This is a genomic window from Paenarthrobacter sp. MSM-2-10-13 (assembly GCF_011605365.1).
GTDB lineage: Bacteria > Actinomycetota > Actinomycetes > Actinomycetales > Micrococcaceae > Arthrobacter.
Genome location: NZ_JAAOXO010000002.1, coordinates 56,537 through 168,299 on the forward strand (window position 1 = coordinate 56,537; position 111,763 = coordinate 168,299).

Below are 111,763 nucleotides of genomic sequence, written 5' to 3' on the forward strand. Positions count from 1 at the left end.
TGGACATGCTCATGGTCTGCCACCACCTCAACCCGGACATCCCCGAAGACGTGGCCTTCGCCGACTCCCGCATCCGTGCCGAAACCATCGCCGCCGAAGACGTCCTGCACGACCTCGGAATCTTCGCCATCACATCCTCCGACTCCCAGGCCATGGGGCGTGTGGGTGAAGTCGTGACCCGGACGTGGCAAGTAGCCGACGCCATGAAAAGGCAGCGCGGCGTGCTGAAGGATCCCTCAGGTGCCCCGCACGGATCCGCCGAATCCGACAATTTCCGGCTCAAACGCTACGTGGCCAAATACACCATCAACGCTGCCATCGCGCAGGGCATGGCAGGCGTCATCGGGTCCGTGGAAGAGGGCAAATTCGCGGACCTCGTCCTCTGGGATCCCGCCTTCTTCGGCGTAAAACCCGAACTTGTCATCAAGGGCGGCCAGATTGCCTACGCCCTGATGGGCGACGCCAACGCGTCCATCCCCACACCCCAGCCCCGCACCATGCGGCCCATGTTCGCAACCTACGGCAAGGCCCTCCAGCAGACGTCCATCACGTTCCTGTCCCAGGCAGCCATTGACGCCGGAGTGCCGGAAGACCTCGGCCTCGAACGCATCATCAAACCCGTCTCCGGCATCCGCAACCTCACCAAAGCGGATCTGAAATACAACGGCGAAACCCCGGACATCGCCGTCGACCCCGAAACCTACAAGGTAACCGTCGACGGCGTCGAAGTCACCTCCCAGCCCTCCGACGTGCTGCCCATGGCCCAGCGCTACTTCCTCTTCTAGGACCCACATGATCATCGAGAAAATCCTCGGCAACCTGCACGACCAGCCCAGCGACTACGCCGGCCACCACAAAGAAAAAGTAGTGCTGCCCAGCGCCCTCCTCGTCAAACGCATCCAACGCGTCACCACCGATCACGGCAAAGAACTCGGCATCCGGCTCCCCAGCGGCACCGGGGACCTCCGAGACGGCGACATCCTTGCCGTCACTGACACCAACCTCATCGTCATCTCAGTACTGCCCACCGACGTCCTGGTGATCGGGCCACGGAGCATCCACGAAATGGGCGTCGTGGCACATTCGCTCGGCAACCGGCATTTGCAGGCACAGTTCTTCGACGCTGCGTCTGAATACGGGGCCGAAGTCATGGTGTGCCAGTACGACCACACGGTCGAAGACTATTTGAAGAGCGTCGGCGTCCCCTACGACAGGCAAGAGCGGGTCATGCCGGTGCCATTCCGCCATGCAGAGCATTCGCACTAGAGTCATGCGTCGCATCAGGTTGGGTGCGCGCGCTTGCGCTCCACTGGGAAGGGGGCCGTGCCCGCTTCGCGATGCCCGCCACGCCGCGGCCCCCTTCCCAGCTCCGCTCCAGCGCACAGACCGCACCGGCGGCGGTGCGGCTTGAGCCCGACATATCAGCTTGCTCTTCAACAGTTGACTGACTCAGCTTTGCCTACGGGGGCGTTTGCTCATTCTTTGGGGTTTGAGAGCTACATCCACCGTGAGTTGGTTCGTGATGAGATCACTTTTGGGAAGTGGTTGGGTGCTTTTGTGGGGCAGCAGTTGGTCTATTCCGATGGGTTGGCCGTTCGCTTTCTTTATGAGGGGGTGGATGTTGGCTTGTTGGATGGGGTGTTGTCTGCTCAGTTGTTGGCTCGGGAAGTGCGGGAGGCCTCGCTCAAAATGGGGGGACGGCTTCTGGAGATTGGTGGCGAGGTGTTCCCGTCGGCTGAGTTGGAAGAGTATAGGGGGCTTGTTCGGGCGGGGTTGGCCTCGGGGCATCAACCGTTGGCTTTTGGCGTCATTGCGCGGTCTTTGGGGGTTCCCTTTGAGGCGGCGTTGTCTGCCTATCTGTTTGCCACCGTGACTTCGCTGACCCAGAACGCCGTGCGTGCCATACCGCTCGGGCAGAACGCCGGGCAGCGGGTACTTCGGGACGCGCACGACGCCGTTGCTGCCGCCATCCACGATGTAGCACAGCTGTGCTGGGACGACTTTGGGGCCGTCAGCCCCGGCCTCGAAATTTCACAAATGCGGCACGAACGGCAACGTGCCCGCATGTTCATGAGCTAGCAAGTGCAAAGGACAGACAACATGACAGAACCCATCAAAATCGGCGTCGGCGGACCCGTCGGAGCAGGCAAAACCCAGCTCGTTGAACGCATCACCCGGCACATGAGCCGCGACATCTCTATGGCCGCCATCACCAACGACATCTACACCATCGAAGACGCCAAAATCCTCGCCGCCAACGGCATCCTCCCCGAAGACCGGATCATCGGCGTCGAAACCGGCGGCTGCCCCCACACCGCCATCCGCGAAGACACCTCCATGAACACCGCGGCCATCGAAGAACTAAAAACCCGGCATACTGACCTGCAAGTCATCTTCGTCGAATCCGGAGGCGACAACCTCTCCGCCACCTTCAGCCCAGAACTCGTCGACTTCTCCATCTACATCATCGACGTAGCCCAAGGCGAAAAAATCCCCCGCAAAGCCGGCCAAGGCATGATCAAATCCGACCTCTTCATCATCAACAAAACAGACCTGGCACCCCACGTAGGGGCAGACCTCGCCGTCATGGAGAGGGACTCCAAAGAGTTCCGCGGCAACAAGCCGTTCTGCTTTACCAACCTCAAAACGGACGAAGGCCTGGACGAGGTCCTCAACTGGATCCGCCGCGATGTCCTGATGCTCGACTTGGCGTCGTGATCGGGCTTTCCCGCTCGGCGGTCGGCGAAAGTCCGGCGGCTACACCGGGTGATAGGGGCCGTGCCCGCTTCGCGGTGCCCACCACGCCGCGGCCCCTATCACCCGGCTCCGCCGCCTCTACGGTTAACCCACCCGCGGGCAACGAGCCCGCCACGCCACCCCATATATTCGGCGCCGCAGCGATTCAGTCACCTTGCGTGGGTGACGTGTGAGCACGCACGTAGTGGTCCCGAGCATCGACTCCAGCCCTTGGGGGAACCTGGGGCCCGAATCCACGTTGGCCTTGGGCGAAGGGCCGGTGCGGGGGCGGTTGGAGCTTGGGGTTTCTGTGCGGGGCGGTAGGTCCGTTGCTTCGCGGCAGTTTCATGAGGGGGCTTTGAGGGTGCTCAGGCCGCATTACCTGGATCAGAGCGGGCAGGTTTGTTATGTCATGGTCAATCCCGGGGGTGCGTATCTTGGGGCCGATCTGTTTGTTATTGACGTGGAGGTTGAGGCGGGGGCTGAGCTGTTGCTGACCACGCAGTCGGCAACCAAGGTGTACAGGACTCCGGGCTCATTCGCTGAGCAGCGGATGACCATCAAAATGGGGGAGGGCTCGCGGCTGGAGTTGATGCCGGATCAGTTGATCGCGTACCGGGAGGCGAGCTACCGGCAGAATTCGCGCATCAGTCTCCACCCGACGTCGAGCCTAGTCATGGCTGAGGTCATCACACCGGGGTGGTCGCCGGACGGCGCGTCCTTCAAGTATGAGGAGGTGCGGCTGCGCAACGAGATCTGGATCGAGGACCTAAACGGTGGGAAGCTGTTGGCGCTGGACAACCTTCTGATCCGGCCACCCCTCAACGACGTCACCGGGATGGGGTTCATGGAAGGCTTCAGCCACCTGGGGTCTTTGGTGGTGGTGGACCCGCGGGTGGATCAAGCGCTCGCTGACGAGATGCACCACCTGATCCGTGATTTTGACGCGTACACCGGAGTTTCTTTGACCATGACTATTGCCGGGAGTACCGGGCTTGTGCTGCGATCGTTGTCGAACAGCACTGAGGAACTCAACACATTACTGGGTGTCTGCACCGGTGTTCTGAGGGAACGCTGGTTTGGGCAGGCGCCTTTGAACCTGAGGAAGTATTGATGACTGCGCTGACCGAGTTCGCCACCATGTACCGGGAGCGGGAGCAGTTGTCCCTGCGGACCCGGCTGCTGTTCACCTTCGGTGCCGTTGCCGCGTTGCATCTCGCCGCCGTCGTGCTGTTGCTTGTTGGTACAACCGGTGGCGCGCAGCCACTGGCGCTGGGGCTGGTGATCACCGCTTACATGGCCGGGATCAAGCACAGTTACGACTGGGACCACATCGCGGCGATCGACAACTCCACCCGCAAATTCGTGGCGCAGCACAAAGACCCCGTGAGTGTTGGTTTTGCCTTCAGCCTGGGCCACAGCTCCGTGGTGATCCTGGCCGGGCTGCTGGTGGTGGCGGGTGCCACGTTGATTGGGCAGTTCATGGAGGACGGCACCACGGGCAACAAAGTGCTGGGCCTGATCGGCAGCGGAGTGTCCGGCTTGTTCCTGCTGGCCATGGGCTTGTTCAACGGCTCGGCGTTCGTCCGCGCCACGAACGTTTACCGTCAGGTGCAGCGCGGCGGTGAAGTGCGTACCGAAGACCTTGAAGCGAAGGGCTTTGTGGCCCGGCTGCTGGCCAAACCGCTGTCCAAAGTGGAGCGGCCGCGGAACATCTACGTCATTGGTTTCCTGTTCGGGCTGGGGTTCGATACCGCCACCACCATCGGGCTGCTGGTCATCACCACGACGGCGTCACTCGCCGGGGTCTCGCCGCTCGCCTTGATGGCTCTGCCGCTCGCGTTCACGGCCGCCATGACCCTGTGCGATTCAGTCAACGGCGTGGCCATGATGAAAATGTACAGATCGGCCATCCACAACCCGAAGCGCAAGCTCGGCTTCAACGCCGTCATCACTGGCATTTCGGCCGTTTCGGCGTTGTTCATCGCCGTGATCACGCTCGGTGGTTTCGTGAATTCCGCCTTTGAACTCGAGGATCCGCTGACCACGTGGCTCGGCAGCATTGACCTTGGCGACGCGGGCCTGATCCTGGTGGGACTGTTCGTGATCGTCTGGGCCGTATCAGCGTGGCGTGGCCGGAGCGTGCGACTTAGTTAGGCTAGGAGACCGCCACTGCGTTGAAAAGCTCGTTGGTGTCCACCCCAAGGTCCGGGGTGTCCAGCACGTTGGTCAGGAACACCACGCAGCGGTCCTGCTCGGGGAGCATCCACCACTCAGTGCCTGACCAGCCCGGATGCCCATAAGTCCCCTGCGCGAACAGCTCGGACTCATTGGCGGGCATCTGGAATCCCAGCCCTGTGTGGCGGATGGGCTCGGGCCGGGTGGTGATGTGCGAAACCTCAGTGGTGCGGGGGCGACGCATGGCGGCAAGCGTGGCGGGCCGGACGGCTTTTCCGGAACCCCCCAGCAGCTCTGAACCCAGATTGAGCAGGTCGGCGGCCGTTCCAAAGAGCCCGGCTCCTGGATGCCTGTTTTTGTACATGGCCTGGATATCAAGGCCAGCTGCGTAGGCGCCGTGGACGGTGTGCGGGTTGGAGTCCGTGTTGAACGTGAGCCCGTGCGCCCCGGTATCGGCGGCCAACGCCAGGAGCTGGTTCTCGAACGGAACTCCGCCTGACCACTCGGCCATCGCCGCTGCACCCTCAAAGGCGATGTTGCAGTATTGCACCAGAGATCCGGCGTAAAAGGCTTGATCCGCGGCGGTGAGGGCTTCGCGGAGGGGAGTGCCGCCGTCGAGCGCCGGGTCTGAGATTCCGGATCGGTGGCTGAGTAGCTGCTCAAGCGTCACGGTATCGGTGCGGCCGGTGCCAAAGCCCGGCAGGGCGTCACCCAACGAGGCGCCAAGGAAAAGTTTCCCCAACTCAACTTGCCGCATGACCGTCAGGGCCGTGATCGGTTTGGTGACCGAGAACAGCGCAAAGTGATCATCGACTGCAGCATGCCGGCCGTCGTCGGAACCGAACGCCACAATGTCCTCAATGCCTTGGCTTGAGGCAATGCCCAGCACCGCGACCGGCACGCGTTTGAGCTCTACCTGCTTGCGGGCCCAGTCCGCTGCGGGTCCTATTTCCACCATTGCCTGTTCACGCCTTCGTTCGGGGTCCGGGGTTGCTGCATCGAATTTATCGTGGACGCCGGAAGAAACTTGCCACCCATGTAACCTTGGCAGCCCGGCCGGAAACTATACAAGTATCCTGCAGTTCAGGGCTCTAATTATCAGGGGGAACAATCGTGCTTTCAGAGCGCGAATTGGCGTTCATCGCCATTCACAAAGACAGCTACCCATCCGTGTTCAAGTTCGTCTGCCGACGTGTTGAATCCGCGGACGTAGCTGAGGAAATCGCGGCCGACGTTTTCCGCGTCGTATGGCAGAAGTGGAGCGATGACTCACACCCGGACCTTCCGTACCTCCTGACGGTTGCAAGGAACCTTGTGGGAAATGCGTACAGGAGCCGCGATAGGCGCCTGGCGTTGCAGGAAAAGCTGCGGACGACGGCGGTCCAGCGCTTTGGTGGCGACTCCGAGAATGTTGCTGTCCAGGACGCAATGGAAGCACTGCGGGAAAAGGACCGCGACATTTTGCAGATGGCCTACTGGGACGACCTGGGGATTGCCGACATCGCGAAAGTGCTGCAGTGCAGCGAATCGGCGGCAAAAGTCCGCCTTCACCGAGCCCGCACAGCTTTCCGGAAGCATCTGCCTGCAGGGGCCAACTCGACTACACAGAAGATGGGGGTCTGAAGACAATGGATCCGATCAAGAACCAGATATCAGCGATTGACCCGCTCACTATCGATCCCGTGGCGGAACCCAACGGCGAAGAAGCGCTGCACAAAATCCTTTCCGGCACCACCGTGTTCAGCGACAACAGCCCACTCGCGGCAGTGACGTCCCTGGAACAGCGCAGGCGCCGCAAGGCCCAGATTGCGGGCGGACTGTTGCTCGGCGCTGCTGCCGTGACTGCGGGGGTGCTGGTTGCCTCAAGCTTCGAGACAGTCAGTTCCAATCCCTTGCCCGCTGTGACACTCCAAAGCTCCACGCCCACGCCTACCGTAACCCCGACGCCCACGCCCACTGCGACGCCTTCGGCGACGCCGTCAGCGACGCCCACGGTGGCCGCGCCGGTGACCACCCCGCCCGCACCCACCACACCGCCAGCAGTGGCCTCGGCGCCAGTGGTGCCACCCGTGCAGGCACCCACCAGCCAGACCTATACCTTCCCGGACGGGCATTTGTCCTTCACCTATCCGGTCGGCTGGAGTATCCGGGCGGACCAAGGACCATTCGATCCTCCCGGGACTGCGGAAGCCTCGCGCATTGTGACTGTCTTTGATGCCGCTGGGGCAGAGGTAGCCCGTGTGTTCAATGGTAACTACGCGGATGGGACTGCTGGTTTGGTGGACCGAACCATTCTGGACCGGGCTGTAGTGCCGGGCGTTCGCGACAACTCGGGTGAGCTGGTGGAGTTCGGTTTCTCCTCTAACCAGTCTCAGTACATTCCCTACGAAGGGCCCCCCTACGAGGGAATGCCCTCACCCCGAACGGGACCTGCCGATGGACCTCCGACGTACATCATGGATGTACGGGTGTCCTCCGAGCTCAAGGCCGGAGTAAGTTCCTCCGGGACCAACCAGGTCCGCGTACCAAACGGCATCATGAGTGCTTACGCGGTGTTCGATCCCAGCAAGAACCCCGCCTTCGCAACCCCGGAGGCGGCCAAGGCCTGGATGGGCAGCACCCAATATGCCCAGCTGAAGGCGATGTTCCTGAGCCTGAGCTACAAGTAGCCCATCTGAGTAGCAGTTGAGGCCGTTTTGAGCGTTCAAAACGGCCTCAACTGCTATCTACTTGGGTTAGCGGACAGGTGGGTTAGCGGACAGTCACCAGGTGGCTGGCGGGGTCGTACCGGAAGGTGACCGGGCCGCCGTCGTGCTTCAATGCGATGTTGCTGCCGTTCGGGGCTCCGGCCAGGCCGTAGTTCTCAGCCCAGGAGCCGTTGATGGCGGCCTTGAACTCGTAGCTGCCGGCGGCCAGGTTGGGCACGGAGAGCTTCCAGAGTCCGTCAGCGGCGTCCAAGGACAACTGGGCCTGGGCGCAATCGGGCATCCAATCGCCAGCGCAACCGAGCTCGGAGTTCAGGCTTCCCGGCACGGAAACGGCTGCAGGCTGCTGGCCCGCGGTGACTGCGCTGATGAGATTGGTGGCGTGGTCGTACAGGAAGGTGACTGCGCCGCCTGTGTGCGTGAACGCCACGTTGGGGCCGTCGAGCTCACCGCCCGCGCCGTAGTTTTCGTCCCAGGTGCCGTTGAGCGCAGCCTTGAACTCGTACGTTCCCGCGGGAAGGTTGGGCACGCTCAGCTGCCACAGCCGATGCGTCGGCTCGTAGCTCATGAGCCCCTGTTCGCAACTGGGCTGCCAGTCCTCGGTGCAGCCCAACTCGGTGTTGAGGCTACCGGCCACGGTGACAGTTTCAGGTTGCGTCGGCTCACCCACTACACCGCTCTTCGGCTCGCTCGCCGACGTCTGCCCGCGGTTGTCCAACACCACCGCGCGGTACTCCACCGAGGCCCCCGGCTCCAGGGATGACACGTCATGGAACACCTGATAGGGGGCGTTGTCATCCGTGCCGATCGCCGTCCACTCACCACCTGCCGTGCGCGCTTGGAACGTGACCTCATAGAACGAGTTACCGTCGACGTCGGCCGTTACCTTCAGGCGGCTGGCGTCACCAGCTGCGGTGACCGGCTTCTTAAGCACGACGCCGGGCGCTGCCTTGGACTTGGCCAGTCGCCCCGATGCTTCATACACCACAGCGGAAAGCGGCGGTACGGTAACGGCCAGTGTGGCGTCCTGTCCGGTCTTGATGTTCTTGGCGGCGTCACCATAAACCAGCTTGAACGGCTGTTTCGCTTCATATGTGGGGATCGCCGCGGTCTGGGCTGTCTCGCTGTTGTTCACTGCCACGATGTACTCGCGCTGCTCTTTGGCATCAATGCGTGAGAACGCGTAGATGCCGGCGCCGTCGGCTGCGTAGCGGTTTTGCTGGGCACCGCTTCGGAGCGTGGGGTGTTCAGCTGCGAGGGCCGCGAGTTCACTGATTTTCTTGTACAGCGGGTGCTGGGTGTCGAAGTTGTCGGTGGCGTGCGTGGCGCTTGTCCCCAGGAGATCATCATCCAGATACTCCTGGACCTTGCTGGCGAACATGGTCTGCCGCGAGTCCTGGTCTCCGCCGGCCCCGGTGAAGCCTTGCTCGTCGCCGTAGTAGATCACGGGGTTGCCGCGCGAGAAGTACATCAGCTCATGGGCGAGCTCGTCACGTTCCACCAGTTCGGCGTCGGACGCGCCCGGGTTGTCTTGGGCGATGAAGGTGCCGATGCGGCCCATGTCGTGGTTACCCAGGAAGGTGGGCAATTGGTAGACGTTGGAGTCGGCGTCCGTGTACCAGTCATCCCCGTTGAAGAAGTCCGCCAAGCCGGTGGCTTTGCTGCTCTGGGACGCGAAGCTGCGGGCTGCGCCTTGGAACCCGAAATCCAGCACGGCCTGCATCTGGTTCCTGGTGGTGAATTTGGATGTGATGCTCTTGGAGGTATCGAAGACCTCGCCGAACATGAAGAACTCGTCCTTGCCCTGTTCCTTGGCGTAGCTGAGAACCTGGGGTCCGAACTGCTGCCAGAACTCGTCATTGACGTGCTTCATGGTGTCGATGCGGAAACCGTCGATCCCGAAGTCGCGGATCCAGGTTTTGTAGACGTCCATCATTCCGTTGACCACTTTGGGGTTCTCGGTGAAGAGGTCGTCCAGGCCGAAGAAGTCGCCATAAAGGGAGTCCTCGCCGGCAAAGTTGGTGTTGCCGCGGTTGTGATAGAGCGTGGGGTCGTTCAGCCAGGACGGAACCTTGACCTCTTTCTCCGCGTCCGGGACCACAGGTGTGTACGGGAAGGACGTGGCGGCATCCAGGGCCGGGAAGTCTTGCGTTCCCGCGTAGTCGCGGTCATCGAAGACCTCGCCCGCAGCGGTTCGGTAAGGCTCGGTTTCTTTGGAGATGTAGGGCGCCGAGGCGGTTTCCTGGTACTGGATGACGTCCGCGGTGTGGTTGGTGATGATGTCGAAGTACACCTTCATGCCACGGGCGTGGGCGGCGTCAATGAGCGTCTTCAGCTCGGCATTGGTGCCAAGGTGGGGGTCGATCTGCGTGAAGTCCGTGACCCAGTACCCGTGGTAACCGGCTGAACTGTTCGCCAGGGTGCCGTCGCCTTGCACCGCCTTGTTCTTGAAGCTTGGTGTGAGCCAGAGGGAGTTGGTGCCCAGCCCCTGGATGTAGTCCAACTGGTCTTGGAGACCCTTCAAGTCCCCGCCGTTGAAGAACCCCTTACGGCTGGGATCGAAGCCGGACACCATCGGATCGGAACCCAGCCCGCCGTCGTCGTTGGCGGCTGTACCGTTGTTGAAGCGGTCGGCCATGACGAAGTAGAAGTTCTGATCGCTGATACCGCCGCGGATGGAGTGCTGGGCGGCGGGATCGGGCGTGGGGACGGGAGCGGCGCCTGCGGGGAGGACGGCCGAGGCGGTGAGTACCGCCGTCGTCATGAGGACGGCGGCGATCCGGTTCAGTGGTGGGCGCTGGGGGCAGTCGTTGGATCTATAGCTGCGAGATAGCAAGTGATGAAACCTTCCGCTAAGCGACAGTGCTGTGGCATATAGGTGTTGTGGGACAAGTCACAACTGTAAGCGCTTCCGTATGCTTAATCCACGAGTTCCGGGTATTTCGAATTGTGAAGGATCTCGCCAAAACTCTCTTTCTGGAAGCGTTTGCATGCGCTCTACCCGAAAGCGTGCGGGATTTTCACTGTGCCTTTGCATGGCCACATTCCAAAACGCTATGCATCCGTCCATAACCAAGCCCGTGTGACTTGCATAGGGTTGAAGAGATCTGCTTCACAAAACACCCCCGATCTATCCCCAAGGATGAGTTTCAACGATGAAGAGCATCGCCCTCCTGCGCGAACGAGCCACCCGCGTCATGCCTACCGGTTCCCACTGCCCGGCGTCGGGTCTCTGGAGCCCGGACTCCGATCCGGATGCCGTCCAGGTTTTCGCGGAAGGCCACATCCTCCCGGCCCACCAGGGTGTACCCACCGTCTGGCGGCGCCGCACCGCCGCTGAAGCGTCGGCATGACCAGCACCATCCTGAACAGGCCCGCCGACTACCGCCACGTGCCGGCGGCCGAGTGGACTGAGCTCGCCGCGGGCGATCCCGTATGGATCTACGACGTCGCGTGGGGCGCCGGGACCGGCCGCGTGGACGATGTTTCCAAGCACCAGGAACTGCTCTGGGTCATCCTCGAACCGACCGGCCGCAGGCTCATCTGTGGAACGGACGACGTCGAGGTCTGGACAGCCTGAAAAGACCCGCCGAGATGGCACAACATGACAATGTCTGAGCGGATGATTGTCATCAAGTGCCATCTCGGCGTCAGTTAACCGGCGGGGACCAGAACGCTGGGAGAGCCCGTCTCCACACGGCTCACGGGACCGTCCGGCAGTCCGGTTGCCGGGTCCAGCCTGAAGCTCACGACGTCGTCCGAGCCTTCGTTGGCGACGTACAGCCAGCCTTCGCGGACCAAGTGGTGGCGCGGCCACTCACCGCCGCACGGTACCTCCCCGACGGGCTCCAGTTCAGCCCCGCCGTTGGATACCTTCACCACGCAAATGGAGTTGGACCCGCGAACGCCCACATACGCGAAACGGCCGTCGGGAGACAACGCGATCTCCGCTCCGGCGTCGCCTTCTTTGGCACCCGTGGCGCTCGCCGTAACTATGGTTGCCAGCCTGTAAGTACCGTCCGGTTCCATCTGAAGTGCTGCCACTTCCACTGAATATTCGGTGTCCACCACAACGGTTCCGCTGTGATGGCGGGCCATGTGCCGTGGCCCGGAACCCTTGGGCAGGATCACCTGATGATCCAACTGCAGGCCTTCGCCCGGCGCGTACCGCCACACCCTCACCAGGTCATGTCCCAGGTCCGTGGTCATCACACGGCCGTCCGGCAGCATCAGGCTTGAGTGCGCGCGGCTGGGTCGCTCCCCGTCCGGAGTCGTTGCAGAGTGGGGATCGACGGCGGCTGCCGCGTTGGTGCGCGAGGTGATGGCGCCGTCGTCGTCCAGTTCGTAAAGGATGACCTGACCGTCGCCCCAGCACGTTGCCACAATGAAACGTCCCTGTGGATCAGCCGCCACGTGGCACGTTGCTTCACCGGCGGGCCAAGGATCGCCGAATGCCTCCAACTCAGCGTCGCCGGTCCGGCGATAAGCCCGCACGGTCTTACCTTCCTCGGCGACGGCGTAGACCGCCGGGAGCGTCGGATGCAGTGCAAGGAATGATGGTGAGTTGGCGGGGGACCGCCAGGCCAAGGGACGTCAGCTGGCCATTGTCATCAGCCGAAAGTGCGGCGATGCCCTCGCCCTTGCCATTCCTGTCGGCAGTGTACGAACCAACCCAGATCAGTGTTTCCTGGCTAACCATGGTCAGTGCCCCTGCACGTCGGAGTCCACGCCGGCGTCCGGACCGGCGTCGAGGGTTTGAAGCCTGGTGAGGTCATCGGGGTCCAGTTCGAAGTCGAAAACGTCCAGGTTCTCCCTCATGCGCTGCGGATTGGAGGTCTTGGGGATGGCCACCAAGCCCTGCTGGACATGCCAGCGGAGCACCACCTGGCCAGGTGTTTTACCGTACTTCTCGCCGATGCCGGCCAGCACGGGAGCATTCAAAAGATCGCTGCTGGCACCCAGTGGGCTGTAGGACTCAGTGATGATGCCATGTGACTGGTTGAAAGCCCGTGCAGCCGTTCGAGGAATGGAGGGGCTGACCTGGATCTGATTGACCGCGGGCACCACATCCGTTTCGCGCAACAGCTGATCCAGGTGGGCCGGCTTGAAGTTGGAGACACCGATTGATCTCACTTTGCCCGAGCTCTGCAGCTCCTCAAAGGTCTTCCAGGTGGACACGAACTCACCGCGGCGGGGGAGCGGCCAGTGGATCAAAAGGAGGTCTACATACTCCAGGCCCAAGCGTTCCAAGCAGCCGTCCAGCCCGGCAATGGCCTTTCCGGAACCCTGGAATTCACCATCTAATTTTGTGGTGATGAAGAGTTCTTCGCGACTCACCCCACAGGCACGGATGCCGTTGCCCACGCCCTTCTCATTGCCGTACTTCTTTGCGGTGTCCACGTGCCGGTAGCCGTGCGACACCGCCTCCACCACGGCATCGGCAACCTGGGCATCATTCAACGGCCACGTGCCAAGGCCCAGTTGGGGGATCTTGTGGCCGTCGTTGAGTTCAATGAGCGGGGCAGATGTCATGCGCGCACATTCCTTTCGTAAAGCCGATCGCATAGCTCCATATAGTCCTCGTGAACCACCTGCAGCTCAGGATGCTGATCATGCCATGACACGATCTCGCGCGCACCGTCCGCGAACGGAATCGTGGCCCGGTAATCAGGGACAAGGGCTTTGATTTTGGAGTTGTCGAACACCACGGAATGCGAGCGGTCACCCAACAGATTGGGGCCGAGCTCGGGACTGTGGGCTGCAATGGTGTCCGAAGAAACGTGGAACAGCTCCGGTTCGTCCACCCCGGCCGCCCGCGCAAACAGGCGGTAAATCTGGTTCCACGGCAGGAACTCGTCCGAGGTAATGGTGTAGCTCTCGCCCACAGCTTGGGGCCGCCCCAGGAGGCCAACAAAGGCCTTGGCGAAATCCCGGCTGTGAGTCAGCGTCCAGAGCGACGTGCCATCACCGTGCACCATGATGGGCATCCCCGCACGCATGCGATGGATGTCGGTCCAACCGCCCACCATCGCGATCTTGGTCCGGTCATAGGTGTGGGAGGGCCGGACCACGGTCAACGGGAAGTCCAGCTCACGGTAGGCCTCGTACAACACCTCCTCGCAGGCGATCTTGTCCCGCGAATACTGCCAGAACGGGTTCTTCAGTGGCGTCGATTCCCGGATGGGCAGTGTTGTGGGCGGCTTCTGGTACGCCGAAGCAGAACTGATGAAGACGTACTGTCCGGTCCGCCCACGGAACAATTCCACACCGGCCCGCGCCTGATCCGGGGTGTAAGAGATAAAGTCCGCAACGGCGTCGAACTCCCTTACCTGAAGTACCTCACGCACAGCGGCGGCATCCCGGACATCCGCGTGGAGCACTTCCGCCCCGTCGGGGACCGGCCGCCCGGCTGACCGTCCCCTGTTGAGGATGGTCAGCCGGTGGCCCAGTGCGACGGCGCGTTCAGCCGCCGCCGCACTGATGACTCCCGTGCCGCCGATGAACAGGATGCTCCGTGGCGAGACGGTGTCTGCCGCAGGCAGCAGGCTGCTTGCGGGATCGCTCACCAGGCGTAATCTTCGGGGGCGGGGCGGTGGCCCGGGAAGATGTCATCCAGCCGCTTGAGGGCGTCCTCGTTCAAGGAGACGTCCAGGGCACGGATGGCCGCATCCAGCTGCTCCTGGGTACGCGGTCCAACGATCGGAGCCGTGACCGCAGGCTGGTGGAGAAGCCAAGCCAACGCAACATCTCCGGGTGCGTGGCCCAGATCGTCCGCGAAATCCTCGTACTGGCGGATTTGCTCCTCGTGCTTCTTGAGGGTCTCCAATGCCCGGCCCTCAGCGCGGCGAACACCCTGCTCTTCCTTTTTCAGCACGCCACCCAACAGCCCGCCCTGAAGTGGAGACCAAGGAATCAGGCCCAGGCCATAGTTCTGCGCAGCCGGAATGACCTCAAGCTCCACTTCGCGCCGGAACAGGTTGTAAATGGACTGCTCACTGACCAGCCCGGTGTAGTTCCGCCGGCGCGCCGCTTCCTGCGCCTGGGCGATGTGCCAGCCGGCAAAGTTGCTGCTGCCAGAGTAGAGGATCTTGCCCTGCTGGACGCCCACCTCGATTGCCTGCCAAATCTCGTCCCACGGAGTATCGCGATCAATGTGGTGGAACTGGTAGATGTCGATGTAGTCCGTCTGCAGCCGCTTAAGGCTCGCATCCAGTGCCCGGCGGATATTGAGTGCCGACAACTTGGACTCGTTGGGCCGGTCCGTCATGGTGCCGTACAACTTGGTGGCTAGGACCGTACGCTCGCGGCGCTCGCCGCCCTTGGCGAACCAGCGGCCGATGATTTCCTCTGTCCAGCCGCGGTGCTCGGTGCCGCCGTACACGTTGGCGGTGTCAAAGAAATTGATGCCCGAGTCCAGTGCGGAATCCATGATGGCGTGTGCCGTTGCCTCCTCCGTCTGCGGACCGAAGTTCATGGTGCCCAGGCAAAGACGGGAAACTTTCAGGCCGGAACGGCCCAGGTGGGTGTACTGCATGTGGTTGAGTCCTTTGCTTTGTTCGTGGGGCTTTAGAGCTGGGTGAAAGCTGCGACGGCGGGATCGGAGCCGATGCGCGCGCCCGCCTCCAGTGCCGTAATAGCTGCCAGCTCCGATTCGGTGAGAGTGAGATCGGCTGCGCCGAAGTTCTCACGCATCCGCTTGGAGTCCGCGGACTTGGGAATCACGATGGTCCCCTGGGCGAGGTGCCAGGCCAGGATCACCTGTGCAGGAGTAGTGCCGTGGGCGGCGGCTACCAGCGCCACTTGCTCCGCGTTCAGGTCCTTGCCTTGGCCCAACGGGCTGTATGCCTCCACGGCGATGCCCAGGTCGCGGCACTTGGTGGCGAGTTCGGCCTGCTGGAACGTTGGGTGGACTTCGATCTGGTTGACGGCCGGGACCACCTCTGCCTCCTTGAGCAGTGCGTCCACGTGGTCGGGAAGGAAGTTGGAAATGCCGATGGCCCGGATCTGCTTGTCCTGATGCAGCTTCTCCATCTCCTTCCACGCCTGCGTGTAGAGGCCCTGCGAAGGGACAGGCCAGTGGATCAGGTACAGGTCAATGACCTCAAGGCCCAAGGCGTCGCGGCTGCGTTGGAAGGCGTCATATGCCTCGCCCTGCTCGCCGTTGCGGAGCTTGGTGGTGATGAAAAGTTCCTCCCGGGGAATGCCGGAGGCGGCAACAGCAGCACCTACTCCGGCCTCGTTGCGGTACGCGGCTGCGGTGTCGATGTGGCGGTAGCCGGCTTCCAGGGCGTCTTCCACTACCTTCTGCGTTTCTCCTGCAGGTACTTGGAAGACGCCGAATCCAAGCTGGGGAATGGTGACGCCGTTGTTCAATGTCAGCTCTGGCATGACGGTCTCCTTCGACGGAACGATTACGGTGGTGACACTCCAGAAAGCGTTTTCGGAGGCTCTGTACCGAGCCTATTCACTTTTGGGGTCAGAGTCAGCAACCCAGCGTGATCCTGTTTTTCCTAGGTCTGGTAGTCCTACCCACAATGGTGGTCTTTCACACGCCTCGAACGGCAGAATGGACGGATGGGTCAAAGCGCCGAGTTCGGTAAGTTCCTCAAAGTCATGCGTGCCCGCCTCTCGCCCGAGGACGCCGGAGCGCAGGAGAACAGTGGTGCCCGCAGGGTGCCCGGACTCCGACGTGAGGAAGTGGCCCGGCTTTCCGGAGTGAGCACCGACTACTACACACGTCTGGAGCAGGGCCGCAACATCCACCCGTCCAAAGCGGTCCTCGACTCGGTGGCCCGGGCACTTCGACTGGACGCGGGGGAGCATGCGCACATGATGGACCTGCTGGAGCACTGCGCCAGTTCCGCAGGCAACCCAGGCCCGGTTCAAAAGGTGAGGCCCGCACTCCGGCAGTTGCTGGACGCCGTGGGAGACGTACCAGCCATGGTGTTGGGGCGGCGGGCGGACGTGCTGGCCGGAAACCGGATTGCTTACCTGCTCTTCACCGACTTTCCGTCACTTCCGGCTCCGGAACGGAATTTGACGCGCTGGATCATCCTGGATCCCGCGGCGGGGCAGCTGTTCAGGGATTGGAAGACCGTGGCTGCTGAAGCTGTGGGTGCCCTGCGCATGGATGTGGGCCGCCACCCCAACGATCCCCAAACCAACCAACTGGTGGGAGAGCTCGCCGTGCACAGCGAGCATTTCCGGCAATGGTGGGCCGGGCACAGGGTGGCCTCCAGATCCGCAGGCACTGTGCGGTTGCACCACCCGATCGTGGGCGACCTCGAACTGAACTTTGAGACGCTGAGTCTCCCGGACGACCCCGACCAGATGCTGAGGATCTATTCCGCGAAGGCCGGCTCGCCGTCGTCGGACGCTTTAACGCTTCTCAGCTTGGGTGACGTAGGCACCGAGCCCGTCAACGCACCCGAACCCGCACGCCGAGACGGCAGTTAATGACAACCTGGAACTGTCATTAACTGCCGTCCCGTGGAGAAGGTGATCAGCGCCTAGGCTGTTCAGCGCTCCAGGCGGAAACCGAGCTTGATGGTGACCTGCCAGTCGGCCACTGCGCCGTCTTCAAGGTGGCCGCGGATTTCCTTGACCTCAAACCAGTCCAGGTTCCGCAGGGTCTGGGAGGCTGTTGCGATGCCATTCTTGATCGCGTCGTCAACGCCTTCGGTGGAAGTTCCTACAATTTCGGAAACGCTATATGTGTGGCCAGCCATGGTGCTCCTCATCAACGTCATACGAATCTTTGGAAATTTCAGGCCCGCCAGGCAGGCCGTTCATGCAGACTAGCCCACGGATCACCGTGCGGCCAGAGGTGGTGCAGGCTTAGCTTTCGCGCCAGTCGTTGCTGGTGATGTGCGAGCCTGCCTGCGGTCCCATCTGCAGCATTCCGCCATCCACTGGCCACGAAGCGCCATTGACATAGCTGGAGGCCGGTGAGGCGAGGAACGCGATGACGGCGGCGACTTCTCGGGCATCTCCGGGCCGGCCCAACGGGACTCCCGGCCGTTCCTTTTGCCTCGGATCCTCGTCTTCCTGGCCCGTCATGGGAGTCGCGATTTCGCCGGGTGCCACGTTGTTGGCGGTGATGCCGTACTGGGCGAGTTCCAATGCCATGGTCTTAATCAGGCCGCCCAGGCCATGCTTGGACGCGTCATAAGCCGAAGCCCCAACTCTCGGCTGGAACTCATGGACGCTGGTGACCGCGATGATGCGCCCACCTCGGCCGGCTTTCACCATGCGCTTTGCTGCCGTCTGCATGGCCACGAAAGCGCCGTTGAGGTTGGTATCCAACGTGGACATCCACGTGTCGTAGTCCAACTCCAGGAACTTGGTGCCGTCCCCGGTTCCGGAGTTGTTGACGAAGACGTCCACGCCGCCAAGTTCCTCAGCCAGACTGTCAATTGCTGCGGCCGTTCCACGGGCATCCCTGGTGTCCAGTTGGTGCACCACTGCTTTCTGGCCCAGACCGCGGACCTCCTCCGCAGTTTCCTCAGCGCCCTGTTGGTCCGAGTGCCAAGTGATCCCCACATCCATGCCCGCCTTGGCCAACGCCACCGCGGTGGCCTTTCCTATGCCGGAATCCGATCCTGTGACGATGGCGGTCTGCGGGGAAAACGGTTCGTCGCTCATGGCGTTGCCTTTCGGTCGGGTAGTCGTTCCGATGATTTATCCCTACCCCGTGATTCCGGCCGTAAACACTCCCGGCGCGAAAGGGTCATCCCGGTGCAGGGAGATCGAGTGTAGATTTCTTGCAGCAGCACCCAGCAAATCCCCACAACCAGGAGTACTCATGTCAGAAGTTATTGTGGTCGGCGTTGACAACAGCGAGACGGCCAAGCGCGCAGCAGTGGCAGCAGCGAAGCTCGCCACGGCACTCGGCGCCGAGCTGCATGTGATCAGCGGCTTCTCCGATGACCGCATCGAAGAATTCGGCAGCGGCAGCGACCGCATCACCGTTTCCTCGGCCGACTCCGCGGAATACGTTGCCCGCAAGGTCTCCGAAGAGCTGGACGTCCCTGCCGGCAACATCAAGTACTTCGCAGCCCGCGGCACTCCGGCCAACGCCCTGATCAACTACGCCGAGACCAACAACGCCTCGCTGATCGTGGTGGGCAACAAGCGCATGAAGGGCCTGGGCCGCGTCCTGGGCAGCATCGCCAACAGCGTGGCGCACGGTGCTCCCTGCGACGTGTACATCGTGAACACCGACGTCGAGGCGTAGCCACCCATGTAGGTAGCAGCAGAGCGCGTTCTCAGAGCTCAAAACGCGCACTGCTGCTACTTAGTTGGACGTGCCGTTCAGCACCACCACGTTGGAACGGCTCACTCCGCTGCCCCTGACCAGCAGGACATGCCCGGGCTGAGGGGTGTCGGACGTGACGGTGAGGTCCCGCAGGGCGGAACCGTCCGCAGCCACCAGCAAGGTAACGCCTTCGCTGTTGCTCAGGACCACATCCTCCGCATTTCCCGTTGCCCCGGCCAGGGTGATGTTCCGGAGGTCACCCCAGATAACCGAGGGCTCGTGGTAAATTCCCGGTTGCAGTAGCACCGTGACAGCTCGTGGGTTATTCGCAGGGATTGCGCCAACGGCCGCCCGGATGCTGGCAAAATCGCCCGTTCCGTCCAACGCCACGGTGATGACGTCCCGAAGCGCCGGCTCGGTCCCGCCCAACGGTCCTCCGAAGGCACGTACCCGCGCCGGAACGGCCTTGGTGGGCGTCAGGTCATAGGAGTAGGGGACGTCGAACGCCATGCCCCGTTCCTGGCCGGTGTTCCCGGTGCACTCCTCGAATACGTTATGACGGGCCACCAGCGCACCGCCGGGCCCCTGGTGGTGAAGCGGGTCCCGGACATCCCGGAAGTAGTTTCCTTCCACCAGCAGCAAGGCAGCGTTCCGCCCGAGCATGCCGTAGCTGGAGATGTTCTCCAGATAGTTGTTGTAGACATGCGAGGCTGCCGTATTGTCCAGGCTGGCGTTGCGCTGGTGCGTGTTCCGGATCCAGTTGTGATGCAGCGTCACCCGGGTGACCACGTTCTGCGTCCAGCCCTCTCCGAGGGCCTTGTTGTGGTCTGAAAAGACGTTCCAGGACAGCGTGACGTTGTCGCAGTCCTTGCGGATATCCACCAGGCCGTCGCCCAGCCGGGTGAAATGCATGTGGTCCACCCAGACGTGTGTGCTGGTGTCCACCTGGATCCCGTCCCTGTCATTGTCAGGCCGTTTCCCCACAAAGTCCCCGGGGATGTAGGAGTCCCGGACCGTGAAGTTTCTGAACACGACGTTGGCGACATTGACCAGTTTGAAACCCGCATTGACTACTGCGGCCCCTGCGCCTGCGCCGAGGAAGGACTTGTTGGAGGTCACTGTCAGTTTCTCGTACTCCGCGAACACCAGTTCGCCGTGCAGGATCACCACCAGCGGCTCGGCACTTTTCGCGAAAGCCCGGAGTTGTTCCGAGGTTCTGGCGTGGACCAGCGTGCCGCCCGCACCACCAGTAGTGCCGTCGCGGCCGTGGGTTGCGACGCCGGCGAAACCCTCGGGTGCCGACGTCCAGGAACCTCCGCTCCCGCGGTTCACCGGCAACCTGGCTTCGCCCCAACCGTGGGGATCGACGCCGGATGGGGCACCATCAGTGGCCGGCGCCGCCACTGCTGGGCTGAAGAGGCCGGTGGAGGCCAGAGTGCCAGCTGCGAGTCCAGCGGTTAGGAGGGTCCGGCGTCGAATGTTCGGTTTCTGTGCGTCCGCCATCTCAAGCGCCTGCCGCCGGGGTCCAGTCACCGAGGAACCTGTCCTTCGTGAATTTCAGGGCCTCTTCCGGAGTGAGTTGGGGGTGGAACTCGTTGATGTATGCACCCGGCCCGGTGTTGTTGAACTCAGCAAAGCGCCCCTCGGTCCAAGCATGCCCACTCATGTCTGACCAGCCCTGCTTAGCGATGTGACTGCCCAGGTTCGAGTCCCGGATGACGGCCATGGGGTGCGCGTTGGGGTCGCTGCTGGCAAACCAAGGGCGTCCCAAGCTGACGGTCCCGGGTGCGGCGTCCGAAGTGAGGGTGCTGTCCACGATCAGGAAGCCGTAAGGGTTGGAGTCCTTGGTGCTGGGTGCCACGATGTAACCGTTGTTCGTGTCGCTGCCGCGGTCCAGCGAATGGATGGTGCAGCCTTCAAACACTGCGGTGCCCCGGCCGTAAAGGAAGTCCACGTCACCTTCTATGTAGCAGTTTTTCAGGTAGGTGCGGGCAGTGGCGTCACGGCCGGTGGTGTCAGCGAGGTAGGTATCCTGGTTGCCGAGGAACCTGGTGTTGTCGAAGGTGACCTTGTCTGCCACCGTCCGCACCGCGAGGGCCTGGCTACCGCCGTGAACGGCCTCGTCATAAGCGTTTTCCACTGTGAGGTTCCGGACCGTGGTGTGTTCGGCCAGGACGTTGAGGGTGGCACTTCCGGCCGCACCCCAGGTTCCGCCGAAGAACTTTGCTCCGTTTGCAGGGGTGTCGTAGGAAATGACGACGTCGGCCGGGTTGGCTGTTGCTCCTTGCAGCGTCACGTTGGGCCGGTCGGCCCAGACATTCACCGCTTCCCGGTAGAAGCCGGGCTCGATGGTGATGGTCCGGGGTTGTGTGTTGCCCACAGGAATCGAACCGATGGCCGCCTGTACGCTGCCGAAATCGCCGGTGCCGTCCAGCGCGACCGTGACCTCCGTCGTCGTGCTGGGTGCTTTATTTTCGCGGGGTCCGGCACTGCCGGTGACCAGTTCGGGAACCCTGGAGGAGTCGTCCTTGGCGTATGAATAGAACTGCGTGGGGTCGAACGCGATGCCCACGTTATCCTTGCGGCCGCGGGTGGAATCAAAAACGTTGTCACGGTTGACGATTTCCGTGGCAGGGTCCTTGGCCACCACGGGATCGGCAACCGAGGTGAAGTAGTTGCCCTCCAGGACCACCTTGGCGGCGTTGCGGCCCATCATTCCGTACTGGCCAATGTCCTGCAGGTAGTTGTTGTAAACGTGCGCAGCCGCTGTATTGTCCAGGCTGAAGTTCCGCTGGACAGTGTTGCGGATCCAGTTGTGATGGATGGTCATTTTGGTGACCGCGTTGCTGGTCCAGCCAACGCCCAGGGCCTTGTTGTTGTCCGCGAACACGTTCCACGAGTAGGTCAGGTAGTCCGAGTCTTTGCGGGTATCGATCATGCCGTCGCCCATGCGCTCGAACTTCATGTGGTCCACCCAGACATGGTGTGAGGTGTCGAGTTGGATCCCGTCACGATCGTTGTCCGGGCGTTTGCCGTCCCAGTCGCCGGGAATGTAGGAATCGCGCACTGTGAAGTTCCTGAAGATCACGTTGGACACGTTGATGAGCTTGAAGCCGGCATTGACCAGCTCCACGCCCGCGCCCGTACCGATGAAGCTCTTGTTCGATGCGACCGGAATCTTGACGTAATCCTGGGCCATGATGCTGCCCTTGAGGAAGATCACCAGCGGCTCCTCGGCAGCGGCATAGGCTGTGAGTTCCTCCAGCGAGGACACGCTCGCGTGCCTCCCCGCCTGGCCTCCGGTGGTGCCGTCCAGGCCGTTGCCGGGAAGGGACGCGAAACCGTCCGGACGTTGCTTCCACAGGGCCGCCGGTGCCGCCGGTGATTCTGTGCCGCTGTGGATGGGCTCCGCCCTGGCAGGCACAGCGGTAAAGCTTCCAAGAATGACGACGGCGGTGGCCGCGCCGAGCAGGCGTCGCAGGCGCATGCAAAACTCCTTTGTCTTGTCTTGTTGGTGTTGCTCTGGGGGAGGGGCCTACTTAAGGCCGGTGGTGGCAATTCCGTTGATGAGGTACTTCTGCCCTGCAATGAAGAAACCGATGATGGGGGCGATGGACACCACTGACATGGCGAACATGGGGCCCCACATGCTTTGTCCTTCCGAGTCCATGAAGGCGCGAAGGGCCAAGGGAACGGTGTAGAGGTCCTGGTTCTGGATGTAGAGCAGCGGACCAAAGAACTCGTTCCATGTGGAGATGAACGTGAAAATAGCCGTGGTGGCCATGGCCGGCACGCAGAGGGGCAGAATGACGCGGATGAAAGTTCGGAACGGGCCGCAGCCGTCAATCTGGGCGGCATCGTCCAATTCCTTGGGAAGAGACTTCATGAACTGCACCATGAGGAAGATAAAGAAGGCATTGGTGGCCATGAAGTTGGGGACGATCAGCGGCAGGTAGGTGTCCAGCCAGCCGAGCTGGGAGAAGATGATGTACTGCGGAACCAGAAGAACGTGGCCCGGCAGCATGAGTGTTCCCAGCATGAGGGCGAAGAACAGCTTCCGCCCGGTGAACTCCATCCGCGCGAAGGCGTAAGCGGCCAGTGCGCAGGAGAAGATGTTGCCGACGATGGAGAAAATCACCACGATCATGGAGTTGATCAGGTAGACGTGGAACGGCTGGTCCAGCGCGGTCCAGCCCTGGGCGTAGTTGGAGAAGTCCCAGTTTTCGGGCCAGAGACCCAGCTGCCTAAAAATATCGTTGCTGGGCTTCATCGAGCTGGAGATCAGCCACATCAACGGATAGAGCATCACCAGCCCCACCAGGCAGAGAATCAGATGCCGTGAGAAGCGGGAAACCGGGGTTCCCGTCAGGGCGTCTTCGGGTTGATCCTGCTTGGCCAGCTTGCGCTTGAGAGGTAAATCAAGGAGTGCCATGGGGTTGCCTTAATTGTCGTAGAAGACCCAGAACTTGGATGCGATGAAATTGATGGCCGTGAAAATCGCGATGATCATCAACAGCAGCCAGGCCATGGCCGAGGCATACCCCATCTCGAACTCGGTGAAGCCCTTCTGGTACAGGTAAAGGTTGTAAAACAGCGTGGAATCCGCTGGGCCTCCGGTACCCCCGCTCATCACATAGCCCTGGGTGAACGTCTGAAACGAGCCGATGAGCTGCATGATGAGGTTGAAGAAAATAATGGGGCTGATGAGTGGCAAAGTGATGCTGCGGAACTGCCGCCACTTGGAGGCGCCATCAATCGAGGCAGCCTCGTAGTACATCCCGGGGACCTGCCGCAGGCCGGCAAGGAAGATCACCATGGGGGAGCCGAAGGTCCAAACATTCAGCACAATGAGGGTGCTCAGCGAGAACTGGGGGTCGGTCACCCACGCCGGGCCCTGGATTCCGAATAATCCCAGGAACCCGTTGACGATTCCGTCGTTACCGAAGATGTAACGCCACAGCATCACGATTGCGACGCTCCCTCCCAAGAGGGAGGGCAGGTAGTACACGGAGCGGTAGATCGAAAGTCCTTGAAGGCCCCGGTTCAGCACCAAGGCGACCAGCAAAGCAACAGCGAGGGATATGGGCACCGACACGAAGGTGTAGATGAACGTGACCTTCAGCGACTGAATGAGCCTGGGGTCCTCGAACATCGCCTGGAAGTTCGCCAGCCCCACAAAGTTGGGCTCGGTAAAGAGGTTGTAATCCGTGAAGGCGAGGTACAGCGAGGCAAAGAATGGGATGACGGTAAAAAGCATCCCCAGAAACCAGGGAAGCAGGAAAAGATACCCGGAGCGCTGCTTCCTACGTCGGGATGGGCGGATGCGCTGCTTACCGCCCGCTGCGGCTGCGGCCGGGGCGGCGCCAGATGGTTGTTTGATCAGAACCGACATAGCGCCACGACCCCCTCGTGAATAGCTCCGGGCTTACTTGTTGATTGCTGCATTGCTCTTCTCCATGAAGGTCTTCGCGGCATCGGCGGGACTGACGCGCCCGAACTCCACTTCAGTGGTGAGCTGTTTGAGAGTGTCGGCTACAACAGTTGCGCCCTTGGGATACACGTAGGCAGGTGGCAGATCGTCTTCCTGAATGGAGGCCATCATGTCCACAAACGTCTTATCGTCAGCGCTCAGCTTGGGCGTGATGGCGTCCGCCACCTCAGGGTTGATGGGGACACCGCGCTGCGTGAGGACTTCGGCGGCACCTTCAGCGTCGTTCGTCAGGAAGTCCACCAGCTTGGCGGCCTCCTTGGGATGCTTGGACTTGGCAGCGATGGACCACAGCATGGTGGGATCTGCGGAGTAACCGCGGCGCTCGCCCGTGGTTTCACCTGGAATGCGGAGCAAGACCACTTCGCCCTCCACGGCCTCGTTGTAACCGCGGAAGTTGTTGATGGGGATGATCTGCGAAGCCACCGTGCCCTTCGCGAGGTAGGACTGCGCCGGCGAGCCGCCAATTTGCTCGAAGAATCCTGCGGGCGGATAGCCGCCGGCTTTGCGGAGGTCCACGCTGTACTGGAACCAGTCCTCGATGGTCTTCTCGCTGACGCCGAGCTTGTTGTCCTTGGTGTAGAAATCCTCGCCGCGTTGGCGCGCGAGCATGATGGGTCCTGTTTCCGTGGCGACGTCGTAGCCAGCTCCGTAGACTTTTCCGCCGGTTTTCTGCGTGACTTCGGTGGCGAACTTGGCGTAGTCCTCCCAGCTCCAGGTTTTGTCGTCCGGGATGGTGACGCCGGCCTGGTCCGTGATGGTCTTGTTGACCACCATGCCGATGGTGGTTACTCCGGTGGCGAGACCGTAGAGCTTGCCGTCAACCTCGCCGCGACTCAGCGTGGTTTCCGGAACCTTGTCCAGGTTCAGCTCGGGGAAGGACTTGAGGTCGGCGAGGGTGCCGCGCTGGGCGTACTCCAAGAGGCTGCGGTTGGCCATCGCCAGGACGTCAGGCGGGTTGCCGCCTGCGAATCGGGTGGCCAGTTTGTCTGCGTAAGGGGCACTGTCCTGGTATTCGGTTTTAACGGTGATTCCCGGGTTCTTCTTTTCGAAGATCCGCAGTGCAGCTTCCGTCATCTTGGCCCGGTTGGCATCGCCCCAGAAGACGAAGTTCAGTTCCACGTTGCCGCCGCTTCCGGAGGAGGTTGCGCCACCTCCTCCGCAGGCGCTCAGGGCCAACCCGGCCGCGACCACCGCGGCGCCCAGGACCAGCCTGCGCGGGATAGGAGTGCTTGCTGTCTTCTTCATTGAATGACGCCTTTCTGGTGCCCGATCTTCGGGCGTGGATACAAACTCGCTGAATATTTGGACGGAAACTTTCCGGTGTACGGGCGTGGGAAGCATTGCTTAGACCATCACAGCGACCCAAGAGTGAGGTGAAAATTACTGAGTAAACGATTTCTAGCAACGAATGGCTGTGACTGTCAACACATCACAACTCAATATCGGAAAATAGTTCAAAGAAACTTTCATAAGTAGTTGCCGAACTCTTTCTGGTCTGTTTATGCTGATTCCCACGCAGCGGAACCCATCACAAGGAGGTCGAATGGGAAGCTTCCAACTCAACGGCGCAACCGTGCTGGAGATGAACACCGGCGGCGATCTGGCAACCGTGCTGTCTCCCAGGCCGTACCTCCACCCTGTACGGACTCTGGCCGGAGTGGCGGTGACGGAAGCTGGTCCAGTTGATCACCCGCACCACCTCGGTCTGTCGCTCTCTTTCTCGGACCTGAACGGAACCAACTTCTGGGGTGGATCCACATTCACCGAAAATGGCCCGGCAATCCTTCCCAACCACGGACGTCAAGTGCTCGCGGAATGGCTGTCCCTGGAGGGGCTGGGGAAGGGGACGGTGGTGTGGCTGGACAAGAGCGGAGACCCGTTGGCTGTGGAGGGGCGGAGCTACCGATACCAAGAGCACCCTGCCGCAAACACGTGGAGCCTTGCGTTCGAATCCCTGCTTCAGCCTGCCGGTGACGTGGAGCAGTTGTCCGTGTCGTCGTCTGCCGTTAAAGGGCGTAGCGGCGCTGGCTACGGCGGCATATTCTGGCGCTTCCCGTCGGGTGATGTCCCGGCCAAAGTGCTGTGTTCAGGAGGAACAGGGACGGGCATAGCCCATGGATCACTTTCCCCTTGGCTCGCGATGGAAACCCGGCATGAGGGCCAAAACGTCAGTGTCATCCTCGCTCAAGACACCTCCGCGTTGCGCCCTTGGTTTGTGCGCACTGACGGCTATGTAGGCGCGGGTCCGGCCGTCGCGTGGGACCACCCGGCAACAGTGGACCGGGGCAATCCGCTCAAGCTCAGTCTCCACGCAGTGGTCCACGACGGCTCCCTAACCAGCCCCCAGCATGTCGAGGAACTCCTTCTCCACCACTTCAGCAGCTCACCCGACAGGACACCATGACAACCCGACACCGCACCCCCGTCTACAACAACCCCATCCTCAACGGTGACTGGCCGGATCCTGACGCGGTACAGGTTGACGGCACCTATTACCTCGTCGCCTCCAGCTTCAACAGGGTTCCCGGCCTGCCGGTATTGCGGTCGCGGAACCTGGTGGACTGGGAGCACGCCGGGCATGCGCTCCGGGAGCTCCCACAATCCAGCCACTATTCGCTGGTGAGGCACGGAAGTGGCGTGTGGGCTCCGGCGCTGCGTCACCATGATGGCAAGTTCTGGATCTTCTATCCGGATCCGGACCACGGCATTTTCGTGCTCAGCGCAGAGAAGGCGGAAGGACCGTGGAGCGCACCCCATCTCCTCTATCCCGGACGTGGACTCATCGACCCCTGCCCCCTGTGGGATGACGACGGCAGCGCATACTTGGTCCACGGTTGGGCCAAGAGCCGCATCGGAGTCAAGAACCGGCTCACTGTGCACCGGATGAGCCCGGACGCCTCCCGGCTCCTGGACCATGGAACCCACGTCATCAACGGCGAAGACCTGCCGGGCTTCTCAACCCTGGAGGGGCCCAAGTTCTATCAGCGCGACGGCTGGTACTGGATTTTCGCGCCGGCGGGAGGCGTTGCTACAGGATGGCAGTCGGTTTTCCGCTCGCGGTCGCCGTTCGGACCTTACGAGGAACGGCGCGTCCTGGAGCAGGGCGATTCGCCCGTGAATGGCCCGCATCAAGGCGCCTGGGTCACTACTCCTGAGGGCGAAGACTGGTTCCTGCACTTCCAGGACCGGGGGCCGTACGGACGCGTGGTTCACCTCCAGCCCATGGGCTGGGGTGAAGACGGCTGGCCGTGGATGGGCAAAACAGCGGACGACGGCGGACCGGGAACCCCGGTTTCGAGCCACCCCTACCCGCGCGGTACTTCGCCCGAAAACTGTGCACCACCCGCCGGTGACAACTTCACGTCCCCCGGCCTGGGCCCGCAGTGGCACTGGCAGGCCAACCCCCGGGACGAATGGCTGTCCACCTGTGGAGGAGGACATCTGGTACTCCGTCCGCAAGCCAACGATCCCATCAATCTCCGCGAGCTCCCTAACGTCTTGGGCCAGATCCTCCCCGGCGAACCGTCCACATTCACCACCACCCTGGAACTGGACGATGTGGCTCCAGGTACCCGGGCCGGCGTCGTGGTTCTGGGTCAGCGGTACGCCTGGCTGGGGATCGTACGCACCCCGGACGGCTACGTCCTGGGTAGCGGAACCGGCAGCGAAGGTCCGCACGAGCAGCCGATAGGGCGCGCCGTGGCCCTTCCGGGGCCGCGTATTGAGCTGCAGATCCGCATAGATGAAACTCCGCAGGCCACGTTTGCCTGGCGGGTGGGTCCCACGGATCCGTGGCAGATTCCCATCTGGGATTTCGATGTTGTTGAGGGCCGCTGGATCGGCGCTGAGCTGGGGATTTTCGCGGCGTCGCCCTTGGGCTCGCGTCAACGCGGGAGTGTTATCGTTGGTCCCGTGCGGGTGGACACTGCGCCGGTCCGCCGGGCGGCCGCCCAGCGCGTTGCCGCCCCCGTATCCCCATGAGTTCAAGGACCGCCCCATTGACCGCCACTCCGCGCCCCAAGATCGCAGACGTGGCTGCCGCCGCCGGCGTCTCCGTCCCCACTGTTTCCAAGGTGTTGAACGGCCGCTCCCACGTCTCCGAGGCAACGCGCGCCCGTGTTCAGCAGGCCTTGGAGGACCTTGATTACACCAAGCGGCAGTCGCCCACCGAACCCGGATTGCTGCAATTGGTGGTGAACAACTTTGATTCTCCATGGGTCCTGGAAACCATGGAGGGAGTGGAAGCTGCTGCTGCGCGGCTCGGCTACACCGTGGCCTACACGCGGGCCGTAAATGCTACTGCCGGGAACTGGCAGAAATTGCGTGAGCCCTCCGGCAACCGGCTCGACGGCGTGATGCTGTTGGCTCCACGGCAGGGATCACCACTGGTAGAGCTGGCGCGTACGCTGAACATCCCCGCTGTTGCCATAGACCCTGAAGGTTCCCAAGGCCTGCAGATTCCCAGCGTCAGCCCGGCCTCGTTCTCCGGAGCGCTGCGGGCGGTGTCCCATCTTCTGGAACTTGGGCATGAGCGCATCGGCATCATTACCGGCCGCGTCCACAGCCCGGGTCATGGGCGTGCCCGCTACGCAGCCTACGCGGCCGCCCTTCATGAAGCCGGGCTGCCGGTACTTCCCGAGTTCGTGCGCGACGGCGATTTCAGTATCGAGTCCGGGCTTCGGCTTGGCGGAGAACTTCTGGACCTGCCGGAGCGACCCACGGCAATTTTCACGGGAAGCGACCTGCAGGCCTTGGGCGTCATGAACGCGGCGGCCCAGCGATCGCTGAAAATCCCTGGCGACCTCAGCGTTGTGGGCTTTGACGACATCGCCCAGTCAGCACTCACGTCACCGCCCCTCACTACTGTCAGGCAACCCCTCGCCCAGCTCGCGTCGATGGCCGTGGGCATGCTCACGGAGCAGATCGAACAGGGAAGTAGTTCCTCGGCTGCCTTGGAAGTCGCCACGGAGCTGGTGGTGCGGGGAAGCACCGCCCCACCCATGTAGGTAGCAGCGGAGCGCGTTTTGAGCCCTCAAAACGCGCACTGCTGCTTCTCAGTTGGATGAGGCGGGGCTTAGTGGCCCTGGAAGGCCTCGGCCAGCCACCACGATCCGCCGTCGGATGCTATCTTTGCGTCGATCACCAGGGGCCGGTCCTGGGTCCCGGCTTCGTAGACGGCAATCCACGGGCGAATCGCTTCCAGATCCGCCACGGTCCGCACCGTCACGCCTTCCGCCCCGAATCCACGGGCAATCGAGGCGATGTCCGTATCCGGGAACACCACGCTGGCGAGCTCGGCCTCTGTGTGCCCCGAAGCGAAGTGGTGGACCTCGGCTCCATAGGCGGCGTCGTTGTAGACGATGCACACCAGCGGCAGCTTCAGTCGCGTGGCGGTCTCCAGCTCGCTGATTCCCATGAGGAATCCGCCATCACCCGCGCCGAGAACGGGCAGGCGGTGCGGTTGGGCGAGGGCAGCGCCGATCGCCGAATACAGGCCCAGCCCGATTGCCTGGAATGCTTGGGTGAAGCAGAATCCGAACTCGTCCGGCACGGCAAGGTATTGGCTGGGGTAGCCCATGAAGTTGCCCGAATCCACTGCCACGATCCTCTCGGCAGGGAGCAGGGTGTCGAGTTCGCGGGTGAGGACGCGGGGATCGATGGACGTCGCAGTGGAAACATCCGCAGTGGAAACGTCCCGCCACCGCGAGCCCTGCTTGATGGCCAGTGCGTTAGCCTCGGTGCGGTACTTTTCCGCAGGTTCGGGCTGAACCGAGCGCAATGCCACCAACGCATCCCCAGCCGTCAGCGCCGAATCGCCCAAGACGCCCAGCGAGATGGGCCGGTTGGCGCCGAGCGCGGCATCTTCGACGTCGATCTGCACTACTTTGGTGCCAGCGGAAATCAGCCGTCCGTGCCGCATGGTCCACATGTTCAGCGCACAGCCCCACCCCACGATCAGGTCCGCGCCGCTGATGAACTCCGCCGTGGCAGGCGAGGAAAACCCGCCGGAAATGCCCAGGTTGTGGGGATCGCCGTTGAACAGTCCGCTCGCCACGGCCGAGGTCGCCACCAGCGCTCCGGCATGGCGCGCCAGCTCCAGGATCTGGTCCCTGGCACCGCGCCCGCCCCGCCCGGCAACGAACACCGGGCGTTCCGCTGCGGCGATCAGGGCCACCAACTGCTCAACGGCGGCAGCGTCCGGGCGCACCTTCAAGGGTTCAGGCGCGACGACGGCACTCACCTCGTCCGCGGCGCTGGCATTTTGCACGTCCAACGGCAGACTGAGGACCACGGTGCGGCGTTCATTCACTGCCGTCCGAAAAGCCCGCATGGTGTCTGCGACAGCTGTGGCGGGGGAGTGGATGCGCTCGGCCACGGCTCCTACGCTGCGGGCCAGGGCGTCCTGGTCGATCTTGAAGTTGGAGCGGATGGCAGCGGCCTGGGTGTCGGCGGTCAGCACGATCATCGGCGTCCGACTCTTGGCTGCCTCCCCGATCCCGGTGATGGCGTTGCTCAGTCCGCAGCCCTGATGGGTAGTGACCACACCCACCTTGCCGGACATCCGGGAATAGGCGTCGGCCATGGTGGCGGCACCGCCCTCGTGGCGGGCCGCCGTGAACGGAATGCCTTCCGCCATGAGCGTGCCGGTGACATCGAAGTTACCGGAGCCCACCACGCCGAAAACATGTCCGACGCCGAGCTTCGCCAGCGTCCTGCCCACCAGGGTGGAGACCCTTACTTCCGCGCTCATGCTCGCTCCACCGTGCCCTTTTCCACCAGTGCGTACACACGGCTGGGGCTACCCGTGCCGCCCACGATCGGCAACGGAGCAACCACCAACGTGGCACCGGTGACAGGAAGTCGATCCACATTCCGCAGCGAGGTGACGCCATACTTGTCAGCGCCGAGCAGGAACGAATGAACCGGGAACATCGGATCCAGGCCACCTGCCTGGCCGGCGTCGATGCCCACGGTTTCCACGCCAAAACCACTGATCGAGGCGTTACCGGCAAGCCACTTGGCACCCGCGGCGGAGACTCCGGGAGTGTGGGGTCCGGCGTCGTCCGCGTTGACGAAAGCCGCAGCGTCAGCGCCTCGAGCCGCCCAGCCCGTCCGGAAGATGACCCAACAGTTCTCCGGGAACGCGCCGTGCTCTTGCTGCCACTGTTCAAAGTGCTCCGGTTCCAGAAGGAAGTCCGGATCCGCGGCAGCTTCAGCGGTCTTGTCGATCACCACCAGCGGCCCCACCAAGCGGTGTGGTTCAATCTGGTCCACGGATTTGCCGTCCTTGCCCGTGATCCAGTGGACCGGTGCATCCAGGTGCGTGCCCGCGTGTTCGCCCACTGTGACGTCGTTCCACGCCCAAGCCGGGCCGGCGTCGTCGAAATTACTCACCGGTGAAACCGACAAGCCCACGGTGTTCGCGAACGGCTGCGGCAGGTTCAGGATGGGGGTCTCGGAACTGAGCGGCGTGGTGAGATCGATGATTTCCACGGAACCACTCGAGAGGGCTGCAGTGAGCCCGGCCAGAACAGACATTGTTCTCCTATCGCTTGCTTGGTTTAAGTGCTGCTTGAAGGCGGGAAAGTGGTGAGGGTAGTGCGGTCAGCTTTTGGGCTACCAAGTGTCCGGAACCGCCGGAAAGTCCGGGGCCGGGATGGGTCGACGCGCCGATGTGCCAGAGACCTTCGACGGCGGTTTGGTGTCCTGCCGCTGCGGGGAAGGGCCGCCAGAGCAGGTTTTGGAAGAGTTCCGCGGAGCCGCCGTAGGGGTCGCCGTTGACGGCATTGGGATTGGCTGCGGCCAGATCCGTCGGTGCCAAAACCTCCGAGGCCAGGACGGTTGCCCTGGTTCCCGGGGCGAAGTGCTCCAACCGGGCCAGGACCCGTTCCAGATAGCCGTGCTTCAGCTCGTCAGTCCAGCCGCCCGCAACGTCCAGTTGGCCGGCTGCGTCACCTACGGGCGTGAACGGGACTTCCTGGAGCTGCAACCACAACGTGGCTTTGCCCTCCGGAGCCCGCGACGGATCGAGGACGCACTGTTGGCCCACCACCACGGTAGGTTCGTTGGGCAGCAGACCCGCTTCAGCCTGGGCACAGGCGATTCCGGTGCTGTCAGAGCCATTGCTGATATGAACCAGAGGGACGGTGTTGAGCCTGGGATCGAGCCATTCCACAGGCTTGTCCACAGCAAGGTGGATCTGCATGGCACCGCGGCCGTTCTGGTAGCGTTCGGCGGCCTGGGCCGTACCAGCGGGTGGTTGCCGGAGGAGCCGGGTGTAGAGGGCTTGGGGCGAAACGTTCGCGAGCACCGTGCCGGCTGAAACCACGCCTTGGGATGTGCGGACGCCGGTGACGGCATCTTTGCCGGAAACCTCGGAGCCCACCAGGATTTCCTCGGCCTCCGCGCCCAGCATGATCCTCACCCCGTTGTCGCGCAGCAACGACTCGAACGCACCCACAAACCGCGAAGCACCGCCCGTAACCACGGGGAGCCCAAAGCTGTGCATGCTCATGGCCATTACTGGCAGCATGACGCCGCCTGTGGCTTGGTCCGGGCCGAGCCCTGCGTGCAGAAGCCAGGGTGACCACAGCTGGTCCGCTTCCCAGCCATCAAAACGGCTGCGGACATAGTTTCGTCCGCTCATCACGGAATCGCGGACGAAGGCTTCCGTCCCTTGGAAGCGCCCGCGTCGTAAGGCCCCCAAAGCAATCTTTGCCACTTCCCCAAAAGACCGAAGCTCTGCTCCGAAAGCCCCGAACACCGTTCCTGCGTTGCGGCCCAGATCATCAAACATTGCCAGATACGCAGCTTGGTCGCCGGGTTCCTTGAACGCAGCAGCTGTGGTGGCCGGGTCCCGCTCCGCGATGACCACGCGGTGGGCTCCGGTGGCCGGGTCCGCGGCAACGCTCGCTGTCACCGGGCCGGAGGTGTTGGAATACTCCAGGCCCCTGGCGTGCAGCTCCTTGCCCAGCGCCCCGTAGGCACCGCCGGACACGAACAACGGGTGCCAGGAGGAGAAGGAGTCGTGGATGAAGCCCGGAAGGGTCCGCTCGGCGGAATGGATGAAGCCACCAAGACGGTCAGAGCGCTCGATGATGCACACGCGCTTCCCGGCCAAGGCCAATTCTGCCGCCGCCACCAAGGAGTTGATGCCTGAACCGATGATCGCTACGTCAACTGAATCGTCCATAACCGCACCTTTCATAAGGGTGTGCCTAGAAATCCGGATGGCTGGCCGTGGCGTGATACTTGCCGCCGTGGAACACCAGGGGAGCACCGCCGTCGTGCTTGTAGCTTTCCACTTCACCCACGTAGATGACGTGGTCACCGGCGTCATGTCGCGAAACGGTGCGGCACTGGAAGGTTGCCACAGCGCCGTTCAGCAGCGGAACCCCAGCGATTCCTTCGGTGGTTTCCGCGCCCACGAACTTGTCCGTGGCAGGTGTTGCGAACTGCCGGGACAGGACGTGCTGGTCACTAGCCAGGATGTTGATGGCAAAGTGCGTTGCGTCCTCGAAATCACCCAGGCTGGGCGCCCGTTTGCTGGGGCACCAGAGCACCAGCGGCGGCTCCATTGACACTGAGGTGAAGGAATTGGCGGTCATGCCTACTTTTCGGCCGTCCGCCGCCACAGTGGTCACCACGGTGACGCCCGTGGCGTACTGACCTAGGGCGCTGCGGAAATCACGGACATCGAACACCGACGTGTCCTCTTCTTTCCTGGCCTGCATGAAGTCCGCGGCAGCTGCGGAGTCGAACCACCAGGGATACGACGTCCGGGGGTCATCAAAACCGCTCACGATGCTTGCTGCCAGTGCCGGATGGTCAGCGGCTTCACGGAGGAGCGTCTTCTGGTGATCACGCCGCGGCTTCAGGAGATCGTTGGTCCATTCCACGGCCCATTGCCCCCAGCCGCGCCAGAATTCGTCGAACGTCCGCTCCATCCATGGGCGGTCAAAAGGTTGCTGGCCGCGGCGAACAATCGCGTCAAGGTAGTACTTGGCAGCCAGGGTCGCGTTGTTGGAGCCCTGCCCGGTGAGGGGATCATTGAGGACCACGGCGTCGCCCAGCCCGAACACCAACGTGCCGTTGCCGAGCTCCCCGACGGCGGACCTCACCGTGGGCGTGATGCGTCCCAGGAGTGTGGCGCCGTCGTCAGTCAGTTCTGCCGTGGCGAAGTTTTCGGCCTCGTGCGGGAAATGCTCGCGCAGGATTTCCAGCGAACGCTCGAGCTGCTCTTCGGGGGTCCCGACGTCGGTCCAGCGGTCCATGGGGCCGCCCACCACGCCCTCGAACACCATCATGCGGCACGGGCCGGAGACGGTCAGGCCGGGGAAGGTAAAGAATTCGCCGACGCCGGGTGCCATGGACATGCGGATGGCGTCGCCCCCGCCGTCGGTACCTGTGGCGGACGAGCCGGCGGAAGCACCGCCGTCGGACGTGACGTAGTTCAGCGCCAGAACCCTTTGCGGCCGGTCGAAGGGCGATTTTGCCTTGTCCCGCGGGAAGATCTGGCCGATTTCGCCCTTGCCGGTGCTGACAATGACCAGTTCGTAGTCATGGGCGAGTTCTTCGAGCATCCTCGGGGTGACCTTCTCAATGCGGAAGTCGCCACCGGCTGCAACGAACGTCTCGATCCAGAGGGCACTCTTGATGCGCTGGTCAATGGACCGGGCGGGACCGTCCAGGGGTGCTTCCCACTCGATGGGTTCATCAGCATCCACGCGTAGCCGGATGGAGGTGATGCCAGGGACGGATCCGGATTCGTAGAATTCGGTGAGCGCCGTTCCCATGTGGGCTTCGGCGTCGAGGGCGGTTGAGAACATGCACTGGCTGGACATGACCTTGCCGGTGCGGATCTGGGCTGCGGACCGGTCGGACAGGAGCGTTACCGCGTAGCCGTCCCGTTGCAGGCCCAATGCCAGCTGGGCGCCGGATTCGCCGGCCCCTACGATTGCTATTTTTCGCATGGTTGAGTCCTTATTAGCAGGGTTGTGCTACGAAACTTTGGCGGCGGAAAGGTCTGCGAGGTAGCTCGCGGCTTTGTCCGGGTACATGAACCAATCCTGGAATTCCGGCGGATGGTTGAAGCCGTTGGCGAAGCGGTGCGCGATGTCCGGTTCGCTGTTCGCAGCACCCAGCAGCTCCAGGACATGCGGCGGAGGCGGGGCCAGGAGGGCATTTGTCCAGTGTGCAACGTGCTGCGCGTAATCCCAATAGCGCTCGAAGGTTGCCTGCATGAAGCTCGCATCGTAGGCGCCATTGCCGTGCCGGGTGATGCTGTCCAGATACGACGCCGCGCACTTGCTCGCGTTGTTGGAGCCCTGCCCGGTGATGGGATCGTTCAACACCACGACGTCGGCCAGGCCCAGTACCTGCCTGCCGCTAGGCAGTGTGGCAATCGGGTGGCGGACGGTGGGGGCAAACCGGCCTTGAAGGACGCCGTTGGGATCGGTCAGTTCCACATTCGTGGCACGCTCGGCTTCCCACGGCAGGAACTTCGAGAGGATGTTCTTGGAGTTCTCCAGGTGTTCCTCCGGGCTGAGCCCCTTCCACGTGTCCATCGGGCCGCCGGGTACGCCTTCGAAGACCATGATTTCGCAAGGACCGGTGGTGGTCAGTGCGGGGAACACGAAGTACTCGCCCACGCCCGGAATGAGGTTGAACGAGACCGCCGAGTACTCTTCGCGGGGTTTCAGGCCCGTCACATAGGTCAAGGCCAGGGCGCGCTGCGGGGCATCGTAGGTGCTGCGTTCGGCGTCGCGGGTGAACAGTTGGGCTATCTCACCCTTGCCGGCCGCCACGATCACCAGGTCCGAGGTCTGCGTGTACTTTTCCAGCTCAGCCACACCGGCATCTTCGAAGACCAGCTCGCCGCCGCGGGCTGTGAATTCTTCCATGAACTTGGGGAACTTCACCCGCTGATCGATGGACTTGGCGTGGTTGTCCAGTCGTGAGGCCCAGCTGATCGCCTTCTCACCCGGCAGCTCGGGGTGGGGGATGGTGAAGGAGATGCCGTCCACGGTGGGAGCATCGGGCCAGAAGTCCAGGCCGAGGGCCCGCTCGTTCTCAAGTGCGTTGTGGAAGATGCATTGGCTGGAGGCTACTTTGCCGCCAGCAATTTCCTCGGACGTGCGGTTGGAGATGGTGGTCACCTGGTAGCCGGCGTCCAGGAGTCCGATGCCCAGCTGAAGCCCGGACTGGCCGGCCCCGACGATGGTGATGTGGCGTTGCGTCATGGCGTTGCCTTTCTCTCTGGTGGAGGTTGTTGTGAAGCTTGGCGTTAGTTTGCTGCGAGCAGGGGAATAGCCTCTTCGGCTCGTTCCGGTCCCAAGGCGGAATAGCCGCCGTCAACGGCCCAATCGGCACCGGTGACGAAACTTGCTTGGTCACTGGCGAGGAAAGCGACGACGTCACCCACCTCGTGCGGGCGGCCGACCCGCTTGAGGGCGTGGAAGGGGGCCGCAACCGAGTCTGTCTTTTGGAGGTTCCCGTTGCTGAGGGAGTCCATGATGTTGCTCCAGACCCAGCCGGGGCTGACGGAATTCACGCGGATGCCGTCTTCTGCGAAGTCCACGGCCATGCTGCGGGTCACCTGAACCAGGGCTGCTTTGCTGGCCGGATAGAGCCATCGGCCGGTCTGGGCCACCGAGCTGGAAATGGAGGTGAAGTTGATGATGGCACCGTGGCCGGACGCCTTGAGGTAGGGTCGGGCCGCATTGCTCGCCACCACGGCGCTGACCAGATTGACGTTGAGTGCTTCGAGCCAGTCGGCTCGCCCGGAGGCTGCGCCGTCGTCCTTGTAGGTACAGGCGAGGTTTACCAGGACGCCGAGCCCGCCGTAGAGGGCCACGGTTTCCTCCACCAGTTCGCTGACTGCGGCATCGTCGGTGATGTCCGTGTGGGAATAGTGAATCCCTTCCCCGAGAGCTTTGGTGAGGGTGTCGCCGTCGGGAGCTATATCCGCAACCACCACCGTGGCTCCGGCGTCGCGCAATGAGGTCACCACGCCTTGCCCCACCTTGGTGGCCCCACCGGTGACGATTGCCGTCCTGCCTTCGAGTGCTGACATCTGCCGAACCCTTTCTCTCGCGTTCCGTGTTACGTAAATATGACGTGCGTCATATTCACTCTTGAAGTGACTCTAGGTTGCCCTTCTCCGGCGGAATATCCACTTGGCGCAGTGATCATCCGAATTACGCAGGTTCTTCCTCTTCCTCGTGCCAACCAACCCATGCCGCGGAAGTGAGGTGGGTTTCCCTGGCCTGAAGCTCCGCCGCCCAGAGTTCGAAGTGGCTCCTGTCCCATTCGTCTCTGCGGTCATGTACCACCTTGATGTTCTTCACTGGTCCTCACCCCGCTTCCGCCGCTGTTATGGTGCTGTGAGCTGCGTCATACTTGTCTTAAAAGCGACTCTAGACAGCTGTTGGACTCCGGAATATCCAGTTGGCGCGAGGATCGTCCGATAAGCGAAAAGCTGCACAAGACCCTGTGAAGTAGGTGGCGGATGGTGAGGATTCTTCCCCGTGATGTGCTCCGGGGTCGCCCAACCATGGCCACCACTGACGTGGACGAGGCACACGCCAGGATCGCCGAACTGTTCTGCAGCCACGAGCTTGCACCACTGACGCGCCAGTCCTCGGTGGACATGAAGTTGCGCTCCCTGCACCGGGGTGACGTGGGGATCGAGTTCCTGGACTACGGAGCCGACGTCCGGATTGAGCCCGAGGGCCTGCAGGATTTCCACCTGGTGCAGATCCCGTTGGCAGGGCACGCATCCATGAAGGTGGGTGCCAGCACGGTGGAGTCGGGTCCCCGGATGGCCACTGTTCCTCCGCTCCACCGTCCCTTCTCCATGAGCTGGGACGGCGGAAGTCCGCACCTCATTGTCTACGTGCGTCGTTCAGCGGTTGAGCGGGTGGCGGGTCAGCTTTATGGCCATGGCACCGTTGATCTGGGCTATGGCATGGACCTTTCAGGTGCCGCCGGCCGCGCGTTCTTGAGGTCCGTCGTCGAGCTTCATGACGACATGATCAGCCAGCCACGTACCACTGCTCCCGCGTTTGTGCAGGGGCTGCTGGCGGACAGCATGGTGTCACGCCTGCTGATGGCCATGGAGTTGCCCGGTGATGAGACCCGGGACGCGGAATCTGAAAGCCGCCTGGTCCGGGAGTTCCGCGAGCTGTTGGACCGGCATGCTTTCGAGGAACTTACCGTGCCGGACATCGCCGAGTGCTTGGGTGTCTCGGTTCGAACGCTGCAAACGGCACTTCGGGCGGAAACTGGAGCGACGCCGTCGGAGTTGCTGCGCAGTATCCGGCTGGACCGTGCCCGGGAGATGCTCCTGGAGGCGAGCCCCCGCGAGCAGAGTGTCACGGCCATCGCGGAACTCTGCGGCTTCACGCACCAAGGGCGCTTCTCTGCGCTCTACGTGAAGGCCTTCGGAGAGCTACCCAGCGAGAGCCTGCGCCGATGACGGAAAGCTATCGGCGAGCATAATCCAACAGCGCCCCCATCCACTGACTTGAGCAGAGCTACCGCGTCATTGTGGTCCTGGCCCTGCGCGAAGTGACCGAGCCGAGCAATGCAGATGGCGTCAGAGGCGGCGATTCCTGCGTGGATGCAGAGGGTTGCCACGGCGTCGGCAACTTCGTAGTGATCTTCAGCAAGTTCGAGGGCATCCATGGCCACCCGCTGGAACTGCGCGGCCTTGCTCAAGCGACCTCGGCGGATACTTTCGCTTCCCGGTGTGGTCCTCATCTAAGCGCCAGTACCAGCGCGGAGAACGCGGCGCAACCACGTTCCATCGCCGAAAAGTGTGTCGCCCTCATCGATGATGGACTCGAAAATCGACGAAGGCGTTACTTCCGACTCCAGGAAGACAAAAGGCCGCGTGTCGTTGCCCGTCCAGGCGCTGATTTCGCCGGCCAGAGTGGCTATTCTGGTTTCGGCCTGCAACTCGTTGACGTCGTTCGGAAGGGCGATGAACAGGTCTATGTCGCTATCGTTTCGCATGTCATTACGTGCGGCCGATCCATAAATCGTGACGACAATCGGCGCGAATTCCCACAACTCGATCTCTGTCCGAATGCGCTCGATGAGATGGTCTTTTGCGCTGGCCATCTCCTCGACTGCTTTGGCCAAGAGGTGATGACGATTGAGGCGGAAAATGTGAGTTCTTCCGGCAACTTTCTCTACGACAATGCCTTGATCGACCAAGCGGGCGAGTGCCTTGCGGACTCCGGCGAGTGAGCTGGGCTCGGGAAGGAGGCTGCAGATGCCGGGGGCGGTGAAGTCGGCATCAGCCCGCGCAAGGACGTACAGCGCACCCATATCCAGCGACGGGCTGATGGCAGTCAAGGGGTTCTGCAGGCGCAAGATTCCTCCTATGTCTACTATTGTGCACTTATAGACACAATAGTAGACCTCGCGGCGAGTGTCAGTGCCAGCTACGCCTCCAGAACGTACGTCTTCAGATCGTCCAGCGTCTGCTGCATGTGCGCGTCCATCGCGAGACGGGCCTCGTTGGGATTGCGCGATTCCAAAGCCGCGGCGATCTTCCGGTGGTGCCCGATCGCGTGTTCCTGGATTTCCGGGAAGGCTGAAGTCTCGGCGCGCCGGGCTTCCAGGACCCTGTGCAGGGGTTCGAAAAGCACTGCCACAAACACGTTGCCTGAAGCGTGCAGGATCACGTCGTGAAAGGCGAGGTCGGCTTCGACAAACCCGGCGAGATCGTTGACTTCGTGGGAGGCCTGCATCTTTTCCACGTGGTCCCTGAGTGCGGCGAGCTCATCATCGGAGATGCGCTCGGCGGCGAGTTCGCAGGCGCCGGTTTCGAGCATGCGGCGGAGTTCAATCAGATGGATCGCAGCCGCCGCGTCCTTGGTTCCTTCAGACGCCGCACGCAACACAGCTTCCAAGGAGGCCCACTGGTTGAGGGGGTTAACAAACGTTCCGCGGCCGCGTTCAACGCTGAGGATTCTCTGGGCCTCAAGGGTTTTCATGGCCTCGCGCACTGTCATGCGGCTTACTTCGTGTTTGGCGCTGAGCTCCAGCTCGCCCGGTACCACTGTTCCGGGCGGAAATTCGCCCGCGATGATCCTGTCCAGCAGCTCATCGGCCACGACGCCCACCAATGACTTGCGTGCCATGTGTCCCCATTTCCTGTCCTTCAGACCGCCCGGGTCCCCGTGGATTACCCTCGGGACGGGCGGATGTCAGACATCTTACGCTGGCGGTGGCCAGCTTGTTTCCCAAAATTCAAGGAGCGCCTCTGCGCAGTGTTCGGGCTGTTCCCAGTGGACGTTGTGGCCGGCGCCGCGAATGGCCGCCAACCGGCGACCCGGGCTTGCGGCCACGAACGCGCGCATTTGCTCGATAGGGCGCACCCGATCTCCAGTACCGGCGATCACCAGTAGTGGCGCGCGGACGCGCCCAGGCACTGAAGGTTCGACGCCGGTCATGGCCGCCACCGCGCTGGCGGACAGAATCGGAAACGGAGTGTCGAACCCTGTGCTGAGCCGCGCCATGTCTGCTGCGGCCAGCTCTCCATACCAGGCGTTCATGAGCTTCACTACGGTCCCGGCGTCGAAGAACCCCTGATCCAGCTGAGTCCTGAGCACCTCCTTGAACCCCTGATTCTGCGGCACCGGCGCCATGCCCACAAGGGTCAATGAAGCCACCAAGCCGGGGCGGGCTGCCGCAAGCGTCAACGAAACACTGCCACCCATCGAATGTCCCACCACATGCACCGGACCGCTGGCCCGGTCATCAAGGGCCGCGGCCACCGAGGCCGCTGCCGAGTCCAAGGTCCATTCGAAATCCGGCGGCAATTCATCACCCGGGTGGTAGCCGGGGAGGTCCAGAATCCAAACTTCCCGGCCGGCGTCGAGCAACTTATTCGCGAGCGGTTCCCAGTAGACGGAACCGGACGCCCAGCCATGGATCAGGACTGCCGGAATGGGCTGACCTGCGGGAACGGCAGGGGTGAGGACGTTCACGAAGGGGAGCGGAACAGCGCTGTCAGCCATCCTCTTAGCCTAGTGATGCGCAGCACCTTGCGCGGTGAGAAGCCGTGTGTCACACTAATTCAAATGTTAGATGTCTGACATCTTACATTCACTAAACCGCAACAGAGATTTCCCACGATGGAGTGCATAGTGACCCTTGAAGCCGACGTTCTGGCCGCTTTCCCGGCGGAAGTCCAGATTCCTGCTCAGTTGGTTGCCGACGCCGTGACGGCGTCTGCCGCGGACGCACCAAAGATCCTGGTGGTCCTCGACGACGACCCCACGGGAACGCAGTCAGTTGCGGATCTCGCTGTGCTCACCCGCTGGGACGTGGAGGACTTCACCTGGGCGTTCACCCACATCCGTGCGAACCAGACCAAGCCCGCGGTCTACGTCCTCACCAACACCCGCAGCCTTGACCCGGCCGAAGCCGCAGCGCGCAACGAGGAAATCGTCCGCAACGCTCTGGCTGCCGCAGCCGCCGGCGACGTGAAGCTGGGCTTCGTGAGCCGCAGCGACTCCACCCTCCGTGGCCACTACCCGCTGGAGCCGGACGTCATCGCCGCCACCGTCGCTGCAGAAACCGGCGAACCCACCGACGGCGTGGTGATCGTTCCGGCATTCCCCGACGCCGGCCGCATCACCATCGGCGGTGTGCACTACATGCGCGCCGACGCCGGCGCACTGACTCCCGTGGCTGAGACGGAATTCGCCAAGGACGCGAGCTTCGGTTTCGCCAACTCCGAGATGGCCAAGTATGTGGAGGAGAAGTCGCAGGGCCGGTTCCCCGCGAGCGACGTGATTGTCCTGGACCTGAACATCATCCGCGCCGGAGCGTCAGCGCAAGATCCCACCATCTCCGCCAAAGCGATCGCCGACGCCCTGGAATCCGCCACCAACTCCACGCCGATCGTGGCTGACATCGTCACCGAGAACGACTTCCGTGCCCTCGCCCTGGGCTTGGAGGAAGCAGAACGCCGCGGCAAGAAGCTGCTCTACCGCGTGGGCCCGCCGTTCGTCCGTGGACGCATCGGCCAGGAGATCCGCACTGCGCTGACCTCGGAAGAAGCCTTCGCAGGCAACACTCCCTCCTCAGCCGGTGGCTTGATCGTGGTCGGCTCCCACGTTGGCGTCACCACCCGGCAGCTCAATGACCTCACGGCTCAGCACAGCTCGGCCCGGATCATCGAGATCGACGTCGAGAAGCTCATTGCCGGAACCAAAACCGAGGGCGAAGCAGAAGCCGACGCTTACATCGAAACCGTCGTGTCCGACGTCGTCGACGCTCTCCGCGAGGGCGACGTCATTGTCCACACCAGCCGCCTGCTCATCAAAACCGACGACGCCGCAGCGAGCCTGAAGATCGCCCGCACGGTTTCGGCCGCCGTCGTGGCCGTGGTGAACCGGACACTCAAGACCTTCCCGCCGCGGTTCGTCATCGCCAAGGGCGGCATCACGTCCTCGGACGTGGCGGCGCACGGCCTGGAAATCCGCCACGCGATTGTCCGCGGACCCATGCTGCCGGGCATCGTCTCGCTGTGGGAGCCGGTGGACGGTCCCGCCAAGGGCATCCCTTACATCGTCTTCGCCGGCAACGTGGGTGACGACCAGTCCCTGACCCAGGTCACCCGCAAGCTCAGCGCCACTTTCTAAAAGCACACATTCAATGGAGAACACCATGACCAGCAGCAACTACACCATCACCGTCCTGGGCCTCGGCGCCATGGGCCTGCCCATGGCCACCCGCCTTGCCTCCGAGCTGACCGTTCACGGCTTCGACATCGCAGAGCCGCGCCTGGAGCTCGCAGCAGCGGCCGGCATCAAGACCTTCGACTCCGCCCGCGAAGCTTCCCAGGGCGCCGATGCGCTGCTGTTGGCCGTCCGCAACGGTGAGCAGCTCAACGATGTCCTCTTCGGCGAAAACGGCGTGGCCCCTGTCCTCAAGCCGGGCGCCGTGGTGATCCTGGGCAGCACCGTTGGCACCGAAGCCATTCCCGCAACGGTAGCGAAGCTGGCCGAGTATGGCGTCGCGCTGGTTGATGCCCCGCTGTCCGGTGGACCCAAGCGTGCCGGCGAAGGTGACCTGCTGATCGTTGTTGGCGCCGAGCCCGAGGCACTCGAAAAGGCGCGCCCCGCACTTGAACTGCTGGCGTCCACCCTGAGCATCGTGGGCGACAAGCCCGGCGACGGCCAGGCACTGAAGACCGTCAACCAGCTCCTGTGCGGTGTCCACATTGCCGCCGCCGCAGAAGCCATGGCCCTCGCCGATGCCCTCGGACTGGACCAGGCCAAGACCCTCGCCGCCCTCGAAGCCGGCGCTGCCGGTTCCTTCATGCTCTCCAACCGCGGGCCGCGCATCCTTGAGGCCTACACCGAAGACGGCGCCGAGGTCCTCAGCCGCCTGGACATCTTCGTCAAGGACATGGGCATCGTGGGCAAGGCAACCCGGGCCGCCGGCCTTGCCGCACCCGTTGCCGCCGCCGCTGAACAGCTTTACCTTCTCGGCCAGGCCCAGGGCCTCGCCGCTGCCGACGACTCCGCCGTCATCAAGGTTGTTGCGCCCTCCAAGCGCACTGCCTAACCCCGGAGTTTTTGTACAGCTAACGCCCTCATGAGCTGCCCAGAAGGGCATTAGCTGTACAAAAACTCCACACCCCCAACAAGAACCCGCGACGACGGCGGTCCCCCCTTCGCCGTCGTCGCTACCTCCGCCGGTCTTCCCTAGACTGGTATGTCAAAGGAGACACCCCCAATGAACCCCCTCGTCAACTCGCTGATGGTTCGGGCGGCCGATGCCCCCGCCATCAAGCCCGCAGTGGAGCTGGGAACACCGCTTCTGCTGACCATCGCCGCGGCCGGGATCGCCCTGTTGCTGGTGCTAATCATCCGCTTCAAGATCCAGGCCTTTGTTGCCCTGCTGGCGGTCAGCATCCTGGTGGGCGTCGCAGCCCAGATCCCGCTCAAGGACATCTTCACCGTGGTGACCACCGGCGTTGGCAGCACCATGGGCAAGGTTGCGTTGCTGATCGCCCTCGGTGCCATTCTTGGCCGCATGATCGAGGTGTCCGGTGGCGTGCAGTCACTGGCCACGCATTTCACGGAGAAGCTCGGTGCCAAGCGTGTTGCTGTCGCTCTGACGGCCGTGGGCTTCCTGGTGGCCATCCCTGTGTTCTTCGAGGTTGGCGTGATCGTCCTGGTCCCCATCGTCTACGCCTTCGCCAAGATCGCGAACGTTCACCCCATCAAGTTCGGCCTGCCCATGGCCGGCATCATGCTGTCCATCCACGTCGCAGTCCCGCCGCACCCGGGCATCGTGGCCGGTGCCGGCGTCTTCGGCGCGGACATCGGGCTCATCACCATGATCTCGCTCATCATCTGCATCCCCCTCGGATTCCTCTCTTACTGGGTTGCCAGCATCATGAACCGCAAGGAGTACGAGCTCCTCCCCGGTGTGAAGCAGCAGGTGGAAGAGTTCGGCTCCGAATCCCTGGTCCACGTGGGCCACGACGGCCCCGGCGCCCGCGCAATCGCTCCTCCCCGCCCCGGCCTGATCATGTTCCTGATCGCCGCTCCGATCGTCCAGATCCTCCTCGGCACCGTCGGCACGCTGACCCTCCCCAAGGACAACTACTGGTACGGCGTGGCTGCGTTCATTGGCAACCCGTTCTTCGCGCTCCTGGTGGCCGTGGCGCTGTCCTTCTTCCTGCTGGCCGTTCGCCGTAACTGGTCCCTCAAGGAGACCGGCGAGATCTTCGAGGGCGCACTGCCTCCCATCGCCTCCATCCTCATGGTGGTTGCTGCAGGCGGTGTCTTCGGCGAAGTCCTCCGCACCTCGGGCATCGGCGCCGCACTATCGCACACGCTGGACAGCCTGGGCCTTCCGGTGATTGTCCTCGGATTCATCATCTCCCTGGCACTGCGCGCCGCGCAGGGTTCGGCCACAGTGGCCATCGTGACCACCACCGGCCTGCTCACCTCCGCTGTGATGGAGGGCGGCTACTCGCCGGCCCAGATCGCCGTGATCGTCATCGCCATTGGTTTCGGTTCGCTCGGTTTGTCCCACGTCACGGACGCGGGCTTCTGGACCGTGATCCGCTACTACGGCCTCACGGTTTCCGACGGCCTCAGGACCTGGACCGTTCTCACCACCATCCTGGGCCTGGCCGGCTTTGCGCTGACGTATGTCGCCTGGATCCTGGTGGGAGGCCTGGCCCACTGATGCGCGCCACACTCGACCACTTGGTCAACTCAGCCCTGGCGTCCGGCTCCGCTGTTCCGGCCTTCACCTGCTACGACTTCACCACCGCGTTGGCTGTTGTTGAGGCGGCGGAGGAAGCCCGGCTGGGCGTGATCCTGCTCGTCGCTCCAAAGACTGCGTCCACACCCAACGGCCTGCGCCTCATTGCAGCCCTGCGCGGCCTCGCCGACGACGCCGGCGTCCCGGTTTCGGTCCAACTGGACCACGCTTCGGATCTCAAGGTCATCCTCGACTCGGTGGCCGCCGGTGCAGACGCCGTTCTGGCCGACGGTTCGTCCTTGCCCTACGAGGACAACATCGCCCTGGTCCGCGAAGTCCGTGCCGCGCTGGACGCGCAAGGTGCCTCCGACGTCGTCATCGAGGCTGAACTCGGCGGCCTTGCGGGTGACGAGGACAAGGCGTTTGGTGCCGAAGATTCAGCGCACGACGCCGGCACTTCAGTTGCGGGGCTCACCAACCCCACGCAGGTGGCTGACTTCGTGGCGCGAACGGGTGCGCAGCTGCTCGCCGTCGCGGTGGGCAACGTGCACGGAAAGTACAAGGGCGAGCCGAACATCCGTTGGGACGTGCTGCAGGAAGTTGCCGATAACACCGAGGTGCCGCTGGTACTCCATGGTGCGTCGGGCATTCCAGCGGATGAGCTCGCGAAGGCCCCTTCTCTGCAGGTGGGCAAGGTGAACTTCAACACGGAGCTGCGCACGGGAATCCTGTCCACTCTCGAAGCTGAAACCGCTGCACACCGGGCCGACGGTGAGAATCTGCAGGGTTTGCTGGCCCGCTGGAACGGCTCGGCTGCCACGTTCGCCGGCGCCACGCTGGAGTTGCTCAGCGCCTAGGGCCAAGTTCAAGAACACAGGGAGGCTAGGATCAAACCATGATCCTGGCCTCCCTGATTTTTGCGACGATAGCCGCCCTGCTCCACGTCTACATCTTCACCATGGAGTCCATTACCTGGACCAAGCCCAAGACCTGGAAAACGTTCAGCATCACCTCTCAGGCCGACGCGGAAACGACCAAGCCGCTCGCCTACAACCAAGGCTTCTACAATCTGTTCCTTGCCATTGGCGCGTTGATCGGCATCGTCGCAGTAGCCATGGGTGCAACCCAGGTCGGCTGGACCCTCGTCTTCAGCAGCTGTGGTTCCATGCTCCTCGCGGCACTCGTCCTCGCCGCCAGTGGAAAAAAGTACCTCCGCGCAGCAACGCTCCAAGGCACAACGCCGTTGCTCGCCGTCGTGCTTGGAATCATCGCCGTTACAACCTCCTGAGTTTTTGTACAGCAGATGCCCTGAAAACGCCTTCTGAAGGGCATCTGCTGTACAAAAACTCGCGGGCTTAGGACTCCGGGGGACCGGATTGTGCCGCTGCGTCGTCCATCCACAGGACTTCCCAGTGGTGGCCATCCAGGTCACGGAATGCGCGGCTGTACATGAAACCAAGGTCCTGGGCGTCGTAGGTTTCGGACCCGCCGGCTTCGAGCGCCTTGGCGGCCAAGGCATCCACGTCTTCACGGCTATCGGCAGAAATGGCGACAATGGCCGCCGTCGTGTTGTGCGTGTCCGCGATGGGCTGCTTGGTGAATTCGCTGAACTTGGCATGGGTCAGGAGCATGGCATAAATGGTGTCGCTGAAGACCACGCAGGCTGCAGTGTCATCGGTGAAATTAGGGTTGATGGTGTAGCCAAGGGCCGTGTAGAAGGCCTTGGATGCTTCAAGGTCGCTGACGGGCAGGTTGACGAAAATCGACGTAGTCATGCCTCTGATCCTGCCGGTGTTTCCATGAGCCGTCCAGAGGCAATTCTGCGGTAGCTGATATTCCGGAAGGGACAGGCGCCCCGCCTGCTGGTCCCGTACCTCAGCCGGGCGGACAATGAAGTCAGCACGCAAATGCGTGCCACTGCAGGGGAGCCATGGAGATGGATGCGAATCCTACCGCCGGCAAGGCGACGGCTGTGCAACGGGACCCGGTGATCGACCTTGTCCGGTTCACCTGCCTGCTCCTGGTGGTGGCCGCGCACTGCATGATGGTCAGCCCGGTCCTGCACAAGGACGGGACGGTCACTACCGTTAACGTGCTGATGGAGCAGGGTTGGTTCACCCCTGTGGCTTGGGGCCTCATGATCGTGCCGTTGTTCTTCGTCCTGGGCGGTGTGACAGGTCTGCAATCATGGCGTCGGCTGAAGGCGCTTGGCGGGACTGGATTCGACTTCGCCCAGGTGCGGCTCCTGCGCTTGGTGCGTCCGGCCATGGCTTTGCTGGCGATCATGTGGGGAGGGCTGTGGATCGCGCTGCTGCTGGGTGTCCACCCGCAGGTCATCCAGTTAATGACCGCCGGCGCCGCCATGCCGCTCTGGTTCCTGGCGGCCTACCTCACAGCGCAACTCAGCATTCCCCTGATGGCCCGATTTCACGAACGCGCGCCACTTCAGACATTCGCCGCCCTGGTGGCCCTGATCATTACAGTCGATTCCCTTCGCGGCGCCATTCCCGTCCTGGCGTTCGCGAACATGATCTTCCTCTGGTGCGCCGTCCAACACCTGGGCTTTCTGATGGCTGACGGCTTCTTCGAGCACAGGAGCCGCACCTGGCTGGTTGGGGCCATCGTCTCCAGCAACCTCTTGCTCGGCGTGGTGACCGGTGTGGCCGTGTACCCGGGGAACATGGTGGTTAACCTGAACCCGCCCAATTTCTGCCTGCTCCTCTTGGGCATTTCCCAAGCCGCAACACTCCAGTTGCTGCACCCCGGTCTTCGGGCGATCGCCGGCTTCCGTTGGATCCAGGCAGTCATAGCCGTTGCAGGACGGCACTCCATGACCATCTATCTGTGGCATCTTCCGCTCCTGGTGGGCATGTCCGGGTTGCTGCTGCTCACTAATGTTCCCAAGCCGTCGGCCGGGACCGCAGAGTGGTGGTGGGCGCGAATACCCGTCTTTTTCGCGGTTGTAGCCCTGTTGGTCCCTGTGGTGTGGCTTCTTGGTCGCTTGGAGAACCGTCCGACGGCGGCCAGCCACGCCCGCGGTCCGTTGCGTTCCGCTGTGGTGACGGCCGGCGTCGTGGTTTTAGTCCCGGTGGCTGATGCCGCCTTGAACGGTTTGACGCTGGCACTGTTGGGCGGGGGAGCGGCCTGCTTCGCCCTTGCCGTCCTTCTTCTCGGAAGGGTTCCGACGCCGGTGGTGCAACCGCCGCTGCGGGAGGACGCGGAAGTATCCGTGGAGCGGTTGCGGACGTTGCCAGAGCCGGATTTACGTGCCAATCTCGAAACATGACCGAGTACACGGATTCACTGGCAGAGTCGTTCCGCCCTGGCGTCACCACAGTGCGCAACGACAAATTTCACCGCTATGAGCTACATGTGGACGGAGAGTTGGCCGTGATTTCCCAGTTCATGGACAAGCCCGGTCATATTGATTTCATTCACACTGAGACGAAGCCGGGGTTCAACGGCCAGGGCCTGGCGAAAGTACTGGCGCACTTTGCGTTGGATGATGTGGTGGCGTCCGGAAAGCGGATCATCCCGCATTGCCCTTACATTGCCGCGTACTTGAAGAAGCACGAGGGCTACGAACAGGACGTTGATTGGCCTGCTGAGAAGCCTGTGGGCCAACCGAACAACGAGTAGACGTTCAGCTCTTTTTGCGTTGGACCGTGGTGGTCTGGAACGGCCAGATCGGTGGTGTTCCGCTGAGGGAGACCAAGGCGTCATGCTCATCGGCGATGAGCTGTCCCCGACACGTGGCCCGGACCTGCATTGCACTGACCAGGCTTCCGCCGTGCAGGTGATCGGAGTCCGTGACCAGGTAGGAGAAGCTCCGCATCACTGATTGGCCAGGGGCCAGGCGGCTGATTTCAAGATCCCGCTGGACAGGTTCAGTGGTGTAGTGGAGTACCTCCATGCCCTCGTTGGTGAAGGAACGCGGTATCAAGGCGATGTCCCGCAGGTAACTGCCCGAGTCGTTGGTGATCCATGCCGTGAAAATGACAGTATCGCCCGGAATGGCCCAAGTCCTGTCCGCGCCGTAGACCAAGGCGACATGTCCCGCGTTCTTCTTGCGGGCAAGCAGTCCGGAGCGGCAGTGCGGCAATCCCCGAACCACGCCCCCCTGACGCCGGTGGGCCTTTTGGTGGAGTGCACGCGTCAACTTCAGGAGGGGGCGCCGGACGCCGGTTTTTCCTCGGCTCAGTGCGGCGGTTGGGAAGGTCATGACTCACTAGTGCTGCCAAGTACGGAATCGTGACGCGAAAAATGCAAAAACATGAGTTCTCTACAGGTATGACGAGCGCGATTCAAGTCACGCGGAATCTGATGTCACACTACTGCTTATGGATCATGTAACTTCGGTAAAGGGCGGCGGGGACTCCTCAGCCCTCGCAATGGCCGCTGAAAGCGATCCCCACATCATTTCCATGGTGCGTCAGGGGGTTACGGAAGCCTTCGACGTCCTCTATGAGCGGCACCTGAAGATTGCCCAATATGTGGCTCGTGCCCAGACCGACAATCCCAGTGACGCCGACGATGTTGTTGCTGAGTCATTTGCCACAGTCTTCCAGTTGCTGACCGAAGGCAAGGGGCCCAAGGAGTTCTTCCGTTCCTATCTCCTGACCGTGGTGCGCCGCACGGCTCACGACCGGAACCGCAGGGCCCGACGAATGCCGACTGCTGCCGACGACGCCGTCCTGGATTCCGCTGTATTGGACAGCGACCCCGTCCTCAACGACCTCGAGTCCAGCATCATGGCCAGGGCGTTCAAGTCCTTGCCCGAACGCTGGCAGGCCGTACTCTGGCACCTGGACATTGAAGGCCTGAAGCCGGCCGCGGCGGCTCCGCTGGTGGGGCTCACTCCCAATGGCGTCTCGTCGTTGGCCCTCCGGGCGAGGGAAGGACTGCGTCAGGCCTACCTCCAGCAGCACATCAGCCAGACGATGGATGACGGCTGCGAAGAGTACGCCAGCCAATTGGGAAAGTACGCCCGCAACGCCCTGAGACGCACCTCTGCGGAGAGAGTCAGGATTCACCTGGACGGCTGTGCCAAGTGCACTGCCCTGCTGATGGAACTTAACGACGTCCAAGGCGGCATGAGGGCCATCCTGTTCCCCTTGGTGACGGGCATCGCCTTCAGTCCGGCCGCGTATGCGTCGCTTGGATCAGCAGCCATAACCCCAGGGACCATCGCGGCGCGCAGCGTCAGCCACGTGTGGAAGATAGCGGCGGCGATCGTGGTGGGAGTACTGGCGCTGGTGGGAGTCCTCGGATGGTTGCTTCAACCCACTGCCGCCACCGAGTCCGATGCTGCTGGGGACGGTGGTGCGAAAGTCCCTCCGGTCCACGCGACGTCAGCTCCAGCCACAACACCCTCGCCAACTACAACGCCTTCGCCACCCCCAACGCCGGGGGTCGAGGCTACCGGGGTGTCACCGGGTCTTGCCCAGGTTCCCGCTGCAGAGACGCCCGTGGCCGCCGAGCCGAAACCCACCGCCGTCGAGACTCAGCCAGCGGAGGGGAAGCGCAGTGCCGTGGTGGTGGACTCCGGGACGGTGTCGTCGACGGCGGCGCCCGCGGCTTCCAGCCCTACGGCACCTGAAACGCAAACGGTCGATGCGACGTTCGCCTCAGCTGCCGGCTCCGGTTCCGGGGAACGGGAGCTCCGTGTGGAGTTCGCGGTGGACGGCGAGGGGTCGCCCACAACGGGAGAAGTGGTCTTTACCCTCCCGGACCAGGCGACTTTCGTGGCGGACAGGACTGCTGCTCCCACTGGGTGGACGTGCGCCGGAACGGCTTCCCAACCCCGTCAAGTCCGTTGCGTCACGACCTCAATGGCCGCTCACGATCTTGCGTTCCGGCTTGGCGTCGCCCTGCCGGATGCTGCCCGCGGAGGGATGCTCAATTACCAGTTTGGCGGCCGAGGCATTGCCAACAAGTCCTTCGCCAACGCCTATCACTAGGCAACTTGTGCCCACTGCTTGTGCTTGACGGCTTGTCCTTGGCGCGGCAAATGATGGATTCCCAAAAAGTTTTTCGGATTTCCGCGTCATGATTCGGCCGCTGCCCTCACCTTAAGTTCGGGTCTCCTGTGTTTTCGGTGCCCCCGTTGGATGCATTGATTTTTCAACGACAAGAACATCTGGTTGAGCGCACTGAGGAAAACCCATGAAGGACGTACGTCCACGCAAGCTTCTTGCGGGCATGATCGCTACGGCTTTGATGACGGCCGTGATGTCGCTGGGGTTGGGTGGAGCCTTAGTGCAGGCTGCCTGGGCCACGGCGCCTGGAACACCTGGTGCGGCCCAGGCAGGCACTACTGTTTACGTTGAGGACTTCTCCAACGAGGACGCCACGGCCGGGGCAATCGGCATCCTGGACTATAAGGGTGGTCCAGCAGCAGCCCATGAAAGCTATGTAGCCGACACGCCCTACACGCCGGCGGGCGGCGAATGCGACGGCTGGATTCTGAACTCCTTCACTCCGTTGCCCACGGCTGACTCCGGTTGCCTCAGGAACCAGCCGGCCGGTTGGGCGCAGGTCCAGCAGATGGCCGTGGCGCTAGGCTTGGCACAGGGGCAGAGCGCGGAGCAAGCTGCCGGAAATCAGGTGTTGTCCGAGTACACCAACAGTGCCGCCGGAAGCATCGCGGCCGGTGTGCAGTTCCGTACAGAGGGGAACGCTGTTCCGGCAATAGCGGGCCACTACTACGCTGTGTCCGCATACTTCGCCCAAGTGAACTGCCATGCAGCACACGCCAGCCAGACCTTCAGCCTCCTCGTCAATGGGACGCGGCAAGTCCTCAGCGCCGGGCTTGATCCGTGTGGCAGCAGCACCCAGGCCAGCGTTCACGTCACCAAACTGCAATCCGTTCCCTACCAAATCCCGGCTGGCACCATCAACCCCACCCTTGGTCTGGAACTCCGGAATGAGACCACTACCGGAGCCGGCAATGATGTGGCGTTCGACCTCCCGCAGATTGTGGACGTCACACCGCAGCTGGACAAAGCCTTCACTCCTTCCCTGGTGGGTCCTGGCGGTACGTCCCGAATGACCCTGACGGTCACCAACACCGATGAACTGGCAGCGAAGAATGACTGGTTCTTCACGGACACCCTCCCCGCCGGAGTTGTGGTGGCCGCTACCCCCAACCTCGGCGGGACGTGTGAACAGTCGCCAGGGACCAGCCCGATGCTGCGGACTGCGGCGGCCGGAAGTCCCTCGATTTCCGTGACCGGCGGTGATATGGCGCCGGGCATGTCGTCGTGCACCATCACGGTGGACGTCACCGCTGCAGTAGAGGGAACGTACGCTGACGGTCCTGCCTCTATGGCCACCAACCTGGTCCCGCCAGCGAACGCTGCCCTGACCGTGCGCGCCCCGCGCCTGGAAATGAGCACGGCTCTGAATGCGACACGCCTGCAGAATTCGGACCAGTTCACCACTGAAATCCGGGCAGGCTCGGCCGATGGGCCGGTGGTGGGCAGTAGCGTGAACTCCACCACCACGGGGTCCGGTGCCACGGTCACTGCGGGTTCCGGCACCACTGGCCAGTACGTTGCCGCAGCGGGCGCCACGTATTACCTCACTCAATCGGGCACAAACCTGTCCGGCTATGACAAGAACATCACTTGTGCCGACGCCCACGGACTGCAGCCGGACCTACCCAACGGCGCGGCCTTCCCCGGTTGGCTTGCCATCGTTCCCGTCGCCGGTGCCGACATCAGCTGTGTGGTGGCCACCACGGCCGACTCGGCGCCGGACATGGAGTTCACTGTCCTGGCCGACGCTTCCGCCGTCCGGTCACCTGCAGTTGTGGGGGACCGGATCGGGTACTCGTTGACGGTAAGGAATACGGGAAACGTCACACTGACCGACGTAGTGATCAACGATTCGAAGCCTGTCCTTTCTGCCATGGCCTACAACTGGCCAGGCATTCCGGGGGAGCTTCTTCCCGGCCAGCTGCTGGTAGCGACCGCATCGTATGCCATTACCCAAGCGGACATCGACGCCGGCAACGTCGCCAACAGTGCTTGGGCTACCGGGAACCCTCCCGCGGGTCCGCCTGTCACTCCACATACCGGCGTTGCAGACACTCCCTTGGTGATGGCGCCGGCCATGCAGTTCACCGGATCTTCAAGGAAACCCGATGCTGAGGTGTCGAAAGTGGGCGATGTCATCGCCTACACCTTCACCTCGACCAATAGCGGCAACGTCACGCTCAAGGACGTGGAAATCGATGCTCCGCTGGTTGGCCTTTCCTCCTTGGACTACAACTGGCCGGGTACTCCGGGCGTGATTCTCCCCGGCCAATCCGTGACGGCCGCGGCAACGTATACGCTCACTCAGGCGGATATCGACGCCGGCCGGGTGGTCAGTAGCGCGTCCGCCACAGGTACTCCTCCCGTGGGTCCTTCCGTCACGCCGCCGCAGAGTGAAACAGGCACTACGCTGAACACCATCTCGACATTGGAGTTCGGGATAACCGGGGACGCTTCCGCGCTGGGAGACCCGACGCGGGTGGGCGAGATGCTCGTGTACAGGTTCACCCTGCACAACACCGGGAGTGCGCCACTGACGGCTGTGGCAGTGGCCCATCAGATGCAGGGTCTCACGGATCTGGACTACGCCTGGCCCGGTGCCGCAGGAACCCTGTTACCCGGTGAAACTGTCACCGCTACGGCACGTTATGCGGTCACCCAGGCCGATACCAACTCCGGAAACGTCACCTATTCGGCCACGGCAACTGGTACGCCTCCGCGGGAACTCCCGGTGATCACTCCACCAGCGCGGGTTACTGTAACCTTTCCTCCGGTCTCCCCGGATGGGGCTGCACCACCGGAGGGTACGGCTCCTGCGGCGGGTACGAATCCGGGATCGGGTAGGAATCCTCCATCGGGTACGTCCGGGGACGGGGATGACCCGGAACCGGCAACCACTCCTGCGGGAGCCGCCAATGCCCCCGGGACTTCGGATGTCCCTGGCCAGCCTGAGGGATTCCTGGCCAGCACGGGGGCTGTCCTCACGGTGCTACCCATCAGTCTGCTGGTTACCGGGTTTGGGCTTTTCATGTTCCTCAGTGGACGCCGCTAGCGTTCATAGGCATAGGGCATAAAGTACGCGGCGGCCGGGACCCATCCCCGGTGCCGCGTGCTGTGTCGGTTATACGGAGTTTGTTGGTGAGGGCCTCTTGCGTTGCCACTGAACTGCGTGCCAGAAGAGCAGGGCGGCGGCCAGCAGCAGGCCGCCCAGGAGTACGTACGGGGTGTAGGACATCAGCATGAAGCTGAGCTGCGCCGATGTGTTGAACTGTGTTGGTCCTGCCATCGCTGCCGCTGCTTCGGTCAAGGCCCAAAACCCGAAGCCCAACAGCCCCGCATCCAGCACCCACAGCGCAATGATGAAGGGGTTGGGCGAAGCGCGTTTCTGCGTGGGGTCCGCGGGTTCGGGCGCGTGAGGGCTGACGGCGGGCATGGCGTTGCCGTGCTCGTCGATTTCGCGGAAACCGATGCGTTCGTGAACGTGGTCTTGCATGAGGTCCCCCAACCGCTTGTTGCCGATAGTCCTTGCACTCTACTCCCTGCCCGATGCGAGCCGCAGGTGGCAGCTGCTGGTGGCTGTGGACGTTTCGGGTGGCCGAAAAGCGAGCCACATTTTGCACCCAATGTCGCTGGATGGAAAGTCAATGACGCGGTCCCGGGCGGGAAAAACGCGAGAAACCGCCTTCTAGGCGAAATAGGTCACAAAAGTTTGACGGAAAGGCTTACCTAAGTAAGGCTTACCTTGCTAACAAGCGCCCCAACGCAATGGAAGGAAGCTGACGTGACGTCACCTAGTGTCGAAGAGCGGATCGCTCAGGAGCAGGATTTTGGCTCCAAAGTGGAACTGGCCCTCGCTGCCACAAACCAGCTGTTCAACGCACGAAATTCACCCAGTTACGTCGCTCAGGTCCTCCAGGGGGTCAATGCGGTTTCCACCAAAGTCCAGCGGACCTCCCAGCCGTTTACCGGCGTCGGGCATGCAGAACTGAAGGCGAAAGTTGGTGCCGTGGACCTGGAGCGTCCGCTGCCTGACACGGCCGCTGCCCTGGAAGAACTGGACGATCTCTACCTCAAGGACGCCATCTACTTCCACGATTCCCGCTACGCCGCCCACCTGAACTGCCCGGTGGTCATCCCCGCGCTGGTAGGTGAAGCCGTGCTCTCGGCCGTGAACTCGTCCATGGACACCTGGGATCAGAGCGCGGGTGCCACCATGATCGAGCGCCGCCTCATCGATTGGACCGCGGAGCGCATTGGTTTCGATGCGGACGCTGACGGCGTGTTCACCTCGGGCGGCAGCCAGTCCAACTTCCAAGCGCTGCTGATTGCCCGCAATCACGCGGTCGCCAAGCTGCGGGCGACGAACGGGGACGCCCGCCTGCCGCATCTGCTGGACCGGCTCCGGATTTTCACGTCCGCGGACAGCCACTTCAGCATCCAGAAGTCCGCGTCCATGTTGGGCCTGGGCTTCGACGCCGTGATTGCCGTGCCCACCACCGAAGACCACCGCATGGACCCCGCTGCACTCGCGGCTGCTTTGGCAGAAGCGCACGACGCCGGACTGGTGCCGATGGCGGTTGTAGCCACTGCCGGGACCACTGACTTCGGTTCGGTTGACCCGCTCTCCGAACTGGCCGCACTGGTTCGCGCCTACGATTCCTGGCTCCACGTGGACGGCGCCTACGGTGGAGGGCTGATCGTTTCCGGCAGGCACCGCCACCTCCTCAACGAGATCCACCTTGCGGACTCGGTTACCGTCGACTTCCACAAGACCTTCTTCCAGCCCGTCAGCTCCAGCGCGGTGCTGGTCCGCAACGGGTCCATGATGTGCCATGTCACCTACTATGCGGACTACCTGAACCCGGAGAGCGCGGCGAAGGCCGAAATCCCCAACCAGGTGGACAAGAGCATTCAGACCACCCGCCGCTTCGATGCCCTTAAGCTGTGGCTGACCCTCCGCATCATGGGTGCGGATGCAATCGGGGCGCTCTTCGACGAAGCGATCGACCTCGCTGCCCGGGTGGGGACCTTGCTGGCTGAGGACGCCGAGTTTGAGCTCGCCGCCGCACCGCAGTTGAGCACTTTGGTATTCCGCTACCGCCCGATGGTGGACGGTGCAGCCCTCGACGACGACGCCGCGGACGTCCTCAACCCCGCCATTCGCGCCGCGATCTTCGCCTCCGGGGAGGCCGTAGTTGCCGGCACCAAGGTGGCTGGCCGCCACTACCTCAAGTTCACCCTCCTCAACGCCGAGGCGAGCCTGAGGGACATCCAGGAAATCATCGAACTTATCCGCCGGACGGGCAGCGAGCTGCTGGCGAACACCACGGAGGCTGCAGCGTGAGCACCCAAGACAACGGCAAGATCTACGACGTCGCAGGCATCGGCGTCGGGCCTTTCAACCTGGGCCTGGCCGCGCTGAGCGAGCCTGTGGAGAACCTGGACTGCGTGTTCCTGGACCGCCGTGAGTCCTTCGACTGGCACCCTGGCATGATGCTGGAGCCGGCGCACCTGCAGGTTCCGTTCATGGCGGACCTCGTGACGCTCGCCGATCCGACGTCGCCGTTCTCCTTCTTGAACTTCCTGAAGCAGACAGGCCGCCTCTACCGTTTCTATATCCGCGAGAACTTCTACCCGCTGCGTGCCGAGTACAACCAGTACTGTCAGTGGGTGGCTGGCCAGCTTGAGTCGGTTCGTTTTAGCACGGATGTGCTTGATGTGACGTACGACGACGGCGTGTACCGGCTCTCGGTGCAGGGTCCGGAGGGGGCTGAGGTGCTTCGCGCCCGCAAGCTGGTCCTGGGCACCGGCACCTCGCCGTATGTTCCGGATTCTTGTGCAGGAATTGTGGACGTCGGAGGACTTGTCCTCCACAACGCCGATTACCTGTCGAGGAAGAGTGAGCTGCAGTCCAAGCGCAGCATCACCATCGTGGGAAGTGGACAGAGCGCCGCGGAGCTGTACTACGAGTTGCTTCAGGAAATTGATGTGTATGGCTACCAGCTCAACTGGGTCACGCGCTCGGGCCGTTTCTTCCCGCTGGAGTACACCAAGCTCACCCTGGAGATGACCTCGCCGGAGTACGTTGACTACTTCCACTCGCTCCCGGGGGAGCAGCGCGATTCCCTGATCAAGAGCCAGAAGAACCTCTACAAGGGCATCAACTCGGACCTGATCGACGACATCTACGATCTCCTGTACACCAAGAGCCTCTCCGGAATGGTGGACACGCAGCTGCACACGCACTCGTCGCTCACCGCCGCGGAGTGGGACGCTGCCACGGGCACCCACACGCTCCAGCTGCACCACGAGGAGCACGGGAAGAGCTACAGCCTGGAGTCCGAAGCCGTGGTCCTCGCCACCGGGTACAGCTACAAGGAGCCCGCCTTCCTGGCCGGTATCCAGGACCGGATCCGCCGCGACTCCAAGGGCCGTTTCGACGTCGATCGGAACTACGGCACCGGTGTGGAGGCTGGCGAAATCTTCGTCCAGAACGCCGAGCTGCACACCCACGGCTTCGTCACCCCGGACCTCGGCATGGCTGCGTACCGGAACTCCTGCATCCTGCGCGAGATCACCGGCCGTGAGGTCTACCCGATCGAGCGCAGCATCGCGTTCCAGCAGTTCGGCGCGCCTGCTGCCGTGCCTGCCAACGTCGCTGAGGCAGCGGGGGCAACAGTATGAGCTTCACCTTCCGGCCCGTCGATCCCGTAGCGGACGCACCTGTCCTCCACAGCTGGGTGAGTCAGGAATACGCGCGATTCTGGGGCATGGTTTCGGCCACCGAGCAGGATGTTGTGGAGGAGTACTCCAAGATTGCCGAATCGGGCCATCACCAAGCCTTTTTGGGGCTCGACGACGGCGTCCCCGCCTTCCTCATGGAGCGGTACCGGCCGGAGTCCTCGCCGCTGGCAGACGTCTACGAGGTCCAACCCGGTGATGTTGGCATGCACCTTCTGGTGTCACCGCCCGCAGGCGATCCCCAGCCTGGTTTTACCACCGGCGTCATGCAGTCCGTGATGGCGGAACTGTTCGCCGACCCGGTGACCCGGCGGGTCGTCGTCGAGCCTGACGCCCGCAACCACAAAATCCATGTCCTGAACGAGAAGGTCGGTTTCCGGCCGCACGGCGTGGTGACCCTTCCCGCCGTCGACCCCGCCGAAGACCATAAGCAAGGGCTGCTGAGCTTCTGCACCCGTGAGGATTTTCTCGCTACCCTGACCCCGATTCTGGCCGCGCCTGCCGCGGCGACCAGAGGAGAATTCCTGTGACCACCACTGCCGATAACGCCACCACCACTGCGGCTGTTGATTCCGTGTCCCACCTGACCCCGGAACGCTGGGCAGCCGCCAACCGGCACCTGGTCCGAAAGGCGATCGCCGAATTCTCGCACGAGCGCATCCTGGTCCCGGAGCTGATCCGCCAGGAGGGCGCCGGCGTGGGGCTTTACAAGGTGGTGAGCGATGACGACGCTACGGAATACCGTTTCCGCGCCAAGCTGCTGCAATTGGAGCACTGGTCAGTCACCGCCGAATCCATCGTTCGGTTGCGGGACGGCAAAGAGCTCCCTGTGGATGCCTTGGACTTCATTGCCGAGTTCCACGAGGCCCTGGCCATCCGCCAGGAAATGCTGCCCGTGTATCTGGAGGAAATCAGCAGCACGCTGGCCAGCCATGCCTACAAACAGGGCAAGCCGTTCAGCTCGGCCGAATTGGCCGCGGGCATCACGGGTGGGACTGACCGGGCCGCTGATTTCCAGGCCATTGAGCACAGCATGACCGAGGGCCACCCTTGTTTCGTGGCCAACAACGGCAGGCTTGGATTCGGGATTGCGGACTACCACGCGTTCGCTCCGGAGACCGGTGCAACCGTGAAGCTGCAGTGGATAGCCGTGCACCGCAGCAAGGCTGTGTTCACATCGAGTGCTGGGCTGGATTACCGGACGCACTTCGAGGCTGAACTGGGGCCGGCCACTCTTGCGTGGTTCAACGCGGAACTGTCCGCATCCGGGCTGGATCCGGAGGACTACCTCCTCATGCCCGTCCACCCGTGGCAGTGGGACAACAAGCTCACGGTGACGTTCGCGGCAGAAATCGCCCAGCGCCACATCGTGAACCTTGGTACGGGCGAAGATTCGTACCAGGCGCAGCAGTCCATTCGTACGTTCTTCAATACCGATTTCCCGGAGAAGGCCTACGTCAAGACGGCCATGTCCGTGCTGAACATGGGCTTCATGCGCGGGTTGTCTCCGCAGTATATGAAGGCAACTCCGGCCATCAATGACTGGTTGCAGGAACTGATCGGCAATGACCAGGAGCTCCAGAACCGGGGCCTGGCCATGATCCGTGAAACCGCGGCAATCGGGTACTACAACCATTACTACGAGGCTGCCTCGGCCAAGGGTTCGCCCTACCGCAAGATGCTCTCGGCCCTGTGGAGGGAAAGTCCGCTGCCTCTGCTGGAGGACGGCCAGCAGTTGGCCACCATGGCCTCCTTGCTGCACGTGGATTTGTCCGGAAACTCCGTGGTTTCCGCACTGATTTCCCGGTCCGGCCTGGCGCCCACCGAGTGGCTTCGCCGCTACTTCGAGGCCTACCTCGTGCCGCTGGTCCACTGCCTCTATGAGTACGAGCTCGCTTTCATGCCGCACGGTGAGAACGTCATCCTGATCCTCGAAAACGGCGTGCCTGTGCGCGCGATCATGAAGGACATCGCCGAGGAAATTGTGGTCATGGGGGACAGGCTGGAGCTTCCGGAGGAGGTCTCCCGTGTCAAGGCTGAGATCCCTGCCGAGGAAATGGTCCTGGCCATTTTCACGGACGTGTTCGACTGCATTTTCCGCTTCCTCGGAGCCATCCTTGTGGAGGACGGGACGCTGCGGGAGGACGAGTTCTGGGGGACCGCTGCCTCCGTACTGCGGGAGTACCAGCAGCGCCACCCGGAGCTTGCTGACCAGTTCGCTATGCACGATCTCTTTGCGCCGGACTTTGAGTTGTCCTGCCTCAATCGCCTGCAATTGAGGAACAACCAGCAGATGCTGGACATCTCCGATCCCTCCGGCGGGCTCCAGATGGCCGGCCGCTTGGCCAACCCCTTGGCTAAGTTCGCCTAGGCTGCACCAGAGATAGCAAATACAGCAGGGGCCGCAGGGGAAGACTTGCCTGCGGTCCCTGCCGTCATCGCCCTCCACGGGGTTATTGTCAAAGTGACGATAACCCTGGTACAGTCATTATTGTCAGAATGATAATAATGAACTGAAGGATGACGACGATGGCGCTGCTCGACTGGATGAACTCCGCGGCAATCCCCAACCTCTTCGGCACTCCGGTGAGCTGGATCGAGATTATTGGTTTCGTCACCGGCGCCGCCTGCGTCTACGGAGTCGCGAAGCAGAAGCTGTGGAACTGGCCCATCGGAATCCTGAACAACATCGCGTTCATTATCCTGTTCCTGGGAGCCGGTCTTTACGGTGAAACCGTCCTGCAGGTCATTTTCGCCGCCGTCGCTGTCTACGGTTGGTACAACTGGATCCGCGGCACGGCTGGCACCGGGAGCCGGAACGACCTCCCCATCCGCGATGCGAGCCGCAATGAGTTGTTCCTCGGCCTCGGGGCCACGGCAGCCGGCACTGCAGCCGTGGCGATGGTCCTCACCCACGGAACCGATTCCCAGGTTCCGTGGCCGGATGCCTTCGTGCTGACCGCATCCCTGGTGGCCACCTACGGGCAGGCCAAAAAGATCTTCCAGCACTGGTACGTGTGGATCTTCATCGATGTGGTCTCCATCCCGCTCTACTTCAGCCGCGGCCTGACGTTGACCGCCATCCTCTACCTCGGGTTTCTCGCTCTCTGCGTTTATGGACTCATCGACTGGAAGCGCACCCGAAGCGCTGCAACGCCGGCCACCCCCGAAGCCATCAAGGCAGGAGCCTGAGATGTACAAGCAAGCATTGGTCATCGGCAAGTTCTACCCGCCGCACGCGGGCCACGCACATTTGATAGCCACCGCCGCGGCCCAGTCCCGGAAGGTTGCCGTCCTGGTACTTGGCAGCCGTTTTGAGTCCATCACTATTGATGAACGGGTCAGGTGGCTGGCCGCTGAATTCGATGACGTCCACGGAGTGGAAATCTTCGGAATGCGCAATGACTGCCCCGAGGACTACCACTCGGACGAAATTTGGACTGCCCAGAACGAGCTGATGCGGCTGGCCGTGAAGAGCCATGGTGTGACAACAATCGACGCGGTCTTCAGCTCCGAAGAATACGGTTCACGCCTTGCTGCGGCTTTCGGAGCAGAGCACGTGCCGGTGGACCCGTCCCGGCGGGCCTATCCGATCAGCGGCACCATGTGCAGGGAGGACCTCGGCACCTCATGGCCGTACATCATCGCTCCCGCCCGCCAGGAACTGGCAACGCGGATCATCGTGGTGGGCGCCGAGTCCACTGGCACCACCACTTTGGCCAACGCGCTGACCGAACATTACCGGCCGAGATTCCCCCGGATTGCCGACGTCCCCGAGTATGGCCGTCAGTTCACCTACGAGAAGTTCCACCGCCTCCGCTCGGAGACGCCCGACGCCGGTATAGAGGACATGGTGTGGACCGCCGAGGACTTCAGTTTGATTGGCGCACGGCAGAACGCGATGGAAAACGCGGCAGCGGATGCTTGCCCCTTGGTGATAGCAGACACCGATGCCCTGGCCACCACGCTGTGGGAGCGGTACTACCTCGGCGAAGGAAGCTTTGGCTCCTTCCACGCGGCAGATGTTCTGCCCCGCAGGGATCTGTACTTGATCACCGATCACGAGGGCGTGGACTTTGAAGACGACGGGTGGCGTGAAGGCGAGCACCGGCGGGCAGAAATGACCGAGTGGTTCAAGGAAACCCTGACCGAGGAGGGGCATTCCTGGATTCTGGTCACAGGTGACCATGATCGGCGTGTGAAGACTGCCGTCGAGACGATTGACCTCATCCTTGCGCAACGGAGCGGATTCACTTCACCGCCGTGGGCAAGCCGAACCGTTCTGGCCCCATCCGTTGTGGCCCCATCCGTTCTGGAAAGGGCATCGGCATGACGGCGAATTCACAGTCCGCGAAGGAATTCCTCCAAAGCTATAACCCCGGGGATTACCCGTCCGTGGCCCTCACCGCAGATCTGGTGGTCTTCGCGGTGTCCGCGGGCGCTTTGAACGTGGCGCTGGTTCGCAGGGGCGGGCATCCGTTTAAGGATGCGCTGGCGCTGCCCGGTGGTTTCGTCGGACCTAAGGAGTCTGCCGAACAAGCGGCACAACGGGAGCTCGTAGAAGAGACGGGGCTGGACCTTGGGAAGTTGCCGGTACACATCGAGCAGTTGGCCACGTACACCAGCCCGGATAGGGACCCGCGGATGCGAGTTGTTTCCGTTGCCCACCTGGCCCTGCTCGCGACGGACGGGAGTGTCCTGCCGGGGCTTGCCGCAGGGTCCGACGCCGCAGCTGCTGCGTGGCACCCTGTCCACGACGTCCTGCGCAGCAACGATCTGGCCTTCGATCACCTCGAAATCCTGCAGGACGGTCTGCGGCGGCTGGCCGGCAAGATGGAATACACCACGGTCGCAGCCCGCCTGCTGCCGCATGAGTTCACCTTGACGCAGCTTCGCACCGTCTACGACGCAGTGTGGGACACCACCCTTCCGGCGGGAAACTTCACCCGAAAGATGATGCCCCACCTGACTGCCACAGGCCGGAAGGCGAGGGCGGCTACCGGTGGTGCCCCGGCAGCGCTGTTCACCGCCACTGACCGGCACATCCATCCGCCCATGGCGAACCCAACGAACTAGGCCAACCCAACAACCCATGTAGCGCGTTAGAGAAGCAGCAATACCTCCGTGGAGTAGCTCTGCGACGAGCTCATTGATCCCCGGAACCAGCACACTGCGTGGACCGAGGGATCGCCGGGAATGACCATGGGCCGGAGGTTGTCCACATCCGATCCCTCGGTGATGGCTTCCCATGTCCAGCTGGCGCCGGAATCGGAAGTCCGGCCCCGGTAGATCTCGTAGTGCGCAGTGGTTGCACCGGTTCGCGGGTCCACGGGTGCGGAGATGTAGACGCGATCCAGGTTGTTCGGGTCCACAGCACCCAGCCCGGTGTAGTCCTGCTCGTGCGGTAGCAAGCCGGGACCGGCGACGGCGAGGGGATGCAGCTTCCAGCGCAACCCATCAAAGCGGGCGTACAGCAGGCGGTGATCGTCGACGTCGAGCATTTGCTCCCGCTGCAGCGGACCGTTCACGTCGTTGGCCCGGCACGTGAGGATCGCCGCGAGTTCCGTGCCCCGCCGGCGAAGGTCAGTAGTCCAGCCATGGGTGAGGACATCGCCGTCGAGCGTTAACCCGGCTTCGAAAACGGTGGTGAGGGCCGTCTGGTTGATCCCGGCTGAGCCGATCACGGGCTTGCTGACCACCTTGCCCTCGGCGTCGTGGAGCGCATCGCCCTGGATGTAGCCGTGGTAAATGCTGTTGTTGTAGTCGCGTGGGTGGTGGTCCGTGGTGATGAGGTCGATCCGGTCCGTGCCGTTGCCGGCATAGCGGGTGTAGCCGTTGACGTAGCCGATTTTGGGGCGGGTGAAGAGCTTGCCGCCGTAGCTCCAGGTGCTGCCGTGGTCCTCGGAAATCATCAGCGTGGGGTCGTCGTTGATGGCGCGGACAAAATTGTAGACCCGGCCTTCGGTGCTTAGAGCGTGCAGGTTGGAGTAGGTGGCGCCGCGACCGTCGGCGAGTTCCGTCCAATCGAACTGCTGCTCCGGTTCCCACTGGGAAGCGTCGTGCGGCTTGGTGGAGACGCGCCAGCGGGAGTAGTTGTCCGTTTTGTGCTTGGCATACATCGCCACATAGTGGCCGTCGGGCCGGATGAGGAGGGCGGGAGCGTTGTGGTCATCGGACTCCAACCTTTCATGGAGTACGTGGACGCGGCTCTGACCGGTAGCAAGGTTCACCTCCGCAACTTCAATGTTGCCGCCACGTTCCGCACCACCCTGTCCTTCAGGTGCAGCGACCGAGCCCACCAGCAAGGTGTTGTTTGCGGGGTCGATCAGTGCGCGCTCGTCCTGGAACCAACACCACGCCCCGTTGTTGTTGAGGGCAAGTGGCTCTTGGGGGAAAGAGTTGACCATGGGAATCCTTTGCCGCTTTGCATCGTTTCAATTCCGGTGTGGGTACTAGTCTAGGCGCATGACCACTCGAGCCAACGAACTTACAGCCTTGGTAACCGGGGCCACCGCCGGTCTCGGTGCAGAATTCGCCCGCCAACTTGCCGAAGCCGGACACCACCTGATCCTGGTAGCCCGGGATGAACAGCGCCTCAAAGAAACAGCCGAGGAACTTGAACGCGACTTCAGTATCTCGGCGGAGGTCCTTTCCGCGGACTTGACCACCGACGTCGGCGTCTCAGCCGTCGCAGACCGTTTGCGGGACGCTGCACGGCCTGTGGATGTCCTTGTTAACAATGCCGGAATCGGGCTGTTGAAGTCGTTCGAACGGAATGAGCTGGACGAGGAACGCCGGCACCTGCGGCTCCACGTCCAGACACCCATGGAGCTGAGCCACGCGGCATTGGAAGTCATGCTGGCCCGGGGGAAGGGACGGATCATTAACGTCGCCAGTGTGGCAGCGTTCGCCAATAGGGGCACCTACTCTGCAGCCAAAGCCTGGCAAGTGACCTTCAGCCGGTGGGCCAACATCGCCTACGCGAAATCCGGCGTGCAGGTCACAGCCGTTTGCCCCGGTTTCACCCACACCGAATTCCACGATCGCATGGGCATGGACAAATCCGTTGCACCCCGATTCCTATGGCTGACAGCCGATCGCGTAGTGCGCGAAGGGCTGGAGGACAACGCCAAAGGCAAGGCAGTCTCCATTCCGACGCGTCGGTACAAGGTGGTCAGCTTCTTCGCCCGTGTCCTCCCGGCGAAGCTCACGTCCGGCCCGCCTCGCCGGCCGTTGGAACCCTAGCTCGCCGGCCGTTGGAACCATAAGCCCCGGAACCATAAGCCCCAAAAATTGTCCTGCCGCTGCTTTCCTGACGGGGTGGCGGGCTTTAGGCTGATGCTGGAGTGCGGCACCGGGCGCGGCTGCTGCGCTGGGGCTACAGCAGCGTGGTCCCGCAAACGGGGCCCGCGAGTCGTCCCGCTTTCCCGCGAACCATGCCGTGTCCGAAGCAGGTAACGCATGGACGAGGCAGCTCCCACGGACGGCTCCAGGCAGGGAGGACACGACGGCGGAACGGTCGCCGTCGAGGACAGCGACGCACACCTGGTGCTGCTTGTCCGAGCAGGAACCACGGCCGCGTTCGAGACGCTCTATGCGCGGCATCAGTCCATGGCTCGAACCGTGGCCGCCGCCCAGCTGGACAATTTTGCTGATGTTGACGATGTTGTGGCGGACGCGTTTGCCTCGGTCTATCAGTCCCTGGCTGCCGGAAAGGGGCCCGATTCCTTTTTCCGCGCCTATCTGCTGACCGCGGTTCGGCGTGTGGCCCACCGCGTCAACCGGGACGCGACCCGTACCAGCCCGACATCCGAATCGTACATTTTGGATACCGTGGATGCCCATGATGATCCCGCCGTAGCGACGTTCGAATCGGCGGCGGTGGCTCAGGCGTTCCGGTCCCTACCGGAACGCTGGCAGGAAGTCCTTTGGTACGTGGACATTGAAGGGCTGAAGCCTGCAGCAGCTTCGCCGCTCATGGGCCTGACGCCCAATGGAGTGTCCGCACTCGCACTCCGGGCGCGGGAGGGCCTGCGCCAGGCGTACCTCCAAAACCACATCAGTACATCGGCAGGGGAAGACTGCGAGGAATACTCAACGCAATTGGGTGCGTACTCGCGCGAAGGACTGAGCAGGCGCAAGCAAGCCCGGGTGCAGGAACATCTGGAAGGCTGCCCCAAATGCACCGCCCTGCTCCTTGACCTCAGTGACGTTCAGTCCGCCATGCGCGCATGGATCTTCCCGCTGGTAGCAGGGGTAGCCTTCAGCTCGGCCTTCCCTGCGCTCGCAGGCGGAGGCGGGGGAGCCGGTGGCACTGGGTCGGCACCAGGCGGCACCGTCATCCGCGGGGTGGAACCCCGGGGAATTTCCCTGCCCTGGAAAGTGGGCGCTGGCGTCTTGGCGGTGGCAGCAGTGGCAGCGAGTGCCGCCATGGCGCTGGGAGTTGCGGGCGCCACCACCTCCGAGCCGCCGATTGCGGGTGCATCGCCATCCCCGGGTGAGCCCACGAATCCGCTGATCCCACCGGTTGCTGAGGACATTTCGGAGGAGTATCCGCTATTTCCGGACTTCAGCGATCCGTCCCAAGGCAGCCCCGAGAAGCCGGCCTTCTACCCCTTCCCGCCCAGCACCACACCAGACCCCGGCCCCTTACCCAGTCCGTGGCCATCGCCGGGTGAAACTCTGCCGCCAGCGCTTCAGCCATTGCCTACCATTGCACCTTCGGACCCTGCCACCTTGCCGCCGCTGCAGCCCACGCCGGCACCTTCCGTAAGTCCTTCGCCGAACCCGACAGCAAGCCCAACGCCCATCCCCACGCCGAGCCCCGGCCCCAGCGAAACGCCGGCTCCATTGCCTGCAGTGACGGCCACGTTCACCGCTGAGCCGGGCACAACGGCGTCGGACACCAACGTCACTGTCACTTTCCGCCTCAAGGACCAAACGGCGGTGCCCGCGTCCGCCGAGGTGGTCTTTACGATTTCCGCCGGCACGGACATGATCCCGGGCAAGCTCGTTGAACCGGCGGGCTGGACCTGTTTAAAGGAGGCTGCTGCCACAACGCAATTCCGTTGCACCAGCACCGCCGTGGACCCGGATAATTTGACGTTCCTGCTCGGAATTTCCAAGCAGGACGAGGCGGAGGTGGCTACGCTCGACTACGCATTCAGCGGCACAGGCATAGGGACGGTGACCTTTTCCAACACCTTCTAGCTTGACAACGCCCGACAGCAGGAGCCGGGTTACTATGACACTTCATTCGAGCCTGAGGGGGCAGTGCTATGAAGAACGGATCCTTGACATTCGCGGTGGCAATGGTTGCAGGGGGACTGCTGCTGAGCGGCTGCTCAGGTACCAGCTACTCCGGTTTGGAGGCGTTGCAACGGGAGGCGACGGAGGCAGACACGGCCCCGGAAGGGCTGACCATGGGCGAAGTTGAGCTGGAAAAGATCCTTCTGGTGGCGGAGGCTAACGGAAAAAAGTACTACTTGGGGGAAGGCAAGCAACACCGGCCGACGTGCCTGATCGTAGGATCCGCCGACGCGTATTTCTCGCATAGTGGCTGTAGCGATTCCATCCAGGGAGAGTTGTTGAGGATTGGTGGCCCCGACCAGAAATCCGCTGTTCTGGTGTCCGATGGCTACGACACCAAGCAGTTGGAATCGAGCGGCCTGACGAAAATCCACCCGAACATCCTGGTAGTTACGAACTAGCCCGTTTTCTCAGGAACCCGGCCCCGCGGCGCCCGCACCAGCACAGCAACCGCGATGCCAACCACGGCTCCCACGAACGTTTCGATGGCCCGCTCCATCACCAGTACGCCCGGATCCATGGGGGAGGCCAGCTGGGCGATCAGCAGGATCACCGGGGTAAAGAACACCATGGCCCACCCGTAATGCCGTGCCATGAACAACTCCGTGGGGAACTGGCACAGCACCACCAGCACAGCCAGTACCACCGCGGTTTGACCGGGGAAGTACTGAAGCGGCGATAGCGGACTGGGAAAAAGTACGACGGCGACAATCGCCAACCCGAGGAACGTCCCCACGATGCGGTGGATACCTCGGTGGACGCGGCTTGGGAGGTCGGCACCGGCGAGGGGCACGGCCGCGGCGGCCATGGCCCAGTGCGGGTGGCCGCTTCCGCTGAGGACGCCGATGGCGCCCGCGGCACTGACCGCCAGGGAATAGCGTGCGGCATGGACCAGAGCGGCTTGACGCAGTGGGCCGCGGAGGACGGGAACGTCGCGGGCAGCGCCGGAATCCCACCTGCGGCGCAGGAACCAGCCGGTAAAACCGACCACCATGGAAAAGGCGGCGGACGCTGCCGCGATGAGTACCGCCGTCGTGAACGGAACATTGGTGGGCACGGATGCACAGGCGCCCAGTGCGAGGATGCCGAAGAACGGGCCGATCGGTTTGAGGCGCACGGCGTCGGCGTAGAGCGACCCGACACCGGCGAACAGGGTGGCCACCAGCACCAACCACCAGGAGTGGATGTGGTTGACGGAAAGGAACACACCGATGGCCAGCCCGCCCACCAGGAACAGGGCCGCCTGGGCTTGGTGCTTGAGCCGCAGCTGATGTGTTTCGTTGCGCCCGTACATTCCGGTCAGCGCACCGAAAACGGCGTACATCATGAGATCCGGGCGGCCTATGAGAATGAGGAACAGCCCGGGTACTGCCACACTCAGGGCCACCCGCACAGCCGAGAGGCGATCGTTGTTGGCAGGGCCCAACCGGTGGAGTTCGCGGGCGTGGACCATCAATCCGGTCACAGAGGAACACCACCAATCGGCTAGGGCTTGTCTTTGCAAATTAGCAGTGTCGCCGCCCAGGCCGCCATAAGCCCGGTCACAACCCGTAGTGGGCGTGGGCGCGCGTACGGGGAAAGGTCTGGGAAGATCGAGGTATGCCCGTCGCTTTCGTCTGCCGTACCCGCTCCACCATGTCACCGCAGGAGCTGTTCGATCTTTCCCGTAACATCGATGCCCACGTGGGGTCCATGACCCAGAGCCGCGAGAAAGCAATCGGCGGCGTCACCACCGGGCTGATCTCCGAAGGTGAGACTGTCACCTGGCAGGCGTGGCACTTGGGAGTCCGGTTCCGCATGACCAGCCGCATCACGCGGATGGAGGCGCCGTCGTCGTTCTCTGATGAGCAGGTGAAGGGCCCTTTCAAGTACCTCCGCCACACCCACGAGTTCCGGCCCGAAGGCAGCGGGACCCTCATGGTGGATACGGTGGAATTCGCGGCGCCGTTCGGCCCGCTGGGCAGGCTGGTGGAGAAGCTGGTCCTGGCCCGCTACCTGCAGAACCTGATTGAGAAGCGCAACGAGTTCCTTATTGCCCAGTATCAGCCAGCCCAAACCCCTACAGCCCAGACCCCTACAGCCCAAACCCCAGCCCAGGACCCGCGGCAATGATCAGGCTCGCGCATGCGGACGACCTGCTGATTCTGCAGGAGATCGAGCGTGCCGCGGGCCAGGCTTTCCGGGCTTTGGGAATGGACTCCATCGCGGATGACGAACCCCTATCCATCCATGAGCTGAACAGTTATGCCACAGCCGGGCGCGCATGGGTTTCTGTGGACGGGCTCGACTACCCGGTGGCGTATTTGTTGGCGGACATCGTGGACGGCGAAGGCCACGTGGAGCAAGTCAGTGTTCATCCGGATCATGCGCACCAGGGCATTGGCCGGGAACTGCTGCATGCCGCGCGCGTGTGGACGCGGGGCCACGGAATGCACAGGCAAACCCTCAGCACGTTCCGGGATGTGCCATGGAACGCCCCGTATTATCGCCGCCTTGGTTTTGAAGTGCTCGACGCCGGCAGCTGGGGTCCGCAGCTGGCCCACCTGATGGAGCACGAGGTTGAGTTGGGCCTGACCCGTTGGCCGCGCGTTGCCATGTGGCGCGCCGCGGTCCCGCCAGGTAGTTAGCCCGCCACCAGCTCCACCTCGTAGCTGTCCGTGTTGAGCAGGTACGCGGCGTAATGGTCCGGGCCGCCGGCGTGCGGATACTTGGACTCGAACATCTCGTACCAGCCTGCGTCCGCGCCGAGCGCCCGGATCCTGTCCACGTTCTCCCGGGTGCCTGCATGGAAGGCCACGTGATTCACCCCGGGATCAGTGCGGCGGTGGGTTGTAGCGGTGGTGGCATCAGTCTGCTCCACCACCACGTACATGCCGTCGAGCTTCCAACTGCACCCGGTGGGCCACTCCTGGAAGGGCTCATAGCCGAGCTCACCCAGCAGCCAACCCCACTCTTCGCGGGCTCGCTCGAGGATGGGCACCCAGATTTCCAGGTGGTGGATGGAACCAACAGGGGCGGCGGCGATCTCAGGCATGCGCCGAGTCTACGAGGTCCGGGCCCGTTCCACATCGGCGGCGCTCGCAGCGTCACCACGTTCACGGAGCCCGGCAATCACACCGTCGATGTCCGCGGCAGGACGGTTCTGGCTCAGCTTGGCCTTGGCCTCCACCCGGGAAATCAAGAGTTCGACGCCGACAATCGCCCTCAGTTGGCCGGCGATGAACCGCTGGGGCGCGTCCTCCACGCTCCACGGGTCCCGCATCCCGGCCTCGTGGTGATTGGAGAGCCGGCGGACGTGCCTGCCCAGCCACTCGGCATCGTCGTGGATCACAAGCTGACCGTAAACGTGTGCCGTGGAGTAATTCCACGTGGGCACCACCCGGCCGTGCTCCGCTTTGGAGGCGTACCAGGACGGCGAAATGTAGGCGTCGGCACCTTGGACGATCATCAGTGACTCGCCGATCGCAGGCGAGGACCACTGAGTGTTATTACGGGCCATATGTGCGTGCAAGGCGCCGTGCTCACCCACTGTGGGCTCGTAAACAAACGGCAGAAGCGTGGCGAGCAGCCCATCCTCTGACGTGGTGACCAGATTGGCTGCGCTGGCTCCGGTCAGGAGCGAGTCAACAGCCTCCGGGGATGCGGCAAAGTGTGCTGGGGTGTACATGGAGTACGTCCTTTCAGAACCGGAATAATCAGGAGTTCGACGGCGGGCTGAGGCGCACGCGGACAGCGGCACCTGCGCAGATGATCACCGCCAGGCCACCCACCACGGTGGTCCAGGTGATGGACTCGCCCAGCAGCATCCCGGCCCACGCAATGGTCATCACGGGTTGGACCAGTTGGATTTGGCTGACTTGGGCCATGGGGCCGATCGCGAGGCCCCGGTACCAGGCAAAGAAGCCCAGGAACATGCTCACCACCCCCAAATAGGCAAAGGAGAGCCACTGGGCGCCGGATGCGGAGGACAGTCCGGAGCTGAGCGAAACCGCAGTCAGGATGATCATCACTGGCGAGGCGACCACCAGCGCCCAGGAGATGGTCTGCCACGATCCGAGTTCGCGGGCCAGCATGCCACCTTCTGCGTAGCCAACAGCAGCGGCAAGCACGGCAGCCAGCAGGAGCAGGTCCGCCCAGTGGAGCGAGCCGAACCCTCCGGACTGGACCAGTGCAAAGACCAAGGCCGCCACCACTCCGGTGAACGTCAGGACCCAGAACAGGGGACGCGGGCGTTCCCGTCCGCGAATCACGGCCGCTGTGGCCGTGGCAGCCGGGAGCAGGGCGATCACCACCGCTCCATGGCTGGCTGAGGTGCTGGTGAGGGCAAAAGTTGTCAGCAGCGGGAAGCCGGCAACCACACCTCCGGCCACCACAGCCAAACGCAACCATTGGGAAGCGCCAGGCAACCGCTGCCTGGTGATGCCCAGGGCCAATGCCGCCAGCAGTGCGGCGACCACGGCCCGTCCGGCTCCAATGAACAGGGGAGACATGCCCTCAACAGCCACGCGGGTGAAAGGAACTGTGAAGGAAAAGGCCAGGACGCCCAGCAGACCCCACCAGATTCCGGTGGATGTGCGGGAGGATATCACTGCCCGCGAATGCATAGTAGCGCTACTATTGTGACTCATGAACAACGATAGCAGTTCCCGGATCGCCCTGCGGTTGAAAGAGTGGATCGCTGATGCGGCGCCCGGGGCAAAGCTGCCATCAACCCGGCACCTGGTGGCCGAGTACCAAGCGAGCCCGGTGACTGTCCAAAAAGCCCTGCGGACCCTCACGGCGCAAGGCCTGATTGAAAGCCGCCCCGGCGTTGGAACATTCGTCCGCGCATTCCGGACAGCGAGGCCGTCGGACTACGGCTGGCAGACGGCTGCCCTGCGATCAGCCCAGACCGCACGTCCGCTGAACTCCGCCGCGATGCGGAGCGCTTCCAACAACGTCATCGCGTTCCACTCGGGGTATCCGGACCGCGAACTGCTTCCGGAACGTCTGGTCCGTGCAGCACTGACCCGCGCAGCCCGCGGCGAGGCAGCCCTGTCCCGGCCGCCGGCGCAGGGTATCCCCGAACTGCAGACCTGGTTCGCGCAGGAACTCAGTACCTCAACGCCGGTGGGCGTCACGCCACCCCAGCCCAGCGACGTCGTGGTTCTTCCCGGCAGCCAAAGCGGCCTCAGCTCGATTTTCCGCGGGCTGGTGGGCCACGGACAGCCACTGCTGGTGGAATCGCCCAGCTATTGGGGTGCGCTGCTGGCTGCCGGCCAGGCGGGCGTGAAGGTGATCCCTGTTCCCAGCGGCCCGGAGGGGCCGGATCCCGAAGAGCTGGACAGGGCCTTCGAGGAGTCCGGCGCCAGGCTGTTCTATGCACAGCCCAATTTCGCCAATCCCACGGGCGCCCAGTGGACGGCGCGTCGCGGCGAGGAAGTGCTGAAGATCGTCCGCCGTCACGGAGCCTTCCTGGTGGAGGACGACTGGGCCCACGACTTCGGCATCACGGCACCCTCCGTCCCGGTAGCTGCCAAGGACGACTCCGGGCACGTGGTGTACATCCGCTCGCTGACTAAAAGCGTGTCACCGTCCATTCGGATCGCAGCGGCGATCGCGCGCGGCCCGGCTCGTGAACGGATCATGGGTGCGCAGGCGGCCGAGTCCATGTACGTCAGCGGCCTGCTCCAGGCGGCGGCCTTGGACGTGGTCACGCAGCCGGGCTGGCAGACGCACTTGCGCGGCCTCAAGCACCAGCTCCAGTCCCGCCGCGACCTCCTGGTGACCAGCCTGCGGGAGCATGTGCCGCAAGCCCATCTCAGCCATCTGCCCAAGGGCGGCTTGAACCTGTGGCTCAGGATGCCGGACGGGTTCGACGTCGAACGGCTCACCAAGGATTGCGAAGCGGCCGGGGTGCTCATTGCCGCAGGGACGGAGTGGTTTCCCGCGGAACCCGAGGGGCCGTACATCAGGCTCAACTACGCCGGCCCCAACCCGGGAGCGTTCCCCGAAGGTATGCGGATCATGGGCGAGGCGGTGCGGGGGTTGCTGGGATCCTGACGCTTTCCCGTTGCCGGCCCGCTATTCCGTCGCGGGGCAGCGACGCAGGCGCGGGGGAGCGACGGGGTTGCGCCGGTCAGCCTGCAGGTGTTTCGGCCACCGTACGGCCGTAGCCTGCGCGACCGGTCTGATCGAACCCATGCCGTTCGCGGGTCATGAGATGGATCTCGTGGCCTTCCGGATCCTTAAGGACCACAAGCCAGGCCACCGAAGCATCAATGACGGGGGAGTGCGGAACACCTTCCCTGTCCAAGTGCTCCAGCCAGGCCTCCAGGTCTTCCCGGTGCGAAATATCGATAGCGAGTTCCAGGCCCTCCTGGGATTGGGCCGCGGGATTGGCCCGGAAGGAAAGGCCGGTGGGGTTGGCGCCGGGCAAGCGGCCGGCGGCACCGGCGATTGTTCCGTCCGGACCGGGGAACTCCATGACCGCCTCCCAGCCGAACACGCGGGAGTACCAACTGCACGTCCCCGCAAGGTCCCTGACCGGCAGCTTGGTTCCCAGCAGGCCGTTCAGCGGTGGGATGGATTCTTCCATAACAACACGCCTCCTAATGCACCGTCACTGAATTAGTACGCCTATACTGCACTTCATGATGGTGAAGGACAAGGGGCAAACCGTGGATCCGCGGATCAGGCGCACCGAACGTGCGGTCATGGCTGCTGCGGGTGAACTCTTTGTGCGTCAGGGGTACACGGCAACCACCATGAGCCAAATCGCCAGTGCAGCAGACTGCGCTGAACGCACATTGTTCCTCCGGTTCACCAGCAAGGCCGAGCTCCTGAAGCGCGTGGTTGACCAGACCTTCGCGGGAATGGGGTCCGAAGAGCCGGTCCCGGACGAGCCCGGCACAGACGAGCCCGGCACAGACAAGCCGGGACCAACGACGCCGGGCTCAGCGAATGCGACGCCGGATACCTTGGAAGCCCGGTTGCAGGCACTGGCCAGCAATATAGCTGCAACCATGATCCGGACCGGACCGCTGTTTGCCGTTGCCCGCGAGGCCGAAGCCAGCGAACCCCTGATCCGGGAAGCCTTCGACGCCGCGCGCAGGGACACCATCGCCGCATCCCGACGCATGTGGCGCGGATTGGAGCGGGACGGCCTGATCAGCAGTGGGATCGACGTGGACTGGGTGGCCGATACCACCGCGCTTCTTGGCGCAGCGGACACGTATCTCCTGATCCGGACGGCCATGGGATGGGACCAACAGCAACTTGCAGCCTGGCTATCCCGCACCTGGCTCTACTTTGCCACGAACCCTGAACCGGCCGCCGTCGTGCTCCCTTAAACGCCGCAGCCACCAACGCCAAGGAGAGCGCCTTGGGGCTGGTGGCTACGGTGGGCGGCAAGCTGCCGCGAACTAACTGAATCGCTATGCAGAAGTTGCAGGCAGTGAGTTCCTAAGCGGGAGTCAGGTCCTTGTTGCCTTTGCCGAGCGATGAATCATCGATGGGCCGGCCGTCGAACGGCATCTGATCCAGGTTGATCAACGGGTTGGTGTCCTGCGTTTCCACCAGTTCACGTGCCTCTGCCTGGGTGTCCACACTGGGCATGGAGCCCGGCAGCGGGCGGCGGGCCGATTCCGGCAGGAAGAAGATGGCAATGGCGCCGATGATCGAGGTACCCATCAGGTAGTAGGCGGGCATCATGTCGTTGCCCGTGCCTTCAATGAGTCCCTGAACGATGAACGGGGTGGTGCCACCGAAGATCGCCACGGAGAAGTTGTAGGCAATGCCCATTCCGCCGTAGCGGCTGGAAGTGGGGAACAGGGCGGGCAGTGCCGAGGCCAGGTTTGCCACGTAGAACGTCACCGGGAAGGCGATCAGTGCCAGGCCTGCAAGCGTGGACCAGATCTCGCCGATGCCAATGAGCATAAAGGCGGGAATGGAGAAGACCACTGTGCTGCCCGCGCCTACCCACAGGACTGGCCGGCGGCCGATGCGGTCCGAGAGGCGGCCGGTAAGGGGAATGCAGATGGCCATGATCACCAGGACCGGGATGGTCAGCAGGGTGCCGTGGACGGGATCGTAGCCCTTGGAGTCCGTGAGGTACGTGGGCATGTAGGACGTCAGTGCGTAGCCAACAATGTTTGCTGCAGCAGCCAGGATCATGGCCAGGAGGATCTGGCGCCAGTAGGCCTTGATGATGCCCACAGGTCCCTTGGCAGCAGCGGCATCCTGCGCTGTTGCGTCCTTGGCCGATGCCTCCTGGGCATCAAGGGTGGCCTGGAACTGAGGGGATTCCTCGATCTTGCTACGGAAGTACACCGCGATGAGGCCCAGCGGACCAGCGATCAGGAACGGAATCCTCCAGCCCCACTCCTCCATGGCGGCCTGTCCCAGCGTGAGTTGCAGGACCGAAACCAGGGCGGCGCCCAAGGCGAAGCCGATGTAGCTGCCCATGTCCAGGAAGCTGGCGAAGAATCCGCGGCGCTTATCTGGAGCGTACTCACTCACGAACGTGGTGGCACCGGCGTATTCGCCACCGGTGGAGAAGCCCTGGATGAGCTTCAGGATCACCAGCAACGCGGCGGCCCAGATACCGATCTGCGCATAGCCGGGAAGGAGGCCGACGGCGAACGTACTTGCCGCCATCAGCATCAGTGTTGCGGCGAGCACCTTCTGGCGGCCCACCTTGTCGCCGAGCCAGCCGAACACGATTCCACCGAGGGGGCGGGCGATGAAGGTTGCGGCGAAGGTTCCCAGCAGGAACAGTGTCTGGACCGAGGGGTCTGCCTCCGGGAGGAAGACAGGACCCATGGTGGTGATGAGGTAGCCGAAAACACCGACGTCGTACCATTCCATGGTGTTGCCGACGATGGTGCCGCCGAGTGCTTTGCGCAGCATCGGCTTGTTCACCACATTGACGTCGGACTCTTTGAGCCGGCGCTTCGGGCGAAGCTTCTTCGTTGCGTTCTTTACTGCGTTTGCTGCGTTTGTGGCGGCCGGGGTGGGGCCTGCCAATACCTGGTTCCCGGTGGCGTTCCTTGCGCCATCCGGAGAGACGGTGTTGCTTTGGTCTGTGGGCATTTGGGCTTCTCCTAGGGAGGTCATTTGCTTGCGACTTCTGCTGCCCCGCTCTGGGCAGGGTTTCAATTTTACGGGTTTTAGGCCGAAAACCCGAGTTGAGATCCGATTTTTGGGCTGTTTTTGGGTGCAAATTGCCTAGCTGTGTTGCATCTCATTACCCGCTGTTGCCCCGCTACTATGCGGATCCGCCTCCGTTTTTGCCCTCCAGAGCACGTTGTTACCAAATTGTTTAGCTGAGCCCACTTAACGGGGCAATTTGGGTCCCGGAAGCTGATGAATCGATAGGCGCGCGGGTACCCATCACCACGGTTGCGTCTGCCCTTTCGTCCGAGGCCACCTCCGCGATGAACCCCGCCTCGCCGAGAATCCCTGCCGTCGCCAGCGCCTGCTGCCCCGAGGTTTCCATCACCAGGAACCCACCCGGCGCCAGCCACTGAGCCGCGCCCAGCGCTACCCGACGCTGTACCGCCAGACCGTCAGCGCCGCCGTCGAGCGCTGCTCTCGGCTCGTGGAGTCGCGCCTCCGGCGGCATCATCCCTATTAACTCCGTGGGCACATACGGCGCGTTGGCGAGCAGCACGTCCACCTTCTGGCGCAACGTCTTAGGGAGGGCTTCAAACAGATCCCCGTGGTGGACGCGTCCACCACGGGGCTCGACGTTGTATCGCGCACAACGGACCGCAGCGGCGTCGATGTCCGCGGCATGCAGCTCACAGCTCCCCAAAAGATCGTGGAGCGCCGCCCCTATTGCCCCAGAACCGCAGCAGAGATCCACCACGACGGCTCCGGGTTTGGCGATCATCGCCGCCTGGCGGACCAGGAACTCCGTGCGACGCCTGGGCACAAACACTCCGGGGCTGACGGTCATGCGCTTCCCGCAGAAATCCGCCCAGCCCACAATATGTTCCAACGGAAGGCCGCTGAGCCGCTGGTCCACCATATGGTGGAGCTCGTCCGGATGGCGGGCGGCGTCTATGAGGAGTCGGGCTTCGTCCTCCGCGAAAACGCAGCCGGCGGCACGCAATGCGGCGGCGATGGATGCTCTCCGGGTCACGTTTGCCATGCTAGCCGAGGAAGAATCCCGATGGGGTTGGGCGCCGGAATTCAAAGTTGCTGCAGGTGAGGGGTTCACAAATCTGCCGGGACTTAGCTAGGGTATGAGGCATGGGAACACTGATTTTTGAGTAGACCGGCCTCTGCCCCTCGCGGCACAGCCGAGTTTCACCTGACAAAAATCCACGCCTGTTGAGGCCCTGCCTCCATGCCGTTCCCGTTCTCGACGTCTTCTTCCCGAACCGCAACGACATAGGATACGTGTCTCTTCAGGACTCACACTTTTAGGAGTCCACATATGACTGCCAACCCTTCCGAAAACAAAAAGACCCCGGCCGCCGGCGGTATCAAGTCCAAGCTGACCGACGCGCAGAAGGCCATGCTGGCAAGCAAGTCCGGGGGCGGTGCTCCAGCGGGCTGGCAAAGCACTGGCAAGGGGCACAAGCCCACCGCCGCCAGCGGCAAGCAGGCTAAGACCGAGAAGAAGGTCCGCTGGTAAACCTGCGGGCAGGCACACTGAAAAATAGGCACACTGGAAAGGAAGAACCATGACTGCTGAACGCATCAATCCTGAGGTTGCAAGCCATTTGGTGGAGTCCATGGACATGGCGCCCATGCCCGAACCGACCACCATCGCGGTCGCGTTGGGCGCCGACCAAAGCAGGCAGTGGCCGGACGGTAACGGTAAACGACGCCACCCGAAGGAACGGGGACAAGCCCACGGCCGCATGGGCCAGGGAGCAGCTGTGACGGCGGTCCACCGGACCAGCCGCCCGCAGATGCCGCACTCCTCCTAATAACCCGGCCACCCAAACAAACCCGAACGAACCCGCACCACCTGCGTAGCCAGCCCAACTGAGGAGCAGCACAGCGCGTTTTGAGCCCTCAAAACGCGCACAAATGCGACTCAGTTGGGCTGGCTCACGTCGTTAGGAGACTTATCCGGACGCCAGCCCCGCCACACCGGATGACGGAGCCGGCCGGGCCCCGTCCATTCGCCGAAGGATACCTCGGCCACCAGCTCAGGGCTCACCCACGTGGCACCCGCTGCATCTTCGCGGGGTATGTCTGTGAAAGGGCATTCGCTTACCACCCGGGGTTCAAGATGCTCCATGACATCCCGGAGCTGCCAGTCCTTGAATCCGGTGCCCACCCGGCCCACGTAGTGCAGCTTGTGGCCGTCGGGGATGCCCAGCAGCAACGCGCCGAAAGTCCCGCTTCGGGCCCCCGCGCCGGGCCGCCAACCTCCCACCACTACTTCCTGGCTTTGCTCCAGCTTGAGCTTGATCCACGACCTGCTGCGACGTCCGATCACATATCTGCTGTCGGCTTTCTTGGCCATGACACCCTCCAAGCCAAGCTCGGCGGCGCTGGTCATGAGGTCTTCCACGTCGTGGTCCAGCACGGCGGAAAGGTGAAGGGGGCAACCTTTACGAAGACGCTCCGAAAACCCGGAAAGCCTCTCGCGGCGCTCGCGGAACGGCAGCCCGCTCAGGTCCCTACCGTCGTCGTACAGAAGATCGAACAGCATGAGCTGCACCGGAACCGTAGCCCGGGCGCGCTCGATGTCCGCACCTTTGACCAAATTCATCCTTAGCTGCAGCCGTCCGAAGTCAGGCCTGGACCCTTTGCCGAGCGCCACGATTTCGCCGTCCGCAACGAAGTCTCCGTCGGGCCAGCATGTGCGGTCCGTCAGTTCGGGATAGGCGGCCGTAAGATCGTTTCCGTTGCGGCTCATGAGCCGGATCTTGCCCTCCGTACCGGTGATGATCGCCCGGATTCCGTCCCACTTCAGTTCAAAGAGCCAATCGTCGCCGCGGAGATCAGCGGCGGTTCCGGCGGTGGCCAGCATGGGGGTGTAGTTCGGCATGGGCTGCGGCTGAGGTGGATCGGACTTGGGCGCCGCGGTTTTGGCCGCAGCCGGGCTGCCCCGACGCCCACCCGGCTGTTCCTTCATAAGATGGATCAGCCAGTTCTGACCCGTATTGATCAGCGCAAAGCGTTTGGTGCCGCCAAGGCCACCACCCGGCTCGCCTGTAAGGGTGGCGATCACTTCCTTGCCGTCGCGCCACTTCTCGCAGGTGTACTCGCCGCGGTCCCAGATGGTCATGGTCCCGGCCCCGTACTCGCCCTTGGGAATGACGCCCGCGAAGTTCGCGTATTCCATGGGGTGGTCCTCGGTATGTACGGCTAGGTTGTTTCGGTCGGAGGTTTCCGGGATGCCCCGCGGCAACGCCCACGAGGCCAGGACTCCGTTGTGCTCCAGGCGCAGGTCCAAGTGGTAGCGGCGGGCGTGGTGCTCCTGGATGACGAATATGCCGCCGGGCGGCGGAGGGTCGCCGGGCTTCGGCTGGGCGGAGGAGGAACCCGCGGATTGCGGTGAGGCAGAAGCGCCCGACGACGACGGGAACGGCTCCGGGGTTTTGTCCGGATCGCGCATCCCGACGTATTTCGCGAGACGGTTCTCGGCTGTCACCACCCGCTCGCGGGAACGGCCGGTGCCTGAACCGCTTCCGGGAGCACCGCCGTCGTCCTTCTCATCCTCCCCATGAGGCGGCAGGTGCCGTTCGGAGATCGGTGCGAAGTGGTCTTTGCCGGTCTTCACGCGCTTCATCACGGCCCGGTAGTCCAAGTGCTCCAACGAGGCGGAGGAGAGCTCCCGCCACGTGCGCGGCGCCGCCACGGTGGGGATGGCGCGTCCGCGGAGGGAGTAGGGGACGATTGTGGTCTTGTTTCCGCTGTTCTGGCTCCAGTCCACCAGCACTTTGCCGTGGCGGAGGGACTTCTTCATGTCGCTGACCACCAGATCGGGGTGGTCCGATTCCAACGCCCGGGCCAGCTCTTTGGCGAAGGCGGACACTTGCTCGGACTTCAGCGTCCCGTCCAGGCCCGTGTAGAGGTGGATGCCTTTGCTGCCGCTGGTAACAGGGACCGGGTACATTCCCATGTCCTGCAGGATGGAACGGGCCAGCTTGGCCACTTCAACGCATTCGGGCAGACCTGCCCCGGGCCCGGGGTCGAGGTCCAGGACGAAACGGTCGGGGCGGAGCGGCTTCCCGGAAGGGTCCACTTGCCACTGAGGAACGTGAATTTCCAAGGAGGCGATCTGGGCCATCCACGTGAGCGTCGCAAGGTTGTTGACCAGGGGATAGACGTTGGTGTGGTCCGAATGCTGAATTGTGGCGCGGGGAATCCACTTTGGCGCGGAGTCCTCCAGGTTTTTCTGGAAGAAGACTTGCCCGGGGTTTTCGGCGGTACCCACTCCGTTAACCCAGCGCTTGCGGGTGACGGGCCGGTTGGCAGCAGCGGGGATCAGGAAAGGTGCCACTGCGGCGTAGTATTCCAGCACTTCGGCCTTGGTGGTGCCGGTTTCCGGGTAGATGATTTTGCCCAGATTAGTGAGAGTGAGCTCGTGGCCTTCCACGTTCACCCGCTCCTGTTGCTTGCCTGCCACCTCTTCTCCTCCGCTGTGTTGTGCTGTTGACTGGGTGCATGAGGGCCATATGGAAGGGATCTATCGCGTTCGGTCTGGTCAACGTACCAGTGAAGCTCTACAGTGCCACGGAGGATCACGATATTGGCCTGCACCAAGTCCACAATAAGGACGGCGGGCGTATTCGGTACCAACGGAAATGCGAAATTTGCGGCGATGTTGTTGCGTACGAGGACATTGATAAGGCTTACGAAGAAGAAGGCCGCACCGTGGTCCTTACGTCTGCGGAATTGAAGTCGTTGCCGGAGGAGAACAGCCGCGAAATTGAGGTGGTGGAATTTATCCCCGCCGAGCAGCTGGACCCCATCATGTATGAGCGCAGCTATTTCCTGGAGCCGGACTCCAAATCGCCCAAAGCGTACATGCTGCTCAGGCAGACGTTGGAGGACACTGACAGAATCGCAATTGTCCAGTACGCCCTGAGGCAGAAGACCCGTCTGGGGGCACTGCGGGTGCGTGGGGACGTGCTGTTGCTCCAGGCTCTCCTGTGGGGCGATGAGGTCCGCGAGGCCAAGTTCCCGTCACTGGAGACGGACATCAAGATCTCGGACAAGGAACTGGAGATGTCCTCCGCCTTGGTGGAATCCATGGCGCACGACTTTGACCCCGACGAATACACCGATGACTACCAAGCGCAGCTCCGAACATTGATCGAGGCCAAGTTGGAGAAGGGCGAGGCCCTGGACACCGAGGCAACCTTTGGCGTGGTGGAAGGTGAGGGCGAGGGCGGCGACGTCATCGACCTCATGGAAGCCCTCAAGCGCAGCCTGGACAAGAAGCGCGGCAAGGAAAAAGCGGACGACGACGCTGCTGCCGCCAGCAAAACTGCCAGCAAACCAAAGGCGCGGGCCAAGAAGAAGGCTTAGGTCGTGTTGCCTTCGCCTAGGGGTTAGGCGCCGGTTTCGTAGTGCGGTTCCGCCACCGGTTTGGACTCGGGTGAACCACGTTCACGGAGGTACACGGAGGCTCCTACCAGGACGGCGACAGCGAGGAACTCACTTTGCCAGTTCTGGAAGGACTCAAACCAGAACTGGCTGGAAGCCATGTATTCCCAGGTGGAGACCTCGGGCAGGCCATGGCTGTGCTGTTCCTCGTTGTAGGCGGCTGCGCCACCTACCGCGTGCAATGTGAAGGAGGTCAGAAACAGGAGGCCCAGCAGGCCGGAGAGTGAGTGCTCGTAGACCTTCAGCACCCAGCCGCCGCGCCTTACCGGCCACGGGGTCTTGGGTGACTTCCTGGCATCGCGGGGATCTTCATCCTGGGGTGCTTCCTTGTCCACGGGTTTTGACTCCGAGGAACCCCTCTGGAACAGAAAGACGGTAAGGACCACGTACATGGCCATTTGAAGAAACTCCGATTCCCAGTTTTCAAAGACGGCTTCCCAGAAGCTGCCTGATGTCAGGAAATCCGTGATACCGGTGGCTGGCTGGCCGTGAGCCTGTTGTTCCTCGCTGTAAGTTGCCGCTCCCGAGATGATCATTCCCCCGAGGAAGACGACGAACAGGCCTGCGTTGACCAGCAGCAAGCCGTGGTCCTTGACCCAATGGCGCGCGGGATCTTTGTCCTTGCTGGATGTTCCGGGGTGCTTCATGGGTCTGAGCATCGGGCTCACTCTTCCCTGGGAGTTCCGTTGTCGTCGCTGTTTCGGACTGCTCGACGGTGCAGCCATAGGGGTGTTCCCACCACCAGGAGCAGCAGCACCAGGATGATGAATCCTGCAGCTACAAGTCCGGCCGTCCGGCCGGCGGTGAAGTCGAAAACAAGGGTGGCAGAGCCAACGATCAACAAAGCCACACCAGCCAGCGCCCACTTGGTGACCACATCGGCACTTGAAACCAGGGTGGCCTTGAGCCCCCTGCGGAACAAGCGGCGATGCACGCTGACGGGGAGCACTATCAGCACGGTGGTCACTGCTGCCACCATCACGTTGAAGAGGTAGAGGCTCCGTTGCCAGTCGTCCAGGAGTTCGAAGCGTTCTTGGAAGGGCAGCGTGAGCAGGAAACCGCCAAGGATCTGCACCCCTGTTTGGAGAACCCGTAACTCCTGGATCAGTTCCATCCAGTTCCGGTCCATTCGTTCCTCGGTGGACTCGTTCCTGCCGATCCTGGGGGCCTGCTCCGGTTCTACCATCTGTGCACCTCCGTGTGGTTTTGGTGGACGACGACCCTGCGCGGGACTACGGTCGAACTGTCAGCATTCCTCGATCTTTTTGAACGGGGCCTCATCGGAAATCCAAGGAGGAAGCTATGAGTCAGGACGAACACCGCGTGGACCCGGAAAGCGAGCCCGGCGGCTACGGCACACCCACGCCTGAGCAGGAAATGCCCGGTCAGGGCGGTGAGCGCGAGACGCCGGAACGGCCGGCCCAAGGAGTTCCCGAGGCTCCGGGTGACGAGTTCCCCACACCTTTGGATCCGGATGCGGCCCCACCGCCCTCGGCAACCGGGAGCCGTGGGGAAGAGGCCTAACTACACCGGGGTGTAGGGACGCCGGGGGCGTTGCCCCCGGCGTTCGATCCTCGTTCGGTCTCCTATACCGTGTGTCCCCTGCGACCCGACATGAAGCTCAGCAGCCAGCCGATGGCTGCGATAACGAGGAGGACGACGCCTACCCACAGCAGCCAGTTAAGGGCTTGCGAGAAGCCACCTACAAGAAGGAGAACAATTGCTACTACACCAGCAATGATCAGAAGCGTATTCATGGTCAGCACATTCCTTTCCGCGGGAATCTTTGATGAACCGCCGATTCCCGAGTATGCATTCCGAGTTACTTCGATTTAGTTATGCCGGTACTTGGTTGCGTTCTACGGATCCAAGTGCCTTTTCGTGTACCACTCAGGGGATCTTCGCCCGAAGGGGAAGTTCGCCAGTCGTGAACAGTAACACTCCTCATTGTACTACTAAGCTTCCTTATGAAAGGGTTATTGCAGTCGTCACTTGATGATTGGGCAGTGCTGCAGAAACTGTGCGGCACGTTTTTGGCTCACATGAACGTCTATGAGAGGAACACATGAAAGCGTCACAGCAGCTTGCAGACAACCTTCAGATCGTCTTGACGGACCTTATTGAGCTACAGCTTCAAGGAAAGCAGGCGCACTGGAACATCGTGGGGCCGAACTTCCGCGATCTTCACCTCCAGTTGGACGAGCTGGTAGTGGCTACACGCGAGTTCGCTGACGACACCGCCGAGCGTATGCGAGCCCTCCACGCACTCCCGGATGGCCGCAGTGCCACCATCGCCAAGGGCACGCGCCTGGAGGAATTCCCGGCAGGACTGGTCAACACCAAGAACGCCGTCAAGCTGGTCACCGACCGCGTTGAGCGCGCAGTCCAGACCATGCGCGATGTCCATGACGAAGTGGACGAGGAAGACCCCACAACGGCGGACCTTCTGCACGCTTTCATCTCCCGCCTTGAGCAGCTGGTATGGATGATCAACGCCGAAATCATGAACGCCGGCGCCGCCGTGACAGATCCGGACGAGGCGTAGCGGGAACCCGGCTCCGGCTGTTGCAACCTAGGCAGGCAGGCCGTGCCCAGGCTTAAGCGAAGTGACCTTTCCAAACCCGGCATAGTTCGCCGCAGGGTAGGCAAGGGGTTCAGCTACCGCCACCCTGACGGGAGCTTGGTCAGCAAGGAGGATCGCCAGCGCATCAATGCGCTGGCGATCCCGCCCGCGTGGACCGATGTTTGGATCAGCCCGTTCGAGCATGGGCACATTCTGGCTACTGGTGTGGACGCTGCCGGGCGAAGCCAATACATCTACCATCCGGGTTGGCGGGAGCGGAAGGACACCGAAAAGTTCATCAGGGCCGCAAAGCTGGGCTTGGTCCTGCCTGCGGTACGCCGCAACGTGACCGTGCATCTCCGGGATTCCGACGATCCCCGACAACAGACCCTTGCTGCCGCCGTGCGGTTCATGGACCTCGGTGCGCTCCGCGTCGGTTCCGAGATCTACATGAAGCAGAACGGCTCGTATGGGCTCACGACGCTTCGATGCCGGCACGCCCGCGTGGAAGGGCCGGACGTTTTCCTCAAGTTCCCGGGCAAGAGCGGTCAGTTGTGGGACACCTCCATTCACGATCCCGCCCTTGCCGCGTTCCTGGAACCGCTGGCAGGGCGGCCGGGCAAAGAGCGCCTGCTGGCCTACCAAACCAACGGCTCCTGGGTATCGGTGGACGCGTCCATGATCAACGAATACCTGCGCGGAGTCGCCGGAGAGGCTTACACCTCCAAGGATTTCCGGACATGGAAGGGGACGGCGGCTGCTGCCATGTGCCTCATCAAGTCGGGCCATAAGGGAACTCCCAGGCAGGCCATTGTGCGGGCCATCAAAGAGGCATCGGACCTCTTGGGCAATACGCCTTCGGTGGCGCGCTCGTCCTACGTTGATCCAAGGATTATCGAGGGATACCTGTCCGAGGAGCTCAAGGACGTCAAGCCAACGGAAGCGTCCATTGCTGCCTACTTGAACGAAGAGGCGCCAAAGTAGACCAGACCGCACCAGGGAATTTTATGAGTACACTCGTACTAATAAAATTTTGACGGGTTCATGGCGTCTGGGGGCGTAAATGATTTTGTTGGCAATCGTGGTGTGTGAAGTTGCTTTCTGGGTGGCGATTCTCGGAGGGCTCGCAGCGCGGTATCTGCTGCGTCGCCCACGCCTTGGCGGGGTCTTGCTGATCCTTGCCCCGGTGATCGATGCCATCCTGCTGTGCCTTGTGGCGGTGGATCTGCTCGGCGGGGGCACGGCCTCGTGGCACCACGGACTGGCTGCAATCTACATTGGGATCTCCGTCGCTTACGGCAAGCGCATGGTGGCGTGGGCGGATGCCCACTTCCAGCACCGGTTTGCAGGCGGACCGGCGCCGGAACGGCTCACGGGAAAGCCTTACACCATCAAATGCTGGCGGGATGTGCTGCTCACGGCGTTGGCAGTAGTCATCGCAGCGGCGACACTGGGGGCGATCATTCTCCTCGTCAACGACGCCCAAAGAACCGCAGCCCTCTGGGACTTCTTCCGTATCCTGGGCATCATCTTCGCCATCGACTTCCTGTGGGCCGTGAGCTATACCATCTGGCCGAAGAAGCCCGCCCGCGCCCTGTCACCTACCGCTCTGTAGAGCTGAACCATGCCCCGGAGAAAGAGCTGAACCATGCCCCGGAGAATCGATGCGGAGGCGCGTAGCGCAGCAATTGCGGAAGCTTCCTTGCGTGTCCTTGAACGGGATGGATTGTCGGGCCTTTCGGTGCGCGGGGTGGCGGCAGAAGCGGGTATAGCCGCCGCTTCACTACGACGCGCCTTTGCTACGCAACATGCCTTGCGTGAGTTCTGCCTGCAACTCATTGAAGACCGGGTCACAGCGCGAATGGCTGCACTTGAGTTCTCGGGCCGGGAACTGGTTGATGAATTGCTCCTGCAATTGCTGCCTCTGGACAGGGAACGGCGTCTGGAACTGGTTGCACAGGTCCAGCTCGGCGTCCTTTCACTGAATGACGCTGCGCTTCGTCCCGCAGCGATCAGGCTCAGCGACGGAGTGGAACGCGTATGCCGCGCAGCCGTGCAGATCCTGGCGGAAGGGGGTCAGTTCCATCAGGAGCGGGACCCCGAATATGAAGCTCAGCGGTTGCGTGCGCTCTTGGATGGGATCGCGATGCACGGGCTGTGGAGCGGGGACCTCTTGGAATCGGGTCCCATGCTCCTGGTGCTCGCACGTCATCTCGACGAACTCGCAAACCCTTAGAGAGACGCAAAGAGCCCGGTGCCACCGGTATCCGGGTGGCACCAGGCTCTTTCCGTGTCGCTAAGTGGTTTCCTACTCGGCGTCGTGGTCCGTTTCGAGGATCTTTACCAGGCTGTCCAGCGCGGCGTCTGCGCCTTCCCCTTCGGCGCGGAGCACTACGACGTCGCCGTGGGAGGCGCCCAGGCTCATGAGGGACAGGATGCTGGCGGCGTCCATGGCGTCATCGGCGGGCTCGCCCTGACGTGCGATGGTGACGTCGATGTCCAGGTCACCGGCTGCCTCGGCGAAGATGGCTGCAGGGCGGGCGTGGAGGCCCACGCGGCTTGCGATGGTGGCTGTACGTTCTGGCATTGGTGCTCCTTTTTGTGAAGGGTGGCGGTTAGGTGAGATGGCTTTGTGGGAAGTCTAGACCGTGGGGCCTGGACCGTGGAGAGCCTAGACGCTGACGGTGGCCGGGGCGGCTTCCGCTTCCACCGGCTTCTTGACTGCAAAGCGCTTGAGGGCGATGACCAACAGAGCGGTGATTACCACGCCGACGATGACTGACAGGAAGAACAGCAGGAAGTTATCGATTGCGAAAAACACGAACAGGCCACCGTGGGGAGCCTTGGATGTCACGGCGAAAGCCATTGACAGTGCACCCGTTACTGCACCACCCACCATGCTGGCAGGGATGACGCGCAACGGATCAGCCGCAGCGAAGGGAATCGCACCTTCGGAGATGAAGGACGCTCCGAGGAGCCAAGCAGCCTTGCCGTTTTCGCGCTCCGCCAGGGAGAACAGCTTCTTGTTCAGGACGGTGGCCAGGGCCATCGCGAGGGGAGGAACCATGCCTGCCGCCATGACGGCCGCCATGATCTGCCATGGTGCCTGATTGGCTACGGAAGCAGCTCCCAGTCCGGCGACGGCGAAGGAGTAGGCAACCTTGTTGACGGGGCCGCCCAAGTCGAAGCACATCATGAGGCCCAGGATGATACCCAGAAGGATAGCGCCAGCACCGGTCAGGCTCGAGAGCCCGGAATTGAGGGCGTTGGTCAGGTCCACGATGGGACGCCCGAGGATAATGAACATGAGTCCCGACGCCACGATGGAAGCGACAAGCGGGATAATGACCACGGGCATCAGGCCCCTGAGCCAGCGTGGCACATCCAGCTTGCCGACCTGGTAAGCGACGTACCCGGCCAGCAGGCCGCCAACGATGCCGCCCAGGAAGCCTGCCCCCATGAATCCGGCCACGGCACCGGCTACGAAGCCCGGCGCAATACCTGGCCGGTCTGCGATGGCGTAGGCGATGTAGCCGGCCAACGCGGGCACCAGGAACTGAATGGACAGGTTACCGATCTTGAACAGCACGGCGCCCAAATAAGCACCCAAGGGGCCCCAAGCGTTGTCCGGGAATGCGGTTGGAAGGTTGAAGATGCTGTTCTCAAGGACAATCTTGTCAGCGAAGTCCGTAATGAGGTAACCACCCATCAGGAAGCCCAGAGCCATCAGGAGCCCGCCACCGGCCACGAACGGAATCATGTAGCTGACGCCCGTGAGGAGTGCGCGCTTCAGCTTTTGGCCAATGTGCTCACCCTTTTCCTCCTGGGCGCGCTCAGCCTGCTCTTCGGCACCAAAGTGCGGAACGCGGCGGGCGTGCGGGTCCGTGGCGGCTGCCAGGGCTTCCTCCACCATCTTGGTGGGTTCGTCGATGCCACGCTTGACCGGTGCGTTGATGACCGGCTTCCCGGCGAAGCGTTCCTTGCCGCGTACGTCGACGTCCACGGCGAAGATTACGGCGTCGGCGGCTGCGATGACTGCCGGATCCAGCGGTTTGGCGCCGGAGGAACCCTGCGTCTCTACCTGGAGGTCAACACCCATTTCCTTGGCCGCGGCAACCAGCGAATCTGCAGCCATGTAGGTGTGCGCAATGCCCGTTGGGCACGCGGTGACGGCCACGATGCGCTTGGGTGCGGCAGTCGTCGTCGTGCCGGCGGCGGCGGGTGCGGACTCTGCGGGTGCTGCGGCAGAAGCGGGAGCAGCAGCCGGCTTATCGGCCAGCGCGCCGTCCACGAGGTCAACAATGTCCTGCTCAGTGGCAGCCGCACGCAGCGCTGCCGTGAAGTCCTTTTTGATCAGCGAGCGTGCCAGCTTGGAGAGGAGCTTCAGGTGTTCCTGGTCCGCTCCGTCCGGGGCTGCGATGAAGAAGATGAGGTCAGCGGGACCATCCTTGGCTCCGAAGTCCACCTTGTGGGACAGCCGGGCCATGGCCAAGGCAGGCTCTTGGACGGCGGCTGAGCGGCAGTGCGGGATCGCGATGCCGCCGGGGACGCCGGTTGCGGTCTTCTGCTCGCGGGCGAAGGCGTCGGTAAAGAGCCCTTCGGCCTCGGAGGCGCGGCCGGTTGCGGCAACTTTGCCGGCCAGGACGCGGATGACGTCGGCAGGGGAGTCGCCCAGGTTTTGGTCGAGGGTGACCAATTGGGTTGTGATCAGCTGGGTCACTGTGAGTCCTTCTGGAGGGCCGTGATGGTTACGGCATTGGGGGTTGTCTGGTGGACTGCCGGGACAGTGGAGCCCGGCAGCGAAGCAGCAGCGGCACCATGTGCCACGGCTTGACGAAGGCAGTCCTGCGCGGAGCCGCCTTGGGTTGCAGCCAACAAGTAGCCGGCCAGTGAAGAGTCCCCGGCACCCACCGTGCTGACGGCTTTGATGGGCGGATGCGTGGCGCACCACGCCCCGTCTGCGGTCACCAGGACTGCGCCCTTGGACCCGAGTGTTGCGAGAACGGCGCCCACACCGCTGGCGACGACGGCGGCAGCGGCTTGGGCGGCTTTGGCCGGATCCGCTTCCAGTTCGTCACCTGTGGAGACGTTGGTGAAGCCGGTAGCGGCGGCAAGCTCTGCGAGCTCTTCCGCGTTCGGCTTGAGAAGGTCCGGCTTCCCTGCGGCATCGCCCACCACGGCGGCCGCGAGCGGCGCCCCGGAGGAGTCAATGGCGATGCTTGGGGAGGCCGTTCCGTCCGTGTTCGACCGGAGCCGACGAGCGATGGTGGCGTAGAAATCCGCGGGCACTCCTGGTGGGAGTGATCCCGCGAGAACCACCCAGCTGGCGCCACGCGAGCGTTCCAGCAGCAGCCCGATCAGGGCCTCCTGCTGTTCACCGCTCAGTTCCGGGCCGGGTTCGTTGATCTTGGTGGTGACGCCATCCGGTTCGGTGAGCGTGACATTGCTGCGCAGCACCTGACCGATGGGCAGCGCCGCGAACGGTACACCGCCGTCGTGCAGTCCGGAAAGTACCGGGTCCGAGTCGGCGCCCGGCAGAACGGCCAGGGTGTCCAGGCCGGAGGCCACGAGCGCCCGGGAAACATTGACGCCCTTCCCGCCGGATTCCTGGTGGACAGCGACGGCGCGCTGCACTTCGCCGCGGGCCAAGGCTCCTGGCAGTTCCACCGTGCGGTCCAGGCTGGGGTTGGCGGTCAAAGTGACGATCATGCGACCACCACGTCAACGCCGGCGTCGGCCAAAGCCGCAGCTAGTTCAGCCGAGGGCTGCTGGTCAGTAATCAAGGTGTCAACATCCTTCAGGGTGGCGAACTGGACCAGGGTTTCGGCGTCCAGCTTGGAAGAGTCGGCCAGGGCAACCACGCGCCGGGCTGAGGTGACGAATGCGGCTTTGACCGCGGCCTCCTCGGGATCGGGGGTGCTGAGTCCGAACGTTGCGTGGATACCGTTGGCTCCGACGAATGCGATGTCCGGGCGAAGTTTGTAAGCAGCTTCCACGGTGGACTGCCCGACGGCGGCCTGCGTCAGTCCGCGGACACGGCCGCCAAGGATCTGGAGTGCTATGCCTTGGGTGGACGAGAGCTTGCCGGCGATGGGGATGGCGTGGGTGATGACCACGAGTTCATCGTTTCCGTTGGCCGATGGCGTTTGCTGGGCCAGTAGGTCTGCGAGGGTTTCCGTGGTGGAGCCTGCATCCAGGAGAATGCTTCCCGTGGTGAGCTGGGGGATCAGGGCGAGTGCTGCGTTGGCGATGCGGAGCTTTTCCTCCGGACGCTGTACGGCACGCTCGAGGATGCTCTCCTCGCGGGTGCTGAGGCGGTCCGAAGGGACGGCGCCGCCGTGAACGCGCCTGAGATTGCCGGCGACTTCCAGGGCCGCGAGGTCGCGGCGGATTGTCTCAGTGGTAATGCTGAAACGGTCGGCGAGGTCTGTGACACTCACCCGTCCGCGCTCTGCGACGAGTGCGGAGATCAGATGCTGGCGCTCTTCGGCGAACACTTACCCTCCATTGGTCAAGCTGCTTAGCAGTGCAGCCACATCAGTGACTGCTGTCACAACGATGTGGAATTGCTTGACTCTATCTTTGTTTATGTTGGTAAGTCAATAGAAATCAACATAAACAAAGATTTAGGCAGGGAAGATCTGGCAAAGATCCGGAGGAGCGCGGCGGTCCGGGGCACGAAAAAGGCATGCCGCGCTCCCTGTGGCGCGGCATGCCCTCATTCGGATCCCGACTGGGGGAGTAGCGGGACCCTGTTCGTGGGAGTAAACAGGCGGTGCCTGATGTGCTGATGGGCAGGCCTACGGCAAACGCCCTGCTTCACCCGGCGTTGGGCGTCCTGGCGTGGGCTCTGCCACGGGTGGTGGTCCCGGCTCCGGCAATGGAACCGGCTCGGGCATGGGACCCGTTTCGCGGGTGGGGTCAGGGTGCGAGGGGTACGAGGGGTTTGGTGGCGAACCGCTCATGATCAGGCGCTCCGCCGGTGAGTGGCGTGCTGTGGCCGGAGTCGTCCGGGATCGCCGGAGGGGTATCTGCTCGAGTTCCACCCAGAGCCCGGATAGTCGATGGGAAGATTGTCCGGATCCGGCGGATCAGGGAGGCTGCGCTTACCGGCCTGGCCGGGCTTGCTGCCCGTGGTTTGAGGCTCATTTCGTTGTGATTCTGCGTGCATGCTGTCCCTCTCGGTAGCTCCGGAAATTTTGGTGTAGCTCCTCATGGCCACCCGGCCTCAGTCAGGCATCTCCATGCGGAAGCCGCAATGACACCCGAGAATGCGCGTGTTGATGAGTACCTCATACATCCGTTGCTGCGCGCCCGGCGACAGGACCAAGGGCGATTGGATCCTTCGCAGCTCGCAACTCTTTGTCTTCATCGGTTCCCCGCAGTGCAGGTATTGACCGCCGAACTGCAGGACGCCTTGAGGGGCACCCGGACGGTTCAGGACTGCTGCAACGCGCCGAACGGAAGCAACGTGCTCATACGAGTACCTACAAACATGGCACTCATACGCAACGTCCACCATGTTGGGTGCCGGCGGATAGTGGGACTGGATGGAGTTCACCAGAAGATGCTGATCTGTATTGCAGCGCGAGCACCAGAGGGGTTCATCGGGTGGCGGATGTGCTTCGTCCGGGACTCTGGACGCTGGCTGAGCCGGCATGGGTTTGTACCTCTGCATCAAAAAGTGAGGGACGCCCGTCTGCATGAGCTCAATAGCCTGGGCCCGTGATCCGGACCATGTGTCGATTGTGCACATAGGTGCACCGCAGATGCAAGGATTCTGTTTTCCGTTGTCCAAAGGGTGACGAGTTGGTGTGAGGCGAACGTAAAATAAGGCATGGACGAAATGAGCGTGGATTTTGCGGTGCCTGATGCTGTCTCTGCGCCCGACGATACTTCGGTGCCTGAGCAGCTGCAGGATCTGGTGATAGACAGCGAAGATGTGGGCGGGTTCCTGCATGAGCTCGCGGTCTTTTCGGCATCCGCGGTGTCACAGGCCGTGGGCTTGGACGTGCTCTGCGGCATCACCCTCAGCCGTCGCCATCGCACCGCCACAGTGGCGGGAAGCAACCACGAGGCCAGGCTGATCGATGAGGTTCAGCAGGCGTACGGTGATGGTCCGTGCCTGGAGGCCATGCGCAGCCGCGTAACGCAGCATGTTGCTGACACCTCCACGGAACAGAGATGGTCCGAGTACTGCTCAGTCATTGCCGAGCGGGGACATCTGTCCGCTCTCTGCGTTCCCTTGGAACTGGATGAGGGTGCAACGGCGGCGCTTAACTTCTTCGCGCCGCAGGCCAACGCCTTCGATGAAGCAACCATCCGGAATTGCGAACTCTATGCAAGCCAGGCCGAGCGATCGCTGAGACTGGCCGTCCGGATTGGCGTCAAGCAGCAGCACGCTGAGGACCTCCAGGATGCCATGCGGACGCGAACGGTGATCGACTTGGCAAGTGGAATCATCATGGGCCAAAACCGCTGCACGCAGGAGGAAGCGTTCCAGATCCTGAAGAAAGCGTCCAGCACCCGCAACCAGAAGCTGCGGGACGTCGCGGAATCCCTCGTCAAGAGTGTGGCCAGGGAAGCTCCCGTGGCCCATTTCGAGGCCTAGGGCGCTCCCGCTAGCGGATTGGCAGCAGTCTCATCTCTTGTGACGGCTGCCACTGGTGAACTACATTCATACATGGGTTAAGCAGATAGCCCTTGGAGCCTCATAGGGAACCATCCAGGATGGTCCAAAAACTGCACCCTTTAGCCGTGGCCCCTTTCGGCCGGCTCACAGCGTGCCTCCATGCAGGCTCCTTGAAGGAGCATAAGGAGAATGGCAATGACGCTTGGATCCCCGATTCCCGCCCCGCAGCCTGCAAGCCGACGGGCACCTGCAACAGTTGATACCGGAGCACGCCCGTGGTGCACCGTTTGCAATACTGATTCCTACGTTTTCGTAGAGACGGTTGTGGAAGCAACACCGAATCAGTCGGAGATCGTCGAAGTCAGCTACACCTGTAGCGAATGCGATACGTTCTACGCCCACGCAGTCCGCCTGGACGCGCTGGTTCCCGCCATCCAAAGTGAATTTCTTTCCACTTCAGCAGCCGGGCTCTGGTTCAGCTGCACCCACTGCGGCGATCCCATGACCCTGGGGCGCCCCGCGGAGCGCGTCATTGAGGCGCCCCGGACCACTGACGATCCGGAGAGCCCCAGCCTGCTTGAGGTGTACCTGCAAACGCAGGTGCTCCATTGCCGTTGCGGTTTTCAAATGGAGGTTCCGCGCCACGTTGGCTAACCGCCGTCTCTAAAAAACTAACGGTTGGGAGGGGGGTTATGCGTACCTTTGGCGTCGAAGAAGAATTGCTGATCGCAGATCCTGAGGACGGGTTGCCCTTGGCTCTGGCCTCCGGACTCCTGGATGTGGCCGCCCCCTCCCACGCGGAATGGGATGCCGGCGGTGGGCCGTCGCTGAAGTCCGAGTTCAAGCAGGAACAGATTGAGGTTAACTCGCTCCCGTGCCGGACCGCCCAGGAGTTGCGGGCTCAAATCCGTTCAGGGCGGGCGTTGGCCGACTCTGCAGCCCGGGCGGTGGGAGCACGCGTTGCTGCGCTGGCCACGCCTCCGGTGTTTCACGCGACCCCCACCACCGGAAACCAGCGCTACGCCACCATGGGCAAGGAATTCGGCCTGATTTCCCGCGAGCAACTCACCTGCGGCTTCCACATCCACGTGTCCATCGAGTCGCCGGACGAGGGCGTAGCCGTGCTGGACCGGATGCGGCACTGGCTGCCGGTCCTCCTGGCCCTCAGCGCGAATTCACCCTACTGGATGGGTGCTGACACGGGGTTCGCCAGTTACCGCACGCAGATCTGGAACAGGTGGCCCACCGCAGGTCCCATGGATGTTTTCGGCTCAGCTGCCGGATACCGGGCGGTACTTGCGGAACTGCTGGGCACAGGAGTTCCGCTGGACGAGGGAATGATCTATTTCGACGCGCGCCTGTCCAGAGGGCACCCCACCGTGGAACTCCGGATCGCCGATGTCTGCCTCTACGCCGAGGATGCGCTCACTATCGCGCTCCTCGCCCGTGCCTTGGTGGAAACGTCGGCGGGCGAATGGCGCAAGGGCGGACCGCCGTCGAGCACTTTGACTCCGGTGATCCGCATGGCCAACTGGAAAGCCAGCCGTTTTGGCGTCAACAACCAGCTGCTGCATCCGCTGGAGCAGGCCCCTTATGCTGCCGCGGACGTGGCGGGTGCCCTGCTTCGGCACATCCGTGGCGCCCTGACGGCATCCGGGGACCTGGCGCTCGCGCGGACAGGGGTGGCGAACATCCTCCGGCGCGGGACCGGCGAACGGCTGCAGCGACAGGCCTACGGCCAGCGGCGGCGACTGTCCGACGTCGTCTCCGCCGCCATTGCCTCTACCCACAATTACGATGAGCGATCCGACGCCGGCCTCTTGAGTCGCTAAGAAGTACGACGACGGCGGAGGTCACCTCGAGCGCTGGAGACGCCCCACCGGGGTGACCTCCCGCCGTCGCGCTTGATGATCAGCCCTGGTTGATGCGGATCATGTTGCCGGAAGGGTCACGGAAAGCGCAGTCGCGGGGACCCCATGGCTGGTCGATCGGTTCCTGAAGTACTTCGGCGCCGGATGCACGAAGCTTTTCGAAGGTGGCGTCAAGATCATCGGTGGTGAAAACCAGCATGGGCATAACGCCCTTGGTAAGCAGCTCCTGGATGGCGTCGCCGTCCGCCTGTGAGCGGCCGGCGTGCGGCGGGGAAAGGACCAGTTCAAGATCAGGCTGGGCGTCGCTGCCGAGCGTGACCCAGCGCTGACCGTCCGAGCCGACGTCGTTCCGGACCTCGAAACCGAGGGCATCCCGGTAGAAGGCAAGGGACTCATCAACATCGTTGACAGTGACGTGTGCGTATTTCAATGAAATGTTCATGAATCACACGCTATGGCAGCTACGATGCGGGCGCTTCTTCAATCCTGCTCATGTTCTTGCTGCCGCTTCTTTCAGGACGCGTGTGCTGCTTGGCAATACAGCTGGGCATGGCCTTGACGGCATGGTGCTCACGGGCACGGTATTCACTGGGGTTCATGCCGACGATCTCGGTGAAGCGCGTGCTGAAGGAGCCCAGCGATGTACAACCGACTTCCATGCAGGCGTCGGTGACCGAAGTTCCCGCCCGGAGCAGGGCCATGGCCCGTTCGATCCGTCTGGTCATGAGGTAGTTGTACGGCGATTCTCCGTAGGTGGCCTTGAACTGGCGGGAGAAATGCGCGGGGGACATCAGGGCGCCGGCGGCCATGGTGGGCACGTCCAGGGGACGCGCGTATTCGCGGTCAATGAAGTCGCGGGCGCGCCGCAGATGGGCCAGGTTGGCCAGTTCCTGCGGAGTCATGGGCACAGTCTACGGAGTCATGGGCACGGTCCACTAGGCTCGTGCCCATGGAATCAGTGGTGTGGTCAAAGCCCGGGAACCAGCGCAAGGGCACGCCTTTGCTGGTGATGATGCACGGTTATGGGACCAGCGAGCAGCGGATGGTAAACCTCTTTCCGAACCTCCCCGGCGAGTTCACCTGCGCAGCGCTGCGGGGCCCCAAGGTCATCGGCGACGATTATGGCTGGTTCCTGCTTGACTACTTCCTCACCAACGACTTCGCGGATGTTATGGCGTCCACCAATGCGGTGTTCAACTGGATCAATTCGGTCAAGGACAATCACAGCAGCGTCAGCCTGCTGGGCTATTCGCAGGGCATGGCCATGGCCAGCACCCTCCTCCGCCTGCGGCCCAGCGCTTTTAAGGCAACCGTCGGCCTGTCCGGGTTCGTGCTGGACAACGATCTCCTGGCCTTGAGTGAGTCCTTCGATGTTCCGCCTCCGTTCTTCTGGGGGCGGGATAAGGCCGATCCCGTGATCAATGAGGATGCCATAGCCCACACCGAGGAGTGGCTGAACGCCAATGTAGCCCTGACGGCCCGCACCTACCCCGGGATGGGGCACAGGATCGAACCGCCGGAACTGGTGGATGTGAGCGCGTTCCTGAAGTACTACGTTCTGGACGGCGACAAGTAACGGGCGCGAGCCCCGCATGAGGGCCGGGACACCGGATTAGAAGGCATGAAGCCTCCGGAATCAAGCTTCCGGTGAGATTCGCGTCACAATTTCGCATTCGAGCGCACTCTATTGAATGACAAAATTGTAAGCGCTTACACTTTTGGCTGGTGACCCGGCTCGGGGCATACGCCAAGACGTCAGGCGAGGATGGAAAGGGTTGAGGCCGTGTTGCATGGTTAGGACTCACAGGGTGACAATCCAGGACGTTGCCGTCTTGTCCGGATTGTCCATTTGCACGGTGTCGCGGGCTCTCAGGAATCTCCCCAATGTTTCTGAAAAAGCACAACGACACGTGGCGGAAGCCGCCAGCAAACTTGGCTACAAAGCCTCAGCCGCAGCGTCCAGGCTCGCCGGTGGAAGCACGGGATCGGTGGCAATCGTCGCCCCGACAGCCACGGCCTGGTTTTTCGCCCAGGCTGTGGAAGCCGCCGAGGAAGTCTTCGGAGACAGCGGGTACGACACCGTCCTGATTAGCCTGCGCAACAAGGCCAGCGTGCGGACGCAGTTCTTTGCGGACCTTGGAAACCTCGCGCAAAGAGTGGACGGACTGCTCCTGCTCAATATTGACCTCGCGCCCCATGAACTGGAAGCGTTGGACGCCTCCGGGCTCGCAGTTGCCAGCGTGGGCATGCGCAATGTTCCGTGGGACAATGTAGGTATCGATGACGAGCACGCAGCTTGGCAGGCTACCCAACACCTGCTGGGGCTGGGCCATTGGGACTTGGCCGTTCTTTCGAGCAATGAACACCCCGTTGTAACTGAGACGCCACGGTTCCGCGGCTTCAGGCGTGCGCTGGATGAACACCACCTCACCGTCCACCCGGACCTTGTGGTGGGAACCGGGCCAAGCATCGACGACGGCAGACGGGCCATGACTGAACTCATGACCCGTGGCGGGAGGCCCACTGCAGTGTTCGCTCACTGTGACGAGGCCGCGTTCGGTGCGCTGATGGCGCTGCGGGAACACGGCCTTTCCGCGCCCAAGAACGTGTCCGTGATCGGCATAGACGATCACCCCATGAGTTGGTTCCTTGGCCTGAGCACTGTGGCGCAACCCGTTGCCGACCAAGGCGCCTTCGCAGCAAACCTGCTGTGCGAACGCCTGCTAAATACTGAATCCCCCCATCAACCCTCCAACCACCTGCTCGATACCAAGCTCATCGAACGCAAGACCACGCGCCACAAGCGCTGAACGGAACAATGCACATGACTGATCTTCGTAATGCCTGGACCGGCGCCTCGGCGCTGTTGTTCGACCTCGACGGCGTGCTGACGCCCACGGCCGTGGTGCACGAGCAGGCCTGGCAGGAACTTTTCGATGGCTATCTGGCCAGTACGGGCCACCCGCAGGGTTACCAGGAGAGCGACTACTTCGATCACATCGATGGCAAGCCCCGCTTTGATGGTGTCCGTGATTTCCTGACGTCCCGCGGGATTGCCCTCCCTGAAGGTCCGGTGAATGACCACCCGGACAACGAAACCGTGCAGGGTTTGGGCAACCGGAAGAATGCCATCTTCAACGAGATCGTGGATTCCCGCGGTGTTGAGCCGTACGAGGGTTCGGTCAAGTTCATCAATGCTGCGGTGGAGCTGGGGCTGAAGGTCGCGGTCGTCTCTTCCTCCCGGAACGCGCCTGCGGTTCTGAAGGCCGCCGGGCTTGACCACCACTTTGAGGTGGTGGTGGACGGTATGGTTGCCGCCGGCGTCGGACTGCCCGGTAAGCCGGACCCGGCCACCTACGTATATGGGGCGGGTCTGCTGGGCGTGCCTGTGGAGGAATGCATCGTGGTGGAGGATGCAGTATCCGGCGTTCAGGCCGGCGCAGGTGCCAATTTTTATGCCGTGATCGGTGTGGACCGCGGAGCCGGCCGCCAGACCCTGCTGGACGCCGGCGCCACGCTGGTGGTCGACGACCTCAACGATCTTCTCTGACCCTACTTTCTACGAAGGACAACAACTGCCCATGGCACTCATCAGCTCCGATCGGCTTCGCTTCCCCTGCGAGCCCTGGAAGCTCGTGGAAAACATCCACGTCCCCGGTGACGAGGGAACGCTGGAAACGCTGTTTGCGCTTGGCAACGGCCACCTTGGCATCCGTGGCTCACATTCAACAGCGGGCGACGGCGAGCTTCCCGGCACGTTCATTAACGGTTTCCATGAGATCTGGGACATCAAGCACGCCGAGAACGCCTACGGTTTTGCCCGGACGGGCCAGAGGATCGTTTACGTGCCGGACGCCAACAATTTCACCGTCTCCATTGATGGCGAGGCCTTGAGCCTGGCCGAATCCACTGTGTTGGACTACCACCGCAGCGTGGACTTTTCCACAGGCGTCTACGAGGAAAGCATCACCTGGGCCTGCCGTTCCGGCGCCACCGTCACCACGGTAGAGCGCCGCGCTGTGGGTTTCGATTCCCGCGGATGTCTTGGCCTGGAGCTGTCGCTGACAGCGGACCGGGACGTGTCCGCGGACATCACCTCCGGCGTCGTGAACCGCCAGGACCAGCCTGTGGACGACCACTCGGTCCACGATCCCCGCCGCTCCGGCCGGCACGCGGGCCGGGTCCTGCTGCCGCTGCACCTCCAGGGTGCCGACGGCTCACTTCGCCTCGCCTGGGAGACGTCCGAGTCCCGCCAGCGTGTGGCCATGGCCGTGGATCACTGGATCTCCGCTGAAGGCCAGCCTTTTGAGACCTTGGTGGCTGAGGATGACTCCTCTGTCCGCTACGTTTTGGCCATCCACGACGGCGACACGTTCCGTTTGGAGAAATCGGTCAGCTATGTGGTGGCCGGGTCCTCGGACGCCGAAGACCGCGGCGAAAGCCTCGCGACGGAAGCCGAAGAGAACCTTGTGCCCTTCGCCGACATCCTGGCCCAGAGCAAAGCGCACTATAACGAATACTGGACCACGGCCGACGTCTACATTGGGGGACAGCCGGAGATGCAACAGGCCGTGCGCTGGGGACTGTTCCAGCTGGCGCAGGCCACTGCGCGTGCCGGTGTGGCAGGTATCCCCGCCAAGGGAGTGAGCGGTTCCGGGTACGAGGGCCACTATTTCTGGGACCAGGAAATCTACCTCCTGCCGTATCTGACCTACACCAACCCTTGTGGTGCCAGGAAGGTGCTGGAATCACGTCACGCCATGCTGCCCGACGCCCGGGTGCGGGCCAAGGAGCTCAGCGTGGACGGTGCGCTGTTCCCGTGGCGCACCATCAATGGCCTGGAAGCCAGCGCCTACTACGCAGCCGGAACGGCCCAGTTCCACATTGCTGCTGCCATCGCCTATGCAGCCAACCGTTACGAATGGGCCAGCGGCGATGCCACCTTCCGTGGGGAACTGGGCGCTGACCTGCTGATCGAGACGGCCCGCATGTGGGCTTCGTTGGGTTTCTTCGGCAAGGACGGACTGTTCCATATCCATGGCGTTACGGGTCCGGATGAGTACACGGCTGTGGTCAATGACAACCTGTACACCAACGTCATGGCGCGCTTTAACCTTCGGGCTGCAGCTTCGCTGGAAGACGAAGGCGTCAGCGATACCGAGCGTCTGGTGTGGCGGCAGGCGGCCGAGCGGATGTCGCTGCCCTACGATCCGCACCTGCAGTTGCACAGCCAGGACAACGACTTCATGACCCTGGAGCCGTGGGACTGGAACACGCCCAAGTCCAAGTACCCGCTGCTGCTGAATTTCCACCCGTTGGTGATCTACCGGCACCAGGTCCTCAAGCAGGCCGATACGGTGCTGGCGATGTTCCTGCAGTGGCAGGACTTCACGGCTGAGGAGAAGCAACGCGCCTTCGACTTCTACGATCCCATCACAACCGGCGACTCCACCCTGTCCGCTTGTGTGCAGGGCATCATGGCGGCCGAGGTGGGCTACGGTGACGTCGCGTTGCAGCACTTCACCGAGGCACTGTTCATTGATCTGGACAACTCGCACGGCAACACCATCGACGGCGTCCACATCGCCTCCACGGGCGGTATTTGGAGCTCCTTGGTATGCGGCTTCGCTGGTATGCGGGACCAGGGCGAAGTTTTGCGCTTCGATCCCCGCCTGCCTGTGGAGTGGGAAGGCCTGTCCTTCCGGCTTAAGGTGCAGGGACGTTTGTTGGCCGTGGATCTCGCACAGGGTTCCATCGCCCTGACACTTGTATCCGGGGAGGACTACAGCCAGGAGCCACTGCGCATTGACGTGCGGGGGGACAACGTCACCGTTGGTGCGGACACCGTCACGGTGCCGCTGGACACCGTACCCGTCCCGCCGCCGTCGATCTTCCCCAGCGTCTTTCCGACGGCGGGCCTTCCGATCATCCGATAGTTCAGGCTTTCCCGGGACTACTTTGCGGCGAGGTCCATGGTGGTCAGGCGCAGCCACAACCACAGGCGCTTCTGCGGGTCCGCCAGGTCCAGGTTGAAATCCCCGGCCAGGCGGGCCACGCGGTAGCGGACGGTGTTGTTGTGTACATGGAGTTCAGCGGCCATGGCGGAAATGTTCCCGTTGGTGGCAAGGTAGGCGCGGAGGGTGTCCAGGTAGTCCGTTTGCTGCTCGGCATCGCGGGCTTGAATCCTGGCGATCTGGTCCGCGCCGCCCAGCCCGTTGTCTTCAATGAACTCCCCGATTTTCAACAGGTTCAGGGGGATCTGGAAGTCCTCATGGAGCGCCACGCCAGGCGACTTCCCCTGCCGCGACTTCCCCTGACTCGACTTAAGCTTCAGCAGGTAGTGCAGGGTTTGGATTGCCTCGGACCTGGACCGGGGCAGGTGCTCGATGTCGTGGGCGATCCCACCCACTGTCGCGATAACGGGGAACGAGCTGATGGTGTGCGAATATGCTTCGATTTCCTGGATGATCCGCCCGTGCGCAGCTCGCGGCTCAGTCCCGTTACAGGGCAGCAGCGCATACACCACTGACCCGATCAGAGCACTGTGGCTGGTGCCGAACTGCACGTTGCATACCGTTGTTACCAAGTGAAGCAGCCGGTGGATGTCGCGCACGGATTCCAGGCTGCCGGTCTCCGGACGGACAATTGAAAATGCTGCCACGGCCAGGCCATTGGCGGTATCCAATCCCAACTGCGCGGCCGCGAACGATGCGTGCGGGGTGTCGTCCATGAGCGTCCGGATGAGGTCGGCGTTACGCCGTTCCCCAAAGTCGGAGGCCGAGCGGGCGTGGAGCATGTGCAACCCGGCCAAGGGCGCCATCCGGTCCAAAGCATTCAAAGCCGTGACGCGTTTCTCCTCGCCGGGGTCGATGATCCAGATGGAACCCAGCAGCTCTCCGCCTGCCCGGACGGCCAGCGCAAGTCGCGCCATACCGTCGTCGAGCGCCGGTACCATCACCGCTCCCGGGGCGTCGTAGACCATCTTGAAATCCTGGTCGAAAGCTGGCTGGATGGTTTCCTGCAGGGTCAGCGTGGTGATGCGCCGGAGTTCATCGATTGGCTGCCCGGGCAGTGTGGAATAGCCCAGGATGCGTCCCAGCGGATCCACAATGCTTGCCGCGCCGTTGGTCATGGAAGCCGCGGCATTGGCGAAAGCGTAGAGGTCACCCAACCGGACCCCGGACACCGAGTCTGCGGCAGCGCCCATCACCGAGGCCCGCGCTAGCGCCACCAATCGGGTCCAGTCGGCATGATCCGGCGCCACGAGCAGTGACAGGCTGTGCCGGACTGCCGCTGCACGCAACTCCTCCATCCGGGCCCCGTGCGCTTTGACGATCACCGCCGCTGCGCTGCTGTTCGCTGCCCTGTGGAGGAGTTGGTCAAAATCAGGGGATCCGTACGTGCACCCCACGGCCAGGATGATGCGGTCGTCCACGCTGGACCAGTTGTCCAAGGGGTCGTACATCAGTACGTCTGACACTGGATGCCCCAGGTTCTCAGGCGTGGGGTTGGCGTGCACCAGATCGGCCTGCATGAGCTGGATGCAATCGGACAACCGGACAGTGGTTTGCTGCATGCCGGACTGCTGCGTCCCGGACTGGGAGCGCTCGGTGATTTGGGGCTCTGGAAGCGTCTCTGCTGGATCCATAGCTGGACGTTATCACAAGCCTATTTCTTATCTTATGGAGGAATTCACATATTGAGTGGAGGAGATCTGCGTCACTATTGGGAAAGAAGCTGGACGGGTAACCCAGCAGGAACTCAAAGGACACACCATGAAACTCAAGGACATCAAGGCGCTCGCCTCGGTGCAGGGACCTGCCCGAACCGTCTCGGAGCGCCTGTCACGTAAGTGCTACAGCGTGGAGGACATGCGGAAGCTGGCAGCCAAGCGCCTGCCCAAGAGCATCTTCGAATACATCGAAGGCGGCGGCGAAGATGAGGTGTCGCTGCGCCGCAATCGCTCGTCATTCGACGATTGGTCCTTCCTCCCAAAATGGGGTTCGGTGGACAACTTGGACCTGAGCTCAACCCTCCTCGGCGGACCGGTTTCCATGCCGGTGACCCTCTCGCCCACAGGCGGTACCCGGCTGTTCCACCCCCAGGGTGAGTCCGCCGTCGCCCGCGCAGCGCTCGCCGCCGGCATCCCGTACGGCTTGGCGCACCTGAGCACCACCACCATGGAAGACGTCAGTGCCGCGGCACCGGGACTTCGCCGGTGGTTCAACCTGGAACCCACCTCGGACAAGGGTCTCCTGCAGGCCGTCTTGGATCGCGTGTCCAACGCCGGGTACGAGGCCCTGCTGGTCAACGTCGATTGCAGGGCCATCGGACACCGCGAGCGCGATTACCGCAACGGGTTTACCGCCCCGCCGTCCATCAAGCCGAAGACGGTTGTGGAGGGAATGTTGCACCCTGCGTGGGCGCTGGGGTTCCTGGCCAATGACGCAATTGCCTTCCCCAACCTGGACGCTGAGGTTCCGGCCGGTCCCTTGGCTAGCTCGCCGGACATGTGGCGCACGCTTCTTGCCGGTTCGTATGAGCCCACCGACTGGGATGACATCCGGGACCTGCGGGAACGCTGGAACGGGCCGATCGTCCTCAAGGGAGTAGTCAACCCGAACGACGCCGCGTTGGCGGCTTCCATGGGAATCGACGCCATCCAGGTCAGCAACCACGGCGGACGGCAATTGGACCATATGGCGGCCCCGCTGGATGTCCTTGCCGACATTGTTGAGAGGACTGCCGGCCGAATGGAAATCATCGTCGACGGCGGCATCCGCCGGGGTTCCGACGTCGTCAAGGCGCTGGCTCTCGGCGCGGATGCCTGCTCCATCGGGCGCCCCTACTTGTATGGGCTGGCTGCCGCCAGCGAGGCGGGGGTGGCCCACGTCCTGACCCTGTTCCGGGCAGAAATGACCCGCACCATGATGCTCCTGGGAGTGTCCACCATCGAAGAACTGCGCACTGAAGGCCGGGATTTGATCCGGCACCGCAATGAAGCGTTCACCCGCACCCAACCCACGGAGCCCACCTGGGCTTTGCAGAAATGAGCACCCTGACATGAAAAATTCCCCAACGCTACAACGAACCAAGCTCGGCCTTCCGGTTGCCGTTGTCACTGCAGCGCTGATGCTGTCAGTGACGGCGTGCAGCCCCGCCGGCAACGCATCGGCGTCGAACCCGTCCGCCGGCGCTGCCGCAGCGGGTACCGGTGTCCCTGCGCTGGAAGTCAGCCATGCCGCCGTCGACCTTCTTCCGGAGTCCATCAAGGCTTCCAAGGTGCTGCGCGTTGCCATCCCCACCAACGAGCCGCCGACGCAGTTCTACCGCGAAGGCACGCAGGAAATGACCGGAACCAACCCGGACGTGGCTCGTCTGATCGGCCAGGCTTTGGGTGTCACCGTGGACATCCAGGTGGCCAACTTCGATTCCATCATTCCGGGCCTTGCAGCTGACCGTTACGACATGACTGTTTCCTCCATGACGCCCACGGAGAAGCGGATGGAAGTCCTGGACTTTGTTGACTACATGCAGATAGGCAATGCGATTGCAGTGCCCAAAGGCAACCCTGGTGGAGTCAAGGACGAGAACGCGCTTTGCGGCAAGAAAGTAGGACTCCTCACGGGCTCCTACCAGCTGACCGTGAATGTCCCTACCTATGACCAAGCCTGCACAGCCGCCGGCAAAGACGCCATTCAAAAGAGCGAATTCCAGGACACCCGGCAGGCCATCTCCGCGCTGACCAGCGGACGCCTGGACACGGTGCTGGCTGACTCGCCCATTTTGAATTACGCCGCCACCCAGAACCCGCAGATCGAGGTTGCCCGGACATACGAGTTCGCTCCCGTCGGGGTGGGCGTGCCGAAGGAATCCGGCCTGGTGAAGTCCGTATCCGCGGCACTGGATGCCGTGATCAAGAGCGAGTCCTACGTCAAGGTCCTCGGGAAGTACGGCCTTGAATCCAGTGCCATCACCGACGCCCGCGTCAACTTCGCCCAGTAGTGAAAGAGGTGACTGCTATGAATACGCAACCCTCAGCCCCCGATACCAAGGAGCCGGCCACATCAGCGGCCGGTGACTCCATCCCGGTGGTGCCCCTGAAGCACCCGGTCCGTTTGGCCTTGGCGATCGTCCTCATTCTGGTGGCGCTGGGTGCTGCCTGGGATGTCGCAGTGAACGAACGCTACCGCTGGGACGTTGTGGTGTCCTATATTTTTGCACCGCAGATTCTTGCCGGTGCCGGCCTGACCATCCTGCTGACCGTGGTGTCCATGACCGTTGGCATAGCCCTGGGTACTTTGCTGGCCATCATGCGGCTCTCCGACAACCCGATCCTGAGCACCATCAGCCGCGGCTACATCTGGTTCTTTCGCGGAACGCCGCTGCTGGTCCAGTTGATCTTTTGGTACAACATTGCGGCGCTGTATCCGGTGATCGCTTTCGGGCTTCCCTTCGGTGGACCATCCGTGGTGTTGGGATCGGCAAATGTGCTGATCTCTCCGCTGGGTGCGGCGCTGCTGGGGTTGTCCCTTAACGAGGCTGCGTACATGGCCGAGATCATCCGTGGCGGCATCGGCTCGGTGGACAAAGGCCAGTACGACGCCGCCCGGGCCCTGGGCATGAGCGGTGGCAAGCTGATGGGCCGGGTGATTCTGCCGCAAGCCATGCGCGTGGTCCTTCCCCCCACCGGCAACCAGGTCATTTCGATGCTGAAGGGCACCTCCCTAGTGAGTGTCCTGGCGATCTCGGACCTGCTCTACTCAGCTCAGATCATTTATGCGAACAACTACCAGACCATTCCGCTGCTGATCGTTGCGAGCCTCTGGTACCTGCTCATGACCACTGTCCTGAGCTTCTTCCAAAACAAACTTGAACGCAGATACGGGCGGGGTTTCGACTCAGCGCCGCGACGGATCCGCAAGCCTAAGACAAGGACAGCATGATGACTACCGCCATGGTGGAGGCCCGGGGAGTCCGGAAGAACTTCGGCGTTATTGAAATCCTGAAAGGCATTGACCTTAGGGTTGAAAAGGGATCGGTGACCTGTTTGATCGGCCCGTCCGGTTCCGGCAAAACCACCTTCCTGCGCTGCATCAACCACCTTGAAAAGGTTGACGCCGGCCGCCTCTATGTTGACGAGCACCTGGTGGGCTACGCCGAACGCAACGGCAAGCTCTACGAAATGAAGGAACGCCAAACGGCCCGTTCGCGGCTCAACGCGGGCATGGTGTTCCAACGTTTCAACCTCTTCCCCCACATGACGGTGCTGGAGAACATCATCGAGGCCCCCGTGCATGTGCTTGGCCGGCCCCGGCGCGAGGTTGTGGTGGAAGCGCAGGCACTTCTGGACCGGGTAGGCCTGGGCAGCCGCGGACACTCCTACCCACAGGAGCTCTCCGGTGGACAGCAGCAACGCATCGCGATCGCCAGGGCGCTGGCCATGAAACCCAAACTGATGCTCTTTGATGAACCCACGTCCGCGCTGGACCCCGAACTGGTGGGCGAGGTCCTGGACGTCATGAAGTCCCTGGCTGAAGCAGGAATGACCATGGTGGTGGTCACCCACGAGCTTGGATTCGCCCGGCAGGTGGCCGATCAGGTGGTGTTCATGGACGGTGGCGTGGTGGTCGAAAGCGGCCCGCCCGAGCAAGTGCTGGGCAATCCGCAGCACGAACGCACCAAGGCGTTCCTCTCCAAGGTTTTGTAAGCATCGGTTTTGTAAGAACTCCAAGCACCACGAAAGGCATCACCATCATGACCCGACTCCAAGTCACTACGGACCTCGCACCAAGCCCGGCCGGCCCCTATTCCCAGGCCATCGTGGCCAACGGATTCCTGTTCACCGCGGGACAAACACCCCACCACCCCATCACGGGCGAGCGGGTTGGGATCACCATCGAGGAACAAACCATTCAGGCCATGAAGAACGTGGGCGAAGTCCTGGGTGCCCACGGCCTGGACTTCTCCCACGTAGTCAAGGCGACCGTGCACCTGCACCACCCGGGGCGCGACTTTGACGGGTTCAACGCCATCTACGAAAAGTACGTTGTTGCCCCATACCCGGCGCGCACCACCGTGGGTTCGTTCCTGGGCGACTTCCTGGTGGAGATCGACGTCGTAGCGGCCGTCCCGTAGCAACCGCACCCTCAGGAATGTCGGGGCCACGGTGCCTGCCTGCCTCAGGCGGCATCCTTGTCCGGGGCGGATGGCGGCTGTCCTTCCACCGCTGCGTCACCGACCGGCGCCGTTCCGGACGCCTGGCTACCTGCCAGGCGCCGACGCTCCAACTCGCAGTTGATCAAATCCAGCAGCGCCTGCGCCGGTTCGGATAAGTGATGAGTGTCCGGTGATCCAAGTTGGTCGCAGTGGATCAGCACGTGTCGGATGCGTTCCAGTTCGCGGGAGGGCACCAAGGGCCAGCGGTGGAACAGTTGCCGGACGGCTATTGCTCCGAGGAGGGCATCGGGCTTGTTTGCCACTACATGATTGCCGTGCTGAGCGGCGGCCCGTCGCCTGGCGATCGTGGCCGCCGACAGCGCGACGCCATGGGCCATGAGATTCTCGGCCTTAAGTGAATTCGGGGCCATGTGAGGACCTCCCCGGGTAGGGCGAAGGAAGCCGGATGCCTGACTGTGGAATTAGCTTACAGAATGTGACTTATGTCATGTCAATATTAACGGGAGATATCCGCCGTCGTCATTGCAGAACCGTTCCGCCGCGGCGGCCCCCCGTGTCCTGTGTGCGGCACCGCATCAATAGTTGCGCCGGACCGCCGTGCTGTCCAGGTCGCGGTGATGCCGCGCCCGGCGGAGAAAGCTGCGCAGCGCCTCTGTTTCCGACTGGGTGCGAAGGATGGTGAAGTCCATGATCCCGGCTCGTTCGTCGGTGTCCCACACCCGCCAGCCCGTGCCGTCGCGGTCGATCCAGGTGGAGTTTTGTGAACGGCCGGTCGGACCGAACCAGTTCGCGGTCGCCATGCGATGCGCGGCGAGGTATTCCGCTACCTTCGCCACGGTCAGGAGTTCGCCGTCCGCCAGCAACTCGTCCAGGCCGGGCAGCTCTCGATTGTGCATGGTCCCATTCTCCTTCGGAAGAGGTATTTCGCCACAAAGCATCGACACGATGATGGCCCTGAGGCTCAACCCAGGTGAACGTGCGGGGTATCGCTTGTTCCGCTGAAGGTCCTACGGTCGATCCTGATCAGGAGCAGTGCGACGGGGACGATCAGCAGCGCCACTCCGGCGGCCCACAGGAACACCAGCGAGTAGCCCGAGGTCAGCGCAGCCAGCGTCCCGCCGCCGAGCGCTGCTGTGGCCGCCGCCGCGATGGTGCTGAAAAGCGCAATGCCCAGCGAGCCGCCTATCTGCTGTGATGCGTTGACCAGCGCGCTCGCGACGCCGGCATCGTCCTTGCCCACTCCGAACAGGGCCAGGTTTTGCATGGGGACAAAGACCATTCCGAGGCCTACGCCCATGAGGATGAGGGCCGGCAGCATGTTGACGGCGTATGTTCCCCCGGGAGTGACTTGGGTAAGCCACAGCATGGCTGCAGCAATGAAGATAGGCCCCAACGCGCTGGGGATCCTTGCCCCCAGCTTGGGGAGGTTCTTCGCAATAAGGCCAGCAGTGACGATCAGGACCACGGTCATGGGTAGCGAAGCGATTCCGGCTGCGAAGGGCGCGAAGGCCAGTACGATCTGCAGATAGAAATTGATGAACAGGATGCCGCCAATCAGCACCGCTCCGGCCAAGAATGAGGCCAGGAAGGCAGCCGCCCGGTTGCGTTCTGTAGCGACGTGCAACGGCAGCAGTGGATTCTTGACCTTTCGCTCGACGGCGACGAACAGGACCAGCAGGGCCACGCCTGCGGCGATGAAGCCCCATGACTCGATAGCCGCCCAGCCGTGTTCGGCATTCGCGAAACCGTAGACGAGGGCGCCCAGGCCGGACGCGGCAAGAACGACGCCGGGCCAGTCGTATTTGGTGGAGCCGCCCGCTTTGCTTTCGCTCACCAGGGTCCAGACGCCAACGAGGGCGATGATGGCGATGGGGACGTTGACGAAGAAGCACCAGCGCCACGAAACGAACTCGGTGAGGAAGCCGCCAAGCAAGACGCCTGCGGCCGCGCCCACCCCGCTGATGGAACCGAAGATGGCGAATGCGGTGCCGCGATCCTTGCCTCCCGGGAAAGCGACCGTCAGCAGGGCCAAGGCTGCGGGTGCCAGGAGTGCAGCAAAGATACCCTGCACGGCACGGGCCCCGATCAGTTCCCAAGGCTGCTGGGCCAGGCCACCGATGAGTGAGGCGATCGCGAAGCCCGCGGAGGCGGTGATGAAGGTCCGCTTCCTGCCCCAAAAATCAGCGATCCTGCCACCTAGGAGCAGAAGCGCGCCGAAAACCAGTGCGTAGGCCGTGACCACCCATGCTCGGGTGGAGTCGCTGATGCCCATTTCCATTTGAAGCCGGGGGAGTGCCAGGTTCACGATGGTTCCATCTAGGACCACCATGAACTGGGCAAGCGCGAGGAACGGCAGGGCCCGCCAACCCATCGCTTTCTTCCCGTCCGGTCCCCCCGAGGGAGTGGTCTTATCGAGCAGTTGTGAGGTCACGGGGCACCAATCATCGAAGTAGTAATACTTACAAAAGTATAAGTACTTTTGGAGATGACGGTAAGCGTAGGTGGCGTGACGTCGCTTACGCCCGGGTGGACTTGGTGGCGGGGCCGTTCACGTGGTGCTCAGGCTCGGATAGTATTCCCGCCAGCTTCTGCAACGCCGGAAGGCTGGCTTGGATGAGTGCCCGTTCCTCGGGGGTGAGTCGCTCGCTGGCACTGTCCAGAACGCTGGCCCACACCCCGTCCAAGAGGGCCTTGATCCTCTTGGATTCGGGCGTGGGGTGTAGGGAAACGTAGCGCTTGTCCGATGCGTCTTTTACGCGCGTGACCAGCCCGGCAGCAACCAACTCACGGAGCTGGACACTGACATTGCTGAGTTGGCGTCCCAGGCGTGCAGCGACTTCCGCCACCGTGACGCCCGGGTGGCCTTCCACCACGCGAAGAATTTCCAGGACGCCGTTTGAGATGGGTGGCAGGCCGGTCTCATTGAGTGACTTGCGCCGGATATCTGACGAAATGTCAATCATGCAGACGGCCAACGCCGCAAAGTTCACTGGCTTTTCTCCCATTCGTCAAGCATAGGTGGGGCGCATCGCCGGCCCGTCTTGCTCGCGGTAGGTAGCCCGCCCTAGTCATTCATCCTTTTGCCCGAACAGGCGCCGCATGCCTCCGCGCGCCAGCATCAGGACGATGATGAGTGCAGTAACTGCGAAGAATCCGCCGAGCTGAACGGCGTCACCAAAGGCGAACGCCACCAGCTCGAGAACCAGGAACTTGCTCCCTGGCAGGATAAGGAGCAGCGCCACGATGCTAATGACCCGGACAACGACGGTCTTCCCGCCCCGAATTCGCCCCACGATCTTTTTCTTGGCGAGCAGCACAATCTCAAGCACGATCTTGAGCAGGATTGCCGTCAGCAGGGCCAGTAGGAACGACTCGGAAATAACAGCCGGGAGTAATTGGATAAAAACGCCCAACACCACCAGATAGACCAGGACATCCACAAGATCGATCGGGCGGATCCGCATTCGGTGAGCGTACCAACCATGGAGATGATGGCATAGGGATATCTGCCAGCACGTTCCGATTGCTAGGCTGGACTCATGACCCGTCGCCTAGCCGCCCTGTCCGCCGCCCCGTTGTTGTTGCTGCTCGTCGGGTGTGGAGCCGTGGAGGAAGCTGCCACAAACGCTGCCAGCGACGCCGCCTCGAAGGTGGCCACGGCCGCCGCCGATGAAGTGACCAAGCAGGTCTGTGCTGTAGTTCAGGACGGCTTGGTCAGCGTTCAGGACAAGCAACTCCTAGTCGGCTTGGTCTCGGCCGCCGAAGCTGCCGGTGTCCCCGCAGAGATTACGACGCCGTTGAACCAGATCGCGGAAGCAGGAGACGAAGTGCCGGCTGAGTCAGTCCAGGCACTGAAGGACGCCTGCGCACCGTAGCTGCTGCTTCGCTCAACCTTCCTCCGGCGTGCACCTAGATCCGGGTGAGATCTCGACCTTGCTGTTGAGGTGATCCCCGCTCATGCCCCGGCAGTGGTGGCCGCCTTGGATACATAGGCGTGGCCTGTGGGTGTGCTGATCTGGAGCGTGTGGCCGCCTTGTTTGTCCCCGGTCACGCTCTTGCTGTTCCAGCCGGGGTTTTCTTTGGTGTGGTTGCAGGCTTCGCAGAGTCCTGCGCCGTTGTTAGGTGTGGTGGTTCCGCCGGAGCGCCAGGGGAGCACATGGTCGATGTGCCGGATGGGCGCGTCGCAGTAGGGGGTGCGGCAGGTGTCGTCCCGGGCCTCGATGAATCGTCGGAGACGGGGCGGGAAGAGTC

Annotated in this window: 113 protein-coding genes and 1 pseudogene (2 of these 114 cut by a window edge); 60 read left to right on the forward strand and 54 right to left on the reverse strand. The window is 62.7% G+C overall.

Annotated elements, in window-relative coordinates; all coding sequences use genetic code 11:
• The 6 genes from ureC to HAV21_RS06000 all read left to right on the forward strand — a co-directional run.
• Positions 1–785: the end of an urease subunit alpha gene (gene ureC / locus HAV21_RS05975; RefSeq protein ID WP_166841000.1), read on the forward strand. 946 nt of this gene lie to the left of the window's left edge; the window shows 785 of its 1,731 coding nt (coding positions 947–1,731); its start codon lies off the left edge, out of view; the stop codon is at positions 783–785.
• Positions 786–792: 7 nt separating this feature from the next.
• Positions 793–1,266: an urease accessory protein UreE gene (gene ureE, locus HAV21_RS05980; protein ID WP_166841002.1), complete on the forward strand. Its 474-nt coding sequence runs from the start codon at positions 793–795 to the stop codon at positions 1,264–1,266.
• Positions 1,267–1,407: 141 nt separating this feature from the next.
• Entirely contained in the window at positions 1,408–2,079 is a 672-nt protein-coding gene (locus HAV21_RS05985; protein WP_166841003.1) for an urease accessory protein UreF, read from the forward strand.
• 21 nt (positions 2,080–2,100) lie between these two features.
• Positions 2,101–2,718: an urease accessory protein UreG gene (gene ureG, locus HAV21_RS05990; protein ID WP_166841005.1), complete on the forward strand. Its 618-nt coding sequence runs from the start codon at positions 2,101–2,103 to the stop codon at positions 2,716–2,718.
• A 259-nt stretch (positions 2,719–2,977) separates the two neighbouring features.
• Positions 2,978–3,850: an urease accessory protein UreD gene (locus HAV21_RS05995; protein ID WP_208096414.1), complete on the forward strand. Its 873-nt coding sequence runs from the start codon at positions 2,978–2,980 to the stop codon at positions 3,848–3,850.
• A complete protein-coding gene (locus HAV21_RS06000) occupies positions 3,850–4,893 on the forward strand; it encodes a nickel transporter (RefSeq protein WP_166841006.1) in 1,044 nt (347 codons plus the stop codon). The genes HAV21_RS05995 and HAV21_RS06000 overlap by 1 nt, the downstream gene beginning before the upstream one ends.
• A gap of 1 nt (position 4,894) precedes the next feature.
• On the opposite strand, the gene HAV21_RS06005 is transcribed toward HAV21_RS06000, so the two are convergent.
• On the reverse strand, positions 4,895–5,872 hold the full coding sequence (locus HAV21_RS06005; protein ID WP_166841008.1) for a serine hydrolase domain-containing protein: 978 nt from the start codon (positions 5,870–5,872) through the stop codon (positions 4,895–4,897).
• A gap of 155 nt (positions 5,873–6,027) precedes the next feature.
• Between HAV21_RS06005 and HAV21_RS06010 the strand changes: the two genes are divergently transcribed.
• Positions 6,028–6,537 (forward strand): sigma-70 family RNA polymerase sigma factor, encoded by a 510-nt coding sequence (locus HAV21_RS06010; RefSeq protein WP_142937099.1) that lies wholly within the window; start codon positions 6,028–6,030, stop codon positions 6,535–6,537.
• Positions 6,538–6,542: 5 nt separating this feature from the next.
• Positions 6,543–7,583, forward strand: coding sequence for a hypothetical protein (locus HAV21_RS06015; protein WP_166841009.1), 1,041 nt, complete (start codon positions 6,543–6,545; stop codon positions 7,581–7,583).
• Between the two features lie 82 nt (positions 7,584–7,665).
• Here HAV21_RS06015 and HAV21_RS06020 read toward each other — a convergent pair whose 3' ends face one another.
• On the reverse strand, positions 7,666–10,383 hold the full coding sequence (locus HAV21_RS06020; protein WP_243753170.1) for an alpha-amylase family glycosyl hydrolase: 2,718 nt from the start codon (positions 10,381–10,383) through the stop codon (positions 7,666–7,668).
• A gap of 391 nt (positions 10,384–10,774) precedes the next feature.
• On the opposite strand from HAV21_RS06020, the gene HAV21_RS06025 reads away from it, so the two are divergent.
• Positions 10,775–10,972: a hypothetical protein gene (locus HAV21_RS06025; protein WP_142937096.1), complete on the forward strand. Its 198-nt coding sequence runs from the start codon at positions 10,775–10,777 to the stop codon at positions 10,970–10,972.
• Positions 10,969–11,199: a hypothetical protein gene (locus HAV21_RS06030; RefSeq protein ID WP_142937095.1), complete on the forward strand. Its 231-nt coding sequence runs from the start codon at positions 10,969–10,971 to the stop codon at positions 11,197–11,199. Before HAV21_RS06025 ends, HAV21_RS06030 begins: the two co-directional genes overlap by 4 nt.
• A 74-nt stretch (positions 11,200–11,273) precedes the next feature.
• Here the strand turns inward: HAV21_RS06030 and HAV21_RS06035 are convergent.
• The 5 genes and pseudogenes from HAV21_RS06035 to HAV21_RS06055 all read right to left on the reverse strand — a co-directional run bounded on the left by HAV21_RS06035 (position 11,274) and on the right by HAV21_RS06055 (position 16,007).
• Positions 11,274–12,318 (reverse strand): annotated as a pseudogene (locus HAV21_RS06035) (beta-propeller fold lactonase family protein).
• A 2-nt stretch (positions 12,319–12,320) separates the two neighbouring features.
• Positions 12,321–13,151 carry an aldo/keto reductase gene (locus HAV21_RS06040; protein WP_166841013.1) on the reverse strand — a complete coding sequence of 277 codons (831 nt, stop codon included), beginning with the start codon at positions 13,149–13,151 and terminating at the stop codon, positions 12,321–12,323.
• Entirely contained in the window at positions 13,148–14,185 is a 1,038-nt protein-coding gene (locus HAV21_RS06045; RefSeq protein ID WP_166841015.1) for an NAD-dependent epimerase/dehydratase family protein, read from the reverse strand. The genes HAV21_RS06040 and HAV21_RS06045 overlap by 4 nt, the downstream gene beginning before the upstream one ends.
• The gene (locus tag HAV21_RS06050) at positions 14,182–15,153 is read right to left on the reverse strand and encodes an aldo/keto reductase (protein ID WP_166841017.1); all 972 of its coding nucleotides are present in this window, start codon (positions 15,151–15,153) and stop codon (positions 14,182–14,184) included. The genes HAV21_RS06045 and HAV21_RS06050 overlap by 4 nt, the downstream gene beginning before the upstream one ends.
• Before the next feature lie 32 nt (positions 15,154–15,185).
• Positions 15,186–16,007: an aldo/keto reductase gene (locus tag HAV21_RS06055; protein ID WP_142937092.1), complete on the reverse strand. Its 822-nt coding sequence runs from the start codon at positions 16,005–16,007 to the stop codon at positions 15,186–15,188.
• Positions 16,008–16,193: 186 nt separating this feature from the next.
• Between HAV21_RS06055 and HAV21_RS06060 the strand changes: the two genes are divergently transcribed.
• On the forward strand, positions 16,194–17,075 hold the full coding sequence (locus tag HAV21_RS06060; RefSeq protein WP_166841019.1) for a helix-turn-helix transcriptional regulator: 882 nt from the start codon (positions 16,194–16,196) through the stop codon (positions 17,073–17,075).
• A 62-nt stretch (positions 17,076–17,137) separates the two neighbouring features.
• On the opposite strand, the gene HAV21_RS06065 is transcribed toward HAV21_RS06060, so the two are convergent.
• Together HAV21_RS06065 and HAV21_RS06070 are read right to left on the reverse strand one after the other, a co-directional pair.
• Positions 17,138–17,347, reverse strand: coding sequence for a dodecin (locus HAV21_RS06065; protein WP_011773002.1), 210 nt, complete (start codon positions 17,345–17,347; stop codon positions 17,138–17,140).
• Between the two features lie 109 nt (positions 17,348–17,456).
• Entirely contained in the window at positions 17,457–18,263 is an 807-nt protein-coding gene (locus HAV21_RS06070) for an SDR family oxidoreductase (protein ID WP_166841021.1), read from the reverse strand.
• 160 nt (positions 18,264–18,423) lie between these two features.
• On the opposite strand from HAV21_RS06070, the gene HAV21_RS06075 reads away from it, so the two are divergent.
• Positions 18,424–18,855: a universal stress protein gene (locus HAV21_RS06075; protein ID WP_011773004.1), complete on the forward strand. Its 432-nt coding sequence runs from the start codon at positions 18,424–18,426 to the stop codon at positions 18,853–18,855.
• A gap of 60 nt (positions 18,856–18,915) precedes the next feature.
• Here the strand turns inward: HAV21_RS06075 and HAV21_RS06080 are convergent, their stop codons facing one another.
• Genes HAV21_RS06080 through HAV21_RS06100 form a run of 5 tightly spaced genes read right to left on the reverse strand, consistent with a single transcriptional unit; the run spans position 18,916 to position 25,612 of the window.
• Positions 18,916–20,379, reverse strand: coding sequence for a right-handed parallel beta-helix repeat-containing protein (locus HAV21_RS06080; protein WP_166841023.1), 1,464 nt, complete (start codon positions 20,377–20,379; stop codon positions 18,916–18,918).
• Between the two features lies 1 nt (position 20,380).
• Positions 20,381–22,363 (reverse strand): pectinesterase family protein, encoded by a 1,983-nt coding sequence (locus HAV21_RS06085; RefSeq protein WP_166841025.1) that lies wholly within the window; start codon positions 22,361–22,363, stop codon positions 20,381–20,383.
• Positions 22,364–22,411: 48 nt separating this feature from the next.
• Positions 22,412–23,308, reverse strand: coding sequence for a carbohydrate ABC transporter permease (locus HAV21_RS06090; RefSeq protein WP_062070981.1), 897 nt, complete (start codon positions 23,306–23,308; stop codon positions 22,412–22,414).
• Positions 23,309–23,317: 9 nt separating this feature from the next.
• Positions 23,318–24,268, reverse strand: coding sequence for a sugar ABC transporter permease (locus HAV21_RS06095; RefSeq protein WP_166841027.1), 951 nt, complete (start codon positions 24,266–24,268; stop codon positions 23,318–23,320).
• Between the two features lie 33 nt (positions 24,269–24,301).
• Positions 24,302–25,612 (reverse strand): extracellular solute-binding protein, encoded by a 1,311-nt coding sequence (locus tag HAV21_RS06100; RefSeq protein ID WP_166841029.1) that lies wholly within the window; start codon positions 25,610–25,612, stop codon positions 24,302–24,304.
• A gap of 298 nt (positions 25,613–25,910) precedes the next feature.
• On the opposite strand from HAV21_RS06100, the gene HAV21_RS06105 reads away from it, so the two are divergent.
• From HAV21_RS06105 to HAV21_RS06115, 3 genes are read left to right on the forward strand one after another with little or no spacing between them, the layout of a single operon-like run.
• Positions 25,911–26,771 carry a PmoA family protein gene (locus tag HAV21_RS06105; protein WP_166841031.1) on the forward strand — a complete coding sequence of 287 codons (861 nt, stop codon included), beginning with the start codon at positions 25,911–25,913 and terminating at the stop codon, positions 26,769–26,771.
• Complete coding sequence (locus HAV21_RS06110) at positions 26,768–28,348, forward strand: glycoside hydrolase 43 family protein (RefSeq protein ID WP_166841033.1); 1,581 nt, start codon at positions 26,768–26,770, stop codon at positions 28,346–28,348. Before HAV21_RS06105 ends, HAV21_RS06110 begins: the two co-directional genes overlap by 4 nt.
• 17 nt (positions 28,349–28,365) lie before the next feature.
• Positions 28,366–29,373: a LacI family DNA-binding transcriptional regulator gene (locus HAV21_RS06115; RefSeq protein WP_223941464.1), complete on the forward strand. Its 1,008-nt coding sequence runs from the start codon at positions 28,366–28,368 to the stop codon at positions 29,371–29,373.
• A gap of 68 nt (positions 29,374–29,441) precedes the next feature.
• On the opposite strand, the gene HAV21_RS06120 is transcribed toward HAV21_RS06115, so the two are convergent.
• The 7 genes from HAV21_RS06120 to HAV21_RS06150 all read right to left on the reverse strand — a co-directional run bounded on the left by HAV21_RS06120 (position 29,442) and on the right by HAV21_RS06150 (position 37,716).
• Positions 29,442–31,118, reverse strand: a complete 1,677-nt coding sequence (locus HAV21_RS06120) for a thiamine pyrophosphate-binding protein (protein WP_166841035.1) — start codon at positions 31,116–31,118, stop codon at positions 29,442–29,444.
• Positions 31,115–31,906, reverse strand: a complete 792-nt coding sequence (locus tag HAV21_RS06125) for a cyclase family protein (RefSeq protein ID WP_166841037.1) — start codon at positions 31,904–31,906, stop codon at positions 31,115–31,117. The genes HAV21_RS06120 and HAV21_RS06125 overlap by 4 nt, the downstream gene beginning before the upstream one ends.
• 7 nt (positions 31,907–31,913) lie before the next feature.
• Positions 31,914–33,560 carry an NAD(P)/FAD-dependent oxidoreductase gene (locus HAV21_RS06130; protein ID WP_166841039.1) on the reverse strand — a complete coding sequence of 549 codons (1,647 nt, stop codon included), beginning with the start codon at positions 33,558–33,560 and terminating at the stop codon, positions 31,914–31,916.
• Between the two features lie 25 nt (positions 33,561–33,585).
• Positions 33,586–35,340, reverse strand: a complete 1,755-nt coding sequence (locus tag HAV21_RS06135) for a flavin reductase (RefSeq protein WP_166841041.1) — start codon at positions 35,338–35,340, stop codon at positions 33,586–33,588.
• A 27-nt stretch (positions 35,341–35,367) separates the two neighbouring features.
• Positions 35,368–36,609 (reverse strand): styrene monooxygenase/indole monooxygenase family protein, encoded by a 1,242-nt coding sequence (locus tag HAV21_RS06140; RefSeq protein ID WP_166841043.1) that lies wholly within the window; start codon positions 36,607–36,609, stop codon positions 35,368–35,370.
• A 44-nt stretch (positions 36,610–36,653) separates the two neighbouring features.
• Positions 36,654–37,442 carry an SDR family oxidoreductase gene (locus tag HAV21_RS06145; RefSeq protein WP_166841045.1) on the reverse strand — a complete coding sequence of 263 codons (789 nt, stop codon included), beginning with the start codon at positions 37,440–37,442 and terminating at the stop codon, positions 36,654–36,656.
• A gap of 124 nt (positions 37,443–37,566) precedes the next feature.
• Positions 37,567–37,716 (reverse strand): hypothetical protein, encoded by a 150-nt coding sequence (locus tag HAV21_RS06150; protein ID WP_166841047.1) that lies wholly within the window; start codon positions 37,714–37,716, stop codon positions 37,567–37,569.
• A gap of 206 nt (positions 37,717–37,922) precedes the next feature.
• On the opposite strand from HAV21_RS06150, the gene HAV21_RS06155 reads away from it, so the two are divergent.
• Positions 37,923–38,846, forward strand: coding sequence for an AraC family transcriptional regulator (locus HAV21_RS06155; RefSeq protein WP_243753150.1), 924 nt, complete (start codon positions 37,923–37,925; stop codon positions 38,844–38,846).
• Here the strand turns inward: HAV21_RS06155 and HAV21_RS06160 are convergent.
• The 4 genes from HAV21_RS06160 to HAV21_RS06175 form a co-directional block, all read right to left on the reverse strand.
• Positions 38,798–39,130, reverse strand: coding sequence for a hypothetical protein (locus HAV21_RS06160; RefSeq protein WP_166841050.1), 333 nt, complete (start codon positions 39,128–39,130; stop codon positions 38,798–38,800). The two genes, HAV21_RS06155 and HAV21_RS06160, sit on opposite strands and share 49 nt — an antisense overlap.
• Positions 39,131–39,748 (reverse strand): nucleotidyltransferase domain-containing protein, encoded by a 618-nt coding sequence (locus HAV21_RS06165; protein WP_243753151.1) that lies wholly within the window; start codon positions 39,746–39,748, stop codon positions 39,131–39,133.
• Positions 39,749–39,819: 71 nt separating this feature from the next.
• Complete coding sequence (locus HAV21_RS06170) at positions 39,820–40,521, reverse strand: FadR/GntR family transcriptional regulator (RefSeq protein ID WP_142937074.1); 702 nt, start codon at positions 40,519–40,521, stop codon at positions 39,820–39,822.
• Between the two features lie 75 nt (positions 40,522–40,596).
• Positions 40,597–41,400 carry an alpha/beta hydrolase gene (locus HAV21_RS06175; RefSeq protein WP_166841052.1) on the reverse strand — a complete coding sequence of 268 codons (804 nt, stop codon included), beginning with the start codon at positions 41,398–41,400 and terminating at the stop codon, positions 40,597–40,599.
• Between the two features lie 129 nt (positions 41,401–41,529).
• Between HAV21_RS06175 and HAV21_RS06180 the strand changes: the two genes are divergently transcribed.
• From HAV21_RS06180 to HAV21_RS06200, 5 genes are all read left to right on the forward strand, one after another.
• Positions 41,530–43,032 carry a four-carbon acid sugar kinase family protein gene (locus HAV21_RS06180; RefSeq protein ID WP_166841053.1) on the forward strand — a complete coding sequence of 501 codons (1,503 nt, stop codon included), beginning with the start codon at positions 41,530–41,532 and terminating at the stop codon, positions 43,030–43,032.
• A 25-nt stretch (positions 43,033–43,057) separates the two neighbouring features.
• The gene (locus HAV21_RS06185) at positions 43,058–43,960 is read left to right on the forward strand and encodes an NAD(P)-dependent oxidoreductase (protein WP_166841055.1); all 903 of its coding nucleotides are present in this window, start codon (positions 43,058–43,060) and stop codon (positions 43,958–43,960) included.
• A gap of 171 nt (positions 43,961–44,131) precedes the next feature.
• Positions 44,132–45,598: a GntP family transporter gene (locus HAV21_RS06190; protein ID WP_166841057.1), complete on the forward strand. Its 1,467-nt coding sequence runs from the start codon at positions 44,132–44,134 to the stop codon at positions 45,596–45,598.
• Positions 45,598–46,473, forward strand: a complete 876-nt coding sequence (locus HAV21_RS06195) for a class II fructose-bisphosphate aldolase (protein WP_166841059.1) — start codon at positions 45,598–45,600, stop codon at positions 46,471–46,473. The genes HAV21_RS06190 and HAV21_RS06195 overlap by 1 nt, the downstream gene beginning before the upstream one ends.
• Positions 46,474–46,511: 38 nt before the next feature.
• A complete protein-coding gene (locus HAV21_RS06200) occupies positions 46,512–46,904 on the forward strand; it encodes a DUF1304 domain-containing protein (protein ID WP_142937068.1) in 393 nt (130 codons plus the stop codon).
• A 67-nt stretch (positions 46,905–46,971) separates the two neighbouring features.
• Here the strand turns inward: HAV21_RS06200 and HAV21_RS06205 are convergent, their stop codons facing one another.
• On the reverse strand, positions 46,972–47,391 hold the full coding sequence (locus HAV21_RS06205; RefSeq protein ID WP_166841061.1) for a VOC family protein: 420 nt from the start codon (positions 47,389–47,391) through the stop codon (positions 46,972–46,974).
• Positions 47,392–47,546: 155 nt separating this feature from the next.
• On the opposite strand from HAV21_RS06205, the gene HAV21_RS06210 reads away from it, so the two are divergent.
• A complete protein-coding gene (locus tag HAV21_RS06210) occupies positions 47,547–48,902 on the forward strand; it encodes an acyltransferase (protein WP_166841063.1) in 1,356 nt (451 codons plus the stop codon).
• Entirely contained in the window at positions 48,899–49,255 is a 357-nt protein-coding gene (locus tag HAV21_RS06215; protein ID WP_142937065.1) for a GNAT family N-acetyltransferase, read from the forward strand. The genes HAV21_RS06210 and HAV21_RS06215 overlap by 4 nt, the downstream gene beginning before the upstream one ends.
• A 4-nt stretch (positions 49,256–49,259) precedes the next feature.
• Here HAV21_RS06215 and HAV21_RS06220 read toward each other — a convergent pair whose 3' ends face one another.
• Entirely contained in the window at positions 49,260–49,838 is a 579-nt protein-coding gene (locus HAV21_RS06220) for a hypothetical protein (RefSeq protein ID WP_166841065.1), read from the reverse strand.
• Between the two features lie 118 nt (positions 49,839–49,956).
• Here HAV21_RS06220 and HAV21_RS06225 point away from each other — a divergent pair, with 118 nt between their 5' ends.
• Entirely contained in the window at positions 49,957–51,576 is a 1,620-nt protein-coding gene (locus HAV21_RS06225) for a sigma-70 family RNA polymerase sigma factor (protein WP_166841067.1), read from the forward strand.
• A gap of 205 nt (positions 51,577–51,781) precedes the next feature.
• Positions 51,782–54,706, forward strand: coding sequence for a DUF11 domain-containing protein (locus HAV21_RS06230; protein ID WP_166841069.1), 2,925 nt, complete (start codon positions 51,782–51,784; stop codon positions 54,704–54,706).
• Between the two features lie 69 nt (positions 54,707–54,775).
• Here the strand turns inward: HAV21_RS06230 and HAV21_RS06235 are convergent, their stop codons facing one another.
• Positions 54,776–55,147 carry a hypothetical protein gene (locus HAV21_RS06235; RefSeq protein ID WP_166841072.1) on the reverse strand — a complete coding sequence of 124 codons (372 nt, stop codon included), beginning with the start codon at positions 55,145–55,147 and terminating at the stop codon, positions 54,776–54,778.
• A gap of 288 nt (positions 55,148–55,435) precedes the next feature.
• Between HAV21_RS06235 and HAV21_RS06240 the strand changes: the two genes are divergently transcribed.
• The 7 genes from HAV21_RS06240 to HAV21_RS06270 all read left to right on the forward strand — a co-directional run bounded on the left by HAV21_RS06240 (position 55,436) and on the right by HAV21_RS06270 (position 63,471).
• Positions 55,436–56,998 (forward strand): aspartate aminotransferase family protein, encoded by a 1,563-nt coding sequence (locus HAV21_RS06240; protein ID WP_166841074.1) that lies wholly within the window; start codon positions 55,436–55,438, stop codon positions 56,996–56,998.
• The gene (locus HAV21_RS06245) at positions 56,995–58,338 is read left to right on the forward strand and encodes a lysine N(6)-hydroxylase/L-ornithine N(5)-oxygenase family protein (protein WP_166841076.1); all 1,344 of its coding nucleotides are present in this window, start codon (positions 56,995–56,997) and stop codon (positions 58,336–58,338) included. Before HAV21_RS06240 ends, HAV21_RS06245 begins: the two co-directional genes overlap by 4 nt.
• Positions 58,335–58,925: a GNAT family N-acetyltransferase gene (locus HAV21_RS06250; protein WP_166841078.1), complete on the forward strand. Its 591-nt coding sequence runs from the start codon at positions 58,335–58,337 to the stop codon at positions 58,923–58,925. The genes HAV21_RS06245 and HAV21_RS06250 overlap by 4 nt, the downstream gene beginning before the upstream one ends.
• Positions 58,922–60,766 (forward strand): IucA/IucC family siderophore biosynthesis protein, encoded by a 1,845-nt coding sequence (locus HAV21_RS06255; protein WP_166841080.1) that lies wholly within the window; start codon positions 58,922–58,924, stop codon positions 60,764–60,766. Before HAV21_RS06250 ends, HAV21_RS06255 begins: the two co-directional genes overlap by 4 nt.
• Before the next feature lie 158 nt (positions 60,767–60,924).
• Positions 60,925–61,587 (forward strand): nicotinamide riboside transporter PnuC, encoded by a 663-nt coding sequence (gene pnuC, locus HAV21_RS06260; protein ID WP_166841081.1) that lies wholly within the window; start codon positions 60,925–60,927, stop codon positions 61,585–61,587.
• A gap of 1 nt (position 61,588) precedes the next feature.
• On the forward strand, positions 61,589–62,728 hold the full coding sequence (locus HAV21_RS06265) for an AAA family ATPase (protein ID WP_166841082.1): 1,140 nt from the start codon (positions 61,589–61,591) through the stop codon (positions 62,726–62,728).
• Complete coding sequence (locus tag HAV21_RS06270) at positions 62,725–63,471, forward strand: NUDIX hydrolase (RefSeq protein WP_166841083.1); 747 nt, start codon at positions 62,725–62,727, stop codon at positions 63,469–63,471. The genes HAV21_RS06265 and HAV21_RS06270 overlap by 4 nt, the downstream gene beginning before the upstream one ends.
• A 26-nt stretch (positions 63,472–63,497) precedes the next feature.
• Here the strand turns inward: HAV21_RS06270 and HAV21_RS06275 are convergent, their stop codons facing one another.
• Entirely contained in the window at positions 63,498–64,802 is a 1,305-nt protein-coding gene (locus HAV21_RS06275; RefSeq protein WP_166841084.1) for a BNR-4 repeat-containing protein, read from the reverse strand.
• A gap of 58 nt (positions 64,803–64,860) precedes the next feature.
• Here HAV21_RS06275 and HAV21_RS06280 point away from each other — a divergent pair, with 58 nt between their 5' ends.
• The 3 genes from HAV21_RS06280 to HAV21_RS06290 all read left to right on the forward strand — a co-directional run bounded on the left by HAV21_RS06280 (position 64,861) and on the right by HAV21_RS06290 (position 68,105).
• Positions 64,861–65,640: an SDR family oxidoreductase gene (locus HAV21_RS06280; protein WP_166841086.1), complete on the forward strand. Its 780-nt coding sequence runs from the start codon at positions 64,861–64,863 to the stop codon at positions 65,638–65,640.
• Positions 65,641–65,856: 216 nt separating this feature from the next.
• A complete protein-coding gene (locus HAV21_RS06285) occupies positions 65,857–67,605 on the forward strand; it encodes a sigma-70 family RNA polymerase sigma factor (RefSeq protein WP_166841087.1) in 1,749 nt (582 codons plus the stop codon).
• Positions 67,606–67,673: 68 nt separating this feature from the next.
• The gene (locus HAV21_RS06290; protein ID WP_142937050.1) at positions 67,674–68,105 is read left to right on the forward strand and encodes a hypothetical protein; all 432 of its coding nucleotides are present in this window, start codon (positions 67,674–67,676) and stop codon (positions 68,103–68,105) included.
• On the opposite strand, the gene HAV21_RS06295 is transcribed toward HAV21_RS06290, so the two are convergent.
• Positions 68,102–69,229 carry an FUSC family protein gene (locus HAV21_RS06295; RefSeq protein WP_166841356.1) on the reverse strand — a complete coding sequence of 376 codons (1,128 nt, stop codon included), beginning with the start codon at positions 69,227–69,229 and terminating at the stop codon, positions 68,102–68,104. The two genes, HAV21_RS06290 and HAV21_RS06295, sit on opposite strands and share 4 nt — an antisense overlap.
• 74 nt (positions 69,230–69,303) lie before the next feature.
• On the opposite strand from HAV21_RS06295, the gene HAV21_RS06300 reads away from it, so the two are divergent.
• Both HAV21_RS06300 and HAV21_RS06305 read left to right on the forward strand, forming a co-directional pair.
• A complete protein-coding gene (locus HAV21_RS06300) occupies positions 69,304–69,816 on the forward strand; it encodes an SRPBCC family protein (RefSeq protein WP_166841088.1) in 513 nt (170 codons plus the stop codon).
• Complete coding sequence (locus tag HAV21_RS06305; RefSeq protein ID WP_166841090.1) at positions 69,813–70,331, forward strand: GNAT family N-acetyltransferase; 519 nt, start codon at positions 69,813–69,815, stop codon at positions 70,329–70,331. Before HAV21_RS06300 ends, HAV21_RS06305 begins: the two co-directional genes overlap by 4 nt.
• Here the strand turns inward: HAV21_RS06305 and HAV21_RS06310 are convergent.
• From HAV21_RS06310 to HAV21_RS06320, 3 genes are read right to left on the reverse strand one after another with little or no spacing between them, the layout of a single operon-like run.
• Positions 70,328–70,729, reverse strand: coding sequence for a VOC family protein (locus HAV21_RS06310; RefSeq protein WP_166841357.1), 402 nt, complete (start codon positions 70,727–70,729; stop codon positions 70,328–70,330). The genes HAV21_RS06305 and HAV21_RS06310 overlap by 4 nt on opposite strands.
• Positions 70,730–70,747: 18 nt before the next feature.
• Positions 70,748–71,371 (reverse strand): FMN-binding negative transcriptional regulator, encoded by a 624-nt coding sequence (locus HAV21_RS06315; protein WP_166841091.1) that lies wholly within the window; start codon positions 71,369–71,371, stop codon positions 70,748–70,750.
• A 28-nt stretch (positions 71,372–71,399) separates the two neighbouring features.
• Entirely contained in the window at positions 71,400–72,332 is a 933-nt protein-coding gene (locus HAV21_RS06320) for a DMT family transporter (RefSeq protein WP_166841092.1), read from the reverse strand.
• On the opposite strand from HAV21_RS06320, the gene HAV21_RS06325 reads away from it, so the two are divergent.
• Positions 72,331–73,746, forward strand: a complete 1,416-nt coding sequence (locus HAV21_RS06325; RefSeq protein WP_166841094.1) for a PLP-dependent aminotransferase family protein — start codon at positions 72,331–72,333, stop codon at positions 73,744–73,746. The two genes, HAV21_RS06320 and HAV21_RS06325, sit on opposite strands and share 2 nt — an antisense overlap.
• Positions 73,747–73,822: 76 nt before the next feature.
• Here HAV21_RS06325 and HAV21_RS06330 read toward each other — a convergent pair whose 3' ends face one another.
• Positions 73,823–74,281, reverse strand: coding sequence for a VOC family protein (locus HAV21_RS06330; protein WP_166841095.1), 459 nt, complete (start codon positions 74,279–74,281; stop codon positions 73,823–73,825).
• A gap of 55 nt (positions 74,282–74,336) precedes the next feature.
• On the opposite strand from HAV21_RS06330, the gene HAV21_RS06335 reads away from it, so the two are divergent.
• Positions 74,337–75,035 (forward strand): TetR/AcrR family transcriptional regulator, encoded by a 699-nt coding sequence (locus tag HAV21_RS06335; RefSeq protein ID WP_166841096.1) that lies wholly within the window; start codon positions 74,337–74,339, stop codon positions 75,033–75,035.
• A 112-nt stretch (positions 75,036–75,147) separates the two neighbouring features.
• Here the strand turns inward: HAV21_RS06335 and HAV21_RS06340 are convergent, their stop codons facing one another.
• Both HAV21_RS06340 and HAV21_RS06345 read right to left on the reverse strand, forming a co-directional pair.
• The gene (locus HAV21_RS06340; RefSeq protein ID WP_142937042.1) at positions 75,148–76,776 is read right to left on the reverse strand and encodes an MFS transporter; all 1,629 of its coding nucleotides are present in this window, start codon (positions 76,774–76,776) and stop codon (positions 75,148–75,150) included.
• Between the two features lie 229 nt (positions 76,777–77,005).
• Complete coding sequence (locus HAV21_RS06345; RefSeq protein WP_347877613.1) at positions 77,006–77,830, reverse strand: putative protein N(5)-glutamine methyltransferase; 825 nt, start codon at positions 77,828–77,830, stop codon at positions 77,006–77,008.
• A gap of 297 nt (positions 77,831–78,127) precedes the next feature.
• Here HAV21_RS06345 and HAV21_RS06350 point away from each other — a divergent pair, with 297 nt between their 5' ends.
• Positions 78,128–78,328, forward strand: a complete 201-nt coding sequence (locus tag HAV21_RS06350; RefSeq protein ID WP_142937040.1) for a hypothetical protein — start codon at positions 78,128–78,130, stop codon at positions 78,326–78,328.
• A gap of 49 nt (positions 78,329–78,377) precedes the next feature.
• Positions 78,378–78,626, forward strand: coding sequence for a hypothetical protein (locus HAV21_RS06355; RefSeq protein ID WP_142937039.1), 249 nt, complete (start codon positions 78,378–78,380; stop codon positions 78,624–78,626).
• A gap of 110 nt (positions 78,627–78,736) precedes the next feature.
• Here HAV21_RS06355 and HAV21_RS06360 read toward each other — a convergent pair whose 3' ends face one another.
• A complete protein-coding gene (locus tag HAV21_RS06360; RefSeq protein WP_166841100.1) occupies positions 78,737–81,283 on the reverse strand; it encodes an ATP-dependent DNA ligase in 2,547 nt (848 codons plus the stop codon).
• A gap of 38 nt (positions 81,284–81,321) precedes the next feature.
• Between HAV21_RS06360 and HAV21_RS06365 the strand changes: the two genes are divergently transcribed.
• Positions 81,322–82,188 (forward strand): Ku protein, encoded by an 867-nt coding sequence (locus HAV21_RS06365; protein WP_166841101.1) that lies wholly within the window; start codon positions 81,322–81,324, stop codon positions 82,186–82,188.
• 23 nt (positions 82,189–82,211) lie between these two features.
• Here the strand turns inward: HAV21_RS06365 and HAV21_RS06370 are convergent, their stop codons facing one another.
• On the reverse strand, positions 82,212–82,913 hold the full coding sequence (locus HAV21_RS06370) for a DUF6766 family protein (RefSeq protein ID WP_243753152.1): 702 nt from the start codon (positions 82,911–82,913) through the stop codon (positions 82,212–82,214).
• A gap of 17 nt (positions 82,914–82,930) precedes the next feature.
• Positions 82,931–83,452, reverse strand: a complete 522-nt coding sequence (locus HAV21_RS06375) for a DUF6328 family protein (protein ID WP_142937035.1) — start codon at positions 83,450–83,452, stop codon at positions 82,931–82,933.
• 116 nt (positions 83,453–83,568) lie between these two features.
• Between HAV21_RS06375 and HAV21_RS06380 the strand changes: the two genes are divergently transcribed.
• Positions 83,569–83,790: a hypothetical protein gene (locus tag HAV21_RS06380; protein WP_166841104.1), complete on the forward strand. Its 222-nt coding sequence runs from the start codon at positions 83,569–83,571 to the stop codon at positions 83,788–83,790.
• Positions 83,791–83,852: 62 nt separating this feature from the next.
• Here the strand turns inward: HAV21_RS06380 and HAV21_RS06385 are convergent, their stop codons facing one another.
• The gene (locus tag HAV21_RS06385; RefSeq protein WP_018778938.1) at positions 83,853–84,023 is read right to left on the reverse strand and encodes a hypothetical protein; all 171 of its coding nucleotides are present in this window, start codon (positions 84,021–84,023) and stop codon (positions 83,853–83,855) included.
• A 308-nt stretch (positions 84,024–84,331) separates the two neighbouring features.
• On the opposite strand from HAV21_RS06385, the gene HAV21_RS06390 reads away from it, so the two are divergent.
• From HAV21_RS06390 to HAV21_RS06405, 4 genes are all read left to right on the forward strand, one after another.
• A complete protein-coding gene (locus HAV21_RS06390) occupies positions 84,332–84,811 on the forward strand; it encodes a DNA starvation/stationary phase protection protein (RefSeq protein ID WP_024819119.1) in 480 nt (159 codons plus the stop codon).
• Between the two features lie 42 nt (positions 84,812–84,853).
• Positions 84,854–85,813, forward strand: coding sequence for a DNA topoisomerase IB (locus tag HAV21_RS06395; protein WP_166841106.1), 960 nt, complete (start codon positions 84,854–84,856; stop codon positions 85,811–85,813).
• Between the two features lie 79 nt (positions 85,814–85,892).
• The gene (locus tag HAV21_RS06400; RefSeq protein WP_166841107.1) at positions 85,893–86,444 is read left to right on the forward strand and encodes a hypothetical protein; all 552 of its coding nucleotides are present in this window, start codon (positions 85,893–85,895) and stop codon (positions 86,442–86,444) included.
• A 33-nt stretch (positions 86,445–86,477) separates the two neighbouring features.
• Positions 86,478–87,065 carry a TetR family transcriptional regulator C-terminal domain-containing protein gene (locus HAV21_RS06405; RefSeq protein ID WP_166841108.1) on the forward strand — a complete coding sequence of 196 codons (588 nt, stop codon included), beginning with the start codon at positions 86,478–86,480 and terminating at the stop codon, positions 87,063–87,065.
• A 72-nt stretch (positions 87,066–87,137) separates the two neighbouring features.
• Here the strand turns inward: HAV21_RS06405 and HAV21_RS06410 are convergent, their stop codons facing one another.
• From HAV21_RS06410 to HAV21_RS06430, 5 genes are all read right to left on the reverse strand, one after another.
• The gene (locus tag HAV21_RS06410) at positions 87,138–87,416 is read right to left on the reverse strand and encodes an HPr family phosphocarrier protein (protein ID WP_024819123.1); all 279 of its coding nucleotides are present in this window, start codon (positions 87,414–87,416) and stop codon (positions 87,138–87,140) included.
• Positions 87,417–87,500: 84 nt separating this feature from the next.
• Positions 87,501–89,549, reverse strand: a complete 2,049-nt coding sequence (locus HAV21_RS06415) for a fructose-specific PTS transporter subunit EIIC (protein WP_166841109.1) — start codon at positions 89,547–89,549, stop codon at positions 87,501–87,503.
• The gene (locus HAV21_RS06420) at positions 89,546–90,538 is read right to left on the reverse strand and encodes a hexose kinase (protein WP_166841110.1); all 993 of its coding nucleotides are present in this window, start codon (positions 90,536–90,538) and stop codon (positions 89,546–89,548) included. The genes HAV21_RS06415 and HAV21_RS06420 overlap by 4 nt, the downstream gene beginning before the upstream one ends.
• Positions 90,535–91,326 carry a DeoR/GlpR family DNA-binding transcription regulator gene (locus HAV21_RS06425; RefSeq protein ID WP_142937027.1) on the reverse strand — a complete coding sequence of 264 codons (792 nt, stop codon included), beginning with the start codon at positions 91,324–91,326 and terminating at the stop codon, positions 90,535–90,537. The genes HAV21_RS06420 and HAV21_RS06425 overlap by 4 nt, the downstream gene beginning before the upstream one ends.
• A 424-nt stretch (positions 91,327–91,750) precedes the next feature.
• A complete protein-coding gene (locus HAV21_RS06430) occupies positions 91,751–91,978 on the reverse strand; it encodes a hypothetical protein (RefSeq protein ID WP_142937026.1) in 228 nt (75 codons plus the stop codon).
• Between the two features lie 688 nt (positions 91,979–92,666).
• Between HAV21_RS06430 and HAV21_RS06435 the strand changes: the two genes are divergently transcribed.
• The 3 genes from HAV21_RS06435 (at position 92,667) to HAV21_RS06445 (ending at position 95,293) form a co-directional block, all read left to right on the forward strand.
• Positions 92,667–93,440: a GAF and ANTAR domain-containing protein gene (locus HAV21_RS06435; protein ID WP_166841111.1), complete on the forward strand. Its 774-nt coding sequence runs from the start codon at positions 92,667–92,669 to the stop codon at positions 93,438–93,440.
• A 216-nt stretch (positions 93,441–93,656) separates the two neighbouring features.
• A complete protein-coding gene (locus tag HAV21_RS06440; protein ID WP_142937024.1) occupies positions 93,657–94,115 on the forward strand; it encodes a hypothetical protein in 459 nt (152 codons plus the stop codon).
• Between the two features lie 38 nt (positions 94,116–94,153).
• Positions 94,154–95,293 (forward strand): glutamate--cysteine ligase, encoded by a 1,140-nt coding sequence (locus HAV21_RS06445; RefSeq protein WP_142937023.1) that lies wholly within the window; start codon positions 94,154–94,156, stop codon positions 95,291–95,293.
• A 79-nt stretch (positions 95,294–95,372) separates the two neighbouring features.
• On the opposite strand, the gene HAV21_RS06450 is transcribed toward HAV21_RS06445, so the two are convergent.
• A complete protein-coding gene (locus tag HAV21_RS06450; RefSeq protein WP_142937022.1) occupies positions 95,373–95,774 on the reverse strand; it encodes a VOC family protein in 402 nt (133 codons plus the stop codon).
• Positions 95,775–95,793: 19 nt separating this feature from the next.
• Positions 95,794–96,234 (reverse strand): helix-turn-helix transcriptional regulator, encoded by a 441-nt coding sequence (locus tag HAV21_RS06455; RefSeq protein ID WP_166841112.1) that lies wholly within the window; start codon positions 96,232–96,234, stop codon positions 95,794–95,796.
• A gap of 47 nt (positions 96,235–96,281) precedes the next feature.
• Here HAV21_RS06455 and HAV21_RS06460 point away from each other — a divergent pair, with 47 nt between their 5' ends.
• The 4 genes from HAV21_RS06460 to HAV21_RS06475 all read left to right on the forward strand — a co-directional run bounded on the left by HAV21_RS06460 (position 96,282) and on the right by HAV21_RS06475 (position 101,268).
• Positions 96,282–96,908, forward strand: coding sequence for a dienelactone hydrolase family protein (locus tag HAV21_RS06460; protein WP_166841113.1), 627 nt, complete (start codon positions 96,282–96,284; stop codon positions 96,906–96,908).
• 232 nt (positions 96,909–97,140) lie between these two features.
• Positions 97,141–98,142 (forward strand): LacI family DNA-binding transcriptional regulator, encoded by a 1,002-nt coding sequence (locus tag HAV21_RS06465; protein WP_347877614.1) that lies wholly within the window; start codon positions 97,141–97,143, stop codon positions 98,140–98,142.
• 8 nt (positions 98,143–98,150) lie between these two features.
• Positions 98,151–98,882: an HAD-IA family hydrolase gene (locus HAV21_RS06470; RefSeq protein ID WP_142937018.1), complete on the forward strand. Its 732-nt coding sequence runs from the start codon at positions 98,151–98,153 to the stop codon at positions 98,880–98,882.
• A gap of 31 nt (positions 98,883–98,913) precedes the next feature.
• Positions 98,914–101,268 carry a glycoside hydrolase family 65 protein gene (locus tag HAV21_RS06475; RefSeq protein ID WP_166841115.1) on the forward strand — a complete coding sequence of 785 codons (2,355 nt, stop codon included), beginning with the start codon at positions 98,914–98,916 and terminating at the stop codon, positions 101,266–101,268.
• Positions 101,269–101,285: 17 nt separating this feature from the next.
• On the opposite strand, the gene HAV21_RS06480 is transcribed toward HAV21_RS06475, so the two are convergent.
• On the reverse strand, positions 101,286–102,980 hold the full coding sequence (locus tag HAV21_RS06480; RefSeq protein ID WP_243753153.1) for a helix-turn-helix domain-containing protein: 1,695 nt from the start codon (positions 102,978–102,980) through the stop codon (positions 101,286–101,288).
• A gap of 127 nt (positions 102,981–103,107) precedes the next feature.
• Here HAV21_RS06480 and HAV21_RS06485 point away from each other — a divergent pair, with 127 nt between their 5' ends.
• Genes HAV21_RS06485 through HAV21_RS06505 form a run of 5 tightly spaced genes read left to right on the forward strand, consistent with a single transcriptional unit; the run spans position 103,108 to position 107,470 of the window.
• Positions 103,108–104,385, forward strand: coding sequence for an alpha-hydroxy acid oxidase (locus HAV21_RS06485; protein WP_208096353.1), 1,278 nt, complete (start codon positions 103,108–103,110; stop codon positions 104,383–104,385).
• Between the two features lie 10 nt (positions 104,386–104,395).
• Complete coding sequence (locus tag HAV21_RS06490; RefSeq protein WP_208096355.1) at positions 104,396–105,337, forward strand: ABC transporter substrate-binding protein; 942 nt, start codon at positions 104,396–104,398, stop codon at positions 105,335–105,337.
• Positions 105,338–105,354: 17 nt separating this feature from the next.
• Positions 105,355–106,278 (forward strand): amino acid ABC transporter permease, encoded by a 924-nt coding sequence (locus HAV21_RS06495; protein ID WP_142937016.1) that lies wholly within the window; start codon positions 105,355–105,357, stop codon positions 106,276–106,278.
• A complete protein-coding gene (locus HAV21_RS06500) occupies positions 106,278–107,042 on the forward strand; it encodes an amino acid ABC transporter ATP-binding protein (protein ID WP_279538998.1) in 765 nt (254 codons plus the stop codon). Before HAV21_RS06495 ends, HAV21_RS06500 begins: the two co-directional genes overlap by 1 nt.
• Positions 107,043–107,089: 47 nt before the next feature.
• Entirely contained in the window at positions 107,090–107,470 is a 381-nt protein-coding gene (locus HAV21_RS06505; RefSeq protein WP_142937015.1) for a Rid family hydrolase, read from the forward strand.
• A 44-nt stretch (positions 107,471–107,514) separates the two neighbouring features.
• Here HAV21_RS06505 and HAV21_RS06510 read toward each other — a convergent pair whose 3' ends face one another.
• From HAV21_RS06510 to HAV21_RS06530, 5 genes are all read right to left on the reverse strand, one after another.
• Complete coding sequence (locus HAV21_RS06510) at positions 107,515–107,922, reverse strand: hypothetical protein (protein WP_243753154.1); 408 nt, start codon at positions 107,920–107,922, stop codon at positions 107,515–107,517.
• 165 nt (positions 107,923–108,087) lie between these two features.
• Positions 108,088–108,408 (reverse strand): hypothetical protein, encoded by a 321-nt coding sequence (locus tag HAV21_RS06515; RefSeq protein ID WP_142937014.1) that lies wholly within the window; start codon positions 108,406–108,408, stop codon positions 108,088–108,090.
• A 65-nt stretch (positions 108,409–108,473) separates the two neighbouring features.
• Positions 108,474–109,943: an MFS transporter gene (locus HAV21_RS06520; RefSeq protein ID WP_166841116.1), complete on the reverse strand. Its 1,470-nt coding sequence runs from the start codon at positions 109,941–109,943 to the stop codon at positions 108,474–108,476.
• Positions 109,944–110,028: 85 nt separating this feature from the next.
• Entirely contained in the window at positions 110,029–110,517 is a 489-nt protein-coding gene (locus tag HAV21_RS06525) for a MarR family transcriptional regulator (protein WP_166841117.1), read from the reverse strand.
• Positions 110,518–110,580: 63 nt separating this feature from the next.
• Positions 110,581–110,976 (reverse strand): hypothetical protein, encoded by a 396-nt coding sequence (locus HAV21_RS06530; RefSeq protein WP_166841118.1) that lies wholly within the window; start codon positions 110,974–110,976, stop codon positions 110,581–110,583.
• Between the two features lie 75 nt (positions 110,977–111,051).
• On the opposite strand from HAV21_RS06530, the gene HAV21_RS06535 reads away from it, so the two are divergent.
• Positions 111,052–111,387 carry a hypothetical protein gene (locus tag HAV21_RS06535; protein ID WP_166841119.1) on the forward strand — a complete coding sequence of 112 codons (336 nt, stop codon included), beginning with the start codon at positions 111,052–111,054 and terminating at the stop codon, positions 111,385–111,387.
• Positions 111,388–111,467: 80 nt separating this feature from the next.
• Here the strand turns inward: HAV21_RS06535 and HAV21_RS06540 are convergent, their stop codons facing one another.
• Positions 111,468–111,763 carry the 3' portion of an HNH endonuclease signature motif containing protein gene (locus HAV21_RS06540; RefSeq protein WP_166841120.1) on the reverse strand. It continues 1,231 nt past the right edge of the window, so only the last 296 of its 1,527 coding nucleotides appear in the window; its start codon lies beyond the right edge, outside the window — the gene reads right to left on this strand; its stop codon occupies positions 111,468–111,470.

Bases quoted from the DNA above. Each gene is read 5' to 3' on its own strand.
- ureE (WP_166841002.1), top strand. From the start codon at position 793: ATGATCATCGAGAAAATCCTCGGCAACCTGCACGACCAGCCCAGCGAC.
- ureG (WP_166841005.1), top strand. From the start codon at position 2,101: ATGACAGAACCCATCAAAATCGGCGTCGGCGGACCCGTCGGAGCAGGC.
- HAV21_RS06000 (WP_166841006.1), top strand. From the start codon at position 3,850: ATGACTGCGCTGACCGAGTTCGCCACCATGTACCGGGAGCGGGAGCAG.
- HAV21_RS06005 (WP_166841008.1), bottom strand. From the start codon at position 5,872: ATGGTGGAAATAGGACCCGCAGCGGACTGGGCCCGCAAGCAGGTAGAG.
- HAV21_RS06015 (WP_166841009.1), top strand. From the start codon at position 6,543: ATGGATCCGATCAAGAACCAGATATCAGCGATTGACCCGCTCACTATC.
- HAV21_RS06020 (WP_243753170.1), bottom strand. From the start codon at position 10,383: ATGACGACGGCGGTACTCACCGCCTCGGCCGTCCTCCCCGCAGGCGCC.
- HAV21_RS06025 (WP_142937096.1), top strand. From the start codon at position 10,775: ATGAAGAGCATCGCCCTCCTGCGCGAACGAGCCACCCGCGTCATGCCT.
- HAV21_RS06030 (WP_142937095.1), top strand. From the start codon at position 10,969: ATGACCAGCACCATCCTGAACAGGCCCGCCGACTACCGCCACGTGCCG.
- HAV21_RS06040 (WP_166841013.1), bottom strand. From the start codon at position 13,151: ATGACATCTGCCCCGCTCATTGAACTCAACGACGGCCACAAGATCCCC.
- HAV21_RS06050 (WP_166841017.1), bottom strand. From the start codon at position 15,153: ATGCAGTACACCCACCTGGGCCGTTCCGGCCTGAAAGTTTCCCGTCTT.
- HAV21_RS06055 (WP_142937092.1), bottom strand. From the start codon at position 16,007: ATGCCAGAGCTGACATTGAACAACGGCGTCACCATTCCCCAGCTTGGA.
- HAV21_RS06060 (WP_166841019.1), top strand. From the start codon at position 16,194: ATGGGTCAAAGCGCCGAGTTCGGTAAGTTCCTCAAAGTCATGCGTGCC.
- HAV21_RS06065 (WP_011773002.1), bottom strand. From the start codon at position 17,347: ATGGCTGGCCACACATATAGCGTTTCCGAAATTGTAGGAACTTCCACC.
- HAV21_RS06070 (WP_166841021.1), bottom strand. From the start codon at position 18,263: ATGAGCGACGAACCGTTTTCCCCGCAGACCGCCATCGTCACAGGATCG.
- HAV21_RS06075 (WP_011773004.1), top strand. From the start codon at position 18,424: ATGTCAGAAGTTATTGTGGTCGGCGTTGACAACAGCGAGACGGCCAAG.
- HAV21_RS06080 (WP_166841023.1), bottom strand. From the start codon at position 20,379: ATGGCGGACGCACAGAAACCGAACATTCGACGCCGGACCCTCCTAACC.
- HAV21_RS06085 (WP_166841025.1), bottom strand. From the start codon at position 22,363: ATGCGCCTGCGACGCCTGCTCGGCGCGGCCACCGCCGTCGTCATTCTT.
- HAV21_RS06090 (WP_062070981.1), bottom strand. From the start codon at position 23,308: ATGGCACTCCTTGATTTACCTCTCAAGCGCAAGCTGGCCAAGCAGGAT.
- HAV21_RS06095 (WP_166841027.1), bottom strand. From the start codon at position 24,268: ATGTCGGTTCTGATCAAACAACCATCTGGCGCCGCCCCGGCCGCAGCC.
- HAV21_RS06100 (WP_166841029.1), bottom strand. From the start codon at position 25,612: ATGAAGAAGACAGCAAGCACTCCTATCCCGCGCAGGCTGGTCCTGGGC.
- HAV21_RS06105 (WP_166841031.1), top strand. From the start codon at position 25,911: ATGGGAAGCTTCCAACTCAACGGCGCAACCGTGCTGGAGATGAACACC.
- HAV21_RS06110 (WP_166841033.1), top strand. From the start codon at position 26,768: ATGACAACCCGACACCGCACCCCCGTCTACAACAACCCCATCCTCAAC.
- HAV21_RS06120 (WP_166841035.1), bottom strand. From the start codon at position 31,118: ATGAGCGCGGAAGTAAGGGTCTCCACCCTGGTGGGCAGGACGCTGGCG.
- HAV21_RS06125 (WP_166841037.1), bottom strand. From the start codon at position 31,906: ATGTCTGTTCTGGCCGGGCTCACTGCAGCCCTCTCGAGTGGTTCCGTG.
- HAV21_RS06130 (WP_166841039.1), bottom strand. From the start codon at position 33,560: ATGGACGATTCAGTTGACGTAGCGATCATCGGTTCAGGCATCAACTCC.
- HAV21_RS06135 (WP_166841041.1), bottom strand. From the start codon at position 35,340: ATGCGAAAAATAGCAATCGTAGGGGCCGGCGAATCCGGCGCCCAGCTG.
- HAV21_RS06140 (WP_166841043.1), bottom strand. From the start codon at position 36,609: ATGACGCAACGCCACATCACCATCGTCGGGGCCGGCCAGTCCGGGCTT.
- HAV21_RS06145 (WP_166841045.1), bottom strand. From the start codon at position 37,442: ATGTCAGCACTCGAAGGCAGGACGGCAATCGTCACCGGTGGGGCCACC.
- HAV21_RS06155 (WP_243753150.1), top strand. From the start codon at position 37,923: ATGGCCACCACTGACGTGGACGAGGCACACGCCAGGATCGCCGAACTG.
- HAV21_RS06160 (WP_166841050.1), bottom strand. From the start codon at position 39,130: ATGAGGACCACACCGGGAAGCGAAAGTATCCGCCGAGGTCGCTTGAGC.
- HAV21_RS06170 (WP_142937074.1), bottom strand. From the start codon at position 40,521: ATGGCACGCAAGTCATTGGTGGGCGTCGTGGCCGATGAGCTGCTGGAC.
- HAV21_RS06175 (WP_166841052.1), bottom strand. From the start codon at position 41,400: ATGGCTGACAGCGCTGTTCCGCTCCCCTTCGTGAACGTCCTCACCCCT.
- HAV21_RS06185 (WP_166841055.1), top strand. From the start codon at position 43,058: ATGACCAGCAGCAACTACACCATCACCGTCCTGGGCCTCGGCGCCATG.
- HAV21_RS06190 (WP_166841057.1), top strand. From the start codon at position 44,132: ATGAACCCCCTCGTCAACTCGCTGATGGTTCGGGCGGCCGATGCCCCC.
- HAV21_RS06195 (WP_166841059.1), top strand. From the start codon at position 45,598: ATGCGCGCCACACTCGACCACTTGGTCAACTCAGCCCTGGCGTCCGGC.
- HAV21_RS06200 (WP_142937068.1), top strand. From the start codon at position 46,512: ATGATCCTGGCCTCCCTGATTTTTGCGACGATAGCCGCCCTGCTCCAC.
- HAV21_RS06205 (WP_166841061.1), bottom strand. From the start codon at position 47,391: ATGACTACGTCGATTTTCGTCAACCTGCCCGTCAGCGACCTTGAAGCA.
- HAV21_RS06210 (WP_166841063.1), top strand. From the start codon at position 47,547: ATGGAGATGGATGCGAATCCTACCGCCGGCAAGGCGACGGCTGTGCAA.
- HAV21_RS06215 (WP_142937065.1), top strand. From the start codon at position 48,899: ATGACCGAGTACACGGATTCACTGGCAGAGTCGTTCCGCCCTGGCGTC.
- HAV21_RS06220 (WP_166841065.1), bottom strand. From the start codon at position 49,838: ATGACCTTCCCAACCGCCGCACTGAGCCGAGGAAAAACCGGCGTCCGG.
- HAV21_RS06225 (WP_166841067.1), top strand. From the start codon at position 49,957: ATGGATCATGTAACTTCGGTAAAGGGCGGCGGGGACTCCTCAGCCCTC.
- HAV21_RS06230 (WP_166841069.1), top strand. From the start codon at position 51,782: ATGAAGGACGTACGTCCACGCAAGCTTCTTGCGGGCATGATCGCTACG.
- HAV21_RS06235 (WP_166841072.1), bottom strand. From the start codon at position 55,147: ATGCAAGACCACGTTCACGAACGCATCGGTTTCCGCGAAATCGACGAG.
- HAV21_RS06250 (WP_166841078.1), top strand. From the start codon at position 58,335: ATGAGCTTCACCTTCCGGCCCGTCGATCCCGTAGCGGACGCACCTGTC.
- pnuC (WP_166841081.1), top strand. From the start codon at position 60,925: ATGGCGCTGCTCGACTGGATGAACTCCGCGGCAATCCCCAACCTCTTC.
- HAV21_RS06265 (WP_166841082.1), top strand. From the start codon at position 61,589: ATGTACAAGCAAGCATTGGTCATCGGCAAGTTCTACCCGCCGCACGCG.
- HAV21_RS06270 (WP_166841083.1), top strand. From the start codon at position 62,725: ATGACGGCGAATTCACAGTCCGCGAAGGAATTCCTCCAAAGCTATAAC.
- HAV21_RS06275 (WP_166841084.1), bottom strand. From the start codon at position 64,802: ATGGTCAACTCTTTCCCCCAAGAGCCACTTGCCCTCAACAACAACGGG.
- HAV21_RS06280 (WP_166841086.1), top strand. From the start codon at position 64,861: ATGACCACTCGAGCCAACGAACTTACAGCCTTGGTAACCGGGGCCACC.
- HAV21_RS06285 (WP_166841087.1), top strand. From the start codon at position 65,857: ATGGACGAGGCAGCTCCCACGGACGGCTCCAGGCAGGGAGGACACGAC.
- HAV21_RS06290 (WP_142937050.1), top strand. From the start codon at position 67,674: ATGAAGAACGGATCCTTGACATTCGCGGTGGCAATGGTTGCAGGGGGA.
- HAV21_RS06300 (WP_166841088.1), top strand. From the start codon at position 69,304: ATGCCCGTCGCTTTCGTCTGCCGTACCCGCTCCACCATGTCACCGCAG.
- HAV21_RS06305 (WP_166841090.1), top strand. From the start codon at position 69,813: ATGATCAGGCTCGCGCATGCGGACGACCTGCTGATTCTGCAGGAGATC.
- HAV21_RS06315 (WP_166841091.1), bottom strand. From the start codon at position 71,371: ATGTACACCCCAGCACACTTTGCCGCATCCCCGGAGGCTGTTGACTCG.
- HAV21_RS06325 (WP_166841094.1), top strand. From the start codon at position 72,331: ATGAACAACGATAGCAGTTCCCGGATCGCCCTGCGGTTGAAAGAGTGG.
- HAV21_RS06320 (WP_166841092.1), bottom strand. From the start codon at position 72,332: ATGAGTCACAATAGTAGCGCTACTATGCATTCGCGGGCAGTGATATCC.
- HAV21_RS06330 (WP_166841095.1), bottom strand. From the start codon at position 74,281: ATGGAAGAATCCATCCCACCGCTGAACGGCCTGCTGGGAACCAAGCTG.
- HAV21_RS06335 (WP_166841096.1), top strand. From the start codon at position 74,337: ATGATGGTGAAGGACAAGGGGCAAACCGTGGATCCGCGGATCAGGCGC.
- HAV21_RS06340 (WP_142937042.1), bottom strand. From the start codon at position 76,776: ATGCCCACAGACCAAAGCAACACCGTCTCTCCGGATGGCGCAAGGAAC.
- HAV21_RS06350 (WP_142937040.1), top strand. From the start codon at position 78,128: ATGACTGCCAACCCTTCCGAAAACAAAAAGACCCCGGCCGCCGGCGGT.
- HAV21_RS06355 (WP_142937039.1), top strand. From the start codon at position 78,378: ATGACTGCTGAACGCATCAATCCTGAGGTTGCAAGCCATTTGGTGGAG.
- HAV21_RS06365 (WP_166841101.1), top strand. From the start codon at position 81,322: ATGAGGGCCATATGGAAGGGATCTATCGCGTTCGGTCTGGTCAACGTA.
- HAV21_RS06370 (WP_243753152.1), bottom strand. From the start codon at position 82,913: ATGAAGCACCCCGGAACATCCAGCAAGGACAAAGATCCCGCGCGCCAT.
- HAV21_RS06375 (WP_142937035.1), bottom strand. From the start codon at position 83,452: ATGGTAGAACCGGAGCAGGCCCCCAGGATCGGCAGGAACGAGTCCACC.
- HAV21_RS06380 (WP_166841104.1), top strand. From the start codon at position 83,569: ATGAGTCAGGACGAACACCGCGTGGACCCGGAAAGCGAGCCCGGCGGC.
- HAV21_RS06385 (WP_018778938.1), bottom strand. From the start codon at position 84,023: ATGAATACGCTTCTGATCATTGCTGGTGTAGTAGCAATTGTTCTCCTT.
- HAV21_RS06390 (WP_024819119.1), top strand. From the start codon at position 84,332: ATGAAAGCGTCACAGCAGCTTGCAGACAACCTTCAGATCGTCTTGACG.
- HAV21_RS06400 (WP_166841107.1), top strand. From the start codon at position 85,893: ATGATTTTGTTGGCAATCGTGGTGTGTGAAGTTGCTTTCTGGGTGGCG.
- HAV21_RS06405 (WP_166841108.1), top strand. From the start codon at position 86,478: ATGCCCCGGAGAATCGATGCGGAGGCGCGTAGCGCAGCAATTGCGGAA.
- HAV21_RS06410 (WP_024819123.1), bottom strand. From the start codon at position 87,416: ATGCCAGAACGTACAGCCACCATCGCAAGCCGCGTGGGCCTCCACGCC.
- HAV21_RS06420 (WP_166841110.1), bottom strand. From the start codon at position 90,538: ATGATCGTCACTTTGACCGCCAACCCCAGCCTGGACCGCACGGTGGAA.
- HAV21_RS06430 (WP_142937026.1), bottom strand. From the start codon at position 91,978: ATGAGCCTCAAACCACGGGCAGCAAGCCCGGCCAGGCCGGTAAGCGCA.
- HAV21_RS06435 (WP_166841111.1), top strand. From the start codon at position 92,667: ATGGACGAAATGAGCGTGGATTTTGCGGTGCCTGATGCTGTCTCTGCG.
- HAV21_RS06440 (WP_142937024.1), top strand. From the start codon at position 93,657: ATGACGCTTGGATCCCCGATTCCCGCCCCGCAGCCTGCAAGCCGACGG.
- HAV21_RS06445 (WP_142937023.1), top strand. From the start codon at position 94,154: ATGCGTACCTTTGGCGTCGAAGAAGAATTGCTGATCGCAGATCCTGAG.
- HAV21_RS06450 (WP_142937022.1), bottom strand. From the start codon at position 95,774: ATGAACATTTCATTGAAATACGCACACGTCACTGTCAACGATGTTGAT.
- HAV21_RS06455 (WP_166841112.1), bottom strand. From the start codon at position 96,234: ATGACTCCGCAGGAACTGGCCAACCTGGCCCATCTGCGGCGCGCCCGC.
- HAV21_RS06460 (WP_166841113.1), top strand. From the start codon at position 96,282: ATGGAATCAGTGGTGTGGTCAAAGCCCGGGAACCAGCGCAAGGGCACG.
- HAV21_RS06470 (WP_142937018.1), top strand. From the start codon at position 98,151: ATGCACATGACTGATCTTCGTAATGCCTGGACCGGCGCCTCGGCGCTG.
- HAV21_RS06475 (WP_166841115.1), top strand. From the start codon at position 98,914: ATGGCACTCATCAGCTCCGATCGGCTTCGCTTCCCCTGCGAGCCCTGG.
- HAV21_RS06480 (WP_243753153.1), bottom strand. From the start codon at position 102,980: ATGGATCCAGCAGAGACGCTTCCAGAGCCCCAAATCACCGAGCGCTCC.
- HAV21_RS06485 (WP_208096353.1), top strand. From the start codon at position 103,108: ATGAAACTCAAGGACATCAAGGCGCTCGCCTCGGTGCAGGGACCTGCC.
- HAV21_RS06490 (WP_208096355.1), top strand. From the start codon at position 104,396: ATGAAAAATTCCCCAACGCTACAACGAACCAAGCTCGGCCTTCCGGTT.
- HAV21_RS06495 (WP_142937016.1), top strand. From the start codon at position 105,355: ATGAATACGCAACCCTCAGCCCCCGATACCAAGGAGCCGGCCACATCA.
- HAV21_RS06500 (WP_279538998.1), top strand. From the start codon at position 106,278: ATGACTACCGCCATGGTGGAGGCCCGGGGAGTCCGGAAGAACTTCGGC.
- HAV21_RS06505 (WP_142937015.1), top strand. From the start codon at position 107,090: ATGACCCGACTCCAAGTCACTACGGACCTCGCACCAAGCCCGGCCGGC.
- HAV21_RS06510 (WP_243753154.1), bottom strand. From the start codon at position 107,922: ATGGCCCCGAATTCACTTAAGGCCGAGAATCTCATGGCCCATGGCGTC.
- HAV21_RS06515 (WP_142937014.1), bottom strand. From the start codon at position 108,408: ATGCACAATCGAGAGCTGCCCGGCCTGGACGAGTTGCTGGCGGACGGC.
- HAV21_RS06525 (WP_166841117.1), bottom strand. From the start codon at position 110,517: ATGGGAGAAAAGCCAGTGAACTTTGCGGCGTTGGCCGTCTGCATGATT.
- HAV21_RS06530 (WP_166841118.1), bottom strand. From the start codon at position 110,976: ATGCGGATCCGCCCGATCGATCTTGTGGATGTCCTGGTCTATCTGGTG.
- HAV21_RS06535 (WP_166841119.1), top strand. From the start codon at position 111,052: ATGACCCGTCGCCTAGCCGCCCTGTCCGCCGCCCCGTTGTTGTTGCTG.